At 64.3% G+C, this 112,595-nt stretch carries 103 protein-coding genes and 3 tRNA genes (2 of these 106 running past the window's edge); 48 read left to right on the forward strand and 58 right to left on the reverse strand.

Annotation, left to right across the window (positions count from 1 at the left end; genetic code table 11):
• The 4 genes in view from nrdR to rpiB are tightly spaced (at most 33 nt apart) and all read right to left on the reverse strand, a layout consistent with a single transcriptional unit that may run on beyond the window.
• Positions 1-105, reverse strand: partial view of a transcriptional regulator NrdR gene (gene nrdR, locus AC1VVK_RS01130; protein ID WP_132385270.1) — the beginning only. 396 nt of this gene lie to the left of the window's left edge; 105 of the gene's 501 nt are visible here — the first part of the coding sequence; it begins with the start codon at positions 103-105; the stop codon falls past the left edge of the window.
• A 33-nt stretch (positions 106-138) separates the two neighbouring features.
• Positions 139-363, reverse strand: a complete 225-nt coding sequence (locus tag AC1VVK_RS01135; RefSeq protein WP_132385271.1) for a hypothetical protein — start codon at positions 361-363, stop codon at positions 139-141.
• An 18-nt stretch (positions 364-381) separates the two neighbouring features.
• Positions 382-1,680: a serine hydroxymethyltransferase gene (gene glyA, locus AC1VVK_RS01140; RefSeq protein ID WP_482904042.1), complete on the reverse strand. Its 1,299-nt coding sequence runs from the start codon at positions 1,678-1,680 to the stop codon at positions 382-384.
• A gap of 15 nt (positions 1,681-1,695) precedes the next feature.
• Positions 1,696-2,133 (reverse strand): ribose 5-phosphate isomerase B, encoded by a 438-nt coding sequence (gene rpiB / locus AC1VVK_RS01145; protein WP_482904043.1) that lies wholly within the window; start codon positions 2,131-2,133, stop codon positions 1,696-1,698.
• A gap of 213 nt (positions 2,134-2,346) precedes the next feature.
• On the opposite strand from rpiB, the gene AC1VVK_RS01150 reads away from it, so the two are divergent.
• On the forward strand, positions 2,347-4,038 hold the full coding sequence (locus tag AC1VVK_RS01150; RefSeq protein WP_482904044.1) for a M28 family peptidase: 1,692 nt from the start codon (positions 2,347-2,349) through the stop codon (positions 4,036-4,038).
• 75 nt (positions 4,039-4,113) lie between these two features.
• Here AC1VVK_RS01150 and rpoD read toward each other — a convergent pair whose 3' ends face one another.
• The 3 genes from rpoD to AC1VVK_RS01165 are packed head-to-tail and all read right to left on the reverse strand — an operon-like array spanning position 4,114 to position 8,560.
• Positions 4,114-6,129, reverse strand: a complete 2,016-nt coding sequence (gene rpoD, locus AC1VVK_RS01155) for an RNA polymerase sigma factor RpoD (protein WP_132385275.1) — start codon at positions 6,127-6,129, stop codon at positions 4,114-4,116.
• 43 nt (positions 6,130-6,172) lie between these two features.
• A complete protein-coding gene (gene dnaG, locus AC1VVK_RS01160) occupies positions 6,173-8,083 on the reverse strand; it encodes a DNA primase (RefSeq protein ID WP_482904045.1) in 1,911 nt (636 codons plus the stop codon).
• Positions 8,084-8,107: 24 nt separating this feature from the next.
• Positions 8,108-8,560 carry a GatB/YqeY domain-containing protein gene (locus tag AC1VVK_RS01165; RefSeq protein WP_482904046.1) on the reverse strand — a complete coding sequence of 151 codons (453 nt, stop codon included), beginning with the start codon at positions 8,558-8,560 and terminating at the stop codon, positions 8,108-8,110.
• Between the two features lie 163 nt (positions 8,561-8,723).
• Here AC1VVK_RS01165 and carA point away from each other — a divergent pair, with 163 nt between their 5' ends.
• The 4 genes from carA to greA all read left to right on the forward strand — a co-directional run bounded on the left by carA (position 8,724) and on the right by greA (position 14,412).
• A complete protein-coding gene (gene carA / locus AC1VVK_RS01170; RefSeq protein ID WP_482904047.1) occupies positions 8,724-9,890 on the forward strand; it encodes a glutamine-hydrolyzing carbamoyl-phosphate synthase small subunit in 1,167 nt (388 codons plus the stop codon).
• 166 nt (positions 9,891-10,056) lie between these two features.
• Positions 10,057-10,434 carry a hypothetical protein gene (locus AC1VVK_RS01175; protein ID WP_132385279.1) on the forward strand — a complete coding sequence of 126 codons (378 nt, stop codon included), beginning with the start codon at positions 10,057-10,059 and terminating at the stop codon, positions 10,432-10,434.
• 47 nt (positions 10,435-10,481) lie between these two features.
• Entirely contained in the window at positions 10,482-13,805 is a 3,324-nt protein-coding gene (gene carB / locus AC1VVK_RS01180; RefSeq protein ID WP_132385280.1) for a carbamoyl-phosphate synthase large subunit, read from the forward strand.
• 130 nt (positions 13,806-13,935) lie between these two features.
• Positions 13,936-14,412, forward strand: a complete 477-nt coding sequence (gene greA / locus AC1VVK_RS01185) for a transcription elongation factor GreA (protein ID WP_132385281.1) — start codon at positions 13,936-13,938, stop codon at positions 14,410-14,412.
• An 89-nt stretch (positions 14,413-14,501) separates the two neighbouring features.
• Here greA and AC1VVK_RS01190 read toward each other — a convergent pair whose 3' ends face one another.
• The 5 genes from AC1VVK_RS01190 to AC1VVK_RS01210 all read right to left on the reverse strand — a co-directional run bounded on the left by AC1VVK_RS01190 (position 14,502) and on the right by AC1VVK_RS01210 (position 16,697).
• Positions 14,502-14,723, reverse strand: a complete 222-nt coding sequence (locus AC1VVK_RS01190) for a DUF4170 domain-containing protein (RefSeq protein WP_132385282.1) — start codon at positions 14,721-14,723, stop codon at positions 14,502-14,504.
• A gap of 127 nt (positions 14,724-14,850) precedes the next feature.
• Positions 14,851-15,423, reverse strand: coding sequence for a hypothetical protein (locus AC1VVK_RS01195; RefSeq protein WP_207904607.1), 573 nt, complete (start codon positions 15,421-15,423; stop codon positions 14,851-14,853).
• A gap of 1 nt (position 15,424) precedes the next feature.
• Positions 15,425-15,754, reverse strand: coding sequence for a hypothetical protein (locus tag AC1VVK_RS01200; protein ID WP_482904048.1), 330 nt, complete (start codon positions 15,752-15,754; stop codon positions 15,425-15,427).
• Positions 15,754-16,134, reverse strand: a complete 381-nt coding sequence (locus tag AC1VVK_RS01205) for a phage holin family protein (RefSeq protein WP_482904049.1) — start codon at positions 16,132-16,134, stop codon at positions 15,754-15,756. Before AC1VVK_RS01205 ends, AC1VVK_RS01200 begins: the two co-directional genes overlap by 1 nt.
• 26 nt (positions 16,135-16,160) lie before the next feature.
• The gene (locus tag AC1VVK_RS01210; protein ID WP_132385285.1) at positions 16,161-16,697 is read right to left on the reverse strand and encodes a hypothetical protein; all 537 of its coding nucleotides are present in this window, start codon (positions 16,695-16,697) and stop codon (positions 16,161-16,163) included.
• Between the two features lie 181 nt (positions 16,698-16,878).
• On the opposite strand from AC1VVK_RS01210, the gene eno reads away from it, so the two are divergent.
• Positions 16,879-18,165, forward strand: coding sequence for a phosphopyruvate hydratase (eno, locus tag AC1VVK_RS01215; protein WP_132385286.1), 1,287 nt, complete (start codon positions 16,879-16,881; stop codon positions 18,163-18,165).
• Between the two features lie 160 nt (positions 18,166-18,325).
• Here the strand turns inward: eno and AC1VVK_RS01220 are convergent, their stop codons facing one another.
• The 7 genes from AC1VVK_RS01220 to AC1VVK_RS01250 form a co-directional block, all read right to left on the reverse strand.
• On the reverse strand, positions 18,326-18,856 hold the full coding sequence (locus AC1VVK_RS01220; protein ID WP_482904050.1) for a MarR family transcriptional regulator: 531 nt from the start codon (positions 18,854-18,856) through the stop codon (positions 18,326-18,328).
• A gap of 249 nt (positions 18,857-19,105) precedes the next feature.
• Positions 19,106-19,243, reverse strand: coding sequence for a hypothetical protein (locus tag AC1VVK_RS01225; protein ID WP_165912026.1), 138 nt, complete (start codon positions 19,241-19,243; stop codon positions 19,106-19,108).
• Between the two features lie 338 nt (positions 19,244-19,581).
• Positions 19,582-20,523, reverse strand: a complete 942-nt coding sequence (locus AC1VVK_RS01230; protein WP_482904051.1) for an aldo/keto reductase — start codon at positions 20,521-20,523, stop codon at positions 19,582-19,584.
• A gap of 11 nt (positions 20,524-20,534) precedes the next feature.
• Positions 20,535-20,954, reverse strand: a complete 420-nt coding sequence (ribH, locus tag AC1VVK_RS01235; protein WP_482904052.1) for a 6,7-dimethyl-8-ribityllumazine synthase — start codon at positions 20,952-20,954, stop codon at positions 20,535-20,537.
• 1 nt (position 20,955) lies between these two features.
• Positions 20,956-22,266: a 3,4-dihydroxy-2-butanone-4-phosphate synthase gene (gene ribB, locus AC1VVK_RS01240; RefSeq protein WP_482905090.1), complete on the reverse strand. Its 1,311-nt coding sequence runs from the start codon at positions 22,264-22,266 to the stop codon at positions 20,956-20,958.
• A gap of 58 nt (positions 22,267-22,324) precedes the next feature.
• The gene (locus AC1VVK_RS01245; RefSeq protein ID WP_482904053.1) at positions 22,325-23,128 is read right to left on the reverse strand and encodes a crotonase/enoyl-CoA hydratase family protein; all 804 of its coding nucleotides are present in this window, start codon (positions 23,126-23,128) and stop codon (positions 22,325-22,327) included.
• 115 nt (positions 23,129-23,243) lie between these two features.
• Complete coding sequence (locus AC1VVK_RS01250; protein ID WP_132385292.1) at positions 23,244-24,071, reverse strand: coniferyl-alcohol dehydrogenase; 828 nt, start codon at positions 24,069-24,071, stop codon at positions 23,244-23,246.
• A 189-nt stretch (positions 24,072-24,260) separates the two neighbouring features.
• Here AC1VVK_RS01250 and AC1VVK_RS01255 point away from each other — a divergent pair, with 189 nt between their 5' ends.
• Together AC1VVK_RS01255 and AC1VVK_RS01260 are read left to right on the forward strand one after the other, a co-directional pair.
• Positions 24,261-24,740, forward strand: a complete 480-nt coding sequence (locus AC1VVK_RS01255) for an MEKHLA domain-containing protein (RefSeq protein ID WP_482904054.1) — start codon at positions 24,261-24,263, stop codon at positions 24,738-24,740.
• Positions 24,737-25,558 (forward strand): kinase, encoded by an 822-nt coding sequence (locus AC1VVK_RS01260; protein WP_482904055.1) that lies wholly within the window; start codon positions 24,737-24,739, stop codon positions 25,556-25,558. The genes AC1VVK_RS01255 and AC1VVK_RS01260 overlap by 4 nt, the downstream gene beginning before the upstream one ends.
• Here the strand turns inward: AC1VVK_RS01260 and AC1VVK_RS01265 are convergent.
• Positions 25,555-26,646: a YihY/virulence factor BrkB family protein gene (locus AC1VVK_RS01265; RefSeq protein ID WP_482904056.1), complete on the reverse strand. Its 1,092-nt coding sequence runs from the start codon at positions 26,644-26,646 to the stop codon at positions 25,555-25,557. The genes AC1VVK_RS01260 and AC1VVK_RS01265 overlap by 4 nt on opposite strands.
• Positions 26,647-26,858: 212 nt before the next feature.
• On the opposite strand from AC1VVK_RS01265, the gene AC1VVK_RS01270 reads away from it, so the two are divergent.
• Genes AC1VVK_RS01270 through AC1VVK_RS01280 form a run of 3 tightly spaced genes read left to right on the forward strand, consistent with a single transcriptional unit; the run spans position 26,859 to position 33,645 of the window.
• The gene (locus tag AC1VVK_RS01270) at positions 26,859-29,186 is read left to right on the forward strand and encodes an autotransporter assembly complex protein TamA (protein ID WP_482904057.1); all 2,328 of its coding nucleotides are present in this window, start codon (positions 26,859-26,861) and stop codon (positions 29,184-29,186) included.
• Positions 29,186-33,460 carry a translocation/assembly module TamB domain-containing protein gene (locus AC1VVK_RS01275; protein ID WP_482904058.1) on the forward strand — a complete coding sequence of 1,425 codons (4,275 nt, stop codon included), beginning with the start codon at positions 29,186-29,188 and terminating at the stop codon, positions 33,458-33,460. The genes AC1VVK_RS01270 and AC1VVK_RS01275 overlap by 1 nt, the downstream gene beginning before the upstream one ends.
• Positions 33,460-33,645, forward strand: coding sequence for a hypothetical protein (locus AC1VVK_RS01280; protein WP_482904059.1), 186 nt, complete (start codon positions 33,460-33,462; stop codon positions 33,643-33,645). The genes AC1VVK_RS01275 and AC1VVK_RS01280 overlap by 1 nt, the downstream gene beginning before the upstream one ends.
• A 302-nt stretch (positions 33,646-33,947) precedes the next feature.
• Here AC1VVK_RS01280 and AC1VVK_RS01285 read toward each other — a convergent pair.
• From AC1VVK_RS01285 to AC1VVK_RS01320, 8 genes are all read right to left on the reverse strand, one after another.
• Positions 33,948-34,023, reverse strand: a tRNA-Lys gene (locus tag AC1VVK_RS01285).
• Between the two features lie 28 nt (positions 34,024-34,051).
• Positions 34,052-34,127, reverse strand: a tRNA-Lys gene (locus tag AC1VVK_RS01290).
• Between the two features lie 25 nt (positions 34,128-34,152).
• Positions 34,153-34,228 (reverse strand) — tRNA-Lys (locus AC1VVK_RS01295).
• Positions 34,229-34,342: 114 nt separating this feature from the next.
• Positions 34,343-35,455, reverse strand: coding sequence for a rod shape-determining protein RodA (gene rodA / locus AC1VVK_RS01300; RefSeq protein ID WP_132385295.1), 1,113 nt, complete (start codon positions 35,453-35,455; stop codon positions 34,343-34,345).
• Positions 35,452-37,569: a penicillin-binding protein 2 gene (mrdA, locus tag AC1VVK_RS01305; protein ID WP_482904060.1), complete on the reverse strand. Its 2,118-nt coding sequence runs from the start codon at positions 37,567-37,569 to the stop codon at positions 35,452-35,454. The genes rodA and mrdA overlap by 4 nt, the downstream gene beginning before the upstream one ends.
• The gene (locus AC1VVK_RS01310) at positions 37,566-38,111 is read right to left on the reverse strand and encodes a rod shape-determining protein MreD (RefSeq protein WP_243652360.1); all 546 of its coding nucleotides are present in this window, start codon (positions 38,109-38,111) and stop codon (positions 37,566-37,568) included. The genes mrdA and AC1VVK_RS01310 overlap by 4 nt, the downstream gene beginning before the upstream one ends.
• Positions 38,111-39,007, reverse strand: a complete 897-nt coding sequence (locus tag AC1VVK_RS01315) for a rod shape-determining protein MreC (RefSeq protein ID WP_482904061.1) — start codon at positions 39,005-39,007, stop codon at positions 38,111-38,113. The genes AC1VVK_RS01310 and AC1VVK_RS01315 overlap by 1 nt, the downstream gene beginning before the upstream one ends.
• Positions 39,008-39,129: 122 nt before the next feature.
• On the reverse strand, positions 39,130-40,176 hold the full coding sequence (locus tag AC1VVK_RS01320) for a rod shape-determining protein (protein ID WP_132385298.1): 1,047 nt from the start codon (positions 40,174-40,176) through the stop codon (positions 39,130-39,132).
• A 263-nt stretch (positions 40,177-40,439) separates the two neighbouring features.
• Between AC1VVK_RS01320 and mutL the strand changes: the two genes are divergently transcribed.
• A complete protein-coding gene (gene mutL / locus AC1VVK_RS01325) occupies positions 40,440-42,254 on the forward strand; it encodes a DNA mismatch repair endonuclease MutL (protein WP_132385299.1) in 1,815 nt (604 codons plus the stop codon).
• On the forward strand, positions 42,251-42,805 hold the full coding sequence (locus tag AC1VVK_RS01330; protein WP_482904062.1) for a hypothetical protein: 555 nt from the start codon (positions 42,251-42,253) through the stop codon (positions 42,803-42,805). The genes mutL and AC1VVK_RS01330 overlap by 4 nt, the downstream gene beginning before the upstream one ends.
• Before the next feature lie 22 nt (positions 42,806-42,827).
• Here the strand turns inward: AC1VVK_RS01330 and AC1VVK_RS01335 are convergent, their stop codons facing one another.
• Both AC1VVK_RS01335 and AC1VVK_RS01340 read right to left on the reverse strand, forming a co-directional pair.
• Positions 42,828-44,099, reverse strand: a complete 1,272-nt coding sequence (locus AC1VVK_RS01335; RefSeq protein ID WP_482904063.1) for an alkaline phosphatase family protein — start codon at positions 44,097-44,099, stop codon at positions 42,828-42,830.
• Positions 44,100-44,142: 43 nt separating this feature from the next.
• Positions 44,143-44,898: a MauE/DoxX family redox-associated membrane protein gene (locus AC1VVK_RS01340; RefSeq protein ID WP_482904064.1), complete on the reverse strand. Its 756-nt coding sequence runs from the start codon at positions 44,896-44,898 to the stop codon at positions 44,143-44,145.
• A gap of 42 nt (positions 44,899-44,940) precedes the next feature.
• On the opposite strand from AC1VVK_RS01340, the gene AC1VVK_RS01345 reads away from it, so the two are divergent.
• Complete coding sequence (locus tag AC1VVK_RS01345; protein WP_482904065.1) at positions 44,941-45,378, forward strand: MerR family transcriptional regulator; 438 nt, start codon at positions 44,941-44,943, stop codon at positions 45,376-45,378.
• 4 nt (positions 45,379-45,382) lie between these two features.
• On the opposite strand, the gene ychF is transcribed toward AC1VVK_RS01345, so the two are convergent.
• From ychF to AC1VVK_RS01370, 5 genes are all read right to left on the reverse strand, one after another.
• A complete protein-coding gene (gene ychF, locus AC1VVK_RS01350; protein WP_482904066.1) occupies positions 45,383-46,483 on the reverse strand; it encodes a redox-regulated ATPase YchF in 1,101 nt (366 codons plus the stop codon).
• A gap of 72 nt (positions 46,484-46,555) precedes the next feature.
• The gene (pth, locus tag AC1VVK_RS01355) at positions 46,556-47,125 is read right to left on the reverse strand and encodes an aminoacyl-tRNA hydrolase (protein WP_132385304.1); all 570 of its coding nucleotides are present in this window, start codon (positions 47,123-47,125) and stop codon (positions 46,556-46,558) included.
• Positions 47,126-47,241: 116 nt separating this feature from the next.
• A complete protein-coding gene (locus AC1VVK_RS01360) occupies positions 47,242-47,853 on the reverse strand; it encodes a 50S ribosomal protein L25/general stress protein Ctc (RefSeq protein WP_132385305.1) in 612 nt (203 codons plus the stop codon).
• A gap of 151 nt (positions 47,854-48,004) precedes the next feature.
• Positions 48,005-48,859, reverse strand: a complete 855-nt coding sequence (locus tag AC1VVK_RS01365) for a TraB/GumN family protein (protein WP_482904067.1) — start codon at positions 48,857-48,859, stop codon at positions 48,005-48,007.
• A gap of 7 nt (positions 48,860-48,866) precedes the next feature.
• The gene (locus AC1VVK_RS01370) at positions 48,867-49,757 is read right to left on the reverse strand and encodes a TraB/GumN family protein (RefSeq protein ID WP_482904068.1); all 891 of its coding nucleotides are present in this window, start codon (positions 49,755-49,757) and stop codon (positions 48,867-48,869) included.
• Between the two features lie 178 nt (positions 49,758-49,935).
• On the opposite strand from AC1VVK_RS01370, the gene AC1VVK_RS01375 reads away from it, so the two are divergent.
• The 3 genes from AC1VVK_RS01375 (at position 49,936) to ppdK (ending at position 55,680) form a co-directional block, all read left to right on the forward strand.
• The gene (locus AC1VVK_RS01375) at positions 49,936-50,841 is read left to right on the forward strand and encodes a glycine--tRNA ligase subunit alpha (protein WP_482904069.1); all 906 of its coding nucleotides are present in this window, start codon (positions 49,936-49,938) and stop codon (positions 50,839-50,841) included.
• Positions 50,838-52,955: a glycine--tRNA ligase subunit beta gene (glyS, locus tag AC1VVK_RS01380; protein WP_482904070.1), complete on the forward strand. Its 2,118-nt coding sequence runs from the start codon at positions 50,838-50,840 to the stop codon at positions 52,953-52,955. Before AC1VVK_RS01375 ends, glyS begins: the two co-directional genes overlap by 4 nt.
• Before the next feature lie 61 nt (positions 52,956-53,016).
• Positions 53,017-55,680: a pyruvate, phosphate dikinase gene (gene ppdK, locus AC1VVK_RS01385; RefSeq protein ID WP_482904071.1), complete on the forward strand. Its 2,664-nt coding sequence runs from the start codon at positions 53,017-53,019 to the stop codon at positions 55,678-55,680.
• 36 nt (positions 55,681-55,716) lie between these two features.
• On the opposite strand, the gene AC1VVK_RS01390 is transcribed toward ppdK, so the two are convergent.
• On the reverse strand, positions 55,717-56,484 hold the full coding sequence (locus AC1VVK_RS01390) for a methyltransferase domain-containing protein (RefSeq protein WP_482904072.1): 768 nt from the start codon (positions 56,482-56,484) through the stop codon (positions 55,717-55,719).
• Positions 56,485-56,617: 133 nt separating this feature from the next.
• Here AC1VVK_RS01390 and AC1VVK_RS01395 point away from each other — a divergent pair, with 133 nt between their 5' ends.
• The 3 genes from AC1VVK_RS01395 (at position 56,618) to AC1VVK_RS01405 (ending at position 58,902) form a co-directional block, all read left to right on the forward strand.
• The gene (locus AC1VVK_RS01395) at positions 56,618-57,358 is read left to right on the forward strand and encodes a double zinc ribbon domain-containing protein (RefSeq protein ID WP_482904073.1); all 741 of its coding nucleotides are present in this window, start codon (positions 56,618-56,620) and stop codon (positions 57,356-57,358) included.
• A 361-nt stretch (positions 57,359-57,719) separates the two neighbouring features.
• Positions 57,720-58,097, forward strand: a complete 378-nt coding sequence (gene hisI, locus AC1VVK_RS01400; protein WP_132385313.1) for a phosphoribosyl-AMP cyclohydrolase — start codon at positions 57,720-57,722, stop codon at positions 58,095-58,097.
• A 400-nt stretch (positions 58,098-58,497) separates the two neighbouring features.
• On the forward strand, positions 58,498-58,902 hold the full coding sequence (locus AC1VVK_RS01405) for a hypothetical protein (protein WP_482904074.1): 405 nt from the start codon (positions 58,498-58,500) through the stop codon (positions 58,900-58,902).
• Between the two features lie 63 nt (positions 58,903-58,965).
• Here the strand turns inward: AC1VVK_RS01405 and AC1VVK_RS01410 are convergent, their stop codons facing one another.
• From AC1VVK_RS01410 to tyrS, 6 genes are all read right to left on the reverse strand, one after another.
• Positions 58,966-59,664 carry a dienelactone hydrolase family protein gene (locus AC1VVK_RS01410; protein WP_482904075.1) on the reverse strand — a complete coding sequence of 233 codons (699 nt, stop codon included), beginning with the start codon at positions 59,662-59,664 and terminating at the stop codon, positions 58,966-58,968.
• Positions 59,665-59,669: 5 nt separating this feature from the next.
• Positions 59,670-60,587 carry a cysteine synthase A gene (cysK, locus tag AC1VVK_RS01415; protein WP_482904076.1) on the reverse strand — a complete coding sequence of 306 codons (918 nt, stop codon included), beginning with the start codon at positions 60,585-60,587 and terminating at the stop codon, positions 59,670-59,672.
• Positions 60,587-61,921 (reverse strand): MFS transporter, encoded by a 1,335-nt coding sequence (locus AC1VVK_RS01420; RefSeq protein ID WP_482904077.1) that lies wholly within the window; start codon positions 61,919-61,921, stop codon positions 60,587-60,589. Before AC1VVK_RS01420 ends, cysK begins: the two co-directional genes overlap by 1 nt.
• Before the next feature lie 39 nt (positions 61,922-61,960).
• A complete protein-coding gene (locus AC1VVK_RS01425; protein WP_482904078.1) occupies positions 61,961-64,075 on the reverse strand; it encodes a TonB-dependent receptor in 2,115 nt (704 codons plus the stop codon).
• 172 nt (positions 64,076-64,247) lie between these two features.
• Positions 64,248-64,586, reverse strand: coding sequence for a PilZ domain-containing protein (locus AC1VVK_RS01430; RefSeq protein ID WP_132385319.1), 339 nt, complete (start codon positions 64,584-64,586; stop codon positions 64,248-64,250).
• A gap of 117 nt (positions 64,587-64,703) precedes the next feature.
• The gene (gene tyrS, locus AC1VVK_RS01435) at positions 64,704-65,933 is read right to left on the reverse strand and encodes a tyrosine--tRNA ligase (protein ID WP_482904079.1); all 1,230 of its coding nucleotides are present in this window, start codon (positions 65,931-65,933) and stop codon (positions 64,704-64,706) included.
• Positions 65,934-66,083: 150 nt separating this feature from the next.
• On the opposite strand from tyrS, the gene AC1VVK_RS01440 reads away from it, so the two are divergent.
• Together AC1VVK_RS01440 and AC1VVK_RS01445 are read left to right on the forward strand one after the other, a co-directional pair.
• On the forward strand, positions 66,084-66,620 hold the full coding sequence (locus AC1VVK_RS01440) for a DOMON-like domain-containing protein (protein WP_482904080.1): 537 nt from the start codon (positions 66,084-66,086) through the stop codon (positions 66,618-66,620).
• An 11-nt stretch (positions 66,621-66,631) separates the two neighbouring features.
• Complete coding sequence (locus AC1VVK_RS01445) at positions 66,632-67,828, forward strand: exo-beta-N-acetylmuramidase NamZ family protein (RefSeq protein WP_482905091.1); 1,197 nt, start codon at positions 66,632-66,634, stop codon at positions 67,826-67,828.
• Here the strand turns inward: AC1VVK_RS01445 and AC1VVK_RS01450 are convergent.
• The 5 genes from AC1VVK_RS01450 to AC1VVK_RS01470 all read right to left on the reverse strand — a co-directional run bounded on the left by AC1VVK_RS01450 (position 67,822) and on the right by AC1VVK_RS01470 (position 71,833).
• Positions 67,822-68,112 (reverse strand): hypothetical protein, encoded by a 291-nt coding sequence (locus AC1VVK_RS01450; protein WP_482904081.1) that lies wholly within the window; start codon positions 68,110-68,112, stop codon positions 67,822-67,824. The two genes, AC1VVK_RS01445 and AC1VVK_RS01450, sit on opposite strands and share 7 nt — an antisense overlap.
• A 64-nt stretch (positions 68,113-68,176) precedes the next feature.
• Positions 68,177-69,358 carry a vWA domain-containing protein gene (locus tag AC1VVK_RS01455; RefSeq protein WP_482904082.1) on the reverse strand — a complete coding sequence of 394 codons (1,182 nt, stop codon included), beginning with the start codon at positions 69,356-69,358 and terminating at the stop codon, positions 68,177-68,179.
• Positions 69,359-69,549: 191 nt separating this feature from the next.
• A complete protein-coding gene (locus AC1VVK_RS01460; protein ID WP_482904083.1) occupies positions 69,550-70,503 on the reverse strand; it encodes a DUF817 domain-containing protein in 954 nt (317 codons plus the stop codon).
• Positions 70,448-70,876: a GFA family protein gene (locus tag AC1VVK_RS01465; protein ID WP_132385325.1), complete on the reverse strand. Its 429-nt coding sequence runs from the start codon at positions 70,874-70,876 to the stop codon at positions 70,448-70,450. The genes AC1VVK_RS01460 and AC1VVK_RS01465 overlap by 56 nt, the downstream gene beginning before the upstream one ends.
• Before the next feature lie 111 nt (positions 70,877-70,987).
• A complete protein-coding gene (locus AC1VVK_RS01470; protein ID WP_482904084.1) occupies positions 70,988-71,833 on the reverse strand; it encodes an AAA family ATPase in 846 nt (281 codons plus the stop codon).
• A gap of 139 nt (positions 71,834-71,972) precedes the next feature.
• On the opposite strand from AC1VVK_RS01470, the gene AC1VVK_RS01475 reads away from it, so the two are divergent.
• Complete coding sequence (locus AC1VVK_RS01475) at positions 71,973-73,160, forward strand: glycosyltransferase family 87 protein (protein ID WP_482905092.1); 1,188 nt, start codon at positions 71,973-71,975, stop codon at positions 73,158-73,160.
• Positions 73,161-73,175: 15 nt separating this feature from the next.
• A complete protein-coding gene (locus AC1VVK_RS01480; RefSeq protein ID WP_482904085.1) occupies positions 73,176-73,892 on the forward strand; it encodes an NYN domain-containing protein in 717 nt (238 codons plus the stop codon).
• Between the two features lie 27 nt (positions 73,893-73,919).
• Here AC1VVK_RS01480 and parE read toward each other — a convergent pair whose 3' ends face one another.
• Entirely contained in the window at positions 73,920-75,929 is a 2,010-nt protein-coding gene (gene parE, locus AC1VVK_RS01485; RefSeq protein ID WP_482904086.1) for a DNA topoisomerase IV subunit B, read from the reverse strand.
• 133 nt (positions 75,930-76,062) lie between these two features.
• Positions 76,063-77,238 carry a penicillin-binding protein activator gene (locus AC1VVK_RS01490; RefSeq protein WP_482904087.1) on the reverse strand — a complete coding sequence of 392 codons (1,176 nt, stop codon included), beginning with the start codon at positions 77,236-77,238 and terminating at the stop codon, positions 76,063-76,065.
• 40 nt (positions 77,239-77,278) lie between these two features.
• On the opposite strand from AC1VVK_RS01490, the gene rsmI reads away from it, so the two are divergent.
• The 5 genes from rsmI (at position 77,279) to aqpZ (ending at position 81,056) form a co-directional block, all read left to right on the forward strand.
• Positions 77,279-78,106, forward strand: a complete 828-nt coding sequence (gene rsmI, locus AC1VVK_RS01495; protein ID WP_482904088.1) for a 16S rRNA (cytidine(1402)-2'-O)-methyltransferase — start codon at positions 77,279-77,281, stop codon at positions 78,104-78,106.
• 10 nt (positions 78,107-78,116) lie between these two features.
• Positions 78,117-78,479 carry a YraN family protein gene (locus tag AC1VVK_RS01500; protein ID WP_482904089.1) on the forward strand — a complete coding sequence of 121 codons (363 nt, stop codon included), beginning with the start codon at positions 78,117-78,119 and terminating at the stop codon, positions 78,477-78,479.
• 151 nt (positions 78,480-78,630) lie between these two features.
• Positions 78,631-79,617, forward strand: a complete 987-nt coding sequence (gene gshB / locus AC1VVK_RS01505) for a glutathione synthase (RefSeq protein WP_482904090.1) — start codon at positions 78,631-78,633, stop codon at positions 79,615-79,617.
• A gap of 27 nt (positions 79,618-79,644) precedes the next feature.
• Positions 79,645-80,268, forward strand: a complete 624-nt coding sequence (locus AC1VVK_RS01510) for a DedA family protein (RefSeq protein WP_482904091.1) — start codon at positions 79,645-79,647, stop codon at positions 80,266-80,268.
• Positions 80,269-80,357: 89 nt separating this feature from the next.
• Entirely contained in the window at positions 80,358-81,056 is a 699-nt protein-coding gene (gene aqpZ, locus AC1VVK_RS01515) for an aquaporin Z (protein WP_482904092.1), read from the forward strand.
• Between the two features lie 47 nt (positions 81,057-81,103).
• On the opposite strand, the gene AC1VVK_RS01520 is transcribed toward aqpZ, so the two are convergent.
• From AC1VVK_RS01520 to rph, 4 genes are all read right to left on the reverse strand, one after another.
• Positions 81,104-82,000 carry a tyrosine recombinase XerC gene (locus AC1VVK_RS01520; protein WP_482904093.1) on the reverse strand — a complete coding sequence of 299 codons (897 nt, stop codon included), beginning with the start codon at positions 81,998-82,000 and terminating at the stop codon, positions 81,104-81,106.
• A complete protein-coding gene (hemW, locus tag AC1VVK_RS01525; RefSeq protein WP_482904094.1) occupies positions 81,997-83,148 on the reverse strand; it encodes a radical SAM family heme chaperone HemW in 1,152 nt (383 codons plus the stop codon). The genes AC1VVK_RS01520 and hemW overlap by 4 nt, the downstream gene beginning before the upstream one ends.
• Before the next feature lie 9 nt (positions 83,149-83,157).
• Positions 83,158-83,787, reverse strand: coding sequence for an RdgB/HAM1 family non-canonical purine NTP pyrophosphatase (rdgB, locus tag AC1VVK_RS01530; protein ID WP_132385338.1), 630 nt, complete (start codon positions 83,785-83,787; stop codon positions 83,158-83,160).
• Between the two features lie 84 nt (positions 83,788-83,871).
• Positions 83,872-84,588 (reverse strand): ribonuclease PH, encoded by a 717-nt coding sequence (gene rph / locus AC1VVK_RS01535; RefSeq protein WP_132385339.1) that lies wholly within the window; start codon positions 84,586-84,588, stop codon positions 83,872-83,874.
• A 98-nt stretch (positions 84,589-84,686) separates the two neighbouring features.
• Between rph and hrcA the strand changes: the two genes are divergently transcribed.
• From hrcA to AC1VVK_RS01550, 3 genes are all read left to right on the forward strand, one after another.
• Positions 84,687-85,730, forward strand: a complete 1,044-nt coding sequence (hrcA, locus tag AC1VVK_RS01540) for a heat-inducible transcriptional repressor HrcA (RefSeq protein ID WP_132385340.1) — start codon at positions 84,687-84,689, stop codon at positions 85,728-85,730.
• A 17-nt stretch (positions 85,731-85,747) separates the two neighbouring features.
• On the forward strand, positions 85,748-86,311 hold the full coding sequence (gene grpE / locus AC1VVK_RS01545) for a nucleotide exchange factor GrpE (RefSeq protein WP_132385341.1): 564 nt from the start codon (positions 85,748-85,750) through the stop codon (positions 86,309-86,311).
• A gap of 130 nt (positions 86,312-86,441) precedes the next feature.
• The gene (locus AC1VVK_RS01550) at positions 86,442-86,696 is read left to right on the forward strand and encodes a glycine zipper domain-containing protein (RefSeq protein WP_132385342.1); all 255 of its coding nucleotides are present in this window, start codon (positions 86,442-86,444) and stop codon (positions 86,694-86,696) included.
• 7 nt (positions 86,697-86,703) lie between these two features.
• On the opposite strand, the gene AC1VVK_RS01555 is transcribed toward AC1VVK_RS01550, so the two are convergent.
• Complete coding sequence (locus AC1VVK_RS01555) at positions 86,704-87,207, reverse strand: vgr related protein (RefSeq protein WP_482905093.1); 504 nt, start codon at positions 87,205-87,207, stop codon at positions 86,704-86,706.
• Positions 87,204-87,854 (reverse strand): copper chaperone PCu(A)C, encoded by a 651-nt coding sequence (locus AC1VVK_RS01560; RefSeq protein ID WP_482904095.1) that lies wholly within the window; start codon positions 87,852-87,854, stop codon positions 87,204-87,206. Before AC1VVK_RS01560 ends, AC1VVK_RS01555 begins: the two co-directional genes overlap by 4 nt.
• Before the next feature lie 233 nt (positions 87,855-88,087).
• On the opposite strand from AC1VVK_RS01560, the gene dnaK reads away from it, so the two are divergent.
• A complete protein-coding gene (gene dnaK / locus AC1VVK_RS01565; RefSeq protein ID WP_132385344.1) occupies positions 88,088-89,998 on the forward strand; it encodes a molecular chaperone DnaK in 1,911 nt (636 codons plus the stop codon).
• Positions 89,999-90,079: 81 nt separating this feature from the next.
• Positions 90,080-91,213, forward strand: coding sequence for a molecular chaperone DnaJ (dnaJ, locus tag AC1VVK_RS01570; protein ID WP_132385345.1), 1,134 nt, complete (start codon positions 90,080-90,082; stop codon positions 91,211-91,213).
• A gap of 135 nt (positions 91,214-91,348) precedes the next feature.
• Here dnaJ and AC1VVK_RS01575 read toward each other — a convergent pair whose 3' ends face one another.
• Entirely contained in the window at positions 91,349-93,652 is a 2,304-nt protein-coding gene (locus AC1VVK_RS01575; RefSeq protein WP_482904096.1) for a patatin-like protein, read from the reverse strand.
• A gap of 71 nt (positions 93,653-93,723) precedes the next feature.
• On the opposite strand from AC1VVK_RS01575, the gene radA reads away from it, so the two are divergent.
• The 10 genes from radA to AC1VVK_RS01625 all read left to right on the forward strand — a co-directional run bounded on the left by radA (position 93,724) and on the right by AC1VVK_RS01625 (position 104,217).
• Positions 93,724-95,091, forward strand: coding sequence for a DNA repair protein RadA (gene radA, locus AC1VVK_RS01580; protein ID WP_482904097.1), 1,368 nt, complete (start codon positions 93,724-93,726; stop codon positions 95,089-95,091).
• 85 nt (positions 95,092-95,176) lie between these two features.
• On the forward strand, positions 95,177-95,704 hold the full coding sequence (locus AC1VVK_RS01585) for a CvpA family protein (protein WP_132385348.1): 528 nt from the start codon (positions 95,177-95,179) through the stop codon (positions 95,702-95,704).
• Positions 95,705-95,709: 5 nt separating this feature from the next.
• Positions 95,710-96,141, forward strand: a complete 432-nt coding sequence (locus AC1VVK_RS01590) for an iron-sulfur cluster assembly scaffold protein (protein ID WP_482904098.1) — start codon at positions 95,710-95,712, stop codon at positions 96,139-96,141.
• A 50-nt stretch (positions 96,142-96,191) separates the two neighbouring features.
• The gene (locus AC1VVK_RS01595; protein WP_482904099.1) at positions 96,192-97,823 is read left to right on the forward strand and encodes an MFS transporter; all 1,632 of its coding nucleotides are present in this window, start codon (positions 96,192-96,194) and stop codon (positions 97,821-97,823) included.
• A complete protein-coding gene (gene alr / locus AC1VVK_RS01600; RefSeq protein WP_482905094.1) occupies positions 97,813-98,856 on the forward strand; it encodes an alanine racemase in 1,044 nt (347 codons plus the stop codon). Before AC1VVK_RS01595 ends, alr begins: the two co-directional genes overlap by 11 nt.
• Before the next feature lie 96 nt (positions 98,857-98,952).
• Positions 98,953-99,510 (forward strand): polyhydroxyalkanoate synthesis repressor PhaR, encoded by a 558-nt coding sequence (phaR, locus tag AC1VVK_RS01605; RefSeq protein WP_132385351.1) that lies wholly within the window; start codon positions 98,953-98,955, stop codon positions 99,508-99,510.
• A 96-nt stretch (positions 99,511-99,606) separates the two neighbouring features.
• A complete protein-coding gene (gene proS, locus AC1VVK_RS01610) occupies positions 99,607-101,145 on the forward strand; it encodes a proline--tRNA ligase (RefSeq protein ID WP_482904100.1) in 1,539 nt (512 codons plus the stop codon).
• A 21-nt stretch (positions 101,146-101,166) separates the two neighbouring features.
• A complete protein-coding gene (locus AC1VVK_RS01615) occupies positions 101,167-101,751 on the forward strand; it encodes a DUF805 domain-containing protein (RefSeq protein WP_132385353.1) in 585 nt (194 codons plus the stop codon).
• Between the two features lie 51 nt (positions 101,752-101,802).
• Positions 101,803-103,182, forward strand: a complete 1,380-nt coding sequence (locus tag AC1VVK_RS01620; protein WP_482904101.1) for a M20/M25/M40 family metallo-hydrolase — start codon at positions 101,803-101,805, stop codon at positions 103,180-103,182.
• Between the two features lie 183 nt (positions 103,183-103,365).
• Entirely contained in the window at positions 103,366-104,217 is an 852-nt protein-coding gene (locus AC1VVK_RS01625; RefSeq protein WP_132385355.1) for a sulfite exporter TauE/SafE family protein, read from the forward strand.
• An 18-nt stretch (positions 104,218-104,235) separates the two neighbouring features.
• On the opposite strand, the gene AC1VVK_RS01630 is transcribed toward AC1VVK_RS01625, so the two are convergent.
• On the reverse strand, positions 104,236-106,296 hold the full coding sequence (locus AC1VVK_RS01630) for a M3 family metallopeptidase (protein WP_482904102.1): 2,061 nt from the start codon (positions 106,294-106,296) through the stop codon (positions 104,236-104,238).
• A gap of 216 nt (positions 106,297-106,512) precedes the next feature.
• Here AC1VVK_RS01630 and rnr point away from each other — a divergent pair, with 216 nt between their 5' ends.
• On the forward strand, positions 106,513-108,786 hold the full coding sequence (gene rnr / locus AC1VVK_RS01635; RefSeq protein ID WP_482904103.1) for a ribonuclease R: 2,274 nt from the start codon (positions 106,513-106,515) through the stop codon (positions 108,784-108,786).
• 127 nt (positions 108,787-108,913) lie between these two features.
• Here the strand turns inward: rnr and AC1VVK_RS01640 are convergent, their stop codons facing one another.
• The gene (locus AC1VVK_RS01640; protein ID WP_482904104.1) at positions 108,914-109,369 is read right to left on the reverse strand and encodes a universal stress protein; all 456 of its coding nucleotides are present in this window, start codon (positions 109,367-109,369) and stop codon (positions 108,914-108,916) included.
• 173 nt (positions 109,370-109,542) lie between these two features.
• Here AC1VVK_RS01640 and AC1VVK_RS01645 point away from each other — a divergent pair, with 173 nt between their 5' ends.
• The 3 genes in view from AC1VVK_RS01645 to lpdA are tightly spaced (at most 4 nt apart) and all read left to right on the forward strand, a layout consistent with a single transcriptional unit that may run on beyond the window.
• On the forward strand, positions 109,543-110,865 hold the full coding sequence (locus AC1VVK_RS01645) for a pyruvate dehydrogenase complex dihydrolipoamide acetyltransferase (RefSeq protein ID WP_482904105.1): 1,323 nt from the start codon (positions 109,543-109,545) through the stop codon (positions 110,863-110,865).
• Position 110,866: 1 nt separating this feature from the next.
• Positions 110,867-111,259 carry an acyl-CoA thioesterase gene (locus AC1VVK_RS01650; protein ID WP_132385360.1) on the forward strand — a complete coding sequence of 131 codons (393 nt, stop codon included), beginning with the start codon at positions 110,867-110,869 and terminating at the stop codon, positions 111,257-111,259.
• Between the two features lie 4 nt (positions 111,260-111,263).
• On the forward strand, positions 111,264-112,595 hold the 5' portion of the coding sequence (gene lpdA, locus AC1VVK_RS01655) for a dihydrolipoyl dehydrogenase (protein WP_482904106.1). Its footprint extends 84 nt past the window's final position; only the first 1,332 of its 1,416 coding nucleotides appear in the window; the start codon lies at positions 111,264-111,266; its stop codon lies beyond the right edge, outside the window.

Here is a 112,595-nt window from a genome sequence, read left to right on the forward strand (position 1 = left end):
GCCGCAGCTTGAGCACTGGCGGCGGCGGCGGATCGACGTGTTGTCCTCGGTCGGGCGACTGTCCTTGACCTGGGAATCATCGTGGGCGCAGAAAGGACAGCGCATTCAGTCAGTTACTTTCAATTTCCAAGGATGGCCTCAGGGCCGCACGCGCTTGTAGAACTGGTATCCCGCACCGACCGCAAGGCCGAGCGGGATCGAGACAAACGGCAGCACGGCACCGGCGACCGCCCCCGCCGCGCCCCAGAGCAACACGGGCTTGGTAGACGGATGGTCGAGGCCATCCTGCAACATTCCGGCAAGCTCGTGGCGAGCGTCCGAGATGAAATCACCGGTGTCGTTGGGGCGTTCGGGGTCGGTCATGGCACTGGGGCTCCTGGATCAGTCCTCGTAGATCGGGAAACGATCGCACAGCGCTTCAACGCGCGCGCGCACGTTCTGCTCCACCTGAGCGTCGCCTGCTTCGCCGCACTTGGCAAGGCCGTCGAGCACGTCGGCGACCATGTTGCCGATTTCGCGGAATTCAGCCGGGCCGAAACCGCGGGTGGTGCCGGCGGGCGAACCGACGCGGATGCCGCTGGTCTTCATCGGCGGCAGCGGATCGAAGGGGATGCCGTTCTTGTTGCAGGTGATGCCCGCACGTTCCAGCGCCTCGTCCGCGTCCTTCCCGGTCACGCCCAGCGGCGAGAGGTCGATCAGCGCGAGGTGGGTGTCGGTGCCGCCCGAAACGATCGCGGCGCCGCGCTCCTTGAGCGTGTCGGCGAGGACCTTGGCGTTCTCGATCACGCGCGCGGCGTAGTCCTTGAATTCGGGACGCAGCGCTTCACCGAAAGCGACGGCCTTGGCGGCGACGACGTGCATCAGCGGGCCGCCCTGAAGGCCGGGGAACACCGCCGAGTTGATCTTCTTGGCCAGCGCCTCGTCATTGGTGAGGATCATGCCGCCACGCGGGCCGCGCAGCGTCTTGTGCGTGGTGGTGGTGGCGATGTGCGCGTGCGGGAAGGGCGAGGGGTGCAGGCCCGCAGCCACGAGGCCGGCGAAGTGCGCCATGTCGACCTGGAACAGCGCGCCCACGGCGTCTGCGATTTCGCGCATGCGCTTGAAGTCGATCACGCGCGGATAGGCGGAGCCGCCGGCAATGATCAGCTTGGGCTGGTGCTCCTTGGCAAGGGCCTCAACCTCATCGTAGTCGATCAGGTGGGTGTCCTTGGTCACGCCGTACTGCACGGCCTTGAACCACTTGCCCGAAAGCGCGGCGCGGGCGCCGTGCGTAAGGTGGCCGCCGGCATCGAGGCTCATGCCCATGATGGTGTCGCCGGGCTTCACGGTGGCGAGCAGCACGGCGCCGTTGGCCTGCGCGCCCGAGTGGGGCTGCACATTGGCGAACTGGCAGTCGAACAGCTGCTTGGCGCGTTCGATGGCGAGCGTTTCGACTTCGTCCGAAGGCTCGCAGCCCTGGTAGTAGCGCTTGCCGGGGTAGCCTTCGGCGTACTTGTTGGTCAGCACCGAGCCCTGTGCTTCAAGCACGGCCTTGGAGACGATGTTCTCCGATGCGATCAGCTCGATCTGCTTGCGCTCACGCTTGAGTTCGTGGCCGATGGCCTTGGCGACGGCGGGGTCGCTCTGGGCCACGCTGTCAGTGAAGAAGCCCGGGGAACGGATGGCGGTTTCGACGGTCATGTTCTGAAAGCCCCTTCAGAAGGACGGATTGGAAAGCTTTTCGACGCGGCCCGCGTGGCGTCCGCCACCGAATTCGGTCGAGAGGAAAGCGTCGAGGCAGGCCTTGGCCATGTCGATGCCGGTCAGGCGGGCGCCCATGGCAATGACATTGGCGTCGTTGTGCTCACGCGCGAGCGCGGCCGAGAGCGGCTCGGAAACGAGCGCGCAGCGGCAGGCCGGATCGCGGTTCACGGCGATCGAAATGCCGATGCCGGAGCCGCAAAGAGCGACGCCGAACTGGGCGGTGCCGTCGGCGACGACCGAGGCCAGCTTGTAGCCGTAGTCGGGGTAATCGACACGGTCGGCGGTTTCGGGGCCGAGATCGGCAACTTCGTGGCCGAGTTCGATGAGGTATTCGCGCAGTTCGGCCTTGAGGTCGACGGCGGCGTGGTCAGATGCAATCGCAATGCGCATGGGAGCGGTGTGCCTGTCCTGATGCGGGGATTCGTTTGCGCATCCCCTTAGTCGTGACTTCGTCGCAATGCCACCATTGTCCGCCCCATGGGGCGCAATTAACGGGAATGGGCATAATAGCGCCGATTTATAGTGCCGAAAGCCTCTTGTCCGGCGCGATTGACAGGGATGGCGGCGGGAAGGATGTTCTCCGTTTCTCGAAAGGGGTTAGCGGTGAAGTCGGCAAAGCCATTTGTTCTTGCGCTCCTTCTTGCGGCGATCCTGGCCGTGTTGGGGACGACGCCGCCTCGCTCTGCGTCTGTCGAGGCGCCTGCCGAAACGTTCTCCGCCGGACGGGCGATGACGGACATCACGCGCATCGCCCGCGCGCCGCACCCCAGCGGATCGCAGGAGCATGCGGCTCTGCGCGGCTATCTGATGAACCGGCTCGGTGCCTTCGGCATGACAGTGCGCACGCAGCAGGGCCTGTTTCCCGCAGACGTGCGCGACCAGCTGAACCGGCGCAGCGGCGAAAACCGGGCGGAAATCCCGCTCGTCAACATCGTGGCCGTGCTGCCCGGCAAGGATCGCGATCTGCCGGCGGTGGCGCTGATGGCGCATTACGACAGCGTCTGGGGTTCTCCCGCCGCAGCCGACGACGGGGCGGGCGTTGCCTCGATACTGGAAACCGTGCGGGCGCTTGCACAGGATCGCGAACGTCGCCGCGACGTGATGGTGATCCTCACCGATGGCGAGGAAGCGAACCTCAATGGTGCGAGGCTGTTCTTCGGTCAGGCGCCGGAAGCGCGGCAGATCGGCGCAATCATCAATCTTGAGACGCGCGGGGGCGGGGGCAAGGCCAACTTGTTCCAGACTTCGGCCATGAATGGCGATGTGGCGCGGCTCTGGGCCTCGTCCGTGCCGCACCCGGCGGGGACGTCGCTGGCGACCTTCATCTACAGCGTGCTGCCCAACGACACCGATCTCACCGTGGCGCTGCCGCACGGTTATCCGGCGTGGAACTTCGCGTTTATCGGCAGGCCGGCGTTCTATCATTCACCGCTGTCGACCGCCGCCAATCTCGATCGGGGCTCGCTCCAGCAGATGGGCGAACAGGCGCTGGGGCTGGCGCGGGCGATGGCAAATGCGCCGGAACTGCCCGGCAAGTCACCCGACATCGTGTTCTTCGACGTGTTCGGACTTTTCGCGGTCCACTACGCGGCGTGGTGGGGTTGGGTGATGCTGGCGGTCGGTTTCGCCGGCTATGCGGTGCATGCTTTGCGGCGTTTCGAGGGGCGGGCGTTCGTGGGCGGGCTGGGGCGCATGCTTGGGCTCGTCATCGTGACCGGCGCTGCGCTTTACTTGCTCAATCTGCTGTCGGGCGCGGATGGGCCGGTGAACTATTATGACCGGCTCGCGGCGATCCCCCGCCTCCAGATCATGACCTTCTGCGCCAGCCTTGCCGCGGCGCTGCTGGTGGTTGGGCGGAAGCCGGATAGGCCCGCCGGAGAGGCTGGTCTTGTCCTGCCACTGTGGCTGGCCGGCGCGGCGTTCCAGATTTTCGCGCCGACGGCCGCCTATGTGCTGACGATACCGCTGCTGCTGGGCGGCGTTGTCGCTCTGCTGAGAGCGTTCGAGTTCGGCAGCGTGGTTCGTACGGCCGAAGTGATCGTGGCCGGCGTGGTCACGGGCTATATGTTGATGCTCGGCTATTTGCTGATGCAGGCGGTGGGCCCGACCATGCCGATGGTGGCGGTACTGCCGCTTGCGGTCACCGTTTGCGCGCTGGTGCCGCTGCGTGCGCCGGTTTCGCTGCGGGGATCGCAGGTATTGACCGTTCTCCTCCTGCTGGCGGCCGTGGGTGTTGCGCTCTGGGTTCGGCTTGACGCCCCGGCGCTGAGCATCCCGGTCTACGCGCCGAGGTAAGAAAACCCGCGCAGGCAAAGAAAAACGCCCGCAACCGGAGTTGCGGGCGTTTCTGAAGTGTCCGGCTTTCGACCGTTACTGGTCGAGGAACGAGCGCATCTTGCGGCTGCGGCTCGGGTGCTTGAGTTTGCGCAGCGCCTTGGCTTCGATCTGACGGATACGTTCGCGGGTGACCGAGAACTGCTGGCCCACTTCCTCAAGCGTATGGTCGGTGTTCATGCCGATGCCGAAGCGCATGCGCAGCACGCGCTCTTCACGCGGCGTGAGCGAGGCAAGGACGCGGGTGACCGTTTCCTTGAGGTTCGCCTGAATCGCTGCGTCGACCGGGATGATCGCGTTCTTGTCCTCGATGAAGTCGCCCAGATGCGAATCTTCCTCGTCGCCGATCGGCGTTTCGAGCGAGATCGGCTCCTTGGCGATCTTCATCACTTTGCGCACTTTTTCGAGCGGCATCGACAGGCGCTCGGCCATTTCTTCCGGCGTCGGCTCGCGGCCCTGCTCGTGAAGGAACTGGCGGCTGGTGCGGACTAGCTTGTTGATCGTTTCGATCATGTGGACCGGGATACGGATCGTGCGCGCCTGATCCGCGATCGAGCGCGTGATCGCCTGACGGATCCACCAGGTGGCATAAGTCGAGAACTTGTAGCCGCGGCGGTACTCGAACTTGTCGACCGCCTTCATCAGGCCGATGTTGCCTTCCTGAATGAGGTCCAGGAACTGCAGGCCGCGGTTCGTGTACTTCTTGGCGATCGAGATCACCAGGCGCAGGTTCGCCTCGACCATTTCCTTCTTGGCGATGCGCGCCTCGCGCTCACCCTTCTGGACCATGTTGACGATGCGGCGGAACTCGGGAAGCGCCATGCCGGTGGCAGCGGCGATGTCCGAAACTTCGGCGCGGATGCGCTCGACCGGATCGGCCTCTGCCTCGGCGAAGGCGGCCCACTTCTTGTCCTTCTTCGACATGTCCGACAGCCACGCGTCGTCCAGCTCGCGACCCACGTAGGTCTCAAGGAAGTCCGCGCGCTTCACCTTGTGGCGCTCGGCCAGACGCAGCATCTGGCCGCCAAGGGCGGTCAGGCGGCGGTTGAAGGCGTAGAGATTGTCGACGAGGTATTCGATCTTCGTCGCGTGGAACTTCACCGATTCGACTTGCGCGGTCAGTTCCTCGCGCAGCGACTGGTACTGCTCTTCCTTGGCGGCCGGGAAGTCGATGCCCAATGCAAGCGCGTCGAGGCGCTCGGACTGGAGGCGTTCGAAGGCCCGGAACAGCTCGGTGATGAGGATGAACTTTTCAAGCGCTTCCGGCTTGAGGGCCGCTTCCATCTGCGCGAGGCTGAGGGTGTTGTCTTCCTCCTCCTCTTCGACCGGACGCTTGGCACGGGGCTCGCCATCCTCGTCCAGTTCGTCGACGGTTTCCTCTTCCTCGGCCTCGTCGTCCTCCTTGAACGAGGGGCCGGCGGTCTTTTCGCTGATCTCGCCGTCGTCGTCGCCTTCACCGTCTTCCGACAGGCTTTCGGGCGCAGGCTCCTTCGAGAGCATCGCGTCGAGATCGAGGATCTCGCGCAGCTGCATCTCGCCGTTGTTGAGCGCTTCGGACCACTGGATGATGGCGTGGAAAGTAATCGGGCTCTCGCAGAGGCCCAGGATCATCATGTCGCGGCCGGCTTCGATCCGCTTGGCGATGGCGATTTCGCCCTCGCGGCTGAGCAGTTCGACCGCGCCCATCTCGCGCAAATACATGCGCACCGGATCATCGGTGCGCTCAACCGTTTCTTTCTTCTTGGCGTCGACCACCATGCGCGGCGAAATCTCGTCGCCATCGGCCTCTTCCGACTCGCGGTCGTCGTCCTGGCTATTGTCGGCGTCTTCGTCACTCTCGACGATATTGACGCCCATTTCCGAGATCGCGGCCATAATGTCCTCGATCTGGTCGGTGGACATCTGGTCCTGCGGGAGGGCCTCGTTCAGCTCGTCAACGGTGATGACACCCCGGCGCTTGGCGCGGGCGATCAGCTTCTTGATCGAGGCCTCGTTGAGGTCGATCAGCGGCGCATCGTCGTTGGTATCGCCGGTGTTGTCGTTTTTGCTCATCTATCCGCCGTTTTCCCCGTGCCTACGCCCTGATTCTAAACAATCATGACGAAGCCGCCTGCCTAGTAGCCATTTGCCTTAGGCGACTATCGAATTCCAGCTTTCTCTTGAGAAGACGTTGCTGTTCGGCAAAAGCCTCATCCGATAGTTCGCTTTCGAAGCGGGATGTTGCCTGCGCCAAAGCCGCTTCCAGTACCGGACGCTCCACCAAGAGATCGACGGCCTGCACAAGATCCTCTGCCGCCTGATCCGCGCTTGCGTCAGGATTTAAGAACCCGAAGCGCAATCCGGAGTATTCTGCGGTGCCGGGGATCTCCAGGCCACTGTTCGACAATATGGTGGCAAGAGCCTCGCTTACAAGCGGTTCCTTCGCATGATGGTTCACGTCGTAGCAATCGAGCAGCAAGGAAAAGCGCGGATCGAGGCCGGGGGTGCGGGCCAACGCTTCGGCATGGCGCGCGATCTGGTCGGGCCATCGGATCAGGCCGGCAAGGACGGCGGCGGAAAGACCATCCCGCGCGCCGCCCGAGGCGGCCTTGCGCAGGCGTTCAAGCGATTCGGGATCCGATTCGGGCAGGGGGCTCCAGCGGCCTTTCTGGAAGTTGCCCCGCCCACCGCCGCCGCCACGCTGGTTCCATTGGCCGGGGCGAGACTGGCCGCGATCCCCTTGTTGCCAGCGGCTTTCGCGCTTGGGAAAGGCGAACTCCGAATAGCGGTCCTGAAGCTCGCGGCGATAGAGGCTGGCGATATCCGGATGCTGGATCGCGTCGACATGCTCCATCAGGCGGGCCTTCAACCCGGCCTTGTCCTCAGGCGTCGTGAGCGGCTGGGCATCGCGTTCGACTTCCCAGAGCACGTCGACAAGGCTTTTCGCGGTGCCGAGGATGTCCTCCATGGCCCGCGCGCCCTTGGCCTTGATGAGGTCGTCGGGGTCCATCCCTTCCGGCAGGCGCACGATTCGCAGGGAGTGGGCAGGGCGCAGCAGCGGAAGTGCCCGCGTGACCGCACGCATGGCGGCGCGCTGACCGGCGGCGTCACCATCGAAGCAGAGAACCGGCATTTCGACATGACGCCACAGCATCTCGATCTGGTGCTCGGTCAGCGCGGTGCCGAGCGGGGCAACGCATTCGCCGATTCCCGCTGCGGCCATGGCGACGACGTCCATGTAGCCTTCGACCACCACCATCCGGCCGGACTGGCGTGCGGCAGGTGCGGCGCGATGAAGGTTGTAGAGCGTGCGTCCCTTGTCGAACAGCGGCGTATCCGGAGAATTCAGATACTTGGGGGCCTCAGTTTTATCCTTTGTGAGGATGCGGCCGCCAAAAGCGATGACCCGGCCGCGCGCATCCTCGATCGGTAGCATGAGGCGGCCGCGAAAGCGGTCGTAGGGATCGCGGTTCTCGACCTCGATCCTGAGGCCCGCCTCGATCAGCATGGCCTCGGGGAACTTGCTGAGCGCCTCTTTCATCGCCTGCCGGCCCTCCGGCGCATAGCCGAAGCCGAAGCGCTGGAGGGTATGAGCGTCGAACCCGCGCGTTGCCAGATAGCCGCGCGCCGCTTCGCCGCCGGGCGAGGATAGGTTGTTCACGAACCATGCTTGCGCATCGGCCATGACGTCGTGAAGCGTATCGCGCTTTTCCGCCGCCTTGGCCGCGCGCGGATCGGGGGCAGGGACGTCCATCCCTGCTTCGGCTGCCAGTTCCTTGACCGCATCCATGAAGGACAGGCCCTGATGGTCGGTCATCCAGCGGATCGCATCTCCATGTGCGCCGCAGCCAAAGCAGTGATAGAAGCCCTTTTCATCGTTGACGGTGAAGCTGGGAGACTTCTCGTTGTGGAACGGGCAGCAGGCCTTGAACTCGCGCCCCGCCTTCTGGAGGCGGGTGGAGCGACCAATCAGCGCCGACAGCGTGGTGCGGGCGCGAAGCTGATCAAGCCATTGAGGGGTAAGCACGGTCCTGCCGCCGTTCCGTCAGGTTCAGGCCAGCGCCGCCTTCACCCAGCCCGAAGCCTTGCCCATGTCGAGTTCGGCGCCGTGGCGCGCCTTCAGTGCGGCGACGACCTTGCCCATGTCCTTCATGCTCTCGGCACCGACTTCGACCTTGATGGCCTCGATAATGGCCTTGGTCTCTTCCTCGGACAGCTGCGCGGGCAGGAAGGTTTCGATCACGGTCATTTCGGCCTTCTCTTCGGCGGCCTTCTCGGGACGGCCACCTTCCTCGAAGAGCTGGATCGATTCGCGGCGCTGCTTCACCATCTTCTGGAGCACGTCGATTACCATGGCATCGTCGTCCGGCAGAGAATCGGCCGTGCGCAGTTCGATGTCGCGGTCCTTGATCTTGGCAAGGATGAGTCGGACTGCGGCCAGGCGCGGCTTGTCGCCGGCTTTCATCGCAGTGATCTGGGCGGCCTTGATCGAATCACGAAGCATTGGTTTCCTGCTGTTCTGATAGGTTTGGGGAATTGTCGTGGCGCAAAAGTAGCAAGTCGCGCGCCAAATTGCACCTCTCGCGCCTTGACGCGGTGCACAACCCTGTCTAGCGGGCGGGCCTTAGCACACATAGTCAGAAACGCCGTAAACGGAGCGACCCACCATGGCCGACGCCGCATATACGCTTGCGCCCAAACCTGAAGGGGCGACAGGCGTTCTCGTCCTGAGCGATGGACACGTGGTCTGGGGCCGCGGCTTTGGAGCCGTCGGCGAAGCAGTCGGCGAAGTCTGCTTCAACACCGCGATGACCGGATATCAGGAAGTGATGACTGATCCGTCCTACGCGGGCCAGATCGTCACTTTCACTTTCCCCCACATCGGCAATGTCGGTGTCAACGACGAGGATCTCGAATCCAAGGTCGATGGCGCTGTCGGCTGCGTCGTCCGCGAGGACGTGACGCTGCCTTCGAACTTCCGCTCTGCCGGTGAGTTCGGCGATTGGCTTGCAGCCAAGGGCAAGGTCGGTCTCGCCGGGGTCGATACCCGCGCGCTGACCCGCCGCATCCGCCTGCAGGGCGCGCCCAATGCGGTGATCGCCCATAACCCGGAAGGCGAATTCGACATTCCCGCACTGATCAAGCGGGCGCAGGAATGGCCGGGCCTTGAAGGCATGGACCTTGCCAAGATCGTCAGCCGCGAAATCCAGGAGGGCTGGGAAGGCTCGACCTGGGAACTCGGCCAGGGCTTCGGTAACGGCGAGGGCGATGCGCGCCCGCATGTGGTCGCCATCGACTACGGCGCCAAGGACAACATCTTCCGCAATCTGGTGAAGGCCGGTGCGCGCGTGACGGTGGTTCCCGCCGAAACGTCGCTCGACGCGATCCTCGCGCTGGAGCCGGCGGGCGTGTTCCTCTCGAATGGTCCGGGCGATCCGGCGGCGACCGGCGAATATGCCGTGCCCGTCATCAAGTCGCTGCTCGACCGTGACGTGCCGATCTTCGGCATCTGCCTTGGTCACCAGATGCTCGGCCTTGCGGCCGGCGCCAAGACCTCGAAGATGCACCAGGGCCATCGCGGCGCCAACCACCCGGTGAAGCGCCTGGACGACTCCGTCGTCGAGATCACCTCGATGAACCACGGTTTCGCGGTCGATAACCAGTCGCTGCCCGAGAACGTCGAGGAGACGCACGTCTCGCTGTTCGACGGTTCGAACTGCGGCATTGCGATCAAGGGCAAGAAGGCCTTCGGTGTGCAGTATCACCCCGAAGCCAGCCCCGGACCGCAGGACAGCTTCTATCTCTTCGAAAAGTTCGTGGGGATGCTGGCCTGATGGGCGTCACGGGTCGGTTTCTTGCTGCGGCGCTAGCGCCGTATCCCGCATCGGCGATCATTGCCGGTGCGGATCAGCGAGATTTCGACCCGGCATGTCGCTTTGCCTATGCACTGGGGTTCCCGGCGTTCGCGCCGGCAACCCGTGCAAAGCAAGGTGCCATATAATGACCGCTCTTATCGACCACATGATCGCTTACTATATTGCCGGACAGGCTGCCGAACTCTCGGTTGCGCCGCGTTTTTACCCTTACGGTGAATTGCAGCTCATCTTCGAGGACAAGATCTCGGTAGCCGTCCGCAAGTTCGGCCCCAAGGTGCGCAAGCATTCGAAGGAAGCCGGCCAGGCCTTCATCGACCGGATGCTCGAAACGGGCGCCTGGTCGACCACCGAAGGCGAGTACGGCGGTTCGATGCATCAGTTTCAGGCTGACCGGTTCAAGGCGGTGATCCGCGAGGAACAGGACAGCAACCCGATCATTCTCAAAGCCAAAGCCGAAGGCCCGGATTACTGGGACAAGGCGTTTGGCGAACTGGTGGCCTAGGCCGCCAGTCCGACATACAAGACACACAGGACACCCCAGGACAGCCCATGCCCAAGCGCACAGACATCTCCTCGATCCTCGTCATCGGCGCCGGCCCGATCATCATCGGCCAGGCCTGCGAATTCGACTATTCGGGGACGCAGGCGATCAAGGCGCTGAAGGAAGAGGGCTACCGGGTCATCCTGGTGAACTCCAACCCGGCGACGATCATGACCGATCCGGACATGGCCGACGCCACTTATGTCGAGCCGATCACGCCGGAAGTGGTCGCCAAGATCATCGAGAAGGAGCGCCCGGATGCGGTGCTCCCGACGATGGGCGGCCAGACCGCGTTGAACTGCGCGCTGGCGCTGTTCAACGACGGCACGCTGGAGAAGTTCGGCGTGCAGATGATCGGCGCCGACGCCGATGCCATCGACAAGGCCGAGGATCGCCAGCGCTTCCGCGACGCGATGGACAAGATCGGCCTCAATTCGGCCCGTTCGGGCGTGGCCCACACCATGGACGAAGCTTTCGCCGTGCTCGAACGCACGGGCCTGCCTTCGATCATCCGCCCCAGCTTCACGATGGGCGGCACCGGTGGCGGCATCGCCTACAACAAGGCCGAGTTCGAGGCGATCGTCCGCTCGGGTCTCGATGCCTCTCCCACCACCGAAGTGCTGATCGAGGAATCGCTGCTCGGCTGGAAGGAGTATGAGATGGAGGTCGTGCGCGACAAGCACGACAACTGCATCATCATCTGCTCGATCGAGAACGTCGATCCGATGGGCGTCCACACGGGCGACTCTATCACTGTCGCGCCGGCGCTGACGCTGACCGACAAGGAATACCAGATCATGCGCAACGCCTCGATCGAGGTGCTGCGCGAGATCGGCGTCGAAACTGGCGGTTCGAACGTGCAGTTCGCGGTCAATCCGAAGGACGGTCGCCTGATCGTCATCGAGATGAACCCGCGCGTTTCGCGCTCCTCGGCGCTGGCTTCGAAGGCCACGGGCTTCCCGATCGCGCGCGTCGCGGCGAAGCTGGCCGTGGGCTACACGCTCGACGAGATCATGAACGAGATCACCGGCGCCACGCCGGCCGCGTTCGAGCCGACCATCGACTACGTCGTCACCAAGATCCCGCGCTTCGCTTTCGAGAAGTTCAAGGGCGCCAAGAACGACCTGACCACCGCGATGAAGTCGGTGGGCGAAGTCATGGCTATCGGCCGTAACATCAAGGAATCGATGCAGAAGGCCCTGCGCGGCCTTGAAACCGGTCTCGACGGCTTCAACCGCGTGGTCGAGCTGGAAGGTGCCGGCCGCGACGTCATCACCGCCGCGCTGTCGCGCGCGACGCCGGAGCGTCTGCTGCATGTCGCGCAGGCCTTCCGCGAAGGCTTCACGGTGGATGAAGTCCACGCCATCGCCCACTACGACAAGTGGTTCCTGCGCCACATCGAAGAGATCATCGCCGAAGAGGCGCAGATCATGAAGCACGGCCTGCCGGTGGATGCGCAGGGTCTGCGCCGCCTGAAGGCCATGGGCTTCTCGGACAAGCGCCTTGCCACGCTGGCCGTGCGTTCGGTCGGCGTTGCCGGCGGCATGGGCGAGACTCAGGCCAAGCGCTCGGGCCTGCTGCACGACACCCTGCTCGCCATGACCGGCGCCACCAGTGAAGAGGAAGTGCGCAAGCTGCGCACGAAGCTGGGCGTGCACCCGGTGTTCAAGCGCATCGACTCCTGCGCGGCCGAGTTCGAGGCGGTGACGCCTTACATGTACTCGACCTACGAAGCCCCGATCTTCGGTGAGCCCGAGAACGAGGCAAATCCGTCCGACCGTAAGAAGATCGTGATCCTCGGCGGCGGTCCCAACCGCATCGGTCAGGGCATCGAGTTCGACTATTGCTGCGTCCACGCCTGCTTCGCGCTTTCCGAAGCCGGCTATGAAACCATCATGGTCAACTGCAACCCCGAGACCGTCTCGACCGACTACGACACCTCGGACCGCCTCTACTTCGAGCCGCTGACCGGCGAGGACGTGCTGGAAATCCTGCGCGTCGAGCAGTCGAAGGGTGAGCTTGTCGGCGTGATCGTGCAATTCGGCGGCCAGACCCCGCTCAAGCTGGCACAGACGCTGGAAGACGCCGGGATCCCGATCCTTGGTACGTCGCCCGACGCCATCGACCTTGCCGAAGACCGCGAGCGTTTCTCGGCGCTGGTCGAAAAGCTTGGCCTAAAGCAGCCGGCCAACGGCATTGCCCGCAGCCGTGACGAGGCAGTGAACGTCGCCAACCGCATCGGCTACCCCGTGCTGATGCGCCCCAGCTACGTGCTCGGCGGCCGCGCGATGGAAATCGTCGACAGCGAACAGCAGCTCGACAACTACATTGCCACCGCCGTTCAGGTTTCCGGCGACAGCCCGGTGCTGATCGACCAGTACTTGCGCGACGCCATTGAGTGCGACGTCGATGCGCTTTGCGATGGCGATCAGGTCGTCGTTGCCGGTGTCATGCAGCACATCGAGGAAGCGGGCATCCACTCGGGCGACAGCGCCTGCACCCTGCCGCCCTACAGCCTCTCGGCCGAGATCATCGCCGAGATGGAGCGTCAGGCCGAAGCACTGGCCTTTGGTCTCAACGTGCGCGGCCTGATGAACATCCAGTTCGCGGTGAAGGACGGCGAGGTCTACCTGATCGAGGTCAACCCGCGTGCCTCGCGCACCGTGCCCTTCGTCGCCAAGGCGCTCGGGCAGCCGGTCGCCAAGATCGCCTCGCGCGTGATGGCGGGTGAAAAGCTGGCCGACTTCCCGCCGTTCAAGCGTGATCTGCCCTACATGGCGGTCAAGGAAGCGGTGTTCCCGTTTGCGCGCTTCCCCGGCGTCGATCCGGTGCTCAGCCCCGAAATGAAGTCGACCGGCGAAGTCATGGGCCTCGATGCCGACTTCCCGCGCGCCTTCCTCAAGGCCCAGCTCGGCGCCAGCATGCGCCTGCCCGACAGCGGCACCGTGTTCGTCTCGGTGAAGGACAGCGACAAGGCCGTGATCCTGCCCGGCGTGCAGACGCTGGTGAAGGAAGGCTTCAAGATCGTCGCCACGGCCGGCACCCACAAGTACCTCAGCGAAGCCGGCGTTCCGGTGGAACTCGTCAACAAGGTGGCGGAAGGCCGTCCGCACATCGTCGACAAGATCGTCGATGGCGAAATCGCGCTGATCTTCAATACCACCGAAGGGTGGCAGAGCCTGAAGGACTCGCAATCGATCCGCGCTTCGGCGCTGACCGGCAAGGTTCCGTACTTCACCACGGCCACCGCCAGCGTCGCTGCTGCACAGGCAATTTCCGCACTGCGCGGGACCCAGCTTGAAGTGCGTTCGTTGCAGGATTATTATAGCTGAAATCGATCTAGCCTCCCCACATCGCTGCGGATCGGCCCAGTCCTCGGGAATGACCTGAGGGACGGGACAGGAAACTAGTCTCCCTCGACTGGTTTCGCGGAGCGGGGAGGCAGCAGGAAGGAAGTGTTTGATGGCCAGTATCGAAAAGCTCCCCATGCTCGCTGAAGGGTATGAGAAGCTTACCGCCGAGATCAAGGCGCTGCGTGAAGAGCGCCCCCGGATCGTCGATGCGATCGAGGAAGCGCGCGCGCACGGCGATCTCTCGGAAAATGCCGAGTATCACGCCGCCAAGGAGCGTCAGGGCCAGGTCGAAGCCACGATTGCCGACCTCGAAGACAAGATCACGCGCGCCCAGATCGTCGATCCGGCCACGCTGACCAGCGACAAGATCATCTTCGGCGCCACGGTCACGTTGCTCGATGAGGACGACAAGCCGGTGAAGTACCAGATCGTCGGTCCTTACGAGGCGGATGCCCGTGTTGGCCGCATCAGCTACAACTCGCCGCTGGGCAAGGCGCTGATCGGTCGCCGGGTCGAGGAAGAGGTTGAAGTGACCGTGCCTTCGGGCGACAAGTTCTACCTGGTGCAGAAGATCGAGTTCATCTGAACCGGACTTCGCCGGACGAGAGCAAAAGAAAAGGCCGGCGAAAGCCGGCCTTTTTCGTATCCGCTGCCGTTCGGTAGCGGAAAGCCCGTTCAGGCTTCCGGCTGGTCCGGCTGGAGCAGGCGGTGAAGATGGACGATCACGTACTTCATTTCCGCGTCGTCGACCGTACGGTGGGCAGCCGAACGCCAGGCGTCTTCGGCCGAGGCGTAATCGGGATAGACGCCGACCAGGTCCATTTCTTCGAGATTTGCGTATTCAAGGCTGCGCGGATCTTTGACCCGGCCACCCATCACGAGGTGAAGTTTCTGCATGGGGAGGGACCGCTTTCCTGTGGGAGAGAGATGAGGTCCCCATAAGTCTTGGCGGTCTGCAGGGCAAGAGCCGATCGCATGCGCGATACGGCCCTTTGCGCTCCTGCAAATCAATAGCAATATTAATTCAGTGAGTCATGCGCTGCGCGAAATCCTGCATGCGTTCCATGAAACGATGCGACTTCTCGCTGGCGCTCTCCGCCGCGTCGTGGCCAAGCTTGCTGACCTTTTGTGCGGCAGGGCCGCCGACTTTTTCCGCGCGCTCCGCCGTAGCGCGGCCCAGTGCGCTGGCTGCTGCAAGAGCGGCAAGTCCGTAACGCTCAAGCCGTTCAGCTGCATTGCCGCCGACTTTTTCGGCACGGTCGGCGATCTGTCCGGCCTCACGCTTGGCGCCGATGCCAAGGCTTTGCGCCTTGCTGGAGGCATTGCGGCCCAGAAGCAGCGCCGCGCCGCCCGCCGCTTCGGCGAGTTCCAGCGTGCGCGACATAGCCTTGTCGGTCACCCGGCGTGGCAGCAGGGCACTGACGACCGCCCCGGCAGCCAGCCCGCCTGCGATGACCAGCACCGGGTGTTTCTTCACGAAAGCGATGACCTTTCGCGACGGACTGTCGGCATCGGTCGCCGGCCGGATCGGCACGACGGCTCCGAAGTTGACGTCGGTTGCGGACTGGGCGGGCGTTTTCTGTTCAACGTCGCTCACGTCAGGCTCCTTTTTCGCTTTCATGTTCATCCGATCCGCGGTTCGACAGGGCACCGAATATGTCGGTGATCCAGGCGATGATCGGGTTTCGCAAAATCCAAAGCACCAGCGCGGTGAAAGTTCCGCCCACCACGGCGGGGTGTGTCTCCACCACGGCGACAGCCTCGTCGAGAACGTCGAGCGCCTTGTCGATCGCTTCGTCGGCAAGGCGTCCGGCAATCCCGCGTTCTTCCATGTCGGCCTTGAGTGCGGCGTAATGGGCATCGAACGTGGCCTTTGCCTCGTCGCGTACGGCGCGGTGTTCGGCCAGGCGGGCGGCGAGCGATGCCATTAGTCAGTACCTCCGTTCGACAGCACGGACCGCACCCGTTTGACCCGCCCGCGCGCGCTCAACCCGAGGATTGCGGCGATCACAAGCAAGGCCAGCGTCGCCACCGCCGTCGCCAGCCAGGGCCCAAGGACCGAGGCCAGCGAAAGCACCAGCCCGAACACCAGCGCCATCAGTGCGAAGAACACGACAACCGCCGCCAGCACGCCAAGCAGCGCGATCGTGCGGGCTTCCGCACCGACGTAGGCGGCCCGGGTTTTCTGGAAAGCCAGTTCCGCCTGCGCCAGCGTGCGCGCTTCCTCGGCCAGAAGCTTGAGGTCCTGGGCGAGCGAAATGTCCTCTATATCGCTGTCATAGCGAAGGGACGTGTCAGGATCGAGCATTGCTGCAGATCGCGCCGGGGGCCGGATCAGCTACTCTTCTTGAACAGTCGGCCGAACAGGAAGCCGGCCGCCACTGCGACGCCGATTGCCATGCCCGGGCTCTTGCGCACGAATTCGCGCGCATCCTCACCCAGTTCGTCCAGCGTCTTCTCGTCAAGCCGGGCTGCGGCATCTGCCACGGACTTGGAGGCCGTACGGGCATAGTCACCGTACTTGGGGCCGGCCTTCTCGTCGATCACGCTCACATTGTCGTCGATCAGCTTGGAAAGGCCCACCATCGCCTGGCTGGTCTTGGCCTTGCTCTGGTTGGCAAGGTCGGTCGCCTTCACCTTGGCGTCGTCCGCAAAGGCACTGGCCTTGGTCTTGGCGTCTTCCGAGCGGCTCTTGGCCTCGTTCGACCATTCGCCCTTGGCCTGGTTCAGTTTGCCAAGATAACCTTCCGCCACGGTCTGCGCTTCCTTGCCGAGGGCCAGAGCGCCCGCGCGGGCTTCTTCAACGGCTTTGCTGAAGTGGCTCTTGGCGTTTTCGGTTCCGTTTCCCGTGCCGCTGGTGGGTTCGGCCATGGCGTTGTCCTCCTTGTTTCGGGGTAACCCCGGTCTTTCGCCTATATGCGATGTGCCGACAGAGTAACACAACTTGTCCGCGCTGCTGCAACGCAACTTGTAACCTCAAGTTCCCCTGCTAAGACGCCCTCGAGAGCGCCAGGGCCTCTTCCAGTGGCGCCGTTCAGGAGGAAATCCCAGAATGACCGCGATCATCGATATCCACGGCCGCCAGATTCTCGACAGCCGCGGCAACCCGACCGTCGAAGTCGACGTGCTCCTCGAAGACGGCAGCTTTGGCCGCGCTGCGGTCCCCTCGGGTGCATCGACCGGCGCGCACGAGGCGGTCGAACTGCGCGATGGTGACAAGAACGTTTATCTTGGCAAGGGCGTGCTCAAGGCGGTTGATTCGGTAAACACCGAAATCGCCGAAGAACTCGTGGGCATGGACGCCGAAGAGCAGCGCGAGCTTGACCTTGCGATGATCGAACTCGACGGTACCGAGAACAAGGGCCGCCTTGGCGCCAACGCCATCCTCGGCGTCAGCCTCGCCGTGGCGAAGGCGGCTGCCAACGCGCGCGGCCTGCCGCTCTATTCCTACGTCGGCGGCGTTTCCGCCCATGTGCTGCCGGTGCCTATGATGAACATCATCAATGGCGGCGAGCATGCCGACAACCCGATCGACTTCCAGGAATTCATGGTCATGCCGGTCGGCGCCGGTTCGATCGCCGAAGCCGTGCGCTGGGGTTCGGAAATCTTCCACACGCTGAAGAAGGGCCTGCACGAGAAGGGCCTGGCTACCGCAGTGGGTGACGAAGGCGGTTTTGCGCCGAACCTTGCCAGCACCCGCGATGCGCTGGACTTCATCATGGCCTCGATCGAGAAGGCAGGCTTCAAGCCGGGCGTGGACGTCCAGCTTGCGCTCGACTGCGCCGCGACCGAGTTCTTCAAGAACGGCAAGTACGAGATCAGCGGTGAAGGCCTTTCGCTCAGCCCGATCCAGTTCGCGGATTACCTTGTCGACCTGTGCGAAGCCTACCCGATCATCTCGGTTGAAGACGGCATGGGCGAAGACGACTTCGAAGGCTGGAAGGCACTGACCGACAAGATCGGCCACAAGGTCCAGTTGGTTGGCGACGATCTCTTCGTGACCAACCCCAAGCGTCTCGTCATGGGCATCGAGAAGGGCATGGCCAACTCGCTGCTGGTGAAGGTCAACCAGATCGGCACGCTGACCGAGACGCTGGAAGCCGTCTCGATCGCCAACCGCGCCGGCTACACCGCCGTCATGTCGCACCGTTCGGGCGAAACCGAGGACGCGACCATCGCCGACCTCGCCGTTGCCACCAACTGCGGCCAGATCAAGACCGGTTCGCTCGCCCGCTCGGACCGGCTTGCCAAGTACAACCAGCTGATCCGTATCGAGGAAGAGCTGGGCAAGGCCGCAAAGTTCGCCGGCGCTTCGGCGTTCGGCCGTCTCGCGCGCTGATCGGACTTTCCGTTTAAAGGAAGGCCCGGTTCCCATGGGGAGCCGGGCCTTTTCTTTGACTTTGTAACCGGGTGATCGGCCTGGGTCAGTAGAGCGACCACCCGGTCGCCTCCATCGGTTCCGTGCCTGGATCCCCACCCCCAGGGGCGAAACGGGTTGGCTACCGGGCGCATTGCCGAGAACTCCGTACGAGTGTCATCGAGCAACACGACGGAACGCGATGGGCGAAATATTCGAGCATCGCGGCATAGCCCCGCGCGCTCAATTTGACGTAGACGCGCCGGGCATCCCCCGGATCCGCCTCGCGCACGAGCAGACCCTGCTTTTCGAGAATGGTGATCCAGCGCAGTGCCGTGGTCGAGGAAACCGCCGAGCCGATGCGGGCACTCGTCACCGAGACGCGGCGGCGTTCCTTGGCGGCAATGAACAGATCGAGCAGGATGTCCCAGGCCGGTTCGCCGAAAAGCTCCTCCGATCCGAATATCTTGGTCCGCCTGCGGCGATCGTCATAAGTCTGGCGGGCCAGTTCAACCCAGATGGGGTGGTCCTGGCTGGCGCCCTTGCCGCCGTCGCGCTCGGTCCCGATCACGGCGTCGGTAGCGATAGTCTGTCCGATTTCGAGTTCCCGCGCCATGGCGAGAAGTTCGTTGGCGATACCGATAAGGCGTATGGCCTTGGCTCGGTTGCGCATAACTTGATCGGTCTTCTCCATAAGCCAGAGCCCACCAAACGCCTGGCTGCAATGGTTCCGTGCCGATCGGGGGTACCGAACACGATACTATTCGCAGCAATTACTCCCGCAGATCATGAATTTTGGCCTTGCTTGTCGATCCGATTAGCTTCCTGACTGAGTTCGACAGGAAGGTTCGGGCGCGGCAAAATCGCAATTCATTTTCCGAACGGGGTTGTGGCATGCGGAAGACAGGCCGTCTTGTTCAGCTTATTCCGAATTGGAGTCTTCTTGCTCCGCGTTGGAGGGCACGCGCAGGGCGTCGATCGCCGCCTGGAGATGCGCCGCCGCGACGAAGGCGCCGAACTCCTCAAGATCCGGCAATTTCGCCATGAGGGCTTCGATCAACGCGGCACGCTTTCGTTCGGTGTTCACTGGCATATACTCCGTCGGTCGCGGCTGGTGGCGCGACAGGGCCCGATATCCCTGGGCCGGGGGCTGCGACCCGCCTCTGCGGCGAGGTGTCGAGGTGTCGAGGTTTGAAGTTAGCTCCGAATAGGATCGGTAACGGATATTTCTGTTATGATCGCTACATCATTTCGGAGATTTGGGAACTCGTCATTCGGCTATGTCCAAGTTGGGTACAGGACATACGGGATTGACTAACCGATCAAATCTGACCTTGCAGTGAACTGATTGTGTAAATTCAGTAATGTATCTGATGAATATAGGTAGATATACGCGGTCTAACTGTGCGTATTAAGGGCATTGAAACACTCATCAGAAAGGATGAGGCGCGCCGCGCCGACAAGTTCGTGGACCTGTTCGGGACTGGTGGCGCTGGCGATCGGCGCTGCAATGGTCGGCTGCGCATTCAGCCATACGAGCGCGACTTGTGCGGGGCTGGCGCCGGAATCGGCCGCAATCGCACGCAGATCGTCGAGAATGGCCCATCCGCCATGGGCTGCTGCGGCATCGAGAGAATGGGCGCGCGTGGTGCCTTCCCACTCGCCGGCGCTGGCGTATTTTCCGGTGAGGAAGCCCGCCGCAAGGCCGTAATAGGGCAGGGCCGCGATCCCGCGCTTCTGGCAGAGCGCCATGAGCGGACCTTCAAATTCATCCCGGGCCACAAGGTTGTAGAGCGGCTGGAGCACGGTGAAGTGTTGGACGCCCAGTGCGTCGGCGGCATCGATCACGGCGGCGAGCCGCTCGGCCGTATAGTTGGAAGCGCCCAGTTCGCGGGCCCGGCCGGAGTGGAACAGGTCTCCATAGACGCCCGCGACTTCATCGAGCGGAGTCGTGCCGTCGTCGCGGTGGGCGTAGAAGAGGTCCACGTAATCGGTGCGCAGGCGTTCAAGCGAGCCGTCGAACGCCGCGCGCACCTTTTCGGGTATCAGCGAGCCGGGCGCGCCGCCCTGACCGGTCTTGGTGGCGATGCGCATTTCACTGCGCACGCCGCGCGCCTGTAGCCACTCGCCGATGATCGCTTCCGATTCGCCGCCCTTGTGGCCGGGAACCCAGTTGGAATAGCCCTCGGCGGTGTCGATCATGCGGCCGCCCGCCTCGTAAAAGGCGTCGAGCACCGCAAAGCTGCGGTCCCGGTCGATAGTCCATCCGAAGACGTTCCCGCCCAGAACGAGGGGGATGCCGTCGATGTACGCGTGCGCGACCGGAACCGTATCAGCCATTCAACTCTCCGTCAGGCGAAACGCTCCTTGAGGTCGTAGAGCGCAATCGCGGCCTTGGCGGCTTCACCGCCCTTGTCCTTTTGTGCGGGATCGGCGCGGACGAGCGCCTGTTCCTCGTTCTCCACGGTAAGGATGCCGTTGCCGATGGCAATACCGTCCATCGTCAGCGCCATGATGCCGCGTGCCGATTCCCCGGCGACGATTTCGAAGTGGTAGGTCTCACCGCGAATGACCACGCCGATGGCGACGTAGCCATCGTAATCGCCGGTGGCATCGGCCAGCGAGATGGCGGCCGGGATTTCCAGCGCGCCGGGCACCGTGATGACTTCGGCCTTGTGGCCGGCGACCTTCAGCGCTGCCTTGGCGCCGGCGATCAACTGGTCGTTGAGATGGTCGTAGAAGCGGGCTTCGACGATGAGGAAACGGGCCATGTCAGTTCGCTCCTTCGGGGGCGCAGGGAATGGGGCGTTCGTCGACGATGTTCAGGCCATAGCCTTCCAATGCGACAAGCGAATGATGGGTGTTGGTGAGCAGAATCATGTCGTGGATGCCAAGCTCCGCGAGAATCTGCGCGCCCACGCCATAGTCGCGAAGTTCTTCGATGTCAGGCATTTCGCCGGCACGGATCTGCTGCTTGATGTCCATGACCTTCGACATCGAACTGCCGATCTGGCGATTGATCACGACGATCACGCCGGTCCCTTCCTCGCCGATCATTTCCATCGCGCGGTGCAACAGGTTGCCGCGCTCGGTCGATTCCTCGCCGAACACGTCGGTGAACATCGAGAGCGTGTGCATGCGCACCAGCGTCGGCTTGGCGGGATCGACGCGGCCCTTGATGAGGGCCATGGTCTCATCGCCAGTGGCCTTGTTGTAATAGCTGCGGGCGAGCCACTGGCCGCCGTGGTGGCTCTGGAACGTGATCTCGTTCTTCTTTTCGACCATGCGATCGTGCTTGCGGCGATAGGCGATGAGATCGCGGATCGTGCCGATCTTCAGGTCGTGAATGCGCGCGAAGCCGATCAGGTCGTCCATGCGGGCCATGGTGCCGTCGTCCTTCATGATCTCGCAGATCACGCCGGAGGGATTGAGGCCGGCAAGGCGCGAAATGTCGACAGCGGCTTCGGTATGGCCGGCGCGGACCAGCACGCCGCCATCGCGGGCGCGCAGCGGGAAGACGTGGCCAGGGGTGACGATGTCGGCCTTGCTCTTGGTGCCGTCGATGGCGACCGAGATGGTGCGGGCGCGGTCGCCGGCGGAGATTCCGGTGGTCACGCCTTCGCGCGCCTCGATCGAAACGGTGAAAGCGGTTTCGTGGCGGGTGCCGTTGTGGCGGCTCATCAGGTCGAGGCCGAGTTCGTCGACGCGCTGGCTGGTGAGCGTCAGGCAGATCAACCCACGGCCGTGGGTAGCCATGAAGTTGATTGCCGCCGGGGTCGCCATCTGGGCCGGGATCACGAGGTCGCCCTCGTTCTCGCGGTCCTCGTCATCGACCAGGATGAACATGCGACCGTTGCGCGCCTCGTCGATGATCTCTTCAATGGGGACGAGCATCTGGCGGTCGTCGTTAGAGAACAGCACGCGTTCCAGCTTGGTCAGCGTTTCGGCGGTGGGGTTCCAGTCGGGCTCGGTGCAGTCGCGAAGCGTATTGGCGTGGAGCCCTGCCGCGCGGGCGAGGCCCGACTTGCTCATGCCGCCTTCGGCGACGAGCTTGCGCACCTGTTCGATCACATTGCCTGCCATGAGTCTATCCATTTTCACATCGTGGTGTGATCGCGATATGAACTCATCACATCGAAATTCAAGTCCCCTTGAACTCGGGCCGTCGTTTTTCGAGGAAAGCATCGACCGCCTCGGCGTGATCGTGGGTGGCGTGGGCGGCAGACTGCATGGCGGCGGCCATTTCCAGCAGGGTGGCCAGATCGCTGCGGCGGCCTTCCCAAAGCAGGCGCTTGGTCATGCGCACGGCGTGCGGCGGGTTGGCGGCAATGCGGCGGGCGAGGGCGCGGGCTTCGTCCATCAACTGATGATCGGGCACGACCTTGGACACGAGCCCGCAGGCCAGTGCCTCTGCCGCGTCGATCATGTCGCCGGTGAGCGCCATTTCAGCGGCCTTCGACCAGCCGACCACGCGGGGCAGCAGCCATGAGCCACCATCGCCCGCAATCAGGCCGATCTTCACGAAGCTTTCGGCAAAGCGCGCACTTTCACCGGCTATGCGGAGATCGCACATGCAAGTGAGGTCGCAGCCCGCGCCTGCCGCTGCGCCATTGACGGCGGCGATCACCGGCACTTCAAGCGCGGCGAAAGCGAGAGGCAAGCGCTGGATGCCACGCTTGTAATTGAGGCGGGTGCGGATCGGCTCGCCGCCGTTGACGTTGCCACCCGGCTTCATCTCGTTGATGTTGCCGCCCGAGGAAAAGCCCTTGCCGGCGCCGGTGAGAATGGCAACGCGTGCGGCGGGATCGCTGTCCAGCCGCTCCAGCGCGCCAAGTAGGCCCTCGATCACTTCGGGATCGGAGATCGGATTGCGCAGTTCCGGCCGGTTGAGCGTGATCGTGACGATGCCTTCGGCGTCGATCTCGTAAAGTACGGCGTCGGTCATGCTGTTGGTCCTGCTCCTCGTTGTTGCGTCCGCCTTAGCAGGTTGACGCATAGGTAAAAGGGCCCGGACGGCATGCCGTCCGGGCCCCTTCCAATTTTTTACATGATGTAAGACGTCAAGCGGGCTGCTTGCTCATCATCTTGGTGATGTCCACCTGACCAGTGGCAAGGCCGCCCATGAAGCCGCCGTCCACTGGCATGACGATGCCGTTGACCACGCCTGCAAGGTCGCTGCAAATCAGCACCAGCGGACCGGCCTGTTCGGCGGGGGTGGTGTAGCGGCCGAGCGGCTCGGCAGCGGCATCGACCACCGCCTTGCCCGAGGTGGCGTGGAAGGTCGCCATCATCGGCGTCTGGGTCGGTGAGGGCAGCGAGCAGTTGATGCGGATGCCCTTCTTGATGAGCTGCGCGCCCATGAACTGGGTCCAGACGATCACCGCTTCCTTCGAGAAAGCATAGCCCTCGGCCACTTGGTCAAGGTTGGCTTCGCACCAGGCGAGGCCGGCCTCGAAGCCCTTGGTGGCGAGAAGCTGCATGTGCACCGGAATGCGGCGGCTCCAGCCGAGGCCGCCGGTCGAGGCGATGGAGACGATCGCGGCGCCTTCGCTCATCAGCGGCACGACCTGCTCGGTAAGGTGACGGGTGCCGAGGAAGTTGACCTTCATCACATCGAGCGGCGGGAAGCCGCCGCCACCGGCGAGGCCCGCGCAGTTGAACAGCGCGTCGACCTTGCCGCCGACTTTGGCGACAGCTGCTTCGATGGAGGCCGGATCGCGCAGGTCGATCTGGGTGAACGATGCCATCGGCACCGCGCTTTCCTTGAAGTCGAAACCGTGAACTTCCGCGCCGAGTTCGACGAGCAGCTTCGCCGTCGCTTCGCCCATGCCCGAGAAGCATCCGCTGACGATTACGCGCTTGCCCTTATAGCCGAGAATATCGGTCATCCCGCTTGTCCTTCCTCTCACGGGCGCGGGCAAACGCCGGCCCCAATGTCTTGTCGGCAAGTAGCTAGTCGCAGTGGGGCGGGGGCTTCAACCTTGCGCCGGGCTGATCGCCGTCGCGATGGTGCCGTGCGGGTCGCAAACGGGGCTTTGTGCTGCTACCCGAGAGCAGGCGAAAGGCGGGAGGTCGGAATGGACGAACAGGCGGTGTTGGCGGAGGCAGGTCCAGTGCCGATGGTCTATCGCGAGCCCCGTTGCGCCGGGCTGATCGCACTCGTTTCTGAGAGCTTTGAGCGGCTTTTGGGCAAGCCGCTCGTCGCGATTGGAGGCGATCCGGTCGAGGCGCTCTGGCAGGCACCTTTCGCCGTCGTGGCGCATGGGACTGAGCCCGATCCGCTGTTCTATTTCGGCAATGCCGCTGCGCTCGCCGCTTTCGAATGCGACGCTGCCCAATTTGTCGGGATGCCGTCGAGACTTTCCGCCGAAGCCCCTTTGCGGGAAGAGCGTCAGCGGCTGCTCGAACGCGTGACCACGCAGGGCTTCATCGACGACTACGCCGGTGTGCGGATCAGTGCGAAGGGCCGGCGGTTTCGCATCGGTCCAGCGGTGGTCTGGAATCTCATGGACGGTGCGGGCCTGTGCCACGGGCAGGCGGCGACGTTCGCGCCATGAGTAAAGCCGCCCCCCAAATGGTCGAGGCCCTGATGGCGGAAATTCGTGGCGCGCTGTCTGCGTTCCGGCACCGGCCGGTGGTCATCGGCATCTGCGGTGCGCAAGGATCGGGCAAATCCACACTGGCGGAAGCGGTTCGGCGGCAATGCGGCGCCGAAGGATTGGCGAGCGCAGTGCTTTCGCTCGACGATCTCTACCTCACGCATGCCGAGCGTCAGGCCCTCTCGCGTGAGGTTCATCCACTGCTGGCGACGCGCGGAGTTCCGGGTACACACGATATCGCGCTCGGGCTCGACGTTCTCGATGCGCTGGAAAGCGGCGGTCCGGCAGCGCTGCCGCGTTTCGACAAGGCGCGGGACGACCGCGTGCCGGAGCGCGATTGGCCCATCGTCGGTCCCGGCTGCGAGGTCCTGTTGCTGGAGGGCTGGTGCGTGGGCGCCTTTCCGCAGCGGACGAGTGAACTGGCGGAACCGGTCAATGCGCTGGAAGCGGAAGAAGACCCGGACGGCCGCTGGCGCCGCTGGGTCAACGATATGCTGGGCGATTCGTATCAGCGGCTCTTTGCAAGGATGGACCGTCTGGTGCTGCTTGCCGCGCCCGGTTTCGAGGTGGTGCACAGCTGGCGCGCCGAGCAGGAACGCGATCTGGCCGGACACCCTGCGCGGGGCAGCAAGGTCATGGCCGAAGCCGAAATCGCGCGTTTCATTGCCCATTACGAGCGGATCACTCGCATGATCCTGGCCGAGATGCCCGCCCGCGCCGACCTTGTGATCCGGCTGGATGAGGCGCGGCGCCCGGTCGAAATCCTGCGGCGCTAACCGGCCTCGCGCCGCACTTTGTCGGCGCGGCGGTTGCGCTTGCGTTGCAGGTCGTCGAGCGAGGGCACGTGGTCATCGACGACATCCGCCAGTACCGCGCCGCGCTCGCCGGGAGGGCGGGCTGGACCGCGGGTCGTGTCGCATACGGTCTGCCGCTCGATCTCGGCATTGAGCAGCGCGCCTAGCAGCACGCCATAGGCCGAGAGGAACAGCCACATCAGGAACACGACAATGGCTGAAAGCGAGCCGTACGTGGCGTTATAGTCGCTGATATAGGCGACATAGAGCGAGAACCCGAACGACACTGCCATCCACAACAGCGTCGCCAGCAAGGCGCCAGGGCTCAGCCAGCGCCACTTCGCCGGGCGCCGATCCGGGCCGTAACGCATGATAAGCGCGAAGCCGAGGCTGCCGAGCAGGATTGCTGCCGTCCAGTTCAGCCAACTGAACAGGGTTTGCGTCGCGTCGCCCAGAAAGGCGCTCGCCTGCGTTTGCAGCCATGCGAACACGCCGCCGGAAAGGATCCCGGTCAACGCGATCAGCACGGCCGAAAGCGTGAGCCCTCCGGCGCGGAAAGTGAGGGCGATGATACCGCGCGTTTCGCGCTCTTCGTTGATCACGTTGAGTGCGCTGATCATCCCGCTGGCCGCGCGCATACCGCCGTAGACCGCAAAGAACAGCGCGATCACCAGCGCAAAGCCGGTCACGCCCCGGCTGGTGGTAACGATCTGGATCAGTTGTTCTTCCAGCATGTGAGCCACTTCGGGCGGCACGATTTCGACGATGCTCTGCATCTGCTTGCGCACCGTATCGACGTCTCCGATGAGGCCGTAAGTCATCACGGTCGCCGCGATCAGCGGGGTGAGCGCGAGGAAGCAATAGAACGCGAGCCCGGCCGCCAGCAGGCCGAGTTCGTGAAAACCGCTCATGACCCAGACGCGCCGGATGACGCGCCACCAAGCCCTTCCGGAAAGCGCCCAGGGTGCGTTGGCATCGGAACCGGGGTGTGACATGGGCTCACCGACCGGATTGGTGCCGGAAATTGTCTCTATCTGGCCACGGTCCGATGATCCGTCGTGGGTATCCATCACGTACCCCCTTGCAGGTGGGAACTTTCGCTGTTGCAATGCGATACGGTAAAGCACGAGAGGGGCTCTTGCCCAGACTCGACAAGGTTTGGCTTCGTCAGGTCAAACTCCACAGGGCCGGACTCTACAGGGGGTATTCCATCGCGTTCCATATACCCAGGCCAAGCGATCACGCCGCCGCCGGTTCCCGGCTAAGGTGTGAAAGCGTCGGATTGGTTACGCTGGCACTGATGCTGGCGGCCTCCGGCGTGCCTGCTTATGCGCAGGATGCAGACCCTTCGGCGAGCCCGCCGACCGGCTCCGCGCCGCAGAATACCGCGGCTCAGGCCGGCGCTCAGAACGCTGGAAATCGGCCCGCGCGGGCGGACGATTCGCTGCAAGCGGGCAAGCTGGACGTGCCCGCGCCTCCGGCCGATGTGACCCTGCCCGAGGTGAAGCCGGTCATCCCCGATGACGAGTTCAACAAGTCGATCCCCAAACTCGATGCCACCGATGACCCCGAACTCGACAAGCCGCTCGATTCGATCGAGGAGTTCGAAAAGCGACTGACCGCCCAGCAGGCCCAGCAAGCGAATCAGCCAGCCGGGGAGCAGGCGAATCAGACCGCCGCGGGCGGCGCGAGCACGGCGACGGTCACTGCGACTGCTCCAGCACCATCTTCAACCGAAGCCATCGGCGAAGCGCCCGTGCGCGATCCCGAATTGATGGCGCCGCTGCCGCCCATAGACCAGTTCGAAGTCACGCCCGTCCAGTTCGCCGAGAGCGAGCAGCAGTCGAAGGACAGCGAAATCGCCTATGCCATGCGGGTCGATGGACTGGACGCCGCCGATCAGGCGGCTGACATCGATCTCAGAGGCGAGTTCAGGTCACACTCGGCGCTGAAGAAGGGTGATGGCAAGGCGGCCAACGTCGCGATGCTGCGGTCTAGGCTCAACGACGACGCGGCACTGATGCAGACCGTCCTTGCAGCCGAAGGATGGTATTCGCCGGTCATCACCACCCGGATCGAGCGCGGACAAGGTGCCGAGCGGGGGGCTGCGTTCACCGCCGTTATCACTGTCGATCCCGGTAAGCGCTATGTCTTCTCCGATATCGTCGTGAAGGCGGATCCGACGATTCCTCCGAACCTCATTGCGGACAATTTCGCCCTCAAGGTCGGTGAACCGATCATCGCCCAGCGGGTTCAGGGAGCCGAAGCGCAAGTGGCGCTCGCGCTGCCCGAAAACGGCTATGCCTTCGCGCAACTGGGCGACCGCGACATCCTGCTCGATCAGGACACCGGCGACGGCGTCTACACTTTGCCGATCGACGTCGGCCCGCGTGGGCGGTTCGGCGGCTTCACCACTTCGGGCGACCTTGCCTTCGACGAGAAACACATTCGCGTGCTGGCACGCTTCAAGCCCGGCCAGCTTTACGACAGCCGCAAGGTGGACGACTTGCGCAAGGCGCTGGTGGCGACCAGCCTGTTTTCGACCGTCTCGGTTGAACCACGCAAGACCGGCGAATCGGCGGGCGATGACGGTACGGAATATGTCACGCTGCACGTCCAGCAGGATGCCGGTCCGCCGCGCACGATTGCGGGCACCATTGGTTATGCCACGGGTGAGGGCCTGAGCGCGCAGGCGATCTGGACCCACCGCAACATGTTCCCGCCCGAAGGCGCGGTGATCGTCAACGGCACCGCCGGTACCCGGCAGCAGGGCCTGAGCACGACCTTCCGCCGCTCCAATGCCGGCAAGCGCGATCGCACTTTGGAGGTCGTGGCAGAGGCATTCCACAACGATTACGACGCTTACAGCGCCTATACCGGCCGCATTGCCGTCCGCATGGCCCGCGATTCGACGCCGCTGTGGCAGAAGAAGTTCACGTATGCCTATGGCGCCGAAGCCCTGATTACCGGCGAAACCGACTACAACATCGCCACCGGCACACGTGACCGTAAGCTTTACTACGTCGTCGGCGTGAACGGTCAGGCCGGTTTCGACCATACCGATAGCCTGCTCGATCCTACCAAGGGCTTCCGGTTTACCGCGCTCGTTCAGCCCGAGGCTACGGTGAAGGGTGGTTTCAATCCCTATGTCCGGAGCCGGCTCGACGGTTCTGCCTATTATCCCGTGACCGACAGCCTCGTGCTGGCAGGGCGCTTCCGCCTCGGCTCGATCCAGGGCGCGCAACTGTTCGACATTGCGCCTTCGCGGCGGCTCTATGCCGGCGGCGGCGGTTCGGTGCGCGGTTACAGCTATCAGGCGCTTGGCGAGCAGGCGCCGGACGGCAAGGCCGTGGGCGGTCGCAGCCTGAACGAAGCCTCGGTCGAGGCGCGCTACCGCTTTGGAAACTTCGGCGTGGTGACCTTCGTCGACGCGGGTCAGGCCTATCGGGAAACGACGCCGCAGTTCAACAACTTGCGCTACGGTGTCGGTATCGGCGGCCGCTATTACACCAACTTTGGCCCGGTCCGCATCGATATTGCGACGCCGATCGACCGCCAGCCGGGCGAGTCTCGCTTCAATCTTTACGTTTCGATCGGGCAGGCCTTCTGATGGTCGAAGACGACGACACCCTGCCGCCCGAGAACGAAGACGAGATCGGCGGCGAGGAACTCGATCAGAGCCGCCCCGCGCGCCCGTCGCTCGGCCGCCGTCTGCGCATCCGCGCGCTCAAGACCATTGTCGGACTGTTTCTCGGTACCGTGGTGCTCGCTGCTGCCGTGATTTTCGGGATCGATACCGGTCCGGGCCACCGCTTCGTGGCCGAACAGATCGCCGGACTGCGCTTCGAAAACGGCATGCGCATCAAGGTCGGCCGCATCGAAGGTTCGCTCTACAGCCGGATGACGCTGCACGACCTTTCGGTGAGCGATCCACAGGGCGAATTCCTGTTCTCTCCCCAGATCGACGTCGACTGGCGGCCCTTCGCCTATCTGCGCCGACATGTCGATGTGCGCAGCGCCACGACCGAGCGGATGATCCTGCGCCGCACGCCCAAGTTTCTGCCGACGCCGCCCCGCAACGAGCCGCTGCTGCCCGATCTCGATATCGATGTCGGCCGCCTCAAGATCGGTCGTTTTATCGCCGAACCGCCGGTCGCCGGGGTACGGCGCATCCTCACCGTCGATGGCCGGGCGCATATCGCCGACGGGCGCGCGCAAGTCTTTGCCAAGGGCGGAACGATTGCCATCGAGGGCAAGCAAGGCGGCGACCGCTTCGACCTTGAGCTCGATGCAGTGCCAGCGAAAAACCGGCTGGCGCTCAAGGCCGATCTCGATGCCCCGACCGGCGGCGTGATCGCCGCGCTGGGCGGGTTCAAGCAGCCTTTGCGGTTCCGACTGGACGGCAAGGGCGACTGGAAGGCGTGGGACGGCCAGTTCGAAGCCGATCTTGCCGGCGGCGAGATGGCGCGGCTGGCGCTGACGGCCCGTAACGGCACTTTCGGAATCAAGGGGCCGACGCAGATCGCACGCCTCTTCACGGGGCCGACGGCAGGACTGCTGGGGCCGATCACCAATCTTGATCTCACGGCCGCGCTGGATCAGCGGCGGGCAAAGCTGTCCGGCCTCGTTTCCAGCGATGCCTTCACGCTGCGGCCGGATGGTGTGGTCGATTTGTCGAAGAACAGCTTTGACAACCTGCGGCTTCAGTTCGTGCTGCTCAAGCCTACGGTCATGGCCAAGAACCTCAGCGGATCGGGGCTGACAGCCTCGCTTGCGCTTGACGGGGCCTTCACCCGGCCGCGGGTTGCCTATCGCATCAACGCCGCGCGCCTGAAAATGAACGACATGGGCCTCGAAGGCCTGACCGCCGAGGGTGCGGCGCGTGTCAATGCCGACAGGATCATGATCCCGGTCGCGGCCCATGTTCAGCGCATCGTCGGGCTCGATACGGTGGCCGGCGGCACGCTCGCCAATGTCCGGCTCGACGGCAATCTGGCGATCCAGGGCACCCGGATCCTCTCCGACAACATGCGTATCCGCTCCGATCGCATCGATGCGAAGCTGATCCTTGCCGCCGATGTCGCTAAGGGCCTCTATACGGGCGCAATTGACGGCAGAATCGACAATTATCGCCTCGAAAGCGTCGGCATTTTCGACATCCGTACGAATATGGACCTCAAGAGCGAGCGGAGCGGATTCGCGCTTGAAGGCACGGTTCAGGCACGTTCCAGAAAGTTGCTGAATTCCAGCCTCGAAAACTTCCTCGGCGGTAATTTCGCGGCCTCGTCGCGGGTTCGCTATGGCTCCGACGGCATTGTGCATTTCTCGTCGCTGCGCCTGAACGCGCCTGACCTCAAGGTTGCCGATGGGCAGGGCAGTTGGTCACCCGACGGCCGGATCTCGCTCAATGCACGCGGGACATCGCAGCGCTACGGCGCGCTCGGTGTGCGGGTGGACGGCACGATCGCCAATCCCGACGCGCATGTCACGGCGGAGCATCCCGGCCTGGGCATCGGCCTTGCCAACCTTGATGCGCGTATCACCGGCGTCCATGGCGGCTACCGCTTCGACCTGACCAGCGACACCGACTATGGGCCGCTGAAGGCCGACGTGACCCTGCACATGGGCGCGCAACTGGCGATGCAGATCAACAGCGCCAATCTCGGGGGCGTCGATTTCGCGGGCCAGCTTACTCAGACGGCCGCCGGCCCCTTCGCGGGCGAATTGACGGCGCAGGGCAATGGCATCGGCGGCGCCTTGAGACTGGCGGCGGAGGGCAAGTATCAGGCGGTCGACTTCAACTTGCGCGCCAAGGACGCGGTATTCCCGGGCCCGGCCAATCTGTCGGTGGGCTCGGCTCTGATCGATGGCCGCGCGATCCTCTACGACAAGCCTACTGTGGTGGCCGACGCGCAGCTTGCGGGAACCAGGATCGGTGCATTCGATCTGGCTGCCGCGCGCGTGCTGGTAGATTATCGCGACGGTCGCGGACAGGCCAAGGCGCTGATCGAAGGTGTGAGCGGCGTACCGTTCCGCCTTGGCGTCAATGCCGATCTCGCGCCCGATCTGTGGCGCGTGGCTCTACAGGGACGCGTGCGCGGCCAATCGTTGCGCACGCTCAGCCCCGCGCGCATCGTGCCGGGCAAGGATGGCTATGAACTGCTGCCGACCACGCTCACGTTCGGTCGCGGCACTGCGCGCGTTGCCGGCCGTTATGGCGACGGCGGGATCAAACTGGAAAGCCGGCTGGAGACCTTCGACGTCGGTGCCGTCAACGCTTTCGTGCCGGGCTACGGCCTTGGCGGCAGCGCGAGCGGCAGCCTCGATTTCGAACAGACCAGCAGCAGCGCTTTCCCCCGCGCCGATGCGCGCCTGACAGTTACCGATTTCACCCGCACCAGTTCCAATACGGTGAGCCAACCGGTCGACATCAACTTCCTCGGCAAGCTGGTGCCCGATGGCGGAGAGGCGCACGCGGTGATCCGCCGGCGTGGCAGCGTGATCGGGCGGCTGGCGGCAACGCTGCGCCCACTGCCGCCGGGCGAAGGGTCATGGATGTCACGTCTGTTGGAAGCGCCGCTGGGCGGCGGCATTCGCTACAACGGCCCGGCCGATACCTTGTTCTCCTTCATCGGGCAGGCGGGCCAGACGCTGAGCGGGCCGATCGGGCTTGCAGCCGACTTCTCGTGCAAGCTTTCCGACCCCTGCGTAAATGGCCTTATCAAGGGCCGGGACCTGACGTACGAATATCAGGCCTTCGGTACCAGACTGACCAACATGAACCTCGAAGGCCGTTTCACCGGCAACAGTTTCGAGCTTCAGTCACTCAGCGCCAATGCTGGCAACGGCACCGTGAGCGCCAGCGGCCGGATGAGCCTTTCGGCAGCAGAAGGCTATCCGATGGCCCTGACGGTCACGTTGGATCGGGCCCGGCTGGCGCGCAGCGCGTCACTGTCGGCAAGCGCCACGGGCACCCTCAACCTGACCAAGCATGCCGGCGAAAAGGCGTTGCTCTCGGGCGAACTGAGGCTGCCGGAAACCCGCTACGAGATCGTTCGCGAGGGGGCGGTGGAAATTCCGCGCCTAACGGGCGTCCGCTTCAAGCCGAAGTCCGGCCCAACGCGCGTCACCGGCGACGAACAAGCCGAGCAGATCGCATCCGCATTCTCGACCCTCCGTCTGGACCTGCACCTCCGCGCCTCGGACAAGCTCTACGTTTCGGGCATGGGGCTCGATTCCGAATGGAGCGCCGACTTCACGGTAGGCGGCACTACTGCAGCACCGACGATGACCGGCGATGTTACGCTGATCCGCGGCAACCTCGATTTCGCCGGGCGCTCGTTCAGCATTTCCGAGGGCAAGATCACGTTCAACGGCGGACGCACGATCGATCCCTCGGTGGCGATCACGGCAACCGAGTCGATCGAGGACGTCAACGTGACGGTTTCGGTCTCCGGACGCGCGTTCAATCCGCAGATCGAATTCAGCTCCGAGCCGAGCCTGCCTGAGGACGAGATTCTGTCGCGCATTCTGTTCGGCAGTTCGATCGCCAACCTTTCTGCGATCCAGGCGGTTCAGCTTGCCACGTCGCTCAATTCGCTGCGGGCGAGTGGCGGCGGGCTCAATCCGCTGGGCAAGCTGCGTTCGGCGACGGGGATCGACCGCCTGCGTATTCTCAGCCCGGACGAGGCGAGCGGGCGCGGCACAGCATTGGCAGCGGGCCAGTACATAACCGACGACATCTATGTCGAGCTGATCACTGACGCGCGCGGCTTTACCGCGACCCAGCTGGAAGTCAGCGTGACCCGGTGGTTGTCGGTGCTGAGCCAGGCTGGCGGTTCGGGCGTCAACTCGCTCAGCGTGAAGATCAAGAAGGACTACTGATGCGGCGGGCGATCCTCTGTGTCGTATCGCTGGCGGCGCTTGCCGGTTGTCACCGCGAGCCGACGTTCGACGAGCGCTACGCCGCGGCCCGCGCGAAGATCGATACGACGGCGCGGGAGATCGAGGCGCAGGCCTCGGGCTCGGCAGTACCGGCGGATGAGGATGACGTCGGGGCCGCGAAATAAGGGCTCAGGCGGTCCGTGAAGGCGCAGGCTTAGCGGGACGGGCCTTTAAGGACGTTTCCCCGAATCCGGCGCGTGGAGGCTGCGACAGGGGAAATTCCCGATCAGGAGCGCCGCTCTTCGTACGCTGAGCACACCTTCAGGCGCTTTCAACTCTCGCGGTGGCACGTGCACGCATGACGACATGCCGCAAAAAATCGCTCGGATGCCGATTCGAATGCAACGAAGGGAGCGGGGCCTGAACGGCACCCGGAATGCCTCGCAAACAAACCCGAAACGGGATGATGTTCTTTTTAGGGAGGCGGTGGTGGACGCACTTGGGCTCGAACCAAGGACCCGCTGATTAAGAGTCAGCTGCTCTACCAACTGAGCTATGCGTCCACACGCGTTGCCGCGTAAGGTACGGAAATGGTGGACGCACTTGGGCTCGAACCAAGGACCCGCTGATTAAGAGTCAGCTGCTCTACCAACTGAGCTATGCGTCCACACGTTTCCGCGTAAGGACAGGACTGGTGGACGCACTTGGGCTCGAACCAAGGACCCGCTGATTAAGAGTCAGCTGCTCTACCAACTGAGCTATGCGTCCACACTTTGCCCTGGCCGGGCTGCCGTTTCAGAGCCTTGCGGGCTCCTCCTCGGCGGCGGAGAGGCTCCTATAGCGGCAAAAATTTGGATGGGAAGGGGGTAGTTTCAGATTTTTTCAGGAAATGCTTTTTGGTCGGCTGCTCCAGCGGTTGATCGCCATGAGCGTGCCGATGCAGATCATGTTGGTCATCATGGAGGTGCCGCCGTGGCTCATGAACGGCAGCGGGATTCCCACCACCGGTGCAAGGCCCATGACCATCATCAGGTTGATCGCGACGTAGAAGAAGATCGTCGCGGTCATGCCGGCGGCCAGCAGGCTGGAGAAGCGATCAGGCGCATTGCGGGCGACTCGCGTGCCCCAGGTCAGCACCACCGCGAAAACGAAGAGCACGAAATAGCCGCCGACCATGCCCCATTCCTCCGCCATGGTGGCGAAGACGAAGTCGGTATGCGGCTCGGGGAGGTATTGCAGGTGGCTCTGCGACCCGTTGCCGAATCCCTTGCCGAAAATGCCGCCGGATCCGATCGCGATCTTGGACTGGGTGATGTGATAGCCGGTGCCCAGCGGATCGCTTTCGGGATCCATGAAGGTCAGCACGCGGTTGCGCTGGTAGTCGTGCAGCAGGGTGAAGAACGCGATGGGGCCCGCGATCAGTCCGCTGAGGCCCGCGCCGACGAACCACCACATCGGCAGTCCCGCCAGGAACATCGTCACCGCGCCGCCAAAACAGATGGCGAGGGCGGTGCCAAGGTCGGGCTGGATCGCCACGAAAGCGACCGGCAGCACGATGAGCAGGCCCGCCGGGACGAGGCCGCGCCAGCTTGCCGTCATCGCATGCGGCAGGGTTTCGTAGAAGCGCGCCAGCACCAGCACGATGGCCGGTTTCATCAGTTCCGAAGGCTGGAGCGTCATGAAGCCAAGGTTGAGCCACCGCTGGCTACCGCCGCCGACAGCACCGATCGCCTCGACCAGCACCAGCAGGATGACGATGGCGCCGTAGAGCGGATAGGCGACCGTACGGAAGAAATCCCGGCTGAAGCGGGAGATCACGATGGCCATGCCCAGAAACACGATAAATCGCAGCACATGGCTGAGCGCGTAAGGCTGAAGGCTGCCGCCTGCGGCTGAATAGAGCACTGCCGCGCCCAGCGAAACCAGTCCCATCAGCGGCACCAGCATGCCCCAGGGCTGGCGGGCGATGGTGTCGGGGACGATGGTACGGCTCATTGCGGAGTTCCGGGAGTTTGCACGGTACCGGCGGCGGCAGAGGGAGAGGCGGCGGGCGCAGGCGCGGGGGCCGGCGCCGGATTGTCAGCCGCCACCGGTTCGGGAGCGGGCGACTGGGCGTCACGCACGATCGGCTGCTGTGCTTCCGCTGTTGATTCTGCCTGCTGGACAGCCAGGTTTTCCTGTTCCGGCGAAACCGCCGGGGCGCCCACGCCATATTCGTTGGCATACTTGCGGTAGCGTGCCTCAAGACGCTGCTGCGCCGTGCCGCCCCAGTCCTTCTCGAAGCCTTCGAGTACCTCCATGGCCTTCTGCTTGTCCCACAGGTAGGTCATGACGTCACGCGCGATGGGGTAGGCCGCGCCCGAACCACCACCATGTTCGATAGCCACGGCGATGGCATAACGCGGATTGTCGAAGGGGGCGAAGCAGATGAAGTGGCCGTGGTCGCGGTGCTTCCACTGGCCGCCCTTGCCGTTGCCGAAGTTGAGACCAACCACTTGCGCCGTACCGGTCTTGCCCGCCATCAGCACGCCGGGAATTGGAATACGTGCCTTGCCAGCCGTACCGCGTCCGTTGACCACTTCGTTCATCGCAGAGTGAATAAGGTCAAGATGCTCTTGCTTGACGCCGAGCGATTCGGGCGGCGCATCGTGCGCGCCATGGATCAGGCGGGGCATCAGCTTCTTGCCGCTGGCGATTCGCGAGACCTGCATCGCCTGCTGGAGCGGATTGACCAAGAAGTAGCCCTGACCGATCGTCGCGTTGACGGTGTCGAACACGGCCCAGGGCTTGCCGTACTTGCGTTCCTTCCACGCCGGATCGGGCACGGTGCCGTAAGACTGGCCGCTGACCGGCAGCGGGAATTCCTGCCCGAGCCCAAGCCGGCGCGCCATCGCCGCGATCGGGTCCATGCCCATGCGCTGGGCGAAGTTGTAGAAGTAGACGTCGCAGCTCTGGTAGATGCCCTTCAGCATGTTGACCTGGCCGTGACCGTGGTGGTTCCAGCAGTGGAATACGCGGTTGCCCACGCGCAGGCCGCCGTTGCAGACGACCGATTCGTTCGGGTCGAGCCCGGCTTCGAGGAACGAGAGCGCCACCATCGGCTTTACCGTCGAACCCGGCGGATAGAGGCCGCGCAGCACCTTGTTGCGCAAGGGCACGTGGTCGTCGTCCGACAGCATCTTCCATTCGAGGCGGCCGATGCCGTCCGAGAAGCTGTTGGGGTCGTAGCTGGGCATCGAGGCCATCGCCAGGATGTCGCCATTGGTGCAGTCGATCACCACGACCGAGCCCGATTCGAGGCCGATGCGCCGGGAGGCATAGTCCTGCAGTCCGGCGTCGATCGTGAGCTTGATGGTCTTGCCGGGAACGTCCTCGCTCGTGTCGAGGTCGCGCACGATGCGGCCGGAGGCGGTCACTTCGACTCGGCGGGCGCCCGGTTTGCCGCGCAGATCCTTCTCGAAATACTTTTCGAGCCCGTCCTTGCCGACCTTGTAACCCGGGGTGATGAGGACCGGATCGCGGTCTTTCTCGTATTCCTCGGCCGAAGCGGGGCCGACATAGCCGACGAGGTGGCCGACCGAGGATCCGGTAGGATAATACCGCGAAAAGCCGCGCTGGGTGACGACGCCGGGCAGATCTGGCAGGCGCACGCTGACAGCGGCGAATCGCTCGAAATCGAGGCCGCTGGCAACTTCGACAGGCGCGAATCCGCGCGACTTGTCGATCTTGTCTTCCAGATCCTGCATCGCGATCGGCGTCAGGCTGAGCAATTGGCCCAGCGTCGCCAGCGTATGAGCGCTGTCCACCATGCGCTCGGGAATCACGTCGACGCGAAAGTCGGCCCGATTGGAGGCGAGGGGGGTGCCGAATCGGTCGAGAATCCAGCCACGGCGTGGCGGGATCAGCGAGAGGTTGACGCGGTTGCTCTCGGCTTCGAGCTTGTACTTCTCGTTCTGTCCGATCGCGAGGTAGGCCATGCGGCTTGCCAGCAGCACGCCGATGCCGCCCTGAATGCCGCCTACGACCAGGCTGCGCCGGTCGAAGCTGTTGCGCAGCGTACCGGCGCTGACGTGGCGCGGCTGAATGAGGCGCCGGAAGTTGATCTTCATCGCGAGACCAGGAACGGGGTCAGGCGGAAGCGGTCGGAAATGGCGACAAAGCGCCCAACAAGCGGATAAGCGAGCACGGCAATCACGATCTGCGGCACGATGACACGAATGGGGGAAGCCGCGCCGCCGAAATTGGCCAGAGCGAGGCAGAGCACGATATACGCGATGATCAGGCCATTTGCCATCAGCCACTCGATGACAAAATTGCGCCAGGGAAGACGGTTTTCGACAAGATCGAGGACGATCGACGAGGCCGACCAGAGCAAGACCGCGCAGCCGAAGGGCTGGCCGGAGAACAGGTCATCGAACAGACCCAGTGGCAGACCCGCCCAGATCGGCAGAAGTCCGGGGCGGAGCTGGTGCCAGGACAGGAAGATCAGGTAGCCGATCGGCGGCATCACCGGGGCGGACGCGATCATCAGCCAGGACGGGACCAGCGATCCCAGCAGGACCGTCAGCCACGGCACCGTGCGCGCCATCAGCGGCCAGGGCGCACGGTTGATGCTCCGCCGCGCGTGGTTACGGGCTGTCTTGAACGACATCAGCGCTTACCCAAGGGTTTGCCATCGGGGCTCACCGCAGGTGGCGGCGGCGGAGGCGGTGCCCATGCCCTTTCGACCATGACGTAGTCGGTGTCCGAGGGATTGCTGAGCACACGCGCCATGGCGCCGTCGCGCAGCAGGTCGGTGACGATCGCCATCGGCGTTCCCGGCCGGTACAGACCGCCCGAGCCCGAGGTTACGAGCACGTCACCCTTCTTGAGCGGATTGATGCCGAGGTTGATCAGGCGGATCCGTAGCGTACCGTCGGCTGCGCCTTGCGCGAAGGCGGGGACGCCGTCGGTCGCCCGGCGGACGGGGACAAGGCTCTCGCTGTCGGTAATCAGCAGCACGCGCGAGCTGGATGCACCCACTTCGAGCACACGCCCGACGAGCCCCATCGGCGAACGTACCGGCATGCCGGTGATCACGCCCTTGTCGCGGCCTGCGCCCAGCGTCGCATAGCGACGGGTGCTGGCGCCGGTCGAGGCGGTCAGGCGTGAGAATGCGACCGGAGTCGCATCACCGTCGCGAATGCCAAGCAGGGCTTTCAGGCGCTGGTTCTCGGCATTGATGGCCTGTGCCTGCACGAGGCGCACTTTGGCTTCGTCAAGCTCGCGGCGGATGCGCGCGTTCTCGCTGCCGGAATGCAGGAATCCGGAAATCTCGGCCACGGTGTTGCGGCCGAGTTCCCGCCCGCCGGCCGCAGCCTGGCTGGCCGGCTCGGTCGCATCGCTGGCAAAACCGCGCAGCGAGGAAAACATGTCGGGGTTGACCAGCGAGACCACCACGAGGCCGATGCCCACGACCGCGCCCAGCACGCCCGCAGAATAGCTCAGGAAAGTGGAATATTGCGCCCTGCGCGAATAGCTGGAGCGCCTGTTTGCGGGCGGCGCCATGCGCCATGCACTCCTGAACAATGGGCGGATGCACCGCCGTTAATGGCCTTGCCGACGAAACCTTCGCCGGAATCAAATGCGGGCGGCGCGAGCCCTCATGGCCGCGCCGCCCGCGCGAACGCTTATGCGGACATCAACACGCCGCGATAGACCGGGTCTTCCATCGCGCGGCCGGTGCCGAGCGCGACGCAGGACAGCGGATCTTCGGCGACGCTAACCGGCAGGCCGGTCTCTTCGCGCAGATAGTCGTCCAGACCCTGGATCAGCGCGCCGCCGCCGGTGAGCACGATGCCCTGATCGACGATGTCGGCTGCGAGTTCCGGAGCGGTGTTCTCAAGCGCGATGCGGACGCCTTCGATGATCGCGCCGATCGGTTCCGCCAGAGCCTCGGCAACATTGGCCTGGCTGATGGTGATTTCCTTCGGCACGCCGTTGACGAGGTCGCGGCCCTTGATGTGGATCGTTTCGCCGATCCCGTCCGCCGGGATGGTGGCGATGCCGTAGTCCTTCTTGATGCGTTCCGCCGTGGCGTCTCCGATCAGGAGGTTGTGGTGGCGGCGAACGTAGGAAACGATCGCTTCGTCCATCTTGTCGCCGCCGACGCGCACCGAAGTGGTGTAGGCCAGACCGCGCAGCGACAGCACGGCGACTTCGGTGGTGCCACCGCCGATGTCGACCACCATCGAGCCGACCGGTTCGGTAACCGGCATGTCGGCGCCGATCGCGGCGGCCATCGGTTCGAGGATCAGGTAGACCTGGCTGGCGCCGGCGTTCGACGCGGCGTCACGGATCGCGCGGCGTTCGACCGAGGTCGAGCCCGAGGGCACGCAGATCACGATTTCCGGATAGCGGAACAGGTTCTTCTTGCCGTGCACCTTGCGGATGAAATGCTTGATCATCTCTTCCGCGATTTCGATGTCGGCGATGACACCGTCGCGCAGCGGACGGATGGCTTCGATGTTGTCGGGCGTCTTGCCCATCATCATCTTGGCGTCATCGCCCACGGCCTTGACCTTCTTGACGCCGTTCAGCGTCTCGATGGCGACTACCGACGGTTCATTCAGCACGATGCCGCGATCCTGAACATAGACGAGCGTATTGGCGGTACCCAGGTCGATAGCCATGTTCTGGGAGCCGAGCTTGAAGAATCGCGAGACGAGCGAAGCCATCAGTAATCCGTTGTCTTTCAGGCCGCTTGCCGCCCGGTCAGGGGACGGCGTGGCCGGCTTGTTTGAAGGAGAGTGAGCCCCTTAGACCATCGATTTGCGAAACGCCAAAATTTTGTGTCGTTTTTTGGGGGGAATCCGCAGGGGCCTGTCTCGAAATCCCCGCGCTTCGTCGCTAGGGACTGGAACAGTTCGTGAATGCGGCGCCGGTCCCGGTAGGACCGCCCTGCGAAGCACCCCTCCGCTGCCGAACCAGAGACCTGAAAATGCCCACGATCCGCCGCCTTCCCGAGCACCTCGTCAACCGCATCGCCGCGGGCGAGGTGGTCGAGCGACCCGCTTCCGCGCTCAAGGAACTGGTCGAAAACGCGATTGACGCGGGATCGACCGAGATCACCGTGCGTCTGGCCTCAGGCGGGCTCGACATGATCGAGGTGACGGACGACGGCTGCGGCATGCGGCCTGACGAGATCGCCTTGGCGCTGGAACGCCACGCGACATCGAAATTGCCCGACGAGGCGATCGAGCTGGTGACGACGCTGGGCTTCCGGGGCGAGGCCTTGCCCTCGATCGGCTCGGTGGCGCGGCTGACCATCGAAAGCCGCCCACACGATGCCTCCGAAGGCTGGAAGCGGGTGGTCGATCATGGCGTGGTCGCCGTGGATTCGCCTGCCGCGCTGCCGCCGGGAACCCGCATCCGGGTCGAGGATCTGTTCGGCAAAGTGCCCGCGCGCCGCAAGTTCCTGCGCTCGCCGCGGTCCGAATATGCCGCTTGCCAGGACGTGGTTCGCCGCCTTGCCATGGCCCGGCCCGACATAGGCTTCACGCTGGAGCACGAAGGACGCCGCGTTCTGGCGGTACAGCCGCGCGAGGAACTGGCGTCGCGCGTCGCGCGGCTCGTTGCTCGCGAACTGGCTGACGATGGCGTGCTGATCGATGCCGAGCGTGGTTCCGCGCGGCTTACGGGTGTCGCGGGCCTGCCGACCTACAATCGCGGCGTTGCCGATCACCAGTACCTCTTCGTCAACGGGCGGCCGGTGAAGGACCGCCTGCTGGTGGGCGCGGTGCGCGGTGCCTATTCGGACATGCTGGCGCGCGACCGGCATGCGGTGCTGGCGCTATTTCTTGAGATTCCACCTGAGGAAGTCGACGTAAACGTCCATCCGGCCAAGACCGAGGTGCGCTTCCGCGATCCCGCCTTTATTCGCGGCTTCCTTGTGGGCGCGCTGCGCCATGCGCTCGAATCGGCCGGGCAGAAAAGCGCGCAGCCCCCGCAGGCCGCCGCCATGAACATGTGGCAGGTCGAACCGGTGGCGCCCGAGCCCGCACCGGCGCTGGGCTCGCTCTTCGCGCGGCAATATGCGCCTACTCCGAGTCGTCCGATGGCGCCGCGTGTGGCCGAAGCCGGAGCTGTCTGGCGCTCCTACGAGGCGGAAATGATGGCCGAGCCCTCGGGCCGCGCCGAACCCGCGCCCGAGGATGCGGATGAGGCGGTCAGCTATCCGCTGGGCGTTGCACGCGGGCAGGTGGCAGGCACCTATATCGTGGCCGAGGCCGAGGACGGGCTGGTCATCGTCGACCAGCATGCCGCGCACGAACGCCTCGTGCTCGAACGGCTCAAGGCGGCCGGTGCCGAGGAAGCCATGGTGCGCAGCCAGGCCCTGTTGCTGCCCGAAGTGGTCGAACTGGAAGAAGCCGCCTGCGACGCGCTGGAAGACAAGATCGCTGAGTTGGCCCGCTACGGCCTCTCGCTAGAACGCTTCGGGCCCTCCGCGATGCTGGTGCGCGCGGTGCCATCGGTGCTGGGCAAGAGCGATGTACATGCGCTGGTCCGCGACGTGGCCGACGATCTTGCCAAGAACGGCGATGCATTGCTGCTGGGCGAAAGGCTCGATCTGGTGCTGGCGACGATGGCCTGCCACGGCTCGGTGCGCGCCGGGCGCTCGCTCTCGGTTGCCGAGATGAATGCGCTGCTGCGCGAAATGGAGCGCACGCCGCGTTCGGGCCAATGCAACCATGGCCGCCCTACGTGGGTTAAACTGGCCAACCAGGATATCGAGAAGCTTTTCGGACGAAAATGACGCCGCGCACGATCCCCGGCATGGGCCCCGCGATAGGCCTTACCTTGAGCCTGCTGGCTACCCTCGCTGCCTGCGGTCAGGGAAGCCCGGCCCGCAAGGACGCCGAGGATGCGCACGACATCGCGATGGTCGAACGGATGAGCAAGGAGCCGTTCAAGCCGATCCTCCCCAAGCCCATCACCCGGATCGATATCGACCGCTACGGACTGGACAAGCCCGGCTGCACTTTCCGCAAACAGGGGGATGCCGATCCGCTGTTCATTGCCAATGCCGAAGAAGGCTTCATGCGGATCGAGGGCGACCTCAAGCGCTACGCCGCGAAGCTGGAAAGCGCGCAACTTCCGGGCAATGCGCGGGCAACTTACGTCGGACTGTCAACTTGGGTCGACCTTGTCAGCCTGCCCGATAAAGCCGGTGGTTCGGATAATACGCATTGGCCGGCGCGACTGGTGCTTCACGATTCGCAGGAGCGCGTAGCCTTCCTGGCGGACGGCGAAGTGACGTGCAGGAGCGGCCCTGAGGAGGCCCCGAGTACCCCCGCCCCCGATTGACCGGCAGGCGGGGAAAGCTCGGCTACTTCGTTGTCAGTACCGGACGGAACGGGGCATCGTCCCCATCGCCGTCGCTGGCCTGGGGCAGGGCGAGCAAGTCGCGCAGCAGCGGGGCGATATCCACATTGTCGAACGCGGGCAGCTTGCCCGCCGGGCGAAACGCCGGTCCCGCTGCCACGAACAGTGCGGCCATTTCGGGAGCGGCGTTATCAAAGCCATGCGATCCGCCGCTCTCGACCTTGGTCGGCGCGGTGGCGGCGATTCCCCAACCGGTTTCGGCAAGGCAGAAGTACGGTGCGATGCGGGGATTGCTGCCGTAGCGGAGGCGGGCGGGAATATCCTGACGCCGCCAGCACTGCATGTGGTCATGGGGCTTGAGCAGGGCCTCTGCCACCGTGGCTTCCTTGCCCTTGACGGGGGTGATCGTGGCGAAGGGGCCGGTGTCGCCCAGTTCGTAGAGCTTCGGGTCGGCCACTTTGTCGAGTACGATCGTGCGTTCGCTGGAGGTGGCAGCCATGCCGTGATCGGCGACGATCACGAGATTGGCCGGCTGACCCAGTTCGCGCAGTTGGGAGACGAGCAGGCCGATATCGCTATCGGCATCGGCAATCGCGGCATCGGTGTGCGGATCGACGGGGCCGTAGCGGTGACCGGCGGTGTCGACCTGATCGAAATAGAGCGTCACCAGTCGCGGGCGGGTCGCGGCGGGGCGGCGCAGCCAGTCGATCACGGCCGCCACGCGTTGCACGGGGGTGACGGCCTGATTGTACTGCTGCCAGTCGGACGCGCGCATGCCGCCCACGTCCTCGGCCCATGGCTTTTTAACATGGTGGCCGCCCCAGGCGACGTTCGAGCCCGGCCAGAACATCGTGGCGGTGCGGATCCCGGCCTTTTCCGCCGTTACCCAGATCGGTTCGGCGGCGTTCCACCAGAAGGGATCGTCGCTCGCCATCGTGAAGACTTCACCCGGACGTGTGGGATCCTCGAAGCGATTGGCGACGATGCCGTGGTGATCGGGCACTTTTCCGGTCACCAATGTCCAGTGGTTGGGGAAAGTCTTGCTCGGGAACGCGGGGCGCATCGAGGCGCTGATTCCCTTCGCGGCAAGAGCCGAGAGGTTGGGGGTGATTCCGCGATCGAGATAGTCGGCGCGGAATCCGTCGATCGAAACGAGGATCGTGACGGGCGTCCGGACTTCGGCGGCAGGCGGGGCGCTTTGGGCAGCTGCGGGAAGGGGGGCGGCGGAAAGGGGGAGGGCAAGGCAGGCCCCCAGCAGCAGGAGAAAGCGTTTCATGCCCGCGCCCCTAGCCGCGAAGTGATGACAGGTCGATGTCGGCTCAGCCCATTCGTGCGAGCATCCAAAGTGCCATGACGACCATGAACAGGTTCTCGGTCAGCGAGACGAAACCCAGCGGTACTGCGCCCGAGCCGCCGACGCAGGCGCACTTGAGATCGCGCTTCTGGATATAGACCGCATAGAACACCGAGACCGTGCCGATGCTGCCGATCACGAGGCCGACCGGGATCGAAAGCCACGGCAGGGCATGCGCCGTCATCAGCGCGCCGGTCAGGAATTCGAGCACCGGATAGGCATAGGCATAAGGCACGAAGCGCATGGCCAAGAGGTCGTAGCCGAGGAACATCGTCGAGAACTGCTCAATGTCCTGCAACTTGAGCATGGCCAGCAGCATCATCGTCATCGAGACGAACCACTCCGCCGTGCGCAAGGTGAACGGCGTGCCAAAGGCTGCCCAACTCGCCGCCGCGGCAAGGCCCAGCCCGGTGGCGAAGACGGCAAGGACCGGGCGATAGCTCTTCGCCTTGGGATCGTGGACCCTGAGGCCGACACGGGCGCGCAAATCGGTGTAACCGCCGATACGCTCTCCGCCGATGAAAGTCTGCGGCGTGGTGGAAACGCCTTGTGCGGCCTTGAAGGCATCCGTCTGCTCGCGCGTGGTGAGCCAGTGGTCCTCCACCGCGTAGCCCAGTCTCTCAAGCAAGTGCTTCGACTTCAGGCCCCACGGGCAGGGGTGTCTGTCGATGACCATGCGGTGGAGTACCGCGGTCGGCTTTCCGGTCGGTTGCTGCGTCATGGAAAGAGGCTATACCTTCCGTACCATGGTACGGAGTCAAGCATGGCCCTGACGATTTCCGAACTGGCGCGTTCGAGCGGTGTAGGTGTCGAGACGGTGCGGTTCTACCAGCGCAAGGGACTGTTGTTCGATCCCCGGCCCGCGCGAACCGGCGGCGGTGGCGGTGGGCGGCATTACGGCGAAGAGGACGTGCGGCGCCTGCGGTTCATCCGCTCGGCCAAGGCGGCGGGGTTCATCCTCGACGAGATCGCCGAACTGATCAGCCTCGATCACACGGGAGATCGCCCGAGAGCGCGGGAAATGGCGAAAGTGCGTCTGGCAGCGCTGGACCGCGAGATCGCGGAACTGGAAGCTGCGCGCCGATCGCTGCGCCGTCTGGCCCGGGAATGCGCTGGTTCCGATGAGGGGCCATGTCCCATCCTCGAATCATTCGAGGATACGCAAGGATGCGGCGCGGGACAGAAGCCCCGCGCCGGATAAGGGTTCAGACGTTGAACTTGAAGTGCATGACGTCGCCGTCGTGCACGACGTATTCCTTGCCTTCCTGACGCAGCTTGCCGCCTTCCTTGGCGCCTGCTTCGCCGTTCAGGACGATGTAGTCGTCATAGGCGATAGTCTCGGCGCGGATGAAGCCGCGCTGCATGTCCGAGTGGATCTCGCCCGCCGCTTCGGGAGCCTTGGCGCCCTGGTGCACGGTCCATGCCCGCGCTTCCTTGGGGCCGACGGTGAAGAAGGTGAGCAGGTGCAGAAGGTCGTAACCGGCGCGGATGATCCGCGCGAGGCCGGTCTCGTGCAGGCCCATTTCCTCAAGGAAGACCATGCGCTCTTCGGCTTCCATGCCGACGAGTTCCGATTCGATGGCAGCCGAAACGATGACGGCAGTGGCGCCGTCGGCCTTGGCCTTTTCGAAGACGCGGGCGGAGAATGCGTTGCCCTCGGCCGCGGCTTCTTCCTCGACGTTGCAGACGTAGAGCACCGGCTTGGCGGTCAGCAATTGAGCCTGCGCGAACACGCGGGCTTCATCTTCGTCCTTGGGCTGGGTGAGGCGCGCGGGCTTGCCTTCGCGCAGCAGTTCCAGCGCCTGGCCGAGAACCGAAGCGATGATCTTCGATTCCTTGTCTCCCTGCGCGGCCTTCTTCTGGGCGGCGGGAACGCGCTTTTCGAGGCTTTCGAGGTCGGAGAGCAGCAGCTCGGTCTCGACCGTCTCGGCATCTGCGATGGGATCGACCTTGTTGTCGACATGCTGGATGTCATCGTTCTCGAAGCAGCGCAGGACGTGGATGACAGCATCCACCTCGCGGATGTTGCCGAGGAACTGGTTGCCCAGACCTTCACCCTTCGAGGCGCCGCGCACCAGACCGGCGATGTCCACGAACGACAGCTGGGTCGGGATGATCTTGGCAGAACCTGCGATCGCGGCCAGCTTGTCCAGACGCGGATCTGGCACGCCGACCTGGCCGACATTGGGCTCGATCGTGCAGAAGGGATAGTTGGCCGCCTGCGCTGCCTGCGTCTCGGTGAGCGCATTGAACAAGGTCGACTTGCCGACATTGGGCAGGCCCACGATTCCGCAACGGAAACCCATGTGTAACTCCGGAATAAATGATTGGCCGCGCCTTAGCGCCAGTCGCGGCGGATAGCGAGTCTGGCGCCGCGATCAGTCTTGCTGACGAAGTGCCACGTCGTTCATGAAGCGCACGTCGTCACCGGCGGCAAGGCGATCGGCTTCGGCGGCGACAGCGCCGAGCATGCCGGCAAGCGGGTCCATCTCCGCCTTGGCGTAGTTGCCCAGCACGTAGCCATGCACGCGGTCTTTGTGGCCGGGATGGCCGATGCCAAGGCGAACGCGGCGGAAATCGGGGCCAAGATGCTGGTCGATCGAGCGCAGGCCATTGTGCCCGGCATGCCCGCCGCCCTGCTTCACCTTGACCTTGAACGGCGCCAGATCGAGTTCGTCATGGAACACGGTAAGGTCGGAAACCGCCAGCTTGTAGAAGCGCATGGCTTCGCCGACCGCGCGGCCGCTCTCGTTCATGAAAGTCGCGGGCTTGAGCAGCAGCACCTTCTGCGTGCCGATGCGGCCTTCCTGAAGCCAGCCCTGGAACTTCTTCTGGACCGGGCCGAAGCGATGGATCTCGGCGATCGCATCCGCCGCCATGAAGCCGACGTTGTGGCGGTTCATCGCATATTGCGGTCCGGGGTTACCGAGGCCGACCCATAGCTGCATGGCTTAGCTGATCCTGAAAAAGGGCCGATCTCGAGAAGAGGGGCCCAGAAAAGCGAAAGGCCCCTCCCGCACGCCGGACATGCCGGGGCGGGAGGGGCCAATCTGGGACCGTCCGATTACTCGGCGTCGGTCTTGGCCGTATCGCCTTCCGAGCTCTTCAGAGCCGAAGGAGCAGCGATCGTCGCGATGGTGAAATCGCGGTCGGTGATCGCGCTCTCGGCACCGGCCGGAAGCTTGACGTGGCTGATGTGGATCGATTCGCCCACTTCGAAGCCGGTCACGTCGATAGCGATCTCGTGCGGGATCTTCTCGGCGTCGCAGACCAGTTCGAGGTCGTGGCGAACGACGTTGAGCACGCCGCCGCGCTTCAGGCCCGGCGAGGCATCTTCGTTCGCGAAGACGACCGGCACGTTGACGTGCACGGTTGCGCCCTTGACGACGCGCAGGAAGTCGGCGTGGAGCGGACGGTCGGAGACCGGGTGGAAGGCAACGTCCTTGGGCTGCGTGCGCAGCTTCTTGCCGTCAACTTCGACCTCGATGATCGAGTTGAAGAAATGGCCGGTCATGAGCTGACGGGTCAGCTCCTTTTCCTCGACGTGGATCGCGAGGGGTTCTTCGTTGCCACCGTAGACGACGGCGGGAACGCGGCCATCACGACGCAGAGCACGGGAGGCTCCCTTGCCAGCCCGTTCACGCGTCTCGGCCGGCAGGTTAAGCGTATCGCTCATAGGACTTGCCTTTCAGAAACTGGATAAAGTTCGGTATCGAACCGCTCATCGGCCCGCACCGTCCCGCCACGCCTCCAGGGATGACCATGACGGGAAGCGCGCGCCCTTAATGGGAAAGCGGCGGAAATGCAAGCGCGGCAGGGTGAGGCGGTCACTCCACGCGCGTGACGGTGAAGCCGTGTGCGGCAAGCATGGCGGGCAGGCCCTCCGGCCCGGCCATATGCGCCGCGCCTACGGCCACGAAGGAGCGCCGTCCTTCTTGCATGGCGGCGGCGATCTTGCCGGTCCAGTCCCGGTTGCGGCCGGTGAAGAGCACGGCGCGCAGTTCCGGGTCGGCCAGCATCCCGCGCCGGGTTTCCTTCTCGATCGCCGCCATGTCGCCCTTGCGCCAGCTGTCGGCGAGCCGGGTGTCGTCGTCGCTCTGCTGGTCGGTGACAACGGCGGCCAGAAGGTCACGCTGGTCGGTCTCGGGCAGGCTGTCGAACAGGCCAAGCTGGCGTTCGGCGCCTTCAAGTTCGACGATGGGCCGGCCTCCGGCTTCATCCATTACCCCTCGGTCGACGCCATTGCGGGCATCGTCATCGCTCGCGCCGATCCGCGCCAGTGTGAGGGCGGCTGCCCATGTATCAAGCTGCGCGAAGTCGCCATCGGAATAGCCGCCGCGCTTGAGCAGCGCGGCAAGGGCAGGGCGTTCTTCGGGAGATATGCGTTGTGAAAGAGGAGGTTGTCCATCACTCTTGGCAAGTCTTGCGAAAGTGGCCGCGACGGCTTTTTCGTCCGCAAGGTTGCCCACTTCCACCATGATCGTGTCCGACGCTGCCAACGCTTTGCGCACGGCAGGGGTCTGCCACGCGAAGGGGTGCGGGGTGCTGTGGATCGTGCCGAACAGCCAGCCTTGCTCGCCATGCGGCCCTTCGATGCGCCAGAGCGCCGGATTGGCAGGCTCCGGCTGCTGGGCGCAGGCGGCGAGCAGTAGGCTGGACCAGATGGCAAGAAACCAACGCATCGTCTTGTTATTGAACCCTTGTTGCCTTGATTCCGACTTTGGCCAGTTCATCCTGCACGCTGCCTTCCCCGGCAAGATGTCCGGCGCCGACAGCAACGAAGACCGTGCCAGGCACCGCCATGCGCGCTTCGAGCCATTTGGCCCAGGCCTGATTGCGGTCGGTGATGAAGGCCTTGCGCATGGCCTCGTCCGATTCGTCCTCATTGAGCAGCTTGGCGAGTTCGTTGGGGCGCCCACTTTTCCATGCGGCAACCACTTTGGTCACGTCCTCGCGCAGCGTCGGAAGCTGGTCCAGCACTTCGCCCAGATAGCGGTTCTGGCTCTCGACCGGCATGCTGTCGAACAGTTCGATCTGGTACTCGGGCGTTTCCAGCGTTTTGCGCGCCTTGTGCTCTTCGGCCGCCTTGGCATCGATCAGCGTTTCGACGCCATTGGCCTTGTCGTATCCCGCCGCCTTCAGCGGCAGGAGCGAACGCAGCAGCCCCGCGTACCATGCTTCGTAGGGATCGAAGGTCTCCGCGGGCAGCCCCATTCCGGCAACCGCTTTCTCGAACGCGGCGCGTTCCTCGGGCGCAAGGCTGGCCCGCAGGGTGGTCCCATCGGCGCGCATGCCTTTTTCGATGAACAGCTTTTGCAGCGATTCGGGCGAATCGACCAGCGTCTCGGTCACCAGCAGGTCGGACGAATCGAAGGCTTTCTTAACCGGACCGGCAAACCAGTGGGTGTCCTCGGGCAGGATATGGATCGTGCCGAAGAGGTAGATGGTGGTGTCCTTGTCCTCGATCTTCCACATGGCGGGGCGCGCGGGGGCTTCATCCCGCGCCAGCGTGGGCGCGGCGACGCAGAGGCCGAGCGCGGCGGCGAGAAGGCGAAGGCGGGACTTTCGGAGGATTCGCATCGCCGTTCCATGAAGGGGGAGGGGCAAACGGCGCATTAACAGGCCGCCGCCAGGCCCATTAGCGGCCTCGACTGGCTCAGGGTAGCGCTCCCAGTCACCAGACGGTCTTTTTGTGCGGTTGATTTGCCGGGTTCGATCCGCCAAAGGCCGCGCAGCCAAGAGTTTTGACGGGATTTCGATGTCGACCGCCGCCAAACAGCCGCTCAGCTTCCAGGACATGATCCTGACGCTCCATGATTTCTGGAGCAAGCAGGGCTGCCTCATCCTTCAGCCGTACGACATGCGCATGGGCGCAGGTACGTTCCACCCCGCCACGACGCTGCGCGCGCTCGGGCCCGAGCCGTGGAAGGCCGCCTATGTGCAGCCCTCCCGCCGCCCGACCGACGGCCGTTATGGTGAGAACCCGAACCGCCTTCAGCACTATTACCAGTATCAGGTGATCCTGAAGCCGAATCCGGACAACCTTCAGGAACTCTACCTCCAGAGTCTCGCAGCGATCGGCGTGGATCCGCTGGCGCACGACATCCGCTTCGTCGAGGACGACTGGGAAAGCCCCACGCTGGGCGCCTGGGGCCTTGGCTGGGAAGTCTGGTGCGACGGCATGGAAGTGACGCAGTTCACCTATTTCCAGCAAGTCGGCGGGTTCGACTGCAAGCCGGTCGCCGGTGAGCTTACCTACGGGCTAGAGCGCCTTGCCATGTATATTCAGGGCGTGGACCGCGTTTACGACCTGCGCTTCAACAACGAAGGCGTGAGCTACGGCGACGTGTTCCTCGCCAACGAGCAGCAGATGTCGAAGTACAACTTCGAGATCGCCGATACCGAGGCGCTGTTCGCGGGCTTCAAGGCCGCAGAGGCCGAGTGCATGCGCTGCATCATGGCGGAAATCCCGCTCGCGGCTTACGATCAGGCGATCGAGGCGAGCCATCTGTTCAACCTGCTTCAGGCGCGCGGCGTGATCTCCGTGCAGGAACGCGCCAGCTACATCGGCCGCGTGCGGGATCTCGCCAAGGGATCGTGCGAGGCGTGGATCGAGAAAAACAAGGCCGAATGGGAAGCCAAGTTCCCGGGGTGGACCGTATGACCGACTTCCTTCTCGAACTCCGCTCGCAGGAAATCCCGGCCCGTATGCAGGCCGGCGCGCGCGCCGATCTGGAAAAGCTGTTCCGCAAGGACATGGCGGCGGCGGGCGTCACCGTGGGTGAAGTGACCGTCTGGTCCACCCCGCGCCGCCTCGCGCTGATCGCGCGTGGGCTGCCGCTCGCGACCGAAGCAGTGCACGAGGAAACCAAGGGTCCAGCCACCAGCGCACCGGAACAGGCGCTTGAAGGCTTCCTGCGCAAGACAGGCCTCAGCAAGGACCAGCTCGAAGTCCGCGATCTCAAGGGCAAGGACACCTACTTTGCCGTCGTCGAGAAGCCTGGCCGCGCTGTGGCCGAGGTTCTTGCCGAAGTGATCCCTTCGATCATCCGCAACTTCCCCTGGCCCAAGTCGCAGCGCTGGGGCGCGGCCTCGATCTCGACCGAATCGCTGCGCTGGGTGCGTCCGCTCTCGGGCATCGTTGCGATCTTTGGTGAAGAGCTTGTGGCCTGCGAAGTGGGCGGCATCCAGTCGTCCTTCGTGACGCTTGGCCACCGTTTCCACGCCCCCGGCGAGATCACCATCGGCGGCGCGCATGACTATGCAGACAAGCTGCACCTCGCCCATGTCCTCGTGAACCACGAGGAACGGCAGGACATCATCCGCACCAAGGCGCGCGAGGCGGCTGCGGCTGCCGGGCTCGTGCTGGTTGAGGACGAAGGCCTCGTCATCGAGAACGCGGGCCTCACCGAATGGCCGGTGCCGCTGCTCGGCCGCTTCGAGGAGGACTTCCTTGAAGTTCCGCCTGAGACGATCCAGCTCACCGCGCGCGTGAACCAGAAGTATTTTGTGTGCGAAGACGCGGCAGGTTCGCTGGCTAACGCATTCATTTGCACGGCGAATATCGTCGCCACCGACGGCGGCACAGCCATCGTCGACGGCAACCGCAAGGTGCTGGCGGCGCGCCTGTCGGACGCGCGCTTCTTCTGGCAGCAGGACCGCAAGACGTTGCTCTCGGCTCAGGCCGAGAAGCTGGCCCGCATCACCTTCCACGAGAAGCTGGGCACTGTCGCCGACAAGGTCGAGCGCGTGGCCAAGCTGGCGGAATGGCTTGCCAGCGAGGGCATCGTCCCGAACTGCGATCCAACGCTGGCGCGTCAGGCTGCGGAACTCTGCAAGGCTGATCTCGTTACCGAGATGGTTGGAGAATTCCCGGAACTTCAGGGGCTTATGGGCGGATATTATGCCCGAGCCGAAGGCCTGCCGGACGCCGTGGCCGATGCCATTCGCGATCACTACAAGCCGGTTGGGCAGGGCGACGAGGTCCCCACTGCACCAGTGACGGTGGCCGTCGCACTGGCGGACAAGCTGGATACGCTCCGCAGCTTCTTTGCGATCGACGAGAAGCCGACCGGCTCGAAAGACCCCTTCGCGCTGCGCCGTGCGGCGCTCGGCATCATCCGTCTCATCACCGACAACGGCCTGCGTTTCGGCGTTGCCGAGGGCGACCTGCTCGATTTCTTCGCGGATCGTCTCAAGGTCCAGCAGAAGGAAGCCGGCGTCCGCCACGACCTGATCGATGCGGTCTTCGCGCTTGGTGGTGAAGACGATCTGGTCCGCCTGCTGGCACGCGTCCATGCGCTTCAGGCTTTCGTCCAGACCGACGACGGCGTGAACCTGCTCGCCGGGTACAAGCGCGCGGCGAACATCCTCAAGAAGGAAGACTGGCACGGCGTGGAGGGAGAAATCTCCCGCACCGGCGAGGAAGATCCGCTCGCCATGGTCGACGATCCCGATCTTGCGCCGGTCATTGCCGCCAAGATGGCGGACCGGCATGCGGGCGACGATGTGCTGCCTTACGCAGCCGAGCCCGCCGAGCAGGCGCTGATGACCGTGGTCACGGCTGCCGAGCCCGAAGTTGCCCGCGCCGTGGCGGCGGAAGATTTCGCCGCCGCGATGACCGCGCTGGCGTCGCTCCGCGCGCCGATAGACGCGTTTTTTGAGCAGGTTATCGTCAACGACAGCGATCAGGTGAAGCGCCATTCAAGGCTTGCCTTGCTTGATCGATTCCGTGCTGCAGTGCACAACGTCGCGGATTTTTCGAGGATCGAGGGCTAGGGGCTGATCCCCGGAGTTCTCGAAGAGTTTTATCAACCAGGACAGGAAAGTCAGGGGATAGATGAGCAGGCAGGTCTACACGTTCGGCGGCGGCGTCAAGAATGAAGACGCACGCGCGCGCGACAAGGTCGTAGTCGGCGGCAAGGGTGCTAATCTTGCCGAAATGGCCGGAATTGGCCTGCCGGTTCCTCCCGGTTTTACCATTACCACTGAAGAGTGCGTGAAATACCTCGCCGAAGGCGGTGATTTCTCGGCCGAACTGCGCGCCGACGTTGCCGAGGCGCTGACGCATATCGAAAAGACCGTGGGCAAGAACTTCGGCGATGCCGCCGATCCGCTGCTGGTCTCGGTCCGTTCGGGCGCGCGCGTTTCGATGCCGGGCATGATGGACACCGTTCTCAACCTTGGCCTCAACGACGCCACCGTAGAGGGCCTCACCCAGACCTCGGGTGACGAGCGTTTCGCCTGGGACAGCTATCGCCGCTTCGTCCAGATGTATTCGGACGTCGTCCTTGGCCTCGATCACGGCCGCTTCGAGGAAGCGCTGGAGATCGCCAAGGAAGACAATGGCTACATGAACGACGTCGAGATGACGGCGTCGAACTGGAAGGCCATCGTCAAGGAATACAAGGGCATCGTCGAGGAAGAACTCGGCCGCCCGTTCCCGCAAGACGTGCATGAACAGCTCTGGGGCGCGATCCAGGCGGTGTTCGATTCCTGGGATTCGGACCGCGCCAAGGTCTATCGCCGCCTGAATGACATCCCGGGTGACTGGGGCACGGCCGTCAACGTGCAGGCCATGGTCTTTGGCAACATGGGCGATACCTCCGCCACCGGCGTTGCCTTCACTCGCGACCCGGCGACCGGCGAAAAGGCCTATTACGGCGAATGGCTGGTCAATGCGCAGGGCGAGGACGTCGTCGCCGGCATCCGCACCCCGCAGTACCTGACCAAGGCCGCGCGTGAGCGTGCCGGGGCCAAGCCGCTGTCGATGGAAGAGGCGATGTCGGGCGCGTACACCGAGCTTGCCGCGGTGTTCGAGCTTCTCGAAAAGCACTACCGCGACATGCAGGACATCGAGTTCACCGTCGAGCGCAACAAGCTGTGGATGCTGCAGACCCGTTCGGGCAAGCGCACTGCCAAGGCCGCGCTCAAGATGGCGGTCGACATGGTGGACGAAGGCCTGATCGACGAGGCATCCGCGATCAAGCGCGTCGATCCGATGGCGCTGGACCAGCTTCTGCACCCCACGCTCGATCCCAAGGCCGCCCGCGACATTCTCGGCAAGGGCCTTCCCGCATCGCCGGGCGCGGCTTCGGGCGCGATCGTGCTCGATGCCGACACCGCCGAAAAGCGTGCTGAAATGGGCGAGGCCGTGGTACTCGTCCGCGTCGAGACCAGCCCTGAGGACATTCACGGCATGCACGCCGCGAAGGGCATCCTCACGGCGCGCGGCGGCATGACCAGCCACGCGGCGGTCGTGGCGCGCGGCATGGGCCGTCCCTGCGTGTCGGGCGCTTCGGGCCTGTCGATCGACATGAAGACCCGCACCCTGCGCATGGGCAACCGTGAGCTGAAGGAAGGCGACATCATCACACTCGACGGCGCGACCGGTGACATCATGGCCGGCGAAGTGCCGACCATCGAGCCGGAACTGGCCGGCGATTTCGCCACGCTGATGGTCTGGGCCGACAAGCACCGCCGCATGAAGGTGCGCACCAACGCCGAGACTCCGGCCGACTGCAAGATGGCCCGCCAGTTCGGCGCCGAAGGCATCGGTCTGTGTCGCACCGAGCACATGTTCTTCGATGCCGGCCGCATCTCGGCCGTGCGCCAGATGATCCTGGCCGAAGACGAGGCCGGCCGCCGCGCCGCGCTGGAAAAGCTGCTGCCGGAACAGCGTGCGGACTTCATCGCGATCTTCGAGGTGATGGCCGGCCTGCCGGTCACCATCCGCCTGCTCGATCCGCCGCTCCACGAGTTCCTGCCGCACGGCGATGCCGAGTTTGCAGAACTTTCGGAAACGATCGGCATCGGCGTCGACACGCTGAAGCGCCGGGCCGACGAACTCCACGAGTTCAACCCGATGCTCGGCCATCGCGGCTGCCGCCTGGGCATCACCTTCCCAGAGATCTACGAGATGCAAGCCCGCGCCATCTTCGAGGCCGCCTGCGAAGTCGCAGCCGCTTCGGGCGAGGCGATCGTGCCGGAAGTGATGATCCCGCTCGTCGCCACCAAGCGCGAACTGCAGATCCTCAAGAAGGTGGTGGATGAAACCGCTGCCAAGGTCTTCGCCGAGAAGGGCCGGACGCTCGACTACATGGTCGGCACGATGATCGAACTGCCGCGTGCCGCGCTGATGGCGGGTGAGATCGCCGAGGAGGCCAAGTTCTTCTCGTTCGGCACCAACGACCTGACGCAGACCACGCTGGGTGTTTCGCGCGACGATGCTGCGCGCTTCCTCAGCCCCTATGTCGAAAAGGGCATCTATCCGCGCGATCCGTTCGTCAGCCTCGATATCGAAGGCGTCGGCCAGCTCGTGCAGTTGGGTGCCGAACGTGGCCGCGCGACTTATGCCGATCTCAAGCTCGGCATCTGCGGTGAGCATGGCGGCGATCCGGCATCGATCGCGTTCTGCGAGAAGGTCGGCCTCGATTACGTCAGCGCCTCGCCGTATCGCGTGCCGATCGCGCGACTGGCGGCGGCTCAGGCCGCGCTGGCCTGAAGATGAAAAGGCCGGGGTGATCCTCCGGCCTTTTTCTTATTTCTTCCAGCCCGAGAGGGTGAGGATTTCGAAGCGTTCCACGGTCCGTCCGTCCGTTCCGGCCTCGGCGAAAGCCTTCCGGGCACGTTCGAGCGCAGCCTTGCCAAGTGGCGGGCCGGGGTCGGCCAACAGACTGCCGTGACCCTGCGCGCGCAGATCGGCAACGAGGCGTTCGAGGCTACGGAAAGAGACCTGAAGTGGACGCTGGTCGATCACGGGATCCGCGAAGAGCGTACGCTGGAGCAGTTGCCCGCCCGCGCGCACGTCCACCATGGGATGAATGCGCGCAGCAGGGCGCTCAGCATCGGCGGCCATCATGATCTCGCGCAGCCGGGGCAGGCTTCCCAGCGACAGGAAGCTGGCGATCAGCATGCCGCCTTGTGCCAGCGCGCGACGGGCGTGGATGAGCGCGCCGGGCAAGTCGTTGACCGTGTCCAGCGTGCCGAGACTGACGATGAGGTCGAAGCCATCGAAAGGGTAGGGGGCTTCTTCGTCGAAGCCCGTCGCCGGTTCGGCTTCAACGACCTCGACGCCGCGAGCAGCGAGAGAGCGGGCCAGCGTTCCCGTCCAGTCACCCACGATCAGCGCGCGTTTGGGCTCGAAGCGGAGGAACGAGAGGCGTTCTTCCACGTCCTCGATCATGTCCTCAAGCAGATAGCGCGGGGCATCCGGCAATCGTTGGAGAGCCAGCGCGCGGCGTCGCGCGGCGATGCGGCGGGAAGGGGCAAAGATGCGGGGGGGCGCAGGGGGAGCGGTTTCAGCCATCCCGCGCTCCCTGCCGCGTCCTGACGGCTTGCGCAACCGTGCCCGTCAGCCAGGTGCGTTATCCATGATGGACGTGCAGCGATGAACAGCTTGTAGCTTGAGCTTGCGCATCGGCCGCCTAGGCTTGGCGCCGATGATGATTGCCGCTGCTTTCACACCTGTACTGGACCTTATCTTCCCGCCGCGTTGTCCGCTTTGCGGAGCCTCGCTTGCTGCGCAGAACGGGCTGTGTCCGGAGTGCTGGAGCAGTCTGGCCATCCCGGGTGATCCCTCGTGCGCGTCCTGCGCGCGGCCCTTCCCGAGAGACATTCCGGATGGATTGATCTGCGCGCCCTGCCTCGCGGAGCCGCCACGTCACGACGGGATCGCTGCCGCCACCCTGTACAACGACGCCTCGCGCAAGCTCGTTCTCGCGCTCAAGCACGGCAATCGTCTGGCACTTGCAGACATGCTTGGTGCTTTCATGGCAGCACGCGTGCCGCAGGTCGGCGAAGAGTGGCTGGTCGTGCCGGTACCGCTGCATCGCTGGCGCATCTGGCACCGGGGCTACAATCAGGCAGCCGAACTCGCGCGCGTGATCGCTCGTATGAGAGGTGCGCGACTCGAAGTGGACATGCTGGAGCGGCGCAAGGCCACGCCGTCGCTGGGCGGATTGGGCGGCAAGGCGCGACAACGGGTACTCTCGGGAGCCATCGGCGTCTCCCCGCGACGGCGCGCGCGGGTCAAGGGCGCCCGCATCGTATTGGTGGACGATGTGCTGACCAGTGGCGCCACCAGCGAGGCCTGCTTGTCGGCGCTCAAGCGTGCCGGTGCCAAAGAGGTTCTGATCGCCTGTTTCGCGCGCGTCCTCGATGAGGCGCTGGATATCGTGTGAGCCAGATACGAAAACGCCCGGAACCAAAGGTTCCGGGCGTCTCGTGACGAAACTCTTGGACTCCGCTGAGCGGTTCGGCGGCCCCCCTGCAGGCCGCCTAGTCCGATCCCTCATTCTTTCGCCGACCGGAAGGTCGACATTTCCCTGAACCGTGGCGCCTGTTCTCGGTAACTTTGCCTGAGGCTTTTGTTACCAGTCAGCGACCTGTGGTCGGAAGCAGCCCCCCAGCTGCAAGGCCACAATCCACGCAAAGCCGGGGGTTGAAAAGAGGCATGAGGGCGTTACGGGGATTTTGGTCATCGGCTGTGGTTATCCTGCAACATCGGCAGGCCGGTGCGAGAGCAGAGGGAAATTTCCGAAAATGCGTGAGATCACCAAGGCAGAACGCGAGCTGGGCAGCGAATTTCTCCCTAAGTTCGATGCACATGGACTGCTGGTGGCGATCGCGGTGGATTCGCAAACGCGGGAGATCCTGATGGTCGCCTACATGGATGCCGAGGCACTGGCCAAGACGCGCGAGACGGGGCTTGCACACTTCCATTCACGCTCACGCGGAAGCCTCTGGCTCAAGGGGGAGACTTCCGGGCATTTCCTCAGAGTCGAAGAGATTCGAGTCGATTGCGATCAGGACGCACTGGAACTCCTCGTTCGGCCGGAAGGCCCCGCCTGTCACACGGGTGCTCGCAGCTGTTTCTATCGGCGACTCGCCGGTAATGACCTCGAATCATTCGAAAGCTGACAGTTGCCTTACAGCCCCCACATCGCGTGAAGGCTGGCAGGTGGGGGCTATAATCTCTTAAAAACAATAACTTTCCTTACTTGTGTTAAAAATCCCCTCTTTCGGACCTGACGGTGGCAATTTCGGCTTAACCCATCAGGCGGACATATCGCCGCAAGCGGCTCGTATGCTGCATCGGGGAAGGCAAAGCTGCGGACGACAGCACTGATTTCTCGTGAGAAATCCGCTGTCCTACGATGAAGCAAAGAAAATATGTGGCTGCTCCAGGCCGGTGTCCTGCCCCGTCACCGGTCAACGGGTAGGGCATGCCTTCGACGGGGACGCCGCGGCTTTTCCGTCGCGGGCATGATGGAGGGAAGCCGAGAGGCTTTTACGGGGCGCAAGAAGGAAGGGAAATGTCATGAACCGACGAGTGACAGTCGTTGCGGCGATTGCTGGCCTGCTGGCCGGCATTCCAACCGCTGCGCTGGCGGATCAAAGACCTGCCAGTTCCACGCTAAACTACCAGAAGTTCAAGCTGTCCAGCTATTTCGGCAGGGGCGACTCCGGTCGTGGCTTTAGTGGGAGCAGTGGCGGTCGTGATCACGACTACCGGCCCAGTGACAACAACTATGGCCGCCACGATGGCAATAACGGTCACTATTATGGTGGCGGCAACGGCCACTACAATGGTGGCGGTAACGGCCATTACAACGGTGGCGGTGATAACGGTCATCACAATGGTTGGGGCGACAGCGACCATCATTATGGTGGTGGCGACAATGGTCACCACGATGGTGGTGGCACCAAGTCTCACGGCTGCTAAGCTTTGGGAACCGATCGTGGCCGCCGCTTTGGCGGCCACGGTTTCATGTGCTGAACAGACGCTTCAGCCGAGGATTTCGTCGAACAGGCTTGTCATGGCGGCCCAGCTCTGGCGGTCTGCGCTGGCATTGTAGCCGATGGCCGCGATCCCACGCGCGGCGCTACCCGGATCGGTAAAGCCGTGACGGACGCCGGAATAGGCATGGAAGTGCCAGTTGGCCCCGGCGCGATCCATCTCGTCCCAGAATTCCAGAACCTGTTCGCGTGGAACCAGCGGATCGGCATCGCCGTGACAGACGAGAATGCGCGGCTTGACCACGCCCGCTTTGGCCGGTTTGGCCGTGGCGAGTGTGCCATGGAAGCTCACCGCCGCCAGCAGGTCCTGCCCGTCTCGTGCAGCTTCGAGTACGGCCTGCCCGCCCATGCAATAGCCGATGCCGAACATCGGCAGGTGGGCCGCGCCCGGAACCCGGCGCAGCGTTGCTGTCGCCGCCGCCAATCGGCCACGATAGTGATCGACGTTGGCGCGCAGCTTTTCGGCCAGCGGGAACGAGGCTTCGAAACTTTCCACCGGCTCGCCGTAGAAATCCGCCACCATGGCCAGATAGCCAAGGTCGGCCAGCATTCGCGCGCGGCGTTCCACGGGAGGGGCGTAATTGGCGATTGTGGGGAAGACGATCACTGTCCCGCGCGGCGTACCCTCCGGTCGGGCGAGCCAACCGGTAAGGGTCTGCCCTGCGTGGTTGTAGGTGATCGCCTCCATTTCGGTCACTCCGGAAGGAAGTCGGGCACCGAGAGGTAGCGTTCGCCGGTGTCGTAATTGAAGCCCAGAATGCGGGAACCGGCGGGAAGCGACGGCAGCTTCTGTGCAATCGCGGCCAGTGTTGCGCCGGAGCTGATGCCGACCAGCATGCCTTCCTCGGTCGCGCAGCGGCGTGCCCATTCCTTGGCGTCCGCCGGATCGACCTGAATCGCGCCATCGATCGCCTGGGTGTGAAGATTGCCCGGGATGAAGCCGGCGCCGATGCCCTGGATGGGGTGCGGACCCGGCTGGCCGCCGGAAATGACCGGCGACAGCGTGGGCTCCACCGCATAGGCCTTGAGCGAGGGCCAGACGGCCTTCAGCGTTTCGGCGCAGCCCGTGATGTGGCCGCCGGTGCCGACGCCGGTAATTAGGGCATCGATGGGCGTATCGACAAAGTCCGCGAGAATTTCGCGGGCGGTGATTTCGGCGTGGACCGCGACGTTGGCCGGGTTGTCGAACTGCTGCGGCATCCACGAACCGGGCGTTTCCGCGATCAGTTCCTTGGCGCGCTCGATGGCGCCCTTCATGCCCTTTTCGCGCGGAGTCAGGTCGAACGTGGCGCCATAGGCCAGCATCAGGCGGCGCCGCTCGATCGACATCGATTCGGGCATGACGAGGACCAGCTTATAGCCCTTGACCGCCGCCACCATGGCAAGGCCGATGCCGGTGTTGCCCGAAGTCGGCTCGATGATCGTGCCGCCGGGGGAAAGCGTGCCATCGGCTTCGGCAGCCTCGATCATGGCCAGCGCGATGCGGTCCTTGATCGAGCCGCCGGGATTGCCGCGCTCGACCTTGATCCAGACTTCATGGTCGGGAAACAGCCGCGAAACGCGGATATGCGGCGTATTGCCGATGGTGGCGAGGATGTTGTCGGCCTTCATCAGTGGTGCTCCCAACGTGGTGCGAAGGTTCGGGCCCGGCGGATCTCAGGGAAACCCCAGGCCCAGATTGCGGTAATGACTATGGCAGCGGTGCCGCCGAAGACAACAGCCCCCGTCGCGCCGAGCAGTGCGGCGGCAACGCCCGACTGCATCTCGCCCAGCTCGTTCGAGGCGGAGATGGCAAGGCCGGAGATGGCGGAGACGCGGCCGCGCTTGTCGTCCGGCGTGCGCAGCTGGACCAGTGAGCTGCGGATGAACACAGAGATCATGTCGGCAGCGCCGAGCAGGGCAAGGAAGCCCAGCGAGATCAGGAAGCTGCGCGAGAGGCCGAAGCCCACCGTCATCGCGCCATAGGCGGCGACGGAGAGCAGCATCTTGACGCCGACGTTCTTCGCCAGCGGGCGGAACGAGAGCCAGAGGGCGACCACGGCCGCGCCGGCCGCCGTTGCGGCGCGCATCTGGCCAAGGCCTTCCGGCCCCACGTGCAGGATGTCGCGCGCGAAGACCGGCATTAGAGCAGTGGCACCGCCCAGCAGGACCGCGAAAAGGTCGAGCGTGATACAACCGAGCAGGAAGCGTTCATGCCAGATGAAATGGAAGCCATCGACGATCTGGCGCAGCGGGTGGGCCTTTCGCGCGTCCTTCGCTAGCGGCGGAAGATTGCGGATGGCGAGGATGCTGATCGCCGAGAGCGCCATCAGGACGGCCGCGATCCAGTAAGGGAGCGCGTGGTGCCTCGCGAAAAGGAAGCCGAAGGCTGCCGGTCCGATGATCGTGCCGGCCTGCATGGCGATCGAGTTGAAACCGATGGCGCGGGGGATCAGTTCGGCGGGAACGATATTGGGTGCGATTGCGCTCATCGACGGGCCGACGAATACGCGCACCGCTCCGTGCACTGCCGCGAACATGTAAAGCACCGGCAGGCTGCGCCATTCAAGCGTAGTCGCGATGCCCAGACCGATCGCTACCAGAATGTCGACTGCTATCGCCAGACCGGCCACGCGGCGGCGGTCGAACCTGTCGGCGATGACGCCCGAGACCGGGGTCAGCAGGAAGATCGGCAGGAACTGCGCGAAGCCCAGCAGGCCCAGTTGGAAGGATGCCTGCGTGATCGACATGCCATAGTCGCTGCGGGCAACGTCGTAGAGCTGGTAGCCGATGATGACGACCATACCGGTCGAGGCGAGTACCGCGAAGAAGCGGGCAAGCCAGAACTTGCGATAATCGGCGATGCGAAGCGGCGAAGTGGGCCGCGCGGCGGCGCCCGAGGAATGCGGGGGAGACGAGGGCGTATTCACGACCGGCTGCATGGCAGCATGACCCGGCCTTGCCAAGTCATGCCGCCGATCTTTCTCGAAAGGTTATGTTTGCAGTCAATAAGTAAACCGCGCGGTGAGCCGCACGTCGCGCCCGGAGATGGGCACGAAGTCACGCGTTTCCGAAGCGGCAAGGCGGCCGGTGACATCGAAGAGATTGTCGGCTGCGAGGATCAGTGACAGCGGGCCATGTTCGCCCAGCGGGCGCCAGGTCGCGCTGAGGTTGACCAGCGTGAAGGCGCTCGTCGGGTTCTCGTTCTCGGTGACGCGGCTCTGCTTGGCGTTCCATTCGACTTCGCTGCGCAAGGTGACGGCGGGCGAGTCGAATTCCAGACCACCACGGGTGCGCAGCGGCGGAATGCGCGGCACTGGTCCCATATCGACCAGCTTGGCATGGGTATAGTCGACGCCAGCGTCGGCCTTCAGCGAATTGTCGCCCCAGCGTGCGAACGTGATAGCGCCCTCGGCCTCGACGCCGCGGAAGCGGGCAGGGGCCTGGATATACTGATAGACCGGGAAGTCCTGAATTATCTCGCCGGTGGGTACGGCCGTGATGAAGTTATCGAAATTGATGCCGTAGAGGGTCACCGAGCCGACCACCGCGTCGCCATTGTAGCGCATGCCTGCCTCGACGCCGTTGCTGCGCTCGACCGTGAAGTTCGGATCGCCGCGCTCGTAGGACTGGGTGGCATCGTGCAGGCCGTCGACAAAGAGTTCCTCGGCCGAAGGCGCACGTTCGCCGTGCGAGAAGTTGGCCGAGAAAGTCAGCGTGTCGGTCGCATGCCAGGCGACGCCGCCGACTGCCGCGTATTGATCGAAGTTGCGCTGGTCGCCGTCGGGGATCGTGCGGATCTGGGTGTTTTCGTAGCGCAGGGCGCCTTCGAGGTCGAAGCGGCCCACTTCGAACTGCTGGAGCGTGAAGACCGCGAAACGATCGGTGTTGTTATCCGGCAGCAGCGATTCGTCGCCGCTGATGGAGAGCCGCGAGGAGGAGTACTGAACACCGCTCGATCCGCTCCAGATCCCGTGCTTTTCCTGGTCGGCTTGAAGGCGGACCTCGACGGCCTTGTTGTTGAACTGGGTGCCGATGTTGCCGTCCTCGATTTCGGCGTGCTCATAGTCGCCATAGGCGCCGCGCACTTCGAGGCGCTTGAGGAAGCCGGTGAGGTTGAGGCCTGCGCGCAAGTCCACACGGGTCTGGCGCAGCGAGATGCTGGTCGAATCCGGGTCGGTCGAGGGGCGCGGCGGAATGCCGTAGTCATTGGCAAGGCGCTGCACGGAAACGCCGATATCGCCGCCATCGTCGATGAAGGCGAGGCCGCCGCCCACTGTCCAGCCTTCGGTGCCGCTATTGGTGAGCTTGCCCTTGCTGTTGGCCTGCGCGGTCAGCGTTGCGGCGCCCACGGCATCGCCGGCGGCGGAAAGGTCGCTCGCCTGCGTCAGGGTCTGCGCGCGCAGTTCGGGCGAGAGAACATAGCCGCCGATATTGAGATCATCGCTGTGGTTGTATGAGGCGTTCAGATGGGCAACGAGGCGGCTGGCGAGGCGCACATCGGCGGCAATCCCGCCGTTCACCATGTTCGCCGCCGTGCCGTAGGAGCCGAGTGCGTCAACGGTGAAGGCCTTGTCGGGAACCTGATGCGGAATGCGCTTGTCCACCGCATTCACCACGCCGCCAGAAGGATCGCTGGCGTAGAGCAGAACGCGCGGGCCGTGGAGCACTTCGACGCGTTCGATATTGAGCGTGTCGAGCGAAACCGCGTGGTCAGCCGAGACCGATGAGGCATCGAGCGAACCGATACCGTCGAGCAGAACCTGAACGCGCGGACCGTCGAAGCCGCGCAGCACCGGGCGTGAGACGCCGGGCGCAAAGCCGCTGCTCGAAACGCCGGGAAGGCTTGCCAGCATCTCGCCGATCTGAGGCTTCAGATCGCGCGTGAGGCTGTCTCCGGTCAGCACCACCGGTGCATTGATCGGATCAGCATTGCCCGAGATCACGCGTCCGGAAACGATGATCTCAGGGCCGCTCTCCTGCGGATGCGAACTGTCGTCGGCGGCAGCCGGAGCGGCGGCCGTCTCGGCGTACGCCGTGCCGGGGACGGCGAGCAAGGCTGCGGTGGCCAGGGCGCCGGCGGAGGCCAGCAGGGCGATTCGGGCTTGAGGCGTCGTCATGGCGACTTGGCTAAGGGTGATGATATACTATATCAAGTGCCAATCGCACATGACGGAAATTTCATGTTGCGATGCGGCGCGAACGCCACACGAAGACGCCGCGCGGAACTAGTCCACGCGGCGTCTTCGTGCTTCGCCAATGGCTTGAAGGAGTGCCCGACAGGGCGGGCGCTCAGCGGCGTGGGCGCAGTCGGGGGTTGGGCTGGGCGGTGTCCACCAGCTTTAGGAAATCGTCGATGCGGATGATCCGCTCGAACTGAAAGCCTGAACGGCCCTCGTGCGACCAGATCATGTGCGCTTCGATCCTGCCGATGACCGGAAGGCGCATGACGAGGCGCTCTCCGCGATCCAGAGGGAGTTCGCCCTTGGACATGAAGCCCTGAGCCGAAAGGTTGATGATATGCAGATGAACGTCGCCCATCTGGCGATGCTCGGCAATCAGCTTGTGATCGACAGGATGGCGAGCCGCCCGCCGCTTGTCGGTTACAGAGAGCTGTGCTCCTGCACTCATGTCCATTTAGCCTCTGGTTGTGACCGTGAGGGGACACAGTGCATCAAAATGGCAAACAATCCGTAAACCCGGCAGAATTTTGCCGTCCTGCCGGGTTCAATGGTGCTTCACCTGCGATCAAGCGTTGCGCAGGATCGCGTGCTTCTTCTTGCCGAGGCTGAGCTTGCGGGTTTCCCCGGCAGCCACTTCGATCAGGAAACCCGGATCGTTCATGAGGACGTCGTCCAGACGGACGGCGCCTTCGCCGATCTTGCGCTTCGCCTCGCCATTAGACGCGGTGAAGCCCAGTTCGGTGAGCGCCGCGCCGAGCCGCACGCCTTCGCCCGTCACGTCCAGCGTCGGCAGATCGTCGCCCATGCCGCCGCCTGCGAACGTCGCCTTGGCCGTTGCTTCGGCAGCCACGGCGGCATCCTCGCCGCGGCAGAGCTTGGTCACTTCGTTGGCGAGCACGACCTTGGCATCGTTGATCGCAGCGCCTTCGAGGGCTTCGAGGCGGGCGATCTCATCCAGCGGCAGGTCGGTGAACAGGCGCAGGAACTTGCCCACGTCGCGGTCGTCGCAATTGCGCCAGTACTGCCAGAAGTCGTAGCTGGGCAGCATCTCTTCGTTGAGCCAGACCGCGCCGGCGGCCGACTTGCCCATCTTGGCGCCATCCGCCGTGGTGAGCAGCGGCGTCGTCAGGCCGAAGACTTCCTTGCTGTCCATGCGGCGGGTCAGTTCGACGCCGTTGATGATGTTGCCCCACTGGTCGGAGCCACCCATCTGCAGGCGGACGTCCTTGTCCTTGCACAGGTGACGGAAGTCGTAGCCCTGCAGGATCATGTAGTTGAATTCGAGGAAGGTCATCGGCTGTTCGCGTTCAAGGCGCAGCTTGACCGAATCGAACGAGAGCATCCGGTTCACCGTGAAGTGAGTACCCACTTCTTGCAGCAGCTGGATGTAGCCAAGCTGGCCCAGCCAGTCCTGATTGTTAACCATGATTGCGTCGGTGGGGCCGTCGCCGAACTTCAGCAGGCGCGAGAAGATCGAGAAGATGCCCTTGATATTGGTCTCGATCGTTTCGTCGGACAGCATCTTGCGGCTCTCGTCGCGACCGGTGGGATCGCCGATGCGCGTGGTGCCGCCGCCCATCAGCACGATGGGCTTGTGGCCGGTCTGCTGTAGGCGGCGCAGCATCATGATCTGCACGAGGCTGCCGATGTGGAGCGACGCCGCCGTGGCGTCGAAGCCGATATAGCCCGGCACGACCTGCTTCTCTGCGAGAGCGTCAAGGCCCTCGGCATCCGTCGTCTGGTGGATGTAGCCGCGCTCTTCGAGGACGCGGAGCAGGGAAGATTTGTAAGTCATGACCGTGCTTTTCGTTAATGGGAGCCGGGCGCCTAGCATGCGAAAGGCTCAAGATGAAGCAGCCAAGCGAAAGCGGTTGGTCGCTTTCGTGGTGACATCCGGCCGAATCCGGATTGTCAGGCGGATAGGCAGCCCTCTACGGATGCCCACATGGCCGACCTGACCTGCCACCCGGCACATCCTCCTGTCCTTGTCCGCAGTATCGAAACGCGTGTGATCGGTTTCGACGAGAGCTGGCTGCGCGTGCGCTGGCGTATTCTCGGCGCTGGCAAGCTGGTGGTGCCGGCTTTCGCGGGCAAGGGCCGGGCGGAAGGTCTTTGGCAGACCACCTGTTTCGAGCTGTTCCTTCAGCCGCCCGGCGGCCCGTCCTATGTCGAGATCAACCTTTCCCCGTCCGAGCGCTGGAACGTCTATGACTTCACCGGCCGCCGCCAAGGCATGGCCGAGCGGTCGATGCCGCGCGAGCCCGACTGCACCATGCGCAAGGGTTCGGACATCGCAATCTTCGACGCCGCCATACCCGCGGCCGGGCTGCCCGCGCTGCCGCTGAACTACGGGTTCACGGCGGTGATCGAGGAAGAGGGCGGCGTTAAGAGCTACTGGGCGCTTTCCCACAGCAGGGACGAGCCTGACTTCCACGATCCGTCTTGCTTCACGCTCGAGCTTGCGGCACCGATCGGTTCATGAAATTCGGCCCTGTGAAATTCGGCATCGACCGCCTGCTGGCGGATCCTGAACTGCGTGCGCCTCTCGTAGGGCGCCGCGTGGCGCTTGTTGCGCATCCCGCCTCGGTGACCGAGGATCTCGTCCATTCGCTCGACGCGCTGATCGCGGCGGGCGTGAATGTGACGAGCGCCTTCGGTCCCCAGCATGGACTGAAGGGTGACAAGCAGGACAACATGGTCGAGACTGCCGACGAGCTGGACCCGGCTTACGGCATTCCGATCTACAGCCTCTACGGCGAAGTCCGCCGCCCGAGCGAGGCGATGATGGACAGCGCCGATGTGTTCCTGTTCGACCTTCAGGACCTCGGCTGCCGCATCTACACTTTCGTGACGACGCTGCTCTATCTGCTCGAAGCGGCCGAGAAGCGGGGCAAGAGCGTCTGGGTGCTCGATCGTCCCAACCCCGCCGGCCGCCCGGTCGAGGGGCTGACTCTGCTGCCCGGGCAGGAGAGCTTCGTCGGTGCCGGCCCGATGCCGATGCGCCATGGCCTGACGCTGGGCGAGATGGGCCACTGGTTCGTCCGTCACTTCAAGCTCGATGTCGATTACCGCGTGATCGCGATGGAAGGCTGGGAGCCCGAAGGCCCCGGCTTCGGCTGGCCGCAGGACCGCATCTGGATCAATCCCAGCCCCAACGCGGCCGATCTCAACATGGCCCGCGCCTATGCCGGCACAGTGATGATCGAGGGCGCGACGCTTTCGGAAGGTCGCGGCACCACGCGCCCGCTGGAAGTGCTGTTTGGCGCGCCCGATATCGATGCCAAGGCGGTTCTGGCCGAGATGCAGCGTTTTGCGCCTGAATGGCTCGAAGGCTGCGCCCTGCGCGAATGCTGGTTTGAGCCGACCTTCCACAAGCATGCCAAGACCCTGTGCAGCGGCTTGATGATCCACGCCGAAGGCAAGTTCTACGATCACCATGCCTTCCGCCCGTGGCGACTTCAGGCGCTGGCGTTCAAGGCGATCCGTAACCTCTATCCGGACTATCCGATCTGGCGCGACTTCCCGTACGAGTACGAGTTCACGCGCCTTGCCATCGACGTCATCAACGGCGGCCCCGGCCTGCGGGAGTGGGTCGACAATCCCTCATCGCTTCCCGAGGATCTCGATGCGGCGGCCGGTGCCGACGAAGCCGCGTGGAAAACCGAGATCGCGGACCTGCTGCTCTACTGAGCGGGCGACAAGGCCGCTTTCCCATCGGCAACGGGTGGGGGCGCCATCATCTTGCCGTCGGCGAGCACGAGAACCGGGCAACCCGCCAGGCGTGTGTCGACCGCGCGGATCATTCCCGGCTTGTCGTCATTGGAGCGGGGTGTGCCATGCCCCGCCGCCTCATTGGCACGCTGAATGGTATAGCCGCATTTAGCCTTGGCGGCCGGAGCCTTGCCTGCACCCGTTGAAGGTGTCGCGCCCATCGTCAGGGCACCCATGACAAGAATTAGTGCAATGTCCTTCATCGTCGCACTCCCGTTTCCGGTTACCGCCGCATCATCCTCCCGTCCCAAGATGTAGGCAAGCCCGTCATGCCTTCTTGCGCGTCAGTTCCCGCATCGCCGCGTCCAGCCCGTCCAGCGTCAGCGGGAACATCGCGCCGCCCATCAGGTCGCGGATCATCCGCGTGGAGCTGGAATAGCCCCACTGGATCTCGGGCGTGGGGTTGAGCCAGACGGTGGCCGGATAGGTCTGCGCCACGCGCTGGAGCCAGACCGCGCCGGCTTCATCGTTCATGTGCTCCACCGAGCCGCCCGGATGGCTGACCTCGTAAGGGCTCATCGCTGCATCACCGACGAAGATCACCTTGTAGTCATGCCCGAACTTGTGGAGCAAATCCCAGGTCGGCGTGCGCTGCGACCAGCGGCGGCGATTGTCCTTCCACACGCCTTCGTAGAGGCAGTTGTGGAAGTAGAAGAACTCCATGTTCTTGAACTCGGCGCTGGCGGCGCTGAACAGCTCTTCCATCAGTTGGATGTACGGGTCCATCGATCCACCGACATCGAGGAACAGCAGCACTTTCACCGCATTGTGCCGCTCGGGCCGCATGCGGATATCAAGCCAACCCTGCCGCGCGGTGCCGGAGATGGTGGCGTCGAGATCCAGTTCCTCGACAGCACCCTCGCGCGCGAAGCGGCGCAGGCGCCGCAGCGCCACCTTGATGTTGCGCGTGCCCAGTTCGCGGGTGTTGTCAAGATTGGCGAACTCGCGCTTCTCCCAGACCTTGATCGCGCGGCCGTGTTTGCCTTCTCCGCCGATCCGGATGCCTTCCGGATTGTAGCCGGCATGACCGAACGGCGAAGTGCCGTTGGTGCCGATCCACTTGTTGCCGCCGGAATGGCGTTTTTCCTGTTCTTCCAGACGCTTCTTGAGCGTTTCCATGATCTCGTCCCAGGAGCCGAGCGCCTTGATCTGCTCCATTTCCTCGTCCGAGAAGTAGCGCTCGGCCACTTTCTTCAGCCAGTCCTCAGGAATATCGACCGGCTGCTGGCCGTAGTCGCTGAACACGCCCTTGAAGACCCTCTGGAACACCTGGTCGAACCGGTCGAGCAGGCCTTCATCCTTCACGAAAGTGGCGCGGCTGAGGTAGTAGAACGCCTCCGGCGTCCGCTCGATCACCTCGCGGTCCAGCGCTTCCAGCAGCACCAGATGCTCCTTGAGCGAGGCCGGGATCCCCGCCGCGCGCAGTTCCTCCACGAAGTTCAGCAGCATGGTGTGGCTCCGCTCCGGTTGACACGAAAGCCGGGATGAAGCGATCTGTCACCTTGTTGTGAAATCAATGTGTTACCTGTCACTTTGCATATGCCTGTGTGACTTTTCAAAACCTGATAACACCGCCTCGGTGTCACTTTGTACCGATGCCTTTTTTGGCCAAGTTACCGAGCGGAGGGAGCGTGCGAGGTTCATGATTGCGAACCTACACCACCCGTGGTGCCGTAGGAAACCGCGCGGCCCTCGCGCGATCTGGGCCGATGCACCAGCGCGACCAGCACGAAGGAGATATACATCAGCAGGTACCACGCGCCGAGCTTGCTCCAGTGCACCATGGTCCAGCCATTTCGCTGGCTGGGATAGATCCACGCCTGCGAGAAGGTCGCGAGGTTTTCGGCGAACCAGATGAACAGCGCGACAAGAAACCACCCGAGCAGTAGCGGCATCCAGCGATCCTCTCGCCAGACCCGAAACCAGATCCGCGTGCGCAGGAACAGCGCGCCGAGGACGGCGAAGAGCCCAAGGCGAATGTCCGGAAGCCAGTGATGCGCGAAGAAATTGACGTAGATTGCCACGGCCAACGCCACCGAGACGGCTTCGGCCGGATAACCCGTGAAGCGAAAATCGAAGATGCGCCAGACGCGGGCGATATAGCTGCCGACGGCGGCATACATGAAGCCCGAAAACAGCGGAACGCCGCCGATCCGCAGCATGTTCGCCTCGGGATATTCCCATGACCCGTGCGCGGTCTTGAACAGTTCCATCACGGTGCCGACGACATGGAAAGCGAGAATGACTTTCGCCTCGTCCATCGTCTCAAGCCGCAGTGTCAGCATTGCGATCTGGATTGTCAGCGCGGCGAGCGCCAGGAAATCGTAGCGGGCCAGCGGCGCTTGCGCGGGATAGAACAGATGCGTGGCGACCAGCAGCGCCAGCAGCAAACCGCCGAACAGGCAGGCCCAGCCTTGCTTGAAGCCGAACAGCAGGAACTCATAAAGCCACGCCCGCCAACCGGGACGCGGCTCGAACGCTTCGAGCCGCGCGCGGATCGCCGCGAAACGGGTCTGCGAGCCCCTGGTCACGGCAAAATCATGCCGGAGAGGGTGGTGGTGGCGGCTGCTGCGGCCATATTTGCAGCGCGGCATCGAAGTGCGCCCATTCCGGCGCGTCGTCGGTCCAGATCACGGCTTCCGGCCTCAGGCCATGGCCTGCGTCCAGCGCGCCAAGGCGCATGGTCTTGAGATGGGGACGCGCCGAGCTTTGTGCGAATATCTGCGTTCCGCACTTGGGGCAGAAGTGGAACGTCAGCGTATTGCCGCTCGCCGCTGTCCATGTGGAAGACGCGAGATCGCCCTCGATGGCGATATCTTCGGCCTTGAAGATAGCATTGTTGGTCGGACCGCCTGCCGCAAGCTGCTGGCACTGGCGGCACCAGCACTGACGCGTGGCAATCGGCTCGCCCGAAATTTCGAGCGTGACGGCGCCGCAGGCGCAGCGGCCGGGATAGGGTGCTGTCATTGGGTCAGGCTTTCCTCACTTCTGGCGACATCAGCGGCAATCGATATCTGGCCGGAATTTCCGTGTCGATGGCCTGATGGATACCTGGAAGAAAATGCGAAGCGGGGAAAGTCAGCTTCCCCGGCGGGCCATGAAAGCGAGCCTTTCGAACAGCATGACGTCCTGCTCGTTCTTCAGCAGCGCGCCGTGCAGCGGCGGGATCGCCTTGGCCGGGTCCTGATTCTGGAGGACCTCCAGCGGCATGTCCTCGCTCAGCAGCAGCTTCAGCCAGTCGAGGAGTTCGCTGGTGGAAGGCTTCTTCTTGAGGCCGGGCACTTCGCGCAGTTCGTAGAAGATCTCCATCGCCTTGGTGACGAGGGTCTTCTGGATGCCGGGGAAGTGCACGTCGACGATGGCCTGCATCGTCTCGCGCTCGGGAAACTTGATATAGTGGAAGAAGCAGCGGCGCAGGAAAGCGTCCGGCAGGTCCTTCTCGTTGTTGGATGTGATGACCACGATCGGGCGCTCCTTCGCCGCGACGTGCTCGCCAGTCTCGTAGACATCGAAAGCCATGCGATCGAGTTCGGCCAGAAGGTCGTTGGGGAATTCGATGTCGGCCTTGTCGATCTCGTCGATCAGCAGGACGGGCAGCCGGGGTGAGGTGAAGGCCTCCCACAGCTTGCCCTTGCGGATGTAGTTGTTGATGTCGTGGACGCGGGCATCGCCCAGCTGGCCGTCGCGCAGGCGGCCGACGGCGTCGTATTCGTAGAGGCCCTGATGCGCCTTGGTGGTGGACTTGACGTTCCAGGTGATGAGCGGCGCGTCGAGAGAAGCGGCGATCTGTTCGGCCAGCACCGTCTTGCCTGTGCCGGGCTCCCCTTTTACCAGCAGGGGGCGGCGCAGCAGGACGGCGGCGTTGACCGCGACTTTCAGGTCGTCGGTGGCGACGTAGCTGCTGGTGCCTTCGAAACGCTGCATTCGGCCTGTCCCGTTGTTTAACTATTCGGTTAATCCCTAAGTTTTGCGTCGCAGCATGGCAAGCGGGCAGTCGAGGGCATGGACTTCGCCGCCGGGGCGTTGCAATCAGCGGCGCATGGGGGCTGGATTCTTGCGCGAAATGAACTGGCTGGGCGCGGACCGGGTGCGGGGATACCTGCGTCTACTGGCCGGGCTCAATCTGGCCATGCTGGCCTGGCTACTGGTGACAGCGCACGGCGGGGTTGATGCCAACGGCTTCCTGCTCGGCAGCGATTTCATCAGCTTCTGGACCACCGGGCGGATGCTGATCGCGCACGGCGATCCATACGACGCGGCGGCGCATATCGCGGCGCAGCAGGCATGGTTTGCGTCGCCGGGCGGCTACACCGCGTTCTTCTATCCGCCCTTGTTCCTGCCGCTGTGCTGGCCGCTCGGTTGGCTGGGATATTTTCCCGCGCTGGCGGCGTGGCTGCTGGCGACGGGCGCGCTCTATGCGGCGGCGGTGCGGGTCTGGTGGCGAAATGCCGAGATCGGAGAACCACTGGCGCTGCTGATGGTGGCATTCCCGGCGATGCCGATTGTGGTGACGCATGGGCAGACCTCATGGCTTGTTGCGGCGTTGCTCGGGACCGGCGTGCTTATGGTTCGCCGGCAGCCTTTGCTGGCGGGGCTTTGCCTGGGACTGGCGACGATCAAGCCGCAATTCGGGTTGCTGGTTCCGCTGGCGCTGATCGCTTCGCGTGAGTGGAAAGTGATCGGCGTCGCGGTCGTGACGGCACTGGCGCTCGCGGGACTGTCGGCGCTGGCCTTCGGCTCTGAAACATGGCTGCACTGGCTTGCGGCAAGCGACCGCGCGCAGGCTGCCATGGCGGAAGGCGCGGTAGGTTTCGGCAAGATGGTGAGCCCGTTCGCAGCGCTGCGGCTGCTCGGGGCGCCGGTTTGGGCGGCTTACGGGGTGCAAGGGCTGGTTGCCCTTGCCGTAGCGGCGCTGGTTGTTGTCGCGGCGTGGACCAAGGGCTGGCGGCCCGCGTTGGCCTCGCTTGTGCTGGCCGGAGCGCCATTGGCGACGCCCTTCGTGCTCGATTACGACATGGTTTTGCTGGCGTTCCCGATGCTCTGGCTGGCGGGCGAGGGGCGGCGAACCGGCTTTGCGCCTTACGAGAAGCTGGTACTGCTGCTGACGTTCGTCGCCCCCGCTTTCGCGCGGCCGTTGGCGCTGAACTTTTCGGTTCCGATCATGCCGCTGGTGCTGGCCGCATTCTTCGCGATAGTCTGGCGCCGGGCCAACTCCAGACCCAAGTCGCATGACGACGAGGAGCAGCCCTGAACGAAGGAGCCTGAGGTGCCCGAGAACAAGCCCCGCGCCGCGCGCAACATTGCCCTGCTGATCGATGCCGACAATGCCTCGCCCAGTCACCTTGAGGCGGCGCTGACCATCCTCGGCGATCTCGGCTCGGTCAATGTCCGGCGCGTCTACGGGAACTGGAGCAAGGCTTCGCTCAAGGGATGGTCCAAACTCGTCCACCGTCACGCGCTGGAACCGCAGCAGCAGTTCGACGTGACCAAGGGCAAGAACGCGACCGACATGAAAATGACGATCGACGCGATGGACCTGCTTTACGATGGCCATGTCGACGGCTTCGGCCTGATGACCAGCGACAGCGATTTCATGCCGCTCGCCATCCGCATCCGCCAGAAAGGCACGCCGGTCTATGGCTTCGGCACGAGCCGCACGCCCGAGGCATTTCGCGAGGCCTGCACCCGGTTCATCGACCTTGCCGCGCTACCCGCCGCCGATGAGGACGAGACGCCGGGCGAGACCACTGTGCCGCCCATCGACGCCGATCTGGTCAAGCTCATCGGCGAGGGCTGGAAGGCCAGCAAGCGTGACGAGAACGGCTATGCCAGTCTCTCGGAAGTCGGCCAGCGCGTTGCCAACCGGTCCAGCTTCGATGCCCGCAGCTATGGTTTCTCGCGCCTGTCGGAACTGGTGAAGACACTTCCCAACTTCGCGACGGAAATGCGCGACAGCGGGTTGTTCATCAAGCGGATGCGCTGAGGCTGGCGAGCAGTGCCCGCCTAAGCCTCACGCGTCGATCAGTTCCGGATCGATCTCGCCTGCGCGGTTCTGGATGAACTGGAAGCGGTGTTCGGGATTGCGGCCCATCAGGCGGTCGACAAGGTCCTTCACCGCCGCGCGGTCCTCGTATTCGGGCGGCAGGGTGATCCGGATCAGCGAGCGCGAGGCCGGGCTCATCGTCGTCTCCCGCAGCTGCTGCGGGTTCATCTCGCCAAGGCCCTTGAAGCGGCCGACTTCGACCTTCTTGCCCTTGAACACGGTCTTTTCCAGCTCGGCGCGGTGCGCATCGTCGCGGGCATAGGCCGAGGTCGAACCCGCCGTCAGGCGGTAGAGCGGCGGCTGGGCAAGGTAGAGGTGCCCGCGCCGCACGATGTCCGGCATCTCCTGGAAGAAGAACGTCATCAGCAGCGTCGCGATGTGGGCGCCGTCGACGTCGGCGTCGGTCATGATGACGATGCGGTCGTAGCGCAAGTCGTCCGCGTTGCAGTCCTTGCGGGTGCCGCAGCCGAGTGCGAGGCCAAGGTCCGCGATTTCCTGATTGGCGCGGATCTTGTCGTTGGTGGCGCTGGCGACATTGAGGATCTTGCCACGGATCGGCAGGATCGCCTGCGTCTTGCGGTCACGCGCCTGCTTGGCCGATCCGCCTGCCGAATCGCCTTCGACGATGAACAGTTCGGTCTCGCCATCGCCTTCACCCGAACAGTCGGTGAGCTTGCCGGGCAGGCGCAGCTTCTTGGCATTGGTGGCGGTCTTGCGCTTGACCTCGCGCTCCGCTTTTCTGCGAAGCCGCTCATCCATGCGCTCCATGATCGAGCCGAGCAGCGCCTTGCCGCGCTCCATGTTGTCGGTCAGGAAGTGATCGAAGTGATCGCGCATCGCCGCTTCGACAAGGCGCGCGGCCTCGGGGCTGGTCAGTCGGTCCTTCGTCTGGCTCTGGAACTGGGGGTCGCGGACGAAGACCGAGAGCATGACCTCGCTGCCCGTCACCACGTCGTCCGGAGTGATGTCCTTGGCCTTCTTCGCCTGCCCCACAAGGTCCGCGAAAGCGCGGATGCCCTTAGTCAGCGCCGCACGCAGGCCCTGTTCGTGGGTGCCGCCATCCGGGGTCGGAATGGTGTTGCAGTACCAGGAATAGGAACCGTCGGAATAGAGCGGCCAGGCGATCGCCCATTCGACGCGGCCCTGTTCGGAACCGTCATCGCCGCGCGGGAAATCCTGCGTGCCGGAGAAGAACTGCGTGGTCACGCATTCGCGGCCGCCGATTTGCTCGGCCAGATGGTCGGCCAAACCGCCGGGGAACTGGAACGTCGCCTCTGCCGGCACCTCTTCGGAGGTAAGCGAGGGCGCGCATTTCCAGCGGATCTCGACGCCGGCGAAAAGGTAGGCCTTGGAGCGGACCAGCTTGAAGAGGCGGGCGGGCTTGAACTTCTGGTCGCCAAAGATTTCGGGATCGGGCGTGAAGGTCACGGCCGTACCGCGCCGGTTGGGCGCCGCGCCGACTTTCTGGAGCGGGCCAAGCGTCTGCCCGCGCGAGAATTCCTGCGCGAACAGTTCCTTGTTGCGCGCAACTTCGATGCGGGTCTTCACCGAGAGCGCGTTCACCACCGAGATGCCGACGCCGTGGAGGCCGCCCGACGTGGCATAGGCCTTGCCGGAAAACTTGCCGCCCGAGTGCAGCGTGGAGAGGATGACCTCCAGCGCCGACTTGCCCGGGAACTTGGGGTGCTCGTCGACCGGGATGCCACGTCCGTTGTCGGTGATGGTGAGGCGCCCGGCGGTGCCCGGCTCCTCTTCCAGCGTCACTTCGATACGGTTGGCGTGACCGGCGACAGCCTCGTCCATCGCGTTGTCGAGCACTTCGGCGGCAAGGTGATGCAGCGCGCGCTCATCGGTGCCGCCGATATACATGCCCGGACGGCGGCGGACGGGCTCCAGCCCCTCCAGCACCTCGATCGCGGAACCGTCATAGGTTTCCCCTGCGGCGGAGGGGAGCTTGTCGAAGAGGTCATCGGACATGGGCGGACTATAGGCAGGCCCGGAATCAGCGATCAAGCAGGCGCTTGTGCTTATCCGCAGGGGTTTGGTTGAATGGAGAAGAAAAAGGGAACAAAATGCGGAGGCAGCCGGCCGACGGTGCCTCCGCTCGCGATTATTTGCCCTTGGCGAACCCGGTCGGCGCGGCGTCGATCACCTTGACGCCGCCGCTCTCCACCGCGCGCACTTCCAGCGCGCGCTCGATCAGACCGTTGCGGTTGAAGCGGAAGGCACCGTCGACGCCCAGGAATCCGTCGGGCGCAAACATGTCCGCCGTCGGGAAGATCGCTCCAGGCTTCCATGCGCGCGAGACACGCAGGGTCAGCAGCACCGCATCGTAACCGAGCGTGGCGATGCGGAAGGGCTGGGCGCCGAACCGCGCGCGGTAGCTCTTGGCGAACTGGCCGAAGCGGGTGTCCGACACTGTGGCGAACCAGGCGCCGTTCAGGGCCGGAGTGGTCGTCAGTTCCTTTTCGCCGCTCCAGAGTTCGGTGCCGAGCAGGCGGACCGTGCCGGTGCCGCCTCCGGTGCGGAACGTGGTGGCGGCGCGTGAGGAGAGGCCGCCGCTGTCGGCGATCAACAGTGCGCCGAAGCCGCCCTTGGCCTTGATCCGCGTCGCTGCGGCGCTGATCGAGGCGGCGGTACGGTCATAGGGCTCCATGGCCAGCACGGTGCCGCCACTGGCGCGTACCGACGCGAGCAGGGCACTGCTCACGCGTTCGCCATACTCGCCGCGCGGAACCAGCGCGGCGAAGCTCGAAACGCCCTGTTGGCGGGCATAGGCCACCGTGCGCGCGACCGACTGGCCGGGCAGGTTGCCGATGATGAAGACTTCGCTCTCGGCGGCTTTCTCGTCGTTTGAGAACGAGATCAGCGGCACTCGCGCAGGCCGGGCAACGGCGCGCACGGCGGCGATGTCGTCGGCGAGCAGCGGGCCGAGGATCAGCTTGTTGCCGTCCGTCACCGCGCGGCGCGCGGCCTCGCCGGGGTTGGTGCCGGTGTCGTAGACCGTGATCCGCAGGTCCTTCGCGCCGGTATCGAGGATCGCCATGTTCGCCGCATTGGCCAGCGATTGGCCGACCCCGGCATTGGGACCCGTGGTGGGCACCAGCAGGGCTACGCGGTGGCGCTCGGTATCGGTGGCGACGACGTTGTCGCTGGGAGCGGGCGTTGGTGCGGGAGCAGGCGCGGGAGCCTTGGGAACGACCGCGCAGCCCGCAAGCAGTGCCATGGCGGCCCCGGCCAGAAAATTACGCCGATTGGGTCGTCCATTCAGGCTCTTGTCGAACATTGCTTGCCGCTCCCGCAGTCCTTGGGCCATGAGGCCGATAATGGAAAACAGTCTTTCGCCAGGCCTCTACATAGTGGCAACCCCCATTGGCAACCTTGGGGACATTACAGTCCGCGCCGTAGAGACGCTTCGGGGCGTGAGTGCGGTCGCTTGCGAAGATACGCGGGTAACGGGCAAATTGCTCCACCACCTGGGTATCAAGCAGCGCCTCATCCGCTACGACGATCATGCCGGGGAGGGGGACCGCGAGCGGCTGCTCTCACTGATGGCAAACGAGCCGGTGGCGCTGGTCAGCGATGCCGGAACTCCGCTGATTTCCGACCCGGGCTACCGTCTGGTCCGCACCGCGCGTGAGCGGGGAATTGCTGTCACCAGCCTGCCCGGTGCCAATGCAGCGGTCATGGCGATGACGCTCTCCGGCCTTCCCAACGACCGCTTCCTGTTCGCCGGTTTCCTGCCCAACAAGGTCAAGGCGCGCGAGACGGTTCTGGGCGATCTGGCGCGCGTTCCGGCGACGCTGGTGTTCTACGAAACCGCGCCGCGTCTTGAAGATGCGCTGGCGGCAATCGATTCGGTGCTGCCGGGCCGCGAAGTGGCGGTCGCGCGCGAACTGACCAAGAAGTTCGAGGAATGCCGCAGCGGCACGCCGCAGGAGCTGATCGCGCATTATGCCGCGCATCCGCCCAAGGGTGAGATCGTGCTGCTGGTCGGCCCGCCCGGCGACGAGCCGATGGGGGAGGTCGACGTCGATGCGCTGCTCCGCGCCGCGCTGGAGGAAGCCAAGCCCTCGCAGGCAGCGGCGAGCGTGGCCAAGGCGACCGGGCTCGACCGCAAGACCCTCTATGCGCGCGCGCTCGAACTGAAGTGAGCGCCATCCGGTGAGCGAGCAGCGCGCAAGGGCGGAACGGCAGGGCCGACGGGGCGAGGCGCTCGCGCTCTGGTACTTGCGCCTGTCGGGCTGGCGGATCCTTGCCGATCGGGTGAAGACGCCGCGCGGCGAAGTGGACCTGGTGGCGCGGCGCGGCCGGGTGCTCTGCTTCGTCGAAGTGAAATGGCGCGCCCGCAAGGCCGATCTCGACCATGCGATCGATGGCTATCGGCTGCGGCGTGTCGCGGCGGCCGCCGAAGCGCTTGCGCCGCGCTATCAGAAACCCGGCGACAGCCTCAGGATTGATGTCCTGCTGCTGTCGCCGCGGTGCTGGCCGCGACGGATTGCCAATGCCTGGCAACCTTTCGCGTGACAGCGGGGGGTAGGAAGTCCGGTATCGATCGAAGAAATAGGGCGAGGAACGGCGACGAAATTATTCGCACGGCTTGCCGAATTTCATTAAGCCTCCGCCCCGTAGTTCCCCCCGTTATCCTCCCCCAGATTCTCCCGAGGAACCGAATTCCATGAGCCTACGCGTCGCCATCCAGATGGACCCGCTCGAAACGATCAACATCGCGGGCGATTCGTCCTTTGCCCTGATGCTTGCTGCGCAGGAGCGCGGGCATACTCTGTTTCATTATGACGTGCGGACCTTGGCCTACGACGCTTCCGAAGGCGCGGGCGGTCGGCTTACCTGCTGGGCCGCGCCGGTCGCCGTCCAGCGCGTCGAAGGCGCGCATTTCACGCGCGGCGACTATCGCCTGATCGACCTTGCCGCGGATATCGACGTGGTGCTGATGCGGCAGGATCCGCCGTTCGACCTTGGCTATATCACTGCCACGCACTTGCTCGAACGGCTTGCCGGGCGGACTCTGGTGGTCAACGATCCCGCCTCGGTCCGCAACGCGCCTGAGAAGGTCTTTGTGCTCGACTTCGCGCGCTTCATGCCGCCGACCTTCATCGCCCGCCGTATCGAGGACGTGCGCCTGTTCCAGCAGCGCAATATCGAGGCCGGTTTCGGTGGCGATCTGGTCATCAAGCCGCTCCACGGCAATGGCGGCAAGGCTGTGTTCCGCGTGCCTGCCGACGGCAGCAACCTCGGCGCGCTGATCGAGATGTTCGAGAACGCCTGGGTCGAACCGTTCATGGTCCAGCCCTTCCTTCCCGACGTTTCGGAAGGCGACAAGCGCATCGTACTGGTCGACGGCGTGGTTGCGGGCGCGATCAATCGCCGCCCCGGCGCCGGCGAATTCCGCTCCAACCTTGCAGTGGGCGGCTCGGCGGAGGCGACCGAACTCACTTCGACCGAAATGGAGATCTGTGCGGCGCTTGGCCCTGAACTCAAGGCGCGCGGGCTGGTATTCGTCGGCATCGACGTGATTGGCGGAAAATGGCTGACCGAAATCAATGTGACATCGCCCACGGGTATCGTCGCGATAGACCGATTCAACGGCACAGATACCGGAGCACTCATCTGGGAAGCCATCGAAATCCGCCACGCGGCGATGTGACCGTAAGCCTGCCCCGGGAATGCCGCCATGGATGAATGGGTAATCCACCTGATCGAAGGTGGCGGTTACTGGGGCATCGCTTTCCTGATGGCGCTGGAAAACCTGGTGCCGCCGATCCCGTCCGAACTCATCATGGGTGTCGCCGGGATCGCGTTGGCGCGCGGGACGATGACGTTCTGGCCGGTCCTGCTGGCCGGGACGCTGGGTTGCACCGTGGGCAACTACATCCTGTTCCTCATCGCGGACCGGCTTGGCTACGAGCGGTTGCGGCCGCTGGTCGACCGCTGGGGGCGCTGGCTGACGATGGAATGGCATGATGTGGAGCGGGCAGGGGACTTCTTCCGGCGACGGGGCCACTGGGTCGTTTTCGTCATGCGCTTCATGCCGATGTTCCGCACGATGATCTCGATTCCGGCGGGTCTCGCGCATATGCGGCGCGTGCCGTTTCTTCTCTATACGGCTGCCGGAGCGGCGGTCTGGAACACGCTTCTGCTGATGGGCGGTCAGTGGCTCGGACGCCGTTTCGCGGAGGCCGGGCAGTGGATCGGCTGGGGTACGCTGGTGCTCGCGATAATGACGCTCTGCTGGTATCTCTGGCGCGTCATGAGCTGGAAGCCGACCGGCCAGAATCCCCTTCATGTAAAAAAATGAAGTCGGATATCGGCTTAGTGTAATTCCCAGCTATCCTGCTTAAGCATACTGACGTATTCTTCCCCCGCAACCATAGGGGAGCAGGCGTTATGTCCAAGAGACTGGCAGCTGAATTCTTCGGTACCTTCTGGCTTGTTTTCGGAGGCTGCGGTTCTGCAGTCCTCGCAGCGGCCTTCCCTCAACTTGGCATTGGATTTGCCGGCGTCGCACTGGCCTTCGGGCTTACAGTGGTGACAATGGCCTATGCGGTCGGCGCGATTTCCGGCGGACACTTCAATCCGGCGGTGTCGTTCGGCATGGCCGTCGGCGGCCGGCTCGACTGGAAAGACCTGATCCCCTACTGGATCGCCCAGGTCATCGGCGCCATCGTGGCGGCGGCGGCGCTCTTCGCTATCGCTTCGGGCAAGGCGGGGTGGACACCCGGCGGCTTTGCCACCAACGGCTTCGGCGATCTTTCGCCCGGTGGCTATTCGCTCCACGCGGCGCTGCTCATCGAGACGATCCTGACGGCGGGCTTCATCATCGTCATCCTTGGCTCGACCTCCAGGATAGCACCGGCCGGATTCGGCCCGCTGGCCATTGGTCTGGCGCTCACGCTGATCCACCTGATCTCGATCCCGGTCACCAATACCTCGGTGAACCCGGCTCGCTCGACCGGCGTGGCACTCTTCGCGGAGACGGCGGCACTCAGCCAGCTCTGGGTGTTTTGGGTGGCTCCGCTGGTCGGCGCGGCCATCGGCGCGCTGATCTGGCGTTTCCTGCTGGCGCCAGACGAAGGCGCGATCTGAATGGGCTGACGCAGGGGGCCACGTGCCCCCTGTTCCCCCTCTGATTTCTACCCCTGCTCGCGCGGGTGGGCGTTGCGGTAGACGTCAAGCAGCGTCGCCGCGTCCACTTTCGTATAGATCTGCGTCGAGCCAAGGCTCGCGTGGCCGAGCAGTTCCTGAAGACTCCTCAGGTCCGCACCCGCACCCAGCAGATGCGTCGCGAAGCTGTGGCGCAGGGCATGCGGCGTCGCGGTGGAGGGCAGGCCGAGCGCGATGCGCGCGCGCGCCATGGCCTTCTGCACCATGCCTTGAGACAACCCGCCGCCTTTGGCGCCGCGAAACAGCGGACCGCTGCGCTCAAGCGGCCAGGGGCACTTGTCCACATAGTCCGCGACCCCTTCGCGCACCACCGGCAGAAGCGGCACGACCCGCTGCTTGTTGCCCTTGCCCGTGACCGTGATCGTCTCCCCAAGCGGCATGGCCGCGCCGGTCAGCGAGAGTGCCTCGGCAATACGCATTCCGGCGCCATAGAGCAGCAAGAGCACGGCGCGATCCCGTGCGCCGATCCACTCCTCACGAGCATCTTCCTCCACGGTAGCGGCGAGATTTACGGCTTCGTCCGGCGTGACCGGGCGCGGAATGCCCTTCTTGATGCGCGGCCCCCGGATACGCGGTCCAGCGCGTTCGGACACACCTGCCTGCGCGCGGGCGAAAGTGAGGAAGGCCTTGATGGCGGATAGTTCGCGCGCGGCCGAAACATTGCCGATCCCGTCCTCGCGCCGATCCGCGAGATGGCGACGCAAGGCGGCGGCATCGACGCGGGTCAGCGCATCCCAGTCAGGCGTTTCAAGGCCGTCGATCAGCCGCGCGGCAGTGGCGATGTAGGCGCGGCAGGTATGCGGACTGCGCCGCCGGGCATGGACGAGGTGGCTGCCCCAGGCTTCGAGCAAGTCCGCCTTGGTCATGTCTCGACGAGATCGGCGGGCACCAGCTCGGCGAGCAGGCCATCGAGCAGTGCCATTCCGGCCTCGGTCACGATCAGGCGCTTGCCCTCGCGCCGGACGAGGCCCTGCGTTTCGTAGAACGCGGCCTTGGCGTCGTCGCACAACTCAGCGGCAGAAAGACCGAAGCGTGACGCCGTGGCGTCGAGATCGACACCTTCGCCAAGGCGCAGGCCCATCAGCATGGCCTCGCTCGCCTGCTCGCGGCGGCCGAGTTCGCGGGTTTCGTTGATGCCGTGGCCGGCGCGGTCGATCGCTTCCAGCCAGTTCTCGGGCTTGCGATGGCGCGTGGTTGCCACACCGCCGCGCCGTCCATGCGCGCCGGGGCCGATGCCGCAATAGTCCTGATAACGCCAGTAGGCGAGGTTGTGGCGGCTTTCCTCGCCCGGACGAGCGTGGTTGCTGATCTCATAGGCCGGAATTCCGGCGGCCGCCGTCATCTCGCGCGTGAGGGCGAACATGTCGGCTGAGGCGTCCTCATCCAGCGGCTCGAACTCGTGCTGACGCACCATCGTCGCGAACTTGGTGCCCGGCTCGATGGTCAATTGGTAGAGCGAAAGGTGCCCAGTGCCGTAGGAGAGCGCGCGTTCCAGTTCCGCACGCCACTGGTCGAGGTTCTGTCCCGGCCGCGCGTAAATGAGGTCGAAGCTGACGCGCACAAATTGCTTTTGCGCCACGTCGAGCGCCTTCAAACCCTCGCTGGCATCGTGCAGACGACCGAGGAATCGCAGTGTCTCATTATCCAGCGCCTGAAGCCCGAGCGACACGCGGTTGACGCCCGCCCCGGCCAGCGCGGCGTAGTTTGCTGCCTCGACGGAGGAGGGATTGCCCTCCAGCGTGATCTCGATGCCCTCGTCAAAGCCCCAGAGCGTTTCCGCTTCCTCAAGAAGTCGTGCCACAAGGGCAGGGGGCATCAGCGAGGGCGTGCCGCCGCCGAAGAAGATCGACGACAGCTTTTCTCCGCCCGCGACTTCGTGTTCGCGCCGCATGTCGGCCAGTAGGCCCGTCTGCCAGCGATCATGCTCGACCCGCTCGCGCACATGGCTGTTGAAGTCGCAATAGGGGCACTTTGCGAGGCAAAACGGCCAATGAATGTAGAGTGCGCGGGCCATGGCAGGTCTTTACGCGGCAAACTGCTCCGCGACCAGCTTGGCGAAGGCGTCGGCGCGGTGGCTGATGCGGTCCTTGTCCGCGGGATCGAGTTCGGCGAAAGTCATCTCGAAGCCATCGGGCACGAAGATCGGATCGTAGCCGAAGCCCATCGTGCCGCGCGGCGGCCAGGTCATCGTGCCGTTGGAACGGCCCTCGTAGACGGCCTCTTCACCATCGGGCCAGGCAATCGCGAGGACGCAGGAGAACCAGCAGGAGCGATCGACGTCGGGACCCTGTTCGCAGAGCAGCCCCTCGACTTTGCCCATCGCCATGAACCAGTCGCGGCCCTTGGGGCCTTCGAACCACTGACGCTCGGCCCAGTCTGCGGTGTAGACGCCGGGGCGCCCGTCCAGCGCGACCACGGAGAGGCCGCTGTCATCGGCGAGCGCCGGCAGCCCGGACGCCTTCGCGGCGGCATGGGCCTTGAGCAGCGCGTTCTCGACGAACGTCGTGCCGGTCTCTTTCGGTTCGGGCAGGCCAAGCTCGCCCGCCGACACGCATTCGAGCCCATGGGGCGCGAGCAGAGCCGAGATTTCCTTCAGCTTGCCCGCGTTGTGCGTGGCGATGACGAGGCGGGTGTTTCCGAGCTTGCGGGTCATGCTCTGCTTCCGATGTACTTAGTACTTAAATTCCGTCGCCCCGGCGCGTGCGCGGGGCGACGGAATGTCGTGGGGGGAGGTAACTTAGCGTCCGACCGCCTTGGCCTGCGCGGCGAAGATGCCGTCGCAGCCGATACGGGCAAGGCGGAGGAGGCGCAGCAGGCCTTCTTCGTCGTAAGTCGCGCCTTCGGCGGTTGCCTGTGCTTCGGCGATCATGCCGCCTTCGATGAGCACGAAGTTGGCGTCGGCATCGGCGGCGCTGTCCTCGACGTAATCGAGATCGAGCACCGGCGTGCCCTCGCAGATGCCGCAGGAGATCGCGGCGACGCGGCCGGTGATCGGGTCTTCCTTGATCTTGCCTTCAGCCATCAGCTTGTCGACGGCAAGGCGAAGCGCTACCCAAGCGCCCGAGATCGAGGCGGTGCGGGTGCCGCCATCGGCCTGAAGCACGTCGCAGTCGAGCACGATCTGGCGCTCGCCGAGCTTCTTCATGTCGACCACGGCGCGCAAGCTACGGCCGATCAGGCGCTGGATTTCCTGCGTGCGGCCGGACTGCTTGCCCTTGGCGGCCTCACGCGAACCGCGCGTGTGGGTGGCGCGGGGCAGCATCGAGTATTCGGCCGTTACCCAGCCTTCACCCTTGCCACGCAGGAACGGCGGCACCTTTTCCTCTACCGAAGCGGTCACGAGAACGCGGGTGTCACCGAAGGAAATCAGCACCGAGCCTTCGGCGTGCTTGGTGAAACCGGTCTGGATGTCGATAGCGCGCATCTCGTCGGGCGCACGGCCGGAAGGTCGCATGGAATTTCCTCTGCTCGAAGTCGGATCGTGAATTAACCCGGTGCCCCTAGGCGGAATAGGCTTGAGGCCGCAAGGGCATTGCCTAAATTGTAAGCGAGATGCCGAGCCAACCGATAACCGAACTGACCTCCCGTGCCCGGGACATTTTCCGCCTTGTCGTGGAGGGATACCTTGCGACCGGAACCCCGGTGGGCTCGAAAGTGCTCGCGGGGACGAGCGGGGTAAATCTTTCCTCGGCCTCGATCCGCTCGGTTCTGGCGGACCTCGAATCGCTGGGCCTGCTGGCCGCGCCGCACACGAGCGCGGGCCGCCTGCCGACCGAGGCGGGGCTGAGGCTCTTCGTCGACGGCATCATGCAAGTGGCCGAACCCACGGCCGAGGAACGCATGGCGATCGAAAGCCGCATCGCCGCGCCGGGCCCGATCGAGGCGGCGCTGGAGGCGACCAGCGCGCTGCTGTCCAGCATGTCGTCAGGCGCGGGCGTGGTCATGGTGCCCCGGCGAGAACCGCGACTCGTGCAGCTTCAGCTCGTCGAACTGGGGCCGGGCCGGGCATTGGCCGTTCTGGTGGGTGAGGACGGCGCAGTGGAGAACCGCGTACTCGATTTGCCGATGAGCTTGCCGCCGGGCGCGCTGGAGGAAGCCTCCAACTACCTTTCGGCGCATCTGGCCGGGCGGACGCTTGCCGAAGCAGCGCGGAGCATGCGTGCGGAGATCGCCTCCGGCCATTCGGCGCTCGACGCGGCGAGCCGCGATCTCGTGGAGCGCGGCCTTGCCGTCTGGAGCGAGGATGTCATGCACCGCCCGGTGCTGATCGTGCGCGGTCAGGCCAACCTGCTCGATGAAACGGCGCTGTCCGATCTCGAACGGGTACGCTCGCTGCTCGACGATCTGGAGAACAAGCAGTCGGTGGCCGAGCTGCTGGACATTGCGCGCGAGGCCGATTCGACGCGCATTTTCATCGGCTCCGAAAACCGGCTTTTCGCGCTTTCCGGCTCGGCGGTGATCGCCTCGCCCTATCGCGACCGGGAGGGTCGGGTGGTCGGAGTGGTGGGGGTAATCGGCCCGACTCGGTTGAATTATGCGCGCGTCGTCCCCATGGTGGACTTCACTGCCCAGAGCCTGGGCAAGCTCATCGGATAGCTTGGAACCAAAGAAGAATGACCGAAGAAAAAACCCAGTCGGCAGAAGAATCGGCCGTGGCCGAAGAACTGAAGGGTGTGCCCGAGGACATGATCGACAAGGCAAGTGCTGGCGACGAGGTCGCAAAGCTGCGCGAGGAACTCGAAACGTCCAAACAGGACGCGCTCTATGCGCGCGCCGAAACCCAGAACGTACGTCGCCGCCTTGAAAAGGACATCGCCGACACCCGCGCCTATGCCGCGACGGGCTTCGCGCGGGACATCCTTTCGGTTGCCGACAACCTTGCCCGCGCACTCACGGCGATTCCCGCCGAACTGCGCGAGGATGACAAGCTGAAGAGCCTTGTCGCCGGCATCGAGGCGACCGGGCGCGAGATCGACAAGGTCTTCACCAACCACGGCATCACGCGAATCGCTGCGATGGGCCTGCCGCTCGATCCCAACCAGCATCAGGCAATGATCGAGGTCCCCTCGGCCGATGCGGAGCCCGGTACCGTGGTGCAGGAACTCCAGGCCGGTTACATGATCAAGGACCGCCTCCTGCGCCCGGCCATGGTCGCCGTGGCCAAGAAGCCGGACTGATAGACTACCCTTGGCGGCCCGCCCTCCTCACGACGAGCGGGGGCGGGTCGTAGACAATTCGCGCGGCGGACAGGAACCGTCCGCCAGACGGCCCGTTGCTCAGGTATGAAACTGATTCGGGAGAATTGTCATGCGTAAGCTCATGCTTCCCATCATTGCTGCCGGCGTGCTCGGCATGGCCGGATGTGCCAGTAACTACGGCGGCGAAGGCGCTTTGGCAGGCGGTGCGTTGGGTGCCGGTGTCGGTGCGATTGCCGGTAATGCCGGTGCGGGCGCGGCGATAGGCGCGGCGGCCGGTGCCGCGGTGGGTTCGACCCAGAAGAAGCACAATGGCTGCTATCGCTACGACCGCGACGGTAACCGTTATTGGGACCGCGACTGCTGATCGCGGTTTAGGACGGCGCGCCAAAGGGCAGTATCGCCCGGTAGCTTTCCAGCGACGGCGCGCCGGCGATCTGCTCTCCTCGCGCCAGCAGGAAGGCGTGGCGGATGATCTCGGCTTGCTGTTCGATGCCGTAGCGTTCCAGCTTCCAGCCGGGGCGCAGGGTATAATCATACCGGCACAGCGGATGGCGCATCAGCGGAAGGTACCATCGACCTTTGCGCTGCGTCTGCCAGACATGAACCATTTCGTGGATGAAGAGGCCCTGCAATGGCAGCGAGGCCTCAGCGAAATCGTCAACATAAAGCGGTGAGCGCGGGTGGAAGTGCAAATGCCCGCACGGCGCCATGACGACGTGCGGCGGCTGCACCGGAAACCAGCGTCGCCGCTTTATGCGAACCGGCGCACAGTCGATCGCGGCGCCGAAGACCGAGGTGATGAGCGCTGCCTCCCCCGCCGTCAGCCCGCGTTCGCCGCCAGCTGGACAGGTGAGGGCGGCGCCCGGGACGGTCAGTGGCCCATTCCCGGCATCGACCCCATCGCGGCGTCGCCCTTGTCGTGATCGCCGTGATTGCCGTGACCGTGTCCGGCCCCGGCCCCAGCATCGCCGCTCGGCATTGCCATCGGCCCCATGCCGTCCATGTCGCTGCCATCGGCGCCGCCGCCCATGGTGTCGATCATGACCGGCATCGTCAGCTTTTTGCCATTGGAGAAGGTCAGCACGAGGTCGGTGGTGAGGCCCGGCTTGAGCCCCCCCGAGATATCGAAGACCATCACGTGGAGACCGCCGGGTGCGAATTTGATTTCGGCGCCCGGGGCGATAGGCAGCGAATCGACCGCCTTCATCGTCCCGCCGCTGGTTTCGTGCATCTGCGCGCTGCCCGCGCCGGTAACTTCGATGGAAGTCAGCGCCACAGGTGCCGAACCGTCATTGCGCACGGTGAAGTAGACTGCGCCCGGACGACCGGGAATCGGCGGCAGGACCAGCTTGCCATCGCGTGCGGAGATGCCGGTGCCCGCCTGCGCAGCCGCCGAAGTGGCGGTGCCGTCCTGCGGATTCGAGGCCTCCTGCTTGCAGCCGGCCAGCGTCACGATCAGGGCGGCGGCGATCAGGCTCAGCGTACGGCTCTTGTCGACGTTCATGTTCACGCTGATGTTCAAGCTGGGCATCCTTCTGGCAGGCGTTCGGCCGGGGCGGTCTCTGGGCTGTAAAAAATTTGGGGGCCATGAAAATTTCGCGTGCCTAATGCCATTGCAACGCTCTTGTTCCAACACAAACCGCACCTATATGCCGCATCGACGACTTGAACGTCATCGAGCCGTGCAAGCCGCCTTGCCTCGTTCGGGGGGGGCTATCCGCGCGGTGTCATCCACTGACGTGAGGAATGGGGATAATGGCAAAAGTAATTGGTATCGACCTCGGCACCACCAATAGCTGCGTGGCCGTGATGGACGGCGGCAAGCCGAAGGTTATCGAGAATTCCGAAGGCGCTCGCACGACGCCCTCGATCGTCGCTTTCACCAAGGATGGTGAGCGCCTGATCGGGCAGCCGGCAAAGCGCCAGGCCGTGACCAACGGCGACAACACGATTTTCGCGGTGAAGCGCCTGATCGGCCGCCGCTTCGACGACCCGGTGACCAAGAAGGACACCGAGTTGGTTCCGTACCACATCGTCAAGGGCAAGAACGGCGACGCCTGGGTCCAGGCCGGCGGCGAAGACTACAGCCCGTCGCAGATCTCGGCTTTCACTCTGCAGAAGATGAAGGAAACCGCCGAATCGTACCTCGGCGAGACCGTGACGCAGGCCGTCATCACCGTGCCCGCCTACTTCAACGACGCACAGCGCCAGGCGACCAAGGACGCCGGCCAGATCGCCGGTCTTGAAGTGCTACGCATCATCAACGAGCCGACTGCGGCCGCGCTGGCCTATGGCCTCGACAAGCAGGACGGCAAGACCATCGCCGTCTACGATCTTGGCGGCGGCACCTTCGACGTTTCGATCCTCGAAATCGGCGACGGCGTGTTCGAAGTGAAGTCGACCAACGGTGATACGTTCCTGGGCGGTGAAGACTTCGACACCAAGCTGGTCGAATGGCTGGCCGACAAGTTCAAGGCCAAGGAAGGCATGGACCTGCGCAGCGACAAGCTGGCTCTGCAGCGTCTGAAGGAAGCGGCCGAAAAGGCGAAGATCGAACTGTCGTCCACCGCGACGACCGAGGTCAACCTGCCCTTCATCACCGCACGCATGGAAGGCGGCGCCACCACCCCGCTGCACCTCGTCGAAACCGTTACCCGCGCCGATCTTGAAAAGATGGTTGCGGACCTGATCCAGCGCACGCTGGAACCCTGCCGCAAGGCGATCGCCGATGCCGGTCTCTCGGCCAAGGACATCGACGACGTCGTGCTCGTGGGCGGCATGACCCGCATGCCCAAGGTGCGCGAAGTCGTGAAGGACTTCTTCGGCAAGGATCCGCACACCGGCGTGAACCCGGACGAAGTGGTCGCCATGGGCGCCGCGATCCAGGCCGGCGTGCTTCAGGGCGACGTCAAGGACGTGCTGCTGCTCGACGTGACCCCGCTGTCGCTGGGTATCGAGACGCTGGGCGGCATCATGACCAAGATGATCGACCGTAACACGACGATCCCGACTAAGAAGAGCCAGGTCTACTCGACCGCCGAGGACAACCAGCAGGCGGTGACCATCCGCGTGTTCCAGGGCGAGCGCGAGATGGCGCAGGACAACAAGATGCTCGGCCAGTTCGACCTCGTCGGCATTCCGCCGGCACGTCGCGGCGTGCCGCAGATCGAAGTGACCTTCGACATCGACGCCAACGGCATCGTCAACGTCTCTGCCAAGGACAAGGGCACCGGCAAGGAACAGCAGATCCGCATCCAGGCTTCGGGCGGTCTGTCGGACAACGACATCGACCAGATGGTCAAGGATGCCGAGAAGTTCGCCGAAGAGGACAAGAAGCGTCGTGAGGCCGCAGAGGCCAAGAACAACGCCGACAGCCTCGTCCACGCGACCGAGCAGCAGATCGCCGAGCATGGCGACAAGATCGACGCCGGCCTGAAGTCGGAAGTCGAAGCGGCCATCGCCGCGACCAAGGCAGCGATCGAAGGCGGCGATTCCGCCGACATCACGGCCAAGTCGCAGGCACTGACCGAAGTGGCGATGAAGATGGGTCAGTCCATCTACGAGAAGGAGCAGGCTTCGGCTGCGTCTCCGGACGCCGCTCCGGCCGAGGACGATGGCGTTGTCGACGCCGAATTCTCGGAAGTCGACGAAAACAACAAGGGCTGACCGGTCCTCATGACAAGCGTGGCCGCCATCGTTACGGATCGTAGCGGTGGCGGCCAGGTCGCACGCGGGGAATAACGAAACGTGTCAGCTACCGAAATCGACTATTACGAACTGCTCGAAGTAGAGCGCAGCGCCGACGACAAGACTATCAAGTCCGCCTATCGCCGGCTCGCGATGCGCTATCACCCCGACAAGAATCCCGGTTGCGGCGATTCCGAGGCGCGCTTCAAGCAGATCAGCGAAGCTTACGATTGCCTCAAGGACCCCCAGAAGCGGGCGGCCTACGATCGCTATGGCCATGCTGCGTTCCAGCAGGGCATGGGCGGTGGCGGCCCCGGCATGGGCGCCGAATTCGGTGACATCGGCGACATCTTCGAATCCATCTTCGGCAGCGCCTTCGGGGGCGGCGGCGGACGCCAGCAGGCACGCCGCGGCGCCGACTTGCGCTACGACATGGAAATCAGCCTCGACGAGGCTTTCCAGGGCAAGACCACCGAAATCACCATCGAGGTCTCGCAAAGCTGCGAGCCTTGCCACGGTTCGGGCGCCGAGCCTGGCACCGGCAAGCGCACCTGCAACATGTGCGGCGGCCACGGCAAAGTTCGTGCGCAGCAAGGCTTCTTCGTGGTCGAGCGGACTTGCCCCACCTGCCACGGCCGGGGCGAAGTGATCGAAAAGCCGTGCCGCTCCTGTGGCGGCGAAGGTCGGGTGGATCAGCCCCAGACGCTTCAGGTGGAGATCCCGCCGGGTGTCGATTCGGGTACCCGCATCCGTCTTGCCGGCAAGGGCGAGGCCGGGCCGTTCGGCGCTCCTCCGGGCGATCTCTACATCTTCCTTCATGTGAAGCGCCACAAGGTGTTCGAACGCGACGGCACTTCGCTGCTGACGCGGGTCCCGATCACGTTCACGACGGCGGCACTCGGCGGATCGATCGAGATTCCGGGCATCGACGGCGAGCCGATCACGCTCGACATTCCCGCTGGCATCCAGTCGGGCAAGCAGTTGCGCAAGCGCGGCGCTGGCATGCCGGTGTTGCAGGGCAGGGGCCGGGGCGATCTCGTTATCGAGATCACCGTCGAGACACCCACCAAGCTTTCCGCGCGCCAGAAGGAACTGCTGCGCGAACTTCAGTCCACCGAGACGGGTGAGGAATGCCCCGGTTCCAAGGGCTTCTTCGACCGCATCAAGGAAGCGTGGAACGACCTGACCGAGTAATTCGGGCGGGAACTCATCCGATAACACCCTCGTCGTCCCCGCGTGGGCGTGGACCCCGCTTTTCTTGCGATGTAGCAAAAAGGCAGCGTCGCCCCCGCCTGCGCGGGGGCGACGAGTGGTTTTGGGACGAGAGCCTCAGGTGTTCCCACCGCGCAGCACCTCTTCACGCAGGTTTTTGATGAGCTCCGGATCAGCAGTCAGCCGATCCTCTTCTTCCTTCAAAACCGCCAGAAAAGCGTCCCGGCGCAGCGTTTCGATCTCGCGTTCCGGGAGCGCGTATTCGCCGTCCAGCGTGGAAGCGAGCAGGTCGATCATCCGCTCGGCGCCGTGAAGGCGGCCCCAGAGATAATCGTTCTCACGGTAGGCGCGGCTGAAGAAGGCGCCGAAGTTGTAGAATTCCGATCCGCGCAAGGTCGGCCCTTCGCGGATCGCGGTGCAGTCCTCGGGCGAGATGCGGTCTACGCGCACGGGATCGAACTCGGTCAGCCCATCGCCGCGCAGCAAAGGCAGCGTCACAGTATCGTAGAACGGGTAACCGAGGTAGGCGAGCAGCAGCCGCTTGCGCAGTCCCGCCGGCATGGCCGAGAGCATTTCGGCAAGGATCTCGTCTACTTGCGCGTCGATTTCCAGCAGCTCGCGGCGGTCGGCAACATGATCGAGCAGGGCACCGGGGTCCTCGAACACGCGTTCGGCAAGCGCGGTGAATTCCTCACCCAGATATGACACCGATTCGGCGTCGATATAGAGCGCCAGCGCGCCGTAGATCGCCTCGCGCGCGGCGTCGCGCTGGCTCTCGTCAACGTCGCCGTCGAGGCTCCATTCTTGCGTTACCCGGCGCGCCAGCAGGCGCAGACGGCGGATGCGGAAGGAGATGTCCTGCATGAGGAAGAAGGCCGCCATGCCGGGAGATGTCCCCCCGCGCAGCGGCTGCATGCGGTCGATCCCGTTCTCCGAGAGATAGGAATAGAGCCGCTCGACGATGGGCGCGGTCGAGCCGACACCCAGCCCTTTCGCCGCTTCGAACACGAGCCGCGCCAGCATGGTGACGACGCCGGTAAACTTGACCTGGACATAACCGTGGTACGCAAAGCCCGCCTGCTCGAACGCGGCCTGCTGCGCGCGCGCCCGCCAGTTTGCGAGCCGCTTGGGAGTCGGTCGGTCAAGGAACAGCGTATGCCCGAACAGGCTGCCCACCGTGTCCTCGATCTCCGGCCGCAGTGCGCGCACGATGGCGCGCAGCGTGGCCATCTCGCGCGAATCTTCCTCCAGCGCTTCCAGATTGTCGCGAATCGGCTGTTCGCGCGGGATCGAGGAGAGCGAACCGAAGATCGTGGTGAAGAAGCCCGGAGGCCGGGTATCGCGCCTGAGGTCGGCGCCGATCCGGTCCGGCGCGGGATCAATATAAACGAAGCGGCGGTCCACCTCACGCGTGGCCGGGCGATCGCGCAGCACCCGCATGGCATCTGCGAAGGGCGCGTTCACCAGCACCGAACCGTCGATCAGCGAGACCGAATCGAGATCGCCGCGTGCCGCATGCTCGGGCATGACCCGCCGCACAAACGCGTCGCGTCCCGGCCAATCGATGCCGCTTTCGCTGACAAGCCGGTCGATCTCCTCCAACTGAAGCGGCGGGAATGCGCCGGGAAAGCTGGCGGTCGACCGCGCAGCCATCACCAGCTCGGGAAGCGCCGCCAGTTCCGGTTCGCCGCTGCGCGCACGGAAGCCGAACGTCAGCCGGTGTTCGCTTTCCAGCACCAGTTCGGGTGAATGGAGCCGCAAGGTTTCGAGATGCCCCTTGAAGTCGGTGGCCGTGACGAACAGGTCGATCGGGTGGCGCAGCGGCAACAAGGCGGGCCCTTGAGTCGCCCCCATGGCCGTCAACGCGCGCGCGAGCAGGCGCGAAAAGCCGATGCCGCTGAAAGGCGGCTCGAACCAGCGCGAGCGGATCAGGCGGGAGAGCTTGTCGCGCACTTCCTGCCGCGTTTCCGGGGCGACGCTGGCATTCACGGCATTGCCCGGCCGTGTCAGCAGGTAAGACACGAGTGGATGCGCCCAGAACTTGGTGCGCCCCGACCACGGTTTCGCCTCGGGATCGAGTAGTTCGTCGACATCGGCGCATTCGAGCCAGAGGTCGGTCAGCGGTTCCAGCGACTGCCCCGAGTGGACCGCCTGCGCCAGAAAGATCGAGTTGATGCCGCCTGCACTGGCTCCGGCGACAATGTCGCACAGCACCCGCAAACGCAGGTTTCCGGCCGCTTCCAGCCCCCTCAGCAGGCGCAGGTAGACGGCGGTGGTCCCCACCGGTTCGACATCGCCGGCCCAATAGGCACGACTGGCTTGGAGGACCTTCCACAGCTCCTTGGTGACACCGTGCATGTAGACGGCAAGGCTGACGCCGCCGTAGCAGACGAGCGCGATCCGCAGTTCCTTCTGGCGCATGCACTTAGCTTGGAACGGCTCGCGCCGAAAGGCAATTGCGTTCTCATTCCGTTCCAGATAATCGATGCGCCATGGTGAAGCCCAAGCGTAGATATGTCTGTCAGGCCTGTGGAGGCGTTTCCAACCGCTGGCAGGGTCAGTGCCCCGATTGCAGCGAGTGGAACACGCTGTCCGAGGATGCGCCGCAGACGGTGTTCTCCTCGAAGCACGATCTTTCGTCGGGCGGGCGGCCGATCCTGTTTACGCCCCTCGATGCCCCGGGCGAATTGCCCAAGCGGCGAGCGAGCGGACTTGCCGAATTCGACCGCGCACTGGGCGGCGGACTTGTGCCGGGCTCGGCGATTCTGCTGGGCGGTGATCCGGGCATCGGCAAATCGACGCTGCTGCTTCAGGCTGCGGCGCATATCGCCAATTCCGGCAGTACGGCGGTCTATGTCAGCGGCGAAGAGGCGGCGGGGCAAGTGCGCCTGCGAGCGGAACGCCTTGGCCTGTCGAAATCGCCGATCCAGCTCGCTTCAGCGACTTCCGTGCGCGATATCCTGACGACGCTGGGGATGATGGATCCGCCCTCGCTGCTGGTGATCGATTCGATCCAGACCATGCATTCGGACACGATCGAGGGCGCACCCGGCACGGTCAGCCAGGTGCGTGGCTGCGCTTTCGAACTGATCCGCTATGCCAAGGAAAACGACGTCACGCTGATCCTTGTCGGCCATGTCACCAAGGACGGCAGCATCGCCGGTCCGCGCGTGCTGGAACACATGGTCGACGTGGTGATGAGCTTCGAGGGCGAACGCAGCCATCAGTACCGCATCCTGCGCAGTCTCAAGAATCGCTTCGGTCCGGTCGACGAGATCGGCGTTTTCGCGATGGAAGGTGCCGGGCTGGCCGAGGTCGGCAACCCGTCGATGCTGTTCCTGTCGGGTCGTGAGGACGCGATGGCAGGCAGTGCGGTTTTCGCGGCGATGGAGGGCACGCGGCCGGTCCTGATCGAGATCCAGGCGCTGATCGTCCGTCTTCAGAGCGGGGCGACACCGCGCCGTGCCGTGGTTGGCTGGGATTCGGGCCGCATGGCCATGCTGCTGGCGGTGCTGGAAGCGCGCTGCGGGCTCAATTTCTCCAGTGCGGAAGTCTATCTCAACGTCGCCGGTGGCTACCGTCTGGCAGACCCGGCCGCCGATCTTGCCGTGGCCGCCGCGTTGGTTTCCGCGCTGGGGGACCGCCCTCTGCCCAAGAACGCGGTCTGGTTCGGCGAAGTCTCGCTGGCGGGCGAGATTCGCCCGGTGGCCCATTCATCGATCCGACAGCGAGAATCGGCCAAGCTTGGATTCGGTAGCGCGTTCGGTCCGGTCGCCACCACCAAGCCCGAGAAGGGGCTGGACTTCACGGGCCTTTCTATGTTGCCCAACCTCGTTGACCGTATTCTGGCGGATGCCTAGAGCCTGCCGGCGAAGGGAGCGAGGATCGCCATGGGCGTTCTCGGTGTTATCTCTTCGATCTTCAGGCTCTAGTTTCGCGGATACCATGACCGGTTTCGATATTGCAGTTCTCGTCATCGTCGGCGTTGGTGCCGTCACGGGTTTCATGCGTGGTTTCGTGCAAGAGATCCTTGCCCTGGGGGCGTGGGTCTCTGCTGTCATCGCCATCCGCACACTGCACACGCCGGTCGCACACTGGCTCGAACCCCATACCGGCGACGGTTCGGCAACGCCTGTCCTTGCCTTTGCGCTCTGCCTGCTGGTGCCGTTCGCGGCGGTCAAGCTGGTCGCCAACTGGGCGGGCCGCGCAAGCCGCGCCTCGCTGCTGGGCCCGATCGACCGGGTGCTCGGTTTCGGCTTCGGTGCGGTCAAGGGCGTGCTGATCACGGTGATCGGTTTCTCGGTGCTGGTGCTCGGCTACGACACGATCTGGGGGGCGGCCGGCCGCCCCGACTGGATCAAGGAGGCGCGGACCTATTCCTTCGTCAATGCCAGCAGCGAAGCGCTCGTGAAGATGCTGGCCGACCGGCGGCGTGAGGCCCAGACGGCCGACGCGCAGGACAGCAAGTCCTGACCGGTATGGCAACAACGGTCCTCTATACCCCCGAAGTCCTTGGCCTGGCGGTAAGGCTGGCGACATACCGCTGGGACGGCGAACTGCCCTTCACGGCGGAAGCGCGCTCGCCCAGTTGCGGCAGCACGATCGCGCTCGGCCTCTCGCTTGACGGGGAGGGCAGAGTCGCCAGGCTCGGCGTGCGCAGCCAGGCCTGTGCGATCGGACAGGCAGCCGCCGCAATCTTCGCCGATGCCGCACAGGGGCGTAACCGTGCGGAACTGGCCGAGGCGGGGCAAGCCATTTCCCGCTGGCTCTCCGGCGACGCGCCGCTGCCCGATTGGCCCGGCCTTGTAACGATCGCCGCTGCGCGGGACTATCCGGCGCGGCATGGCGCGGTCATGCTCCCGTGGAGAGCTGCTCTCGCCGCGCTTCCCGAGGCAGGCGAGACCGGTTAAACCGGACCAAACGGCCTGCCGGGGGGCAATGCGGCCACATGGGGGTGAAAATGGCAGAGGCAGTGTGGCAGCGGCAAGCAGCGGCGCCCAGCACGTCCGACATCAGGCTGGTGATCGCCGCCTCGTCGATGGGTACCGTGTTCGAGTGGTACGACTTCTTCATCTACGGCACGCTTGCCGCGATCATCGGCAAGACATTCTTCCCATCGGGCAATGTCACGCTGGAAACACTGCTGGTCTGGGCCGGCTTCGCAGTCGGCTTCGGTTTTCGCCCGCTCGGCGCGATCCTGTTCGGGTTTCTGGGTGACCGGCTCGGCCGGAAATACACATTCCTCATCACCGTCACACTGATGGGCATCGCCACTGCCGGGGTGGGCCTGATTCCCTCCACCGCCCAAATCGGCATGGCCGCGCCCGCCATAGTACTGCTGCTTCGCGTATTGCAGGGCCTTGCGCTCGGGGGCGAATACGGCGGTGCGGCGATCTACGTATCGGAACATTCGCCGCCGCGTCGACGCGGCTTTTATACTAGCTTCATTCAGGCGAGCGTGGTCGGCGGGTTCGTGCTGAGCCTGCTCGTAGTGCTCTGCTGCAAGGCGGTGATGGGGCCGGCGACATGGGAGGCGTGGGGCTGGCGCGTGCCTTTCGTGCTGTCGCTCGGCTTGCTGGCGGTCTCACTATGGATGCGCCTCAAGCTCTCCGAGAGCCCGGTTTTCAAGGCAATGCGCGAGGAGGGGGAACTCTCCGGCAATCCCTTCAAGGAAAGCTTCACTTACCCCGGCAACCGCAAACGCATCTTCATCGCGCTGTTCGGCATTGCCGCGGGGCTGACAGTCATCTGGTACACGGCGATGTTCTCGGCGCTGAGCTTCCTCAAGGGCGCGATGCGGATGGAGGATACCAGCGCGGAGATCATCGTCGGCGTCTCGGCCGCGCTGGGCATGATCTTCTTCGTGATCTTCGGTAGCCTGTCCGATCAGGTCGGCCGCAAGCAGCCGATCGTACTGGGCTATGTGCTGACGCTGCTGCTGCTCTTCCCGTCGTTCTGGTTGATCGGCAATTACGCCAATCCCGGCCTTGCCAATGCGGCGGAACAGGCCCCGCTTTTCGTGGCAGGGCCGGATTGCCGCTACAATCCCTTCAGGACCGAACAGGCCACGCCCTGCGGTAAGCTGCTCGGCGATCTTGCCGGCGCGGGTGTATCGTATCGGCTGGATGCGGCACCAGAACTGGAAATTCAGGTCGGGGAAAGGGTCCTCCCGCTGGCCGCCTATCCATGGGAGGACAAGGCCGCGCGCGGGAAGATGCTGCAGCACTGGCTGGGGCAGTCCGGATACGATTTCGCCAAGGTTCGGCCCGGCATTGGCGAGGCTGTGATGATCGGCAGCGTGCTTGTCGTGCTGATGGCGCTTTCGGGCGCGACCTATGGGCCCGTTGCGGCATTGCTGTCGGAAATGTTCCCGCCGCGCATCCGCTACAGCTCGATGTCGATCCCCTATCACATCGGCACGGGCTACTTTGGCGGTTTCCTTCCGCTGATTTCCAGCTACATGGTCGCCAGCAGCGGCAACCCCTACCAGGGCCTCTGGTACACCTGGGGGGTGGTCGCAGTCGCCCTCGTGGTCTCGCTATGGGGGCTGCGGGGAGGCCCCCCGCGTGACTATGGTGAAGATGCTCCCTGAAATTCTTGAACCCGCTCTCCGTCTCGACATCGATCGCGACGCGCTCGTCTCCAACTGGCGCGCGCTGGATCGGCTTTCGGGAGCGGCGCGGGCAGGGGCGGCAGTCAAGGCGAACGCCTATGGTCTTGGCGCGAAGCAGGTCGTGCCCTTGCTGCGCGAGGCGGGCTGCGCAGACTTCTTTGTAGCCCACTGGGGCGAGGCGGCCGAACTTCTGAACTCTGCCGAACCGGCAAGCATCGCCGTGTTGCACGGTCCGCTGAGCGATGCCGATGTCGCTTTCGCGCGTGCTTCCGGCATCGTTCCGGTCATCAATTCGCTCGCGCAGGCCCGTCGCTGGAATGCTGCGGGCGGGGGACGGTGCCACCTGATGGTGGACACCGGGATCAACCGTCTCGGCGTTTCGCTCACGGAATTGGGCGACGATGCGGTGCGTGCGCTCGATATCGATGTGATGCTTTCGCACCTCGTCGCGTCGGAAGAGGAAACCGATCTCAACGCGCTGCAATGCGCGCGCTGGAATGCTGCGCGCGGAGAGGTGCGCCATGCCCGTGCCAGCCTTGCCAATAGCGGCGGAATCGCGCTCGGACCGGATTTCCACGGCGATCTGACACGCCCCGGCATCGCGCTCTACGGCGGCGTGCCGCGCGGCGAGATGGCCGCAATGCTGCGGCAGGTCGCGCGGCCGCAGGCCGCGATCCTTCAGGTCCACGATGTCGCGGCGGGAGAGACCATTGGCTACAACGCCACGTTCACTGCGCCGCACGCCATGCGCGTGGGCACGATCGCACTGGGCTATGCCGATGGCTACTTGCGGTGCTGGTCCGGCAAGGGCGCGTTCCACGCGAACGGAGAGCGTCTTCCCGTGCTCGGCCGGGTGAGCATGGACATGACCGTGATCGACCTTTCATCGGCGTCCGCGCTGGGCGAAGGCGACTGGGTGACGGCCGATTACACGCTTCCCGAAGCGGCGGCCGTGTCCGGCCTTTCGCAATATGAACTGCTGACTTCTTTGGGGCGCCGCTTCGGTCGTTAAGTCCGACATAACCGTCTTTTGCTGCGCAGCAAATTGTGTTGCGTTGCGATATTCCTGAGTGGTATCCTCGGCCCCCTAAATCATTGGGGATTGGCTATGGCTGAAACGGGTGCGCACGAAGACGACACCGTCATAATCAAAAAATACGCAAATCGGCGGCTCTACAATACACGTTCGTCGAGCTACATCACGCTCGACCATCTCGCGAAGATGACCCGCGAGGGCGTGAACTACAAAGTGCTGGATGCGAAGACCGGCACCGATATCACGCATACCATCCTCACCCAGATCATCATGGAAGAGGAATCGAACGGCGAGCAGATGCTTCCCGTCAACTTCCTGCGCGAACTCATCAGCATGTACGGCAATTCCATGCAGTCGCTGGTGCCGCACTATCTGGAAGCGTCGATGGATAATTTCCGCGCCAACCAGACCAAGCTTCACAAGGCGTTCGAGGACAGCCTTGGCAACAATCCGCTTGCCAAGCTGGCCGAACAGAACATGGCCATGTTCAAGGCCGCCGCCGCTGCCTTCATGCCCGGTGCCGAAAAAGCAGAGCCCAAGGCTCCGCCGGCCGAGGACAAGGGTGACCTTGCGGTGCTGCGCGAACAGATGGCCGAAATCCAGAAGAGGCTTGACGCGCTGGGCAAATAAGGGTCTGCGCAAGGGCCCTTCGCGGTGTAGAAACCCGATGGGCCCGAATGCGGCGGATGGTCCGCCCGCATCACAGACAAGCAGGAAGTAGCCCCAGTGTCCGCTATTCGCCACGCCCTCTCCGTCAAGCGCGAGGACGACTTCGCCCAGTGGTATCAGGAAGTCATTTCCGAGGCCGAAATGGCCGAGGAATCGGGCGTTCGCGGCTGCATGGTCATCAAGCCATGGGGCTATGGAATCTGGGAACGTATCCAGCGCCTGATGGATGACCGCATCAAGGAAGCGGGCGTCACCAACTGCTATTTCCCGCTGTTCATCCCGCTCTCGTTCTTCTCCAAGGAAGCCGAGCACGTCGAAGGCTTCGCCAAGGAAATGGCGGTCGTCACCCATCACCGTCTGATTGGTGACGGCAAGGGCGGCCTCGTGCCCGATCCCGAAGCCAAGCTGGAAGAGCCGCTGATCGTCCGCCCGACTTCGGAGACGGTGATCGGCGCTGCCATGGCGCGCTGGGTCCAGTCGTGGCGCGACCTGCCGCTGATGGTGAACCAGTGGGCCAACGTCGTGCGCTGGGAAATGCGCACGCGCATGTTCCTGCGCACCAGCGAGTTCCTCTGGCAGGAAGGCCACACGGCCCACGCCAACCGCGAAGACGCGATGGAAGAGACGCTGCGGGCGCTCGAAATGTACCGCGACTTTGCCGAGACCGAGCTGGCCATGCCGGTGATCGCCGGTGAAAAGCCCGAGAACGAACGCTTCCCCGGCGCGGTAGCGACCTATTCGATCGAGGCCATGATGCAGGACGGCAAGGCCCTTCAGGCCGGCACCTCGCACTACCTCGGCACCGGCTTCGCGAAGGCTTCCGGCATCCAGTACCAGGACAAGGAAGGTACGCAGCAGTACGCCCACACCACCAGCTGGGGCACCTCGACCCGGATGGTTGGCGGCATGATCATGGTCCATGGCGACGATGACGGCCTGCGCGTGCCGCCGATGGTTGCGCCGCACCAGATCATCATCCTGCCGATGCTACGCGACAATGACGAGGACGCGGCGCTGCTCACCTATTGCGAAGACTTGCGCAAGTCGCTGGTCAAGCAGTCGGCTCTGGGCGAATCCGTCCGCGTCCTGCTCGACAAGCGTCCGGGCAAGGCCACGCAGAAGCGCTGGGCCTGGGTCAAGAAGGGCGTGCCGCTCATTCTCGAAATCGGCGGACGCGATGCGGCCGGGGGTCAGGTTTCGATGCTGCGTCGCGACAGGCTCTGGAACGAAGCGGGCAAGGCCAACTTCGTCGCTATGGCCAAGGACGACTTCATCGCCCGCGCCGCTGCCGAGATCGAGGAATTCCAGACCGCGCTCTACGCCGAGGCGAAGGCGCGCCATGACGCCAATATCACCCGCGTCGGCAGCTTCGACGAACTCGTCGGCTTCTTCACGGAAGACAAGCGCTATCCGGGCTGGGTCGAAGTCGAATGGGCCCGCCCGACCGGCGATGAACTGGAAACCGTGGTGCAGAAGCTCAAGGCGCTGAAGCTGACCATGCGCAACACCCCGCTCGGCGGTGACGCGGTGACCGGCGCCTGCGTCTTTACCGGCCGCCCGGCGGTCGAACGCATCTACGTGGCCCGCGCCTACTGAGGAAACGGAAAGGAAGAGGACGTGCTGGGATCGATCAAGTACAACCTGACGAACCTGCTGAACTTCAAGGGCCGCGAAGCGCGGCAAACCTTCTGGTTCTACGTCCTCTTCCTGTTCATTCTGCAATACGCGGCGGGATTGCTCATCTCGATGCCGATGATGAGCGGGATGATGAAAGGCGCGTTCAGCGCTGCGCAGCAAGGCGCGACCGAGGCCGAGCTTCAGGCCCGGCTGATGGCGCAGATGGCCGGGTACATGCGCACCGCCATGACACTCAATGCGGTGGTTGCGGTGATTGCCGGGCTGTTGCTGCTCACTGCGTTCATCCGCAGGCTGCACGATTCGAATCGACCGGGCTGGATTGCCTTGATTCCACTGGTCCTTTCGCTTGCCGCGCAGGCGCTCATCTGGTCCAAAATGGGCGAAATCATCGTCGCGATGAACCGGGTTTCGGGCTCAGACCCCACCGCCATCCTCTCCATGCAATCGAAGGTTCTGGGCGCCAGCCTGATGAGCTGGGGCGCGATTTTGATCGTCATCGTCTTCGGCGTCTGGCCCTCGACACCCGGGCCGAACCGCTACGGAGACGCGCCGGTTCGGCACTGATCGCCACCTCGGGCCTTGCCAATCGTGGCGTGAGGCCCGACAAGCGCGCCCATGACGAATAAGATCCTGGTCGCCGCCGTACTTTCTACCAGCATTCTCAGCCCGATCGCCGCCAGCGCTGCCGATGCGCCAGCTGTGGTGGATGCCAAGACCGCCCCCAAGGCCGTCGACGTATCCGAAGCGCGGATGCACGCGGATATCGAAAAGCTGGTCTCTTTCGGCACCCGTCACACGCTCTCGTCCGACACGGATCCTAAGCGCGGTATCGGCGCCGCGCGGCGCTGGGCGGCCGATGAGTTCCGCAAGACCTCCAAGGCCTGCGGTGGCTGTCTCGAAGTGGTCATGCCCGAAAGCATGGTCAGCGGCACGCGCATCCCCACTCCGGTCAAGATGGTCGACGTGGTGGCCATCCAGCGCGGCACGGAACGTCCGAACGAAGTCGTGATCGTCGAAGGCCACATCGACAGCCGCGTGACCGACGTGATGGACATCAAGAGCGATGCCCCCGGCGCCAATGACGACGGATCGGGCACCGCACTGGTGCTTGAGGCCGCGCGGGTGCTCTCGAAGCGCAAGTTCCCGACCACTATCGTCTATGCCGCGCTTTCGGGCGAAGAGCAGGGCCTCTACGGCGGCAAGCTGCTGGCCGATTATGCGAAGAAGCAGGGCTGGACCGTGAAGGCGGTGCTCAACAACGATATCGTCGGCGGCACCCACGGTTCGGACGGCGTGGTCGACGATTCCCATGTGCGTCTCTTCTCCGAAGGGCCGCGCGCGGATTCCACGGACAAGACCCGTGCCGACGCCCGCCGGTTCGGCGGCGAGAACGACAGCCCTTCGCGCAACATCTCGCGCTTCATCGCCGCGCTCTCGGGCGGCGTGCAGGACAAGCTTGAGGTCCGTCAGGTCTGGCGCACCGATCGCATGGGGCGCGGCGGCGACCAGCTTCCGTTCCTTGAACAAGGCAATCCGGCAGTGCGCTTCTCGGTCGCCATCGAGGACTATAACGAACAGCATCAGGACCTGCGCACCGAGAACGGCGTGCGGTACGGCGATACCATCGACCGGATGGATTTCCCCTATCTGGCCCGCGTCACCCGCCTGAATATTGCAGCCCTTGCTGCGCTGGCAAAAGTGCCGATGCCGCCTGAGGCCAAGGCCGATTCTGCCGTGAAGACCTGGACCGACGTGAGCTGGAAACCGGTGGATGGCGCGGTGGCGTACTCTGTGTGGCGTCGCCGCACCGATGCCGGCGAATGGGAGGCGCAGCCACTCGTGGCCAAAACCGCCGCGACAAGCGTCAAGCTCGACGGTCTGCGCGGTGACGACTGGATCCTTGGCGTCAGTTCGATCGCGGCAGACGGTAGCGAAAGCCCGGTCGCTGCGGCCGTGCCCGGCGGCGGCTTCTTGCCCCTTGGTTCGCCGCAATAGGCTGTCTGCGATCCAGAATGAGTATATCGAGGTGCTTGCCAAGCAGCGCCGTATGGATAGAGAACCAGCGCTTCAAGGGCGCGCGGGGAAAGCAGGGCCGGACACGGCCATACTATCCCGCGCCTGCCGCCCGGTCCCAACCGGTTCAGGCCCCCGGCATGCGTTTTGGAGAGTGAACTGGCAATGACCCACCCTCTGGACATGATGCACGCGATCGCGGGGCTTCTCGTCGGCGTGCTCGTGGGCCTGACCGGCGTTGGCGGCGGCTCGCTGATGACACCGCTGCTGGTCCTGATGTTCGGCGTGAACCCGCAAACCGCTGTCGGCACGGACCTGCTCTTCGCTGCAGTCACCAAGATCTGCGGTTCGGTGGTCCACGGCAAGCGCGAGACGGTTGACTGGACGATCGTTCGCCGTCTGGCCTCCGGCAGCATCCCCGCAGCTATCGTGACCGTGGGCGTGCTCGCCTATGTCGGCAAGATCGGAAAATCGTCGGAGAGCGTGATCCTGTTCTCGCTGGCGATATTGCTCTTCGCAACCGCGCTGGCGGTCGCGTCGCGCAAATGGCTGATGCGTTTCGCACGCCATAGCGACGAGCTCACCCCTCCGGGCAAAGTCACGTTCGGCACGATCTTGCTGGGCGCGGTGATTGGCGTTGCGGTCTCGATTTCATCGGTCGGTGCCGGTGCCATCGGCGTGACCGTGCTGCTGCTGCTCTACCCGCGCCTGCAGGTTTCGCGCCTTATCGGATCGGATATCGCCCATGCCGTGCCGCTGGCTCTCATCGCGGGGACCGGCCACTGGATCATCGGCGACGTCAATCTGGTGCTTCTGGGGAACCTGCTGATCGGCTCTATCCCCGGCGTGGTTTTGGGCAGCTATCTCTCCTCGCACGCGCCTGACAGAGTGCTTCAGCCGCTGCTGGCCTGCGTGCTGGCCGTCTCTTCGTGGCAGCTCATGGTGAAGTCGCGGATGCAGGATGCGGTGCATGCGCCGGTTCAGGCCGTGGCCCGGGAACTGGCTCCGGCGCATTGAGCCTGAGCCGGGGCGGGGTTACTGGTCCTTGGCCAGTTGCGCTTTGTAGGCATCCAGGCTGATCGGCCGGCCCAGGAACGCTTTCACCAGTTCGGCCGAGGGCTGGGAACCGCCCGGCGCCAGAACCAGCTGACGATAGCGTTCCGCAGTTGCCCGATCCCGCAGGCCGTGCGTTTGGAACTGCGTGAAGAGATCGTCGGCGATCACCAGCGACCAGGTATAGGTGTAATACGTCGCGCTATAGCCGTTCAGGTGGCTGAAACTGTCCTGGAACTGCCACCAGTCGGGCACCGACCAGACGACATTACGCGCATAGATCGCCCGCGTCGCCGCACCGAGATCGGCGGGCGCGGGGGCCTGATGCAGCCGCAACGAAATCTCTGAATAAGCGACACCGCGCAGTTCATCCATTCCGCGGCCGAAATACCGCGCGCGATTCATGCTGGCGACAAGATCGCGCGGAATGGGTTTCCCCTGCGCATCGGATGCGAACGTGGCGAGCGTGTCGTAGTCGTAGGCCCATTGCTCCAGCATCTGGGACGGTGCCTCGACGAAGTCCCATTCGTTGGCCACGCCCGATTGGCCCGCCCAGCGCGCGGCCTGGCCGCCGAAGATGTGGTGCAGCATATGGCCGAATTCGTGAAGGAAGGTGACGACGTCGCCATGCTCCATCAGCGCATCGGCATCTTCGCCCGCCGAGACATTGGTGACGAGCGCGCCCACGGGAATGCTGCGGCCTGCAATCCCCATACGCAGGCCGATCATGTTGGCGTGTTCGTACTTGCCCGGACGCGGGTGCGAATCGAAATAGAAGGCACCGATGACCTCTCCGTTTTCGACCATTTCATAGGTTTCGACGCGCGGATCCCACGTTGCGGTCCGCCATGGGCGAATCTCGACGCCGAACAGGTCCGACGTCAGCTTCAGGATGCCGTCCCGCACTTTCGCATAGGAGAAGTACTTACGGGCCTCCTGCGCATCGTAGGAATAGTCCCGCTGCTGCACGCGCTGCGTGTAAAATGGCAGTTGCCACAGTGTGAGTTCGCTTGCCCCGGGATCGTCACGCCGCCGCTCCGCAAGCAGTTTGGCATAGTCTCGTTCGGCAATGGGACGGGCGATGGTTTCCACGCCGCCGAGCAGTTCGTCCACTTTCGCCGGCGTGTTCAGCATGCGGTCTTCGAGGGCGAGCGCGCTGTAGTCCTTGCGTCCGAGGTCGGATGCCAGTTGCGCCCGATCGTTCAGCAGCTTCGTCAGCAGGATGTCATTCTGCGGATAGCCGCGCGTGCGGGAAGCCCGTAGAACGCGCTCGCGCAGATCGTCGCTGCGGGCATACGTCAGGACCGGCACAATGTCGGTGCTGTCGGTGGACAGCGTGACCTTGCCATTGGCGCCCGCCGGGTGGGCGGCTATGAAATCGTCGGGCAGACCAGCCAGTTCGGCCGGATCGGCTTCAAGCGTCTTGCGGGCATCGGCAATGCCTTTCTCGAAAGCGGTGCCGTTGGCGGCGATGCGATCCTGCAACGCCTGGATCGCCTTGCGGCCATCGGGCGACTGCGCGACACCGGCGCGGTCGAAAGCCTCCAGCGAGCGCGTCAGGTAATAGCGCGTGGCCGGATCGGTGCCCGCGTCCACGGCCTTCAAGCGGTCATACACGGGTCGAGACAGGCTGAGCTTGGCCGATGCATTCTGCATGCGGACCTCGCACGCGGCACCGGCGTCTCGGCGCGGGGCATCGGCCATCACTTCTCGAAACAGGCCGAATTCACCCTGTGTGGCCGCGATCAGGTCGTAGATGTCATCGAAACGCTGCAAGGTGCCGTCGACAGTGGCAGCGCCGCGTTCGGCCTCCAGTTCGGCAATGCGGCGGTCGATCTCGCCCGCGAGCTTGTCGCAACGTGCATTGAGCGCGGCAGCATCGGGCGCATCGGCAAGAATGCTGCCAATGAAAGTATCGACAGGTGCAGGAGCTGCTTTTGCTACTTCCGGTGTGGCCAACAGAGTACAGGCCAGCGCCGTACCGGACAAAAACGCCGAAAATCGACAAGATGATGGTGTCCGAAGCATGTCGATATCCCCCAATATCCCCAATTTCTTCGAACAATACTGTAGTAATTAAGATGCGACAAGCCGCAGGAGCGGACAGGCACGGGCCACTCCGGCTTTTGTCATTAGCGTCGGCTTCAATCGGCGATGTTGCGTGGTGAATGCACTGAAGTCGGCAAAACGGCGGCGTGGGCGCAGGGCGCGTCTTATCGCGGATTGTATTTACCCGCGTTTGTCTCCAAGTGCGGAGATATGCCTCGCCCCAAGAACACTACGCCCCGGCACGAGCCCGGCCTGCCCACCCGCCAGCAGGTGCTCGATTTCATCCAGAACTCGACCGAACCGGCCGGCAAGCGAGAGATCGCGCGGGCCTTCGGCCTCAAGGGGCAGGAGAAGATCCAGCTCAAGGCGCTGCTCAGGGACATGGCCGAGGAAGGCCTGATCGACGGCAAGCGGACGGCGTTCCACCGCATGGGCGGGCTGCCCAAGGTCACGGTGCTGCGCATCATCATGATCGAGGAAGGCGAGCCGATCGCCGTTCCCGATACCTGGACGCCGGACGATGCCTCGCCGCCGCCGCGCATCCGCCTGATCGAGAAAGGCCGCTCGGCACTCAAGAAGGGCGACCGCGTGCTGGCTCGCACGGAAGAGACGCCCACCGGATGGCGCGGCTATCCGATGAAGAAGCTGACGCTGCGCTCGGAACAGCTTCTCGGCGTTGTCGAGATCGACGGCGCGGGCAAGCCCTGGCTGGCGCCGGTGGACAAGCGCATCCGCAATTCCTCGCCGATTTCCGACCTCGGTGGCGCCGAGAAGGGCGAACTCGTGCTGGCCGAACCCATTGGCCGCTCCGCGCGACCCTCGGTCAAGGTTACCGAAGTACTCGGCGAGCCGCTGGCACCCAAGGCCTTCAGCCTGATCGCGATCCACAAGCACGGGATCCCCAACCACTTCACCGAAGAGACCATCGCTGAAGCCGAGGCGGCCGCGAAGATGCCCCTCAGCCATGAGAAGCGTGAGGACCTGCGTCACCTTCCTATCGTCGCCATTGATCCCTCGGACGCGCGCGACCACGACGATGCGATCTGGGCCACGCCGAACGAGCAGGGCGGTTTCGACGCGCTTGTGGCCATTGCCGACGTCTCCTTCTATGTCCGGCCCGGCGGCGAGCTGGACCGCGAAGCGCGCCGTCGCGGCAACTCGGTCTATTTCCCTGACCGCGTGGTGCCGATGCTGCCTGAAGTGCTCAGCGCCGATGTCTGCTCGCTGCGTTCGGGCGAGGACCGCGCGGCCATGGCTTGTCACCTCAAGGTGGATGGCGAGGGCAAGGTCGTAGACTGGCGCTTCACCCGCGCGCTCGTGCGCATCCATGAAGTGATCGCCTACGAAGACGCCCAGACCCGCATCGACGAGAACCGAGCGGAAGAGCATCTCCAGCACCTCTGGGCTTGCTGGAAGCTGCTTGCCAAGGCTCGCGAGGCGCGCGATCCGCTGGAACTCGAACTGCCCGAGCGCCGCGTGAAGCTCGACGAGCATGGCCGCATTGCCGAGATCGCCATTCGCGAGCGGCTCGATGCGCACCGCGTGGTCGAGGATTTCATGATCGCCGCCAACGTCGCGGCCGCCAAGGCGCTGGAAGCCAAAGTGGCTCCCGTCGTCTACCGAATCCACGAAACGCCGAGCCGCGAGAAGCTGACCACGCTCAAGGACTATCTGGCGACATTCGGCCGCAAGCTCTCGCTCGGGCAGGTCATCACGCCGGGCCTGTTCAACCGCATGCTCAAGGACATCGCGGACGAGAGCGAGAAGGCGCTCATCATGGAAGCGGTGCTGCGCAGCCAGACGCAGGCCTATTACGGCCCGCGCAACGAAGGCCACTTCGGCCTCGCGCTCGCGTCCTATGCGCACTTCACGTCGCCGATCCGCCGCTATGCCGACCTTCTGGTCCATCGCGCGCTGGTCGATGCCTATGGACTGGAACAGCCCGCGCCCAAGGGCGATATCCCGGCGACCTCGGGCCTGTCCGAGCGTGACCGCGACGATCTTGGCCGCGTCAGCGACGCCATCAGCCAGGCCGAGCGCCGCGCGATGGAGGCCGAGCGCGAGACCATCGACCGCTACGTTGCCGCCTGGCTTTCAAGCCGTGTCGGCGAAGTCTTCGATACGCGCATTACTGGCGTCCAGAAGTTCGGCTTCTTCGCGACGATCATCAGCCTTGGCGGCGACGGCCTCGTGCCGGTTTCGACTCTGGGCGACGAGCGCTTTGCCTATGACGAGAAGGCGCAAGTCCTCGAAGGCGAGAGCAGCGGCACGAGCTATGCCGTCGGCCAGATCCTGCGCCTGCGCCTTGCCGAGGCGAATCCGCTGACCGGCGCGCTCAAGTTCGAGCTGGAGGAAGGCGGCGGCCGGATCGAACCGCGCGGTCGGCCGACTCCGATGAAACCGCTGAAAAAGAAGGGCGGCCATATGGTCGGTCAGCGCGGCAGGCCGGGCAATATCCGACATCAGGGCCGTAAGAAGAAGTAGCGCGAGTGGGGCAGGGGGATTACCTGCCCCATTCCCGTCATTGCGAGCGTAGCGAAGCAATCCAGAGCGACCCGAGCCGCCGATGGATTGCTTCGCTACGCTCGCAATGACGAAAAAAGAAAGTGGCTCAGCTCAGACGTTCGATCGCATCGGCATCGAGCGTCCCGGGAATCACGAAGACCGGGCAGGGCATCTGGCCAAGTCCCGCACCCGTAAAGTGCGCCACCAGAGGGCCGGGACCACCTTCCTTCGCCGCACCCAGAACAAGCGCCGATACCTCCGGATGCTCCTTGAGATATTCGCGCACGATCTTGATATCCTCGCCCATGCGCACCGAAATCACCGGCATTTTCGCGCCTTGCGACAGCAGGTTGCCGGCCGCTGCCGTCACCAGCGTTTCGGCGCGGGCGCGGGCTTCTTCCTCGATCGTCGCCTGGACGCCGCCAAAGGCATTGAAAGGCTGCGGCGGCACCAGCGCCAGGAGATGCAACATGCCGTCGGTCTTCGCGGCGCGGCGCGCGGCGAACTGGAGAGCGACCAGCGCCTCTTCGGTTTCGTCAACGATAACCAGATAGATACGCATGACTTTTTGGCCCTGATCCCCTTGCGGACTGCTTATCAGGCCATTCAGGTCTCTGTGCAAGAGATCACGAATGGCGAAAGGATTGCGAAGGCGCTTGTATGCTGCGCGCAACTTGTCCAAGGAAAGGCCAACCCTCCCCCCTCCACAGGATAACAAGGGACACACACGCTTCCATGCCCATCGAGATCAAGATGCCCGCCCTGTCCCCCACGATGGAAGAGGGAAAACTGGCAAAATGGCTGGTTAAGGAAGGCGACACCGTCAACTCCGGCGACATCATGGCCGAAATCGAAACCGACAAAGCCACGATGGAATTCGAAGCCGTCGACGAAGGCGTCGTCGGCAAGATTCTGGTGCCGGAAGGCACCGAAGGCGTGAAGGTCGGCACCGTGATCGCCGTGATCGCCGGTGAAGGCGAAGACGCCAGCGCTGTCGCCGCCGCTCCTGCCAAGACCGAGGCGCCCAAGGCGGCTGCCCCGGCTCCGGCCGCTGCACCTGCTGCTCCGGCTCCCGCAGCTTCCGCGCCTGCCGCCGTGGCCACTGACGGCCGCGTCGTTGCCTCTCCCCTCGCCAAGCGCATTGCCGTCGCCAAGGGCGTCGACCTTGCCGCCGTGACCGGCACCGGCCCCAAGGGCCGCATCGTCAAGGCCGACGTCGAAGCCGCTCAGCCCGGTACCGCCGCGCCCAAGGCAGCTGCTCCGGCCGCCGCCCCGGCGCCTGCCGCCGCGCCCGTCGCTGCCGGTGAAGCCAAGCCCGCAACCGTCGAAATGGCGCCCGAAACCCGCGCCCTGCTCGATGACCGCATCCCGCACGCCGTCGAAAAGCTGTCGGGCATGCGCAAGACCATTGCGCGCCGCCTCACGCAGTCGATGCAGGAAGCGCCGCACATCTACCTCACCGTGGACGTGCGCCTCGACAAGCTGATGGCCCTGCGTGCCGAGATCAACTCCATGCTCGAAAAGCAGGGCGTGAAGGTTTCGGTCAACGACATGCTGATCAAGGCCCTCGGCCGCGCGCTGATCGACGTGCCGGAATGTAATGTGACCTTCGCCGGCAACGAGCTGATCAAGTATGCCCGTGCCGACGTTTCGGTTGCCGTTTCGATCCCGGGCGGCCTGATCACCCCGATCGTCCAGAATGCCAATGGCAAGTCGTTCTCCGAAATCGCCAAGGCGACCAAGGACCTTGGCAAGCGCGCCAAGGAAGGCAAGCTGCAGCCGGGCGAGTATCAGGGCGGTACCGCCTCGATCTCGAACATGGGCATGATGGGCATCAAGCAGTTCACGGCCGTCATCAACCCGCCGCAGGCGACGATCATTGCGGTCGGCGCCGGCGAGAAGCGCCCGTGGGTCATGCCCGACGATTCGCTGGGCATCGCCACCGTCATGAGCGCAACCGGCAGCTTCGACCACCGCGCGGTGGACGGTGCCGATGGTGCGCGCCTGATGGCCGCCTTCCGCGAATACGTCGAAACGCCGCTGGGCATGGTTGCCTGAGATGGAAGACAAGACCAGCGGTTGCCCGCGTGACCCGGTGATCCGGGTCACGGCGATGCCGGCCGACGCCAATGCCTATGGCGATATCTTCGGCGGCTGGCTGATGAGCCAGATGGACATGGGTGCCGGCCTTATCGCCGCCCGCCGTTCGCGCGGTCGCGCGGTCACCGTCGCCATGGACGGCACCCAGTTTCATCTGCCTGTAAAGGTAGGTGACGAAGTGTCTGTCTATGGAGAGATCAAGCGCGTCGGTCGTACCTCGCTGACGATCGCCATCGAAGCCTGGCGCCGCCATCGGCATGAAGAAGAAGAAGTGAAGGTGACGCAGGCCGTGTTCACCTTCGTCGCGGTGAACGAATTCGGCAAACCGCGCGTCATCGATCAGGAGAAGTAACTCAGTGGCTGATACCTATGACGTCATCGTTCTCGGCTCGGGTCCCGGTGGCTATGTCGCGGCAATCCGTGCCGCACAGCTGGGCCTGAAGACCGCCATCGTCGAGCGCGAACTGCTCGGCGGCATCTGCCTCAACTGGGGCTGCATCCCGACCAAGGCGCTGCTGCGCTCGGCCGAGGTGTTCCACCAGATGAAGCACGCCAAGAACTACGGTCTTTCGGCCGAGAACATCACGGCCGATCTCGATGCCGTGGTCCAGCGTTCGCGCGGCGTTGCCAAGCAGCTCAATCAGGGCGTCACGCACCTGATGAAGAAGAACAAGATCACCGTGCACATGGGCACCGGCAAGCTTGTCGGTCCGGGCAAGCTCCAGGTGACCGGCGAGAAGGGCACCGAGACCCTTGAAGCCAAGCACATCGTGATCGCCACCGGCGCCCGCGCCCGCGACCTGCCGCACGCCAAGGCTGACGGCAACCGCGTGTGGACCTACCGCCACGCGATGACGCCGAAGGAAATGCCTACCAAGCTTCTGGTCATCGGATCGGGCGCCATCGGCATCGAATTCGCCAGCTTCTACAATGACATGGGCGTTGACGTCACGGTCGTCGAGATGATGGACCGCATCGTCCCGGTCGAGGATGCCGACGTTTCGGCGTTCCTCGAAAAGCAGCTGACCAAGCAGGGCATGAAGATCATGACCAGCGCCAAGACCAGCGACATGGTCGTCGGCAAGGACAGCGTGAAGGTGACGATCACCGACAAGGCCGGCAAGGCCGAGGCGGTGGAATTCAGCCACATGATCGTCGCCATCGGCATCGTGCCGAACGTCGAGAACATCGGTCTGGAAGACCTCGGCATCGAGCCGGACAAGCGCTTCCACATCAAGACCGACGACTACGGCCGCACCAACGTCAAGGGCATCTGGGCGATCGGTGACTGCGTTGACGGTCCCTGGCTGGCCCACAAGGCAAGCCACGAAGGCGTCACTGCCGCCGAGGCGATTGCGCAGGAACTGGGCAACAAGGACGTGCATCCGCACCCGCTCGACCGTCGCAACATCCCGGGCTGCACCTACTGCCACCCGCAGATCGCCTCGGTCGGCATGACCGAAGCGAAGGCGAAGGAAGCGGGCTACGAAGTGAAGGCCGGCACCTTCCCGTTCATCGGTAACGGCAAGGCCATCGCACTGGGCGAGCCGGAAGGCTTCGTGAAGACCGTGTTCGACGCCAAGACCGGCGAACTGCTCGGTGCCCACATGATCGGCGCGGAAGTGACCGAAATGATCCAGGGCTACGTGGTCGGCAAGACGCTCGAAACCACCGAGGCCGAGCTGATG

This window comes from Novosphingobium sp. BL-S-32 (genome assembly GCF_056857055.1).

Excerpts from the sequence above, each read along its gene's own strand:
- parE (WP_482904086.1), bottom strand. The coding sequence starts at position 75,929 with ATGTCCGATGACCTCTTCGACAAGCTCCCCTCCGCCGCAGGGGAAACC.
- AC1VVK_RS01320 (WP_132385298.1), bottom strand. The coding sequence starts at position 40,176 with ATGGCTTCGCTCGTCTCGCGATTCTTCAAGCTCGGCTCCCAGAACATG.
- rpoD (WP_132385275.1), bottom strand. The coding sequence starts at position 6,129 with ATGAGCAAAAACGACAACACCGGCGATACCAACGACGATGCGCCGCTG.
- aqpZ (WP_482904092.1), top strand. The coding sequence starts at position 80,358 with ATGTCCAAGAGACTGGCAGCTGAATTCTTCGGTACCTTCTGGCTTGTT.
- AC1VVK_RS01230 (WP_482904051.1), bottom strand. The coding sequence starts at position 20,523 with ATGGCTGATACGGTTCCGGTCGCGCACGCGTACATCGACGGCATCCCC.
- ppdK (WP_482904071.1), top strand. The coding sequence starts at position 53,017 with ATGAGCAGGCAGGTCTACACGTTCGGCGGCGGCGTCAAGAATGAAGAC.
- AC1VVK_RS01390 (WP_482904072.1), bottom strand. The coding sequence starts at position 56,484 with ATGGCTGAAACCGCTCCCCCTGCGCCCCCCCGCATCTTTGCCCCTTCC.
- AC1VVK_RS01255 (WP_482904054.1), top strand. The coding sequence starts at position 24,261 with ATGGACGAACAGGCGGTGTTGGCGGAGGCAGGTCCAGTGCCGATGGTC.
- AC1VVK_RS01620 (WP_482904101.1), top strand. The coding sequence starts at position 101,803 with ATGACGAATAAGATCCTGGTCGCCGCCGTACTTTCTACCAGCATTCTC.
- AC1VVK_RS01250 (WP_132385292.1), bottom strand. The coding sequence starts at position 24,071 with ATGACCGATATTCTCGGCTATAAGGGCAAGCGCGTAATCGTCAGCGGA.
- AC1VVK_RS01550 (WP_132385342.1), top strand. The coding sequence starts at position 86,442 with ATGCGTAAGCTCATGCTTCCCATCATTGCTGCCGGCGTGCTCGGCATG.
- radA (WP_482904097.1), top strand. The coding sequence starts at position 93,724 with ATGGTGAAGCCCAAGCGTAGATATGTCTGTCAGGCCTGTGGAGGCGTT.
- AC1VVK_RS01165 (WP_482904046.1), bottom strand. The coding sequence starts at position 8,560 with ATGCTTCGTGATTCGATCAAGGCCGCCCAGATCACTGCGATGAAAGCC.
- AC1VVK_RS01265 (WP_482904056.1), bottom strand. The coding sequence starts at position 26,646 with ATGGATACCCACGACGGATCATCGGACCGTGGCCAGATAGAGACAATT.
- AC1VVK_RS01585 (WP_132385348.1), top strand. The coding sequence starts at position 95,177 with ATGACCGGTTTCGATATTGCAGTTCTCGTCATCGTCGGCGTTGGTGCC.
- AC1VVK_RS01370 (WP_482904068.1), bottom strand. The coding sequence starts at position 49,757 with ATGCGAATCCTCCGAAAGTCCCGCCTTCGCCTTCTCGCCGCCGCGCTC.
- alr (WP_482905094.1), top strand. The coding sequence starts at position 97,813 with ATGCTCCCTGAAATTCTTGAACCCGCTCTCCGTCTCGACATCGATCGC.
- AC1VVK_RS01360 (WP_132385305.1), bottom strand. The coding sequence starts at position 47,853 with ATGAGCGATACGCTTAACCTGCCGGCCGAGACGCGTGAACGGGCTGGC.
- AC1VVK_RS01595 (WP_482904099.1), top strand. The coding sequence starts at position 96,192 with ATGGCAGAGGCAGTGTGGCAGCGGCAAGCAGCGGCGCCCAGCACGTCC.
- AC1VVK_RS01640 (WP_482904104.1), bottom strand. The coding sequence starts at position 109,369 with ATGCGTATCTATCTGGTTATCGTTGACGAAACCGAAGAGGCGCTGGTC.
- AC1VVK_RS01375 (WP_482904069.1), top strand. The coding sequence starts at position 49,936 with ATGTCGACCGCCGCCAAACAGCCGCTCAGCTTCCAGGACATGATCCTG.
- AC1VVK_RS01280 (WP_482904059.1), top strand. The coding sequence starts at position 33,460 with ATGCGGCGGGCGATCCTCTGTGTCGTATCGCTGGCGGCGCTTGCCGGT.
- mrdA (WP_482904060.1), bottom strand. The coding sequence starts at position 37,569 with ATGAAGATCAACTTCCGGCGCCTCATTCAGCCGCGCCACGTCAGCGCC.
- AC1VVK_RS01310 (WP_243652360.1), bottom strand. The coding sequence starts at position 38,111 with ATGTCGTTCAAGACAGCCCGTAACCACGCGCGGCGGAGCATCAACCGT.
- AC1VVK_RS01365 (WP_482904067.1), bottom strand. The coding sequence starts at position 48,859 with ATGCGTTGGTTTCTTGCCATCTGGTCCAGCCTACTGCTCGCCGCCTGC.
- glyS (WP_482904070.1), top strand. The coding sequence starts at position 50,838 with ATGACCGACTTCCTTCTCGAACTCCGCTCGCAGGAAATCCCGGCCCGT.
- AC1VVK_RS01425 (WP_482904078.1), bottom strand. The coding sequence starts at position 64,075 with ATGACGACGCCTCAAGCCCGAATCGCCCTGCTGGCCTCCGCCGGCGCC.
- AC1VVK_RS01625 (WP_132385355.1), top strand. The coding sequence starts at position 103,366 with ATGACCCACCCTCTGGACATGATGCACGCGATCGCGGGGCTTCTCGTC.
- rodA (WP_132385295.1), bottom strand. The coding sequence starts at position 35,455 with ATGAGCCGTACCATCGTCCCCGACACCATCGCCCGCCAGCCCTGGGGC.
- AC1VVK_RS01395 (WP_482904073.1), top strand. The coding sequence starts at position 56,618 with ATGATGATTGCCGCTGCTTTCACACCTGTACTGGACCTTATCTTCCCG.
- AC1VVK_RS01490 (WP_482904087.1), bottom strand. The coding sequence starts at position 77,238 with ATGTTCGACAAGAGCCTGAATGGACGACCCAATCGGCGTAATTTTCTG.
- AC1VVK_RS01650 (WP_132385360.1), top strand. The coding sequence starts at position 110,867 with ATGGAAGACAAGACCAGCGGTTGCCCGCGTGACCCGGTGATCCGGGTC.
- AC1VVK_RS01645 (WP_482904105.1), top strand. The coding sequence starts at position 109,543 with ATGCCCATCGAGATCAAGATGCCCGCCCTGTCCCCCACGATGGAAGAG.
- AC1VVK_RS01345 (WP_482904065.1), top strand. The coding sequence starts at position 44,941 with ATGGCCCTGACGATTTCCGAACTGGCGCGTTCGAGCGGTGTAGGTGTC.
- AC1VVK_RS01335 (WP_482904063.1), bottom strand. The coding sequence starts at position 44,099 with ATGAAACGCTTTCTCCTGCTGCTGGGGGCCTGCCTTGCCCTCCCCCTT.
- AC1VVK_RS01210 (WP_132385285.1), bottom strand. The coding sequence starts at position 16,697 with ATGGCCGAACCCACCAGCGGCACGGGAAACGGAACCGAAAACGCCAAG.
- AC1VVK_RS01205 (WP_482904049.1), bottom strand. The coding sequence starts at position 16,134 with ATGCTCGATCCTGACACGTCCCTTCGCTATGACAGCGATATAGAGGAC.
- rph (WP_132385339.1), bottom strand. The coding sequence starts at position 84,588 with ATGCGACCTTCCGGCCGTGCGCCCGACGAGATGCGCGCTATCGACATC.
- grpE (WP_132385341.1), top strand. The coding sequence starts at position 85,748 with ATGACCGAAGAAAAAACCCAGTCGGCAGAAGAATCGGCCGTGGCCGAA.
- ychF (WP_482904066.1), bottom strand. The coding sequence starts at position 46,483 with ATGGGTTTCCGTTGCGGAATCGTGGGCCTGCCCAATGTCGGCAAGTCG.
- rsmI (WP_482904088.1), top strand. The coding sequence starts at position 77,279 with ATGGAAAACAGTCTTTCGCCAGGCCTCTACATAGTGGCAACCCCCATT.
- glyA (WP_482904042.1), bottom strand. The coding sequence starts at position 1,680 with ATGACCGTCGAAACCGCCATCCGTTCCCCGGGCTTCTTCACTGACAGC.
- rnr (WP_482904103.1), top strand. The coding sequence starts at position 106,513 with ATGCCTCGCCCCAAGAACACTACGCCCCGGCACGAGCCCGGCCTGCCC.
- AC1VVK_RS01430 (WP_132385319.1), bottom strand. The coding sequence starts at position 64,586 with ATGAGTGCAGGAGCACAGCTCTCTGTAACCGACAAGCGGCGGGCGGCT.
- pth (WP_132385304.1), bottom strand. The coding sequence starts at position 47,125 with ATGCAGCTATGGGTCGGCCTCGGTAACCCCGGACCGCAATATGCGATG.
- AC1VVK_RS01410 (WP_482904075.1), bottom strand. The coding sequence starts at position 59,664 with ATGGAGGCGATCACCTACAACCACGCAGGGCAGACCCTTACCGGTTGG.
- AC1VVK_RS01510 (WP_482904091.1), top strand. The coding sequence starts at position 79,645 with ATGGATGAATGGGTAATCCACCTGATCGAAGGTGGCGGTTACTGGGGC.
- mutL (WP_132385299.1), top strand. The coding sequence starts at position 40,440 with ATGCCCACGATCCGCCGCCTTCCCGAGCACCTCGTCAACCGCATCGCC.
- AC1VVK_RS01340 (WP_482904064.1), bottom strand. The coding sequence starts at position 44,898 with ATGACGCAGCAACCGACCGGAAAGCCGACCGCGGTACTCCACCGCATG.
- gshB (WP_482904090.1), top strand. The coding sequence starts at position 78,631 with ATGAGCCTACGCGTCGCCATCCAGATGGACCCGCTCGAAACGATCAAC.
- AC1VVK_RS01175 (WP_132385279.1), top strand. The coding sequence starts at position 10,057 with ATGACCGCTCTTATCGACCACATGATCGCTTACTATATTGCCGGACAG.
- rpiB (WP_482904043.1), bottom strand. The coding sequence starts at position 2,133 with ATGCGCATTGCGATTGCATCTGACCACGCCGCCGTCGACCTCAAGGCC.
- AC1VVK_RS01245 (WP_482904053.1), bottom strand. The coding sequence starts at position 23,128 with ATGACCGACGCCGTACTTTACGAGATCGACGCCGAAGGCATCGTCACG.
- AC1VVK_RS01315 (WP_482904061.1), bottom strand. The coding sequence starts at position 39,007 with ATGGCGCCGCCCGCAAACAGGCGCTCCAGCTATTCGCGCAGGGCGCAA.
- AC1VVK_RS01135 (WP_132385271.1), bottom strand. The coding sequence starts at position 363 with ATGACCGACCCCGAACGCCCCAACGACACCGGTGATTTCATCTCGGAC.
- AC1VVK_RS01590 (WP_482904098.1), top strand. The coding sequence starts at position 95,710 with ATGGCAACAACGGTCCTCTATACCCCCGAAGTCCTTGGCCTGGCGGTA.
- AC1VVK_RS01470 (WP_482904084.1), bottom strand. The coding sequence starts at position 71,833 with ATGCAGCGTTTCGAAGGCACCAGCAGCTACGTCGCCACCGACGACCTG.
- dnaK (WP_132385344.1), top strand. The coding sequence starts at position 88,088 with ATGGCAAAAGTAATTGGTATCGACCTCGGCACCACCAATAGCTGCGTG.
- hisI (WP_132385313.1), top strand. The coding sequence starts at position 57,720 with ATGCGTGAGATCACCAAGGCAGAACGCGAGCTGGGCAGCGAATTTCTC.
- AC1VVK_RS01190 (WP_132385282.1), bottom strand. The coding sequence starts at position 14,723 with ATGCAGAAACTTCACCTCGTGATGGGTGGCCGGGTCAAAGATCCGCGC.
- hrcA (WP_132385340.1), top strand. The coding sequence starts at position 84,687 with ATGCCGAGCCAACCGATAACCGAACTGACCTCCCGTGCCCGGGACATT.
- ribB (WP_482905090.1), bottom strand. The coding sequence starts at position 22,266 with ATGGCAGGCAATGTGATCGAACAGGTGCGCAAGCTCGTCGCCGAAGGC.
- AC1VVK_RS01330 (WP_482904062.1), top strand. The coding sequence starts at position 42,251 with ATGACGCCGCGCACGATCCCCGGCATGGGCCCCGCGATAGGCCTTACC.
- AC1VVK_RS01220 (WP_482904050.1), bottom strand. The coding sequence starts at position 18,856 with ATGCGCAACCGAGCCAAGGCCATACGCCTTATCGGTATCGCCAACGAA.
- greA (WP_132385281.1), top strand. The coding sequence starts at position 13,936 with ATGGCCAGTATCGAAAAGCTCCCCATGCTCGCTGAAGGGTATGAGAAG.
- AC1VVK_RS01455 (WP_482904082.1), bottom strand. The coding sequence starts at position 69,358 with ATGCTGCTGAACTTCGTGGAGGAACTGCGCGCGGCGGGGATCCCGGCC.
- AC1VVK_RS01260 (WP_482904055.1), top strand. The coding sequence starts at position 24,737 with ATGAGTAAAGCCGCCCCCCAAATGGTCGAGGCCCTGATGGCGGAAATT.
- phaR (WP_132385351.1), top strand. The coding sequence starts at position 98,953 with ATGGCTGAAACGGGTGCGCACGAAGACGACACCGTCATAATCAAAAAA.
- carA (WP_482904047.1), top strand. The coding sequence starts at position 8,724 with ATGGCCGACGCCGCATATACGCTTGCGCCCAAACCTGAAGGGGCGACA.
- AC1VVK_RS01460 (WP_482904083.1), bottom strand. The coding sequence starts at position 70,503 with ATGCCGCGCTGCAAATATGGCCGCAGCAGCCGCCACCACCACCCTCTC.
- AC1VVK_RS01405 (WP_482904074.1), top strand. The coding sequence starts at position 58,498 with ATGAACCGACGAGTGACAGTCGTTGCGGCGATTGCTGGCCTGCTGGCC.
- AC1VVK_RS01200 (WP_482904048.1), bottom strand. The coding sequence starts at position 15,754 with ATGGCATCGCTCGCCGCCCGCCTGGCCGAACACCGCGCCGTACGCGAC.
- ribH (WP_482904052.1), bottom strand. The coding sequence starts at position 20,954 with ATGGCCCGTTTCCTCATCGTCGAAGCCCGCTTCTACGACCATCTCAAC.
- AC1VVK_RS01440 (WP_482904080.1), top strand. The coding sequence starts at position 66,084 with ATGGCCGACCTGACCTGCCACCCGGCACATCCTCCTGTCCTTGTCCGC.
- AC1VVK_RS01275 (WP_482904058.1), top strand. The coding sequence starts at position 29,186 with ATGGTCGAAGACGACGACACCCTGCCGCCCGAGAACGAAGACGAGATC.
- eno (WP_132385286.1), top strand. The coding sequence starts at position 16,879 with ATGACCGCGATCATCGATATCCACGGCCGCCAGATTCTCGACAGCCGC.
- cysK (WP_482904076.1), bottom strand. The coding sequence starts at position 60,587 with ATGAAGGCCGACAACATCCTCGCCACCATCGGCAATACGCCGCATATC.
- tyrS (WP_482904079.1), bottom strand. The coding sequence starts at position 65,933 with ATGACTTACAAATCTTCCCTGCTCCGCGTCCTCGAAGAGCGCGGCTAC.
- AC1VVK_RS01575 (WP_482904096.1), bottom strand. The coding sequence starts at position 93,652 with ATGCGCCAGAAGGAACTGCGGATCGCGCTCGTCTGCTACGGCGGCGTC.
- AC1VVK_RS01475 (WP_482905092.1), top strand. The coding sequence starts at position 71,973 with ATGAACTGGCTGGGCGCGGACCGGGTGCGGGGATACCTGCGTCTACTG.
- AC1VVK_RS01450 (WP_482904081.1), bottom strand. The coding sequence starts at position 68,112 with ATGAAGGACATTGCACTAATTCTTGTCATGGGTGCCCTGACGATGGGC.
- AC1VVK_RS01465 (WP_132385325.1), bottom strand. The coding sequence starts at position 70,876 with ATGACAGCACCCTATCCCGGCCGCTGCGCCTGCGGCGCCGTCACGCTC.
- carB (WP_132385280.1), top strand. The coding sequence starts at position 10,482 with ATGCCCAAGCGCACAGACATCTCCTCGATCCTCGTCATCGGCGCCGGC.
- AC1VVK_RS01520 (WP_482904093.1), bottom strand. The coding sequence starts at position 82,000 with ATGACCAAGGCGGACTTGCTCGAAGCCTGGGGCAGCCACCTCGTCCAT.
- hemW (WP_482904094.1), bottom strand. The coding sequence starts at position 83,148 with ATGGCCCGCGCACTCTACATTCATTGGCCGTTTTGCCTCGCAAAGTGC.
- rdgB (WP_132385338.1), bottom strand. The coding sequence starts at position 83,787 with ATGACCCGCAAGCTCGGAAACACCCGCCTCGTCATCGCCACGCACAAC.